Here is a 109,636-nt window from a genome sequence, read left to right as displayed (position 1 = left end):
AAGGGCGGATGAACCACGGCGAACAGTGCGGCGCTGCCCAGCGCCGAGAACGGCAGGTTCAGCGACCGGCGCAACCCGCCGAAGATCAGGCCGCGGAATATGAACTCCTCGAATACCGGCGCGGCGCACACCATCAGCAGGCCGACAAGAACGCGCGCTTGCAGCGGCAAAGGATGTGCCGAGGCGCTGTGCGGCGCGAAATCATAATGGTTGGCGAACCACAGGTAGATGAGCCCCACACCCGCGCAAAGCAGGCCAACCCCGGCGCCCACGAGAAGCGAGCGCGTGACGTCGGGGCCGAGTATGCGGGGTACGGCGCGCGTTTGCAGCGCCCGGAACGTGCCTTGCGCGAGGGCGTAGGTGAGGGCGCCGGCGCAGACGTATGCCAGCGTGACGCGGGAGAGCGCGTCGCCGTGCATCTCGTGCCGGAGCCACGCGCCGGCAATGATCTGCAATACGAAGAAAAGCGTGGCCGCAATCAGGCCGTCCGACAATGCGACGCCCGATGGCGGTGCCGCCGTGGGGTCCAGCAGATACGGCAACCGGTCTCCTGCCTTTTGCCAAAGCGCGAAAGCGAGTGCGCCGCAGAGCAGGACGATCGGCGTTTCCACCCGCCAGTCGTCGGTGAACAGGGCGTAGGTATAGATGCCCGCGAGCAGCAGGAACTGGTAGGTGTAGAGGCTTCTCGACCACGTACTGCGCACGCCCGCCAGCACGCCGATCGACACTCCCATCACCGAGTAGATGGCAAGACCGAGCGTGGCGAGAGCAAAGCCACCGGTAAATCGCCACGGCGCTACGCGGGAAAGCGCGAGGCACACGGCACACAGCAGCACCGGATAGCACAGGGAAAGCACGAAATAGAAGCGCACTTTTTCCCGCAGGATACGCATGATGGGGTGCGGGAAGGTATAGAGCAGCCAGAGCGAACCCTGCTCCGTCGTCAAGGCTTGCAGTGCGGACTGAGCCAGAACGTACGCCCCCACCCCGAACGCCACCGAAGCGAGCGCCGCGGGCTTCTGCGCCAGGATGCCCGCAAGCTGGCCGTTGAAGAAGAACTGCCCGCCTATTGCGACGAGCGGAACGCCGAAGAACTGCACGAGCAGGCGCCGGTCGCGCAACAGCAAGGTCAGCTCGCGCCAGACAACCGGGGAAAGCTGCAAGCCGTTGCCGCCGCGCGCGGGTGTTGTGCGGGTGCCGCGCGTCACGCGGCCGCTTTCCCGGGCACCGTGCGCGACGAGCCCGTTACGTAGCTGAAAGCGCAGGAACACGACGCTCAGCAAGACGATCAGCAAGGTTTCCAGCAGCAACAGCGCATAGAGACCGCATGCATTTGCCGCAGCGGGGGCGCAGAGAATCTGGATCGCTACCCCGGGCGGCGTCCAGATAACCCAGTCCGGTGTGTAATCGGCAAAGACGAGCGAATAGTGCTCGCCGACGGGCGTATTCAGATAAAACACGAAGAAGAACGCCGGCGCGAGCACGATGCTCAGGACTGCCTGGAGATTGCGCACAGCATTCGGTGCGAGGACGATATGCAGCCCCATGTCGAGCACGGTCCAGATCGAAGACACCGTTAGCAGCAAAGGCAGCACCACGGCAATCGCGCCGACCAGCGTCAACCAGCCGGCGCCGGCATGCCATGCAACAATCGCTGCGGGCGTGGCGAGGGCCGCCCATGCGACAGGATTGACGATGCCGCGCTCGACAATGCGCGAGCCCAGCAGCGTGGCCCGCGACATGGGCAGCGTCGAAATCCACTCGAAGTCCCACCCGGGCCCGGAACGCATCGAAAGGGTGACGGGGTAGAGCACGCTGATCAACGAGAGCACGGCGGTCAGCATGGCGAGGCCGCGCAGCATGTCGTCGCCGAACACGCTCGCCTGCATACGGGCGACGACCTCGTGCGCGAGAGGGGGCGCAATCCCCTCGCATTCGCCGTGGGTATGGCAGTACAAGGCAAGCACGAAGTGACGGATGCAGTTGCCGAGGGAGAAAAGCGAAATCGCGAGGAGGAATAGGACTGCGATCGACGCGAACGTGGCCCGCGCGAGCGTGTTCTGCGGTTGGCGGACCTTGCCTGCGAGGGCTTGTCCGCGGCCGCGGAAGGCCTGGGCGTACAGGTTCCGCAGCCGGCGCAGCCGCAGGCCGGCCAGCAGGCGCGTCGCGCGAATCTGTTCGCGGTAAGGCGTCATCGCGAAGCCTCGCCCTGCGGGATGTCGGTCGTAATGCTCAGGAAGACCTCTTCGAGCGAACCGCCGAGCGCGGTGGCCGCGCGGATTTCGTCGAGTGTGCCCGTGGCGGCCAGCTTGCCGTGATGGACGATTGCCACGCGGCTGCACAGGCGCTCGGCAATATCCAGAAGATGGGTGGACATGAAGATGGTCATGCCGCGTGCGGCGCATTCGACGAGCCGGTCGTTGACGTCGCGCGCCGCCCGCGGGTCGAGGCCGTTGATCGGTTCGTCGAGAATCAGCACGCGGGGTTCGTGGATCAGCGCGCACGCGAGCCCGAGCTTCTTTTTCATGCCCATCGAATAATTCACGGCAAATTCGTCGCGAGCCTGGTCGAGGCCGAATTCGGCGAGCAACTGCTCGGTGCGGGATTTGGCTCGCGCGCGCGAAAGGCCGTGCATTTCGGCGACGAACTGGAGGATTTCATGGCCCCGCAGGTAATCGTAGAAGATGGGGTTGTCGGGCAGATAGCCGATGCGCCGTTTCACTTCGACGTCGTCGCCCCGGCAATCGAGCCCGTCGATGCGCACCGTGCCGCTCGTGGGCACGAGCTGCCCGATCATCATGAGGATCGTGGTGGTCTTGCCTGCGCCGTTGGGGCCGAGAAAGCCGAACAGTTCGCCGCGCGCGACGCGAAGATCGAGCGGGTGGAGCGCCTCGACTTCGCCATACCGCCTGGATAACCCCGTAAATTCGATCATTGCCGAAAGATGTTCTTTTGTTATTGAAGGAGGTCCCGCGCCGCGCAGCTTAACCCAATTGAAACGGTTTTTAAATGGAAGCGATTTTCGGGTTATTCGCTGCTGGTCCATTCCACCTGCGCGCCCACCGAGCGCAGATTCTCGACGAAACGCGGATGCGCGCGGCGGATCGGCACGGCATTCATGATCTCGGAGCGCCCCTCGATGCTGGCGGCCACCATCAGCAGCGCAATCGCCACACGGATGATGTACGGGCTTTCCACGCGCGCCGGCGCGAGCGGCAGGCCGCCGAACGTGACGAGCCGGTGCGGATCGGAAAGGAACACGTGCGCGCCGAACTTCGACAGTTCGCTCGTCCAGCCCATCGCGCCGTCGTAGACCTTGTTCCAGAACATTGCACTGCCTTCGGCCTTCACGCCGAGCGCCACGAAGATGGGCAGCAGATCGACCGGCAAATAAGGCCAGGGCGCCGCTTCCACCTTGGTGAGAATGTTTTGCGTGAAGGGGCGGCGCACCCGCAGCGGACCGTCGCTCACCGCACGCGACCAGCCGTCGCGATGCACGACGTTTACGCCGAACTTCGCGAAGGTCCGGTCGATCAGCGGGAACTGCTCCGGCGCGGAATTTCGCACCACGATGTCGCCGCCCGTGACGGCCCCGAGCGCGAGGAAGGTCGCGATCTCATGAAAATCTTCGCTGAAGCGGAACTCGGCGCCACCGAGCTTTTCTCCGCCGGTCACGGCGAGCCGCGACGTGCCGATGCCTTCGATGCGAACGCCGAGCAGGGCGAGAAAGCGGCAGAACTCCTGCACGTGCGGTTCGGATGCGGCGTTGACGAGCGTCGAGGTGCCGGGCGCCGCGGCGGCGCACAGCGCGAAGTTCTCGGTGGTTGTGACCGACGCGTAGTCGAGCCAGTGATCGTTCGCGGCCATGCGGCCGTCCTTGCCGCCGTCGTTGCGCACGATGAGCGAGTCGTCGGTGCGCGTGACGCGCGCGCCGAAGCGCTCGAACACCTCGACGTGCGGATCGATTTCGCGCACGCCGAGCGTGCAGCCCTTCACGTCGTTTTCCAGCCGCGCCACCCCGAAGCGCGCGAGCAGCGGCGGCACCAGCATGATGGACGAGCGCATTTCCACGGGCAGCTTGTGCACGGCGGGATCGAACGCGGTGGCGTGGTGATGCAGGTCGAGAACGCCGGTCGTGAAATCCACCGCGACATCGCTGCCCAGCATGCGGAAGATTTCGAGGATTTTCTTGACGTCGGTAATCTCCGGCACGCCGATCAGACGCACCGGCTGATCGGTGAGCAGTGTGGCGCAGAGAATGGGCAGAACGGCGTTCTTGTTGGCGGACGGCGTGATTTCGCCGCGTAGCGGGAGGCCGCCGTGGACGATCAGATTAGACATGGTGTTCGGAAGTGGTGGCGAAACGAGGACGTGAGGCCGATATCATGCCATTGCCGGTGGGTTTCGCGCTGAGCGTTCGAAAGATTCGTTCGCGTATTCGCCGCGCGCATTTATTTCAACTGGCTTTCTGGAAAAAAGCTTTTAAATCTTTTCGCCATTCCATTCGCATGGCGCATTTTTGCGCCATATCGTAAAGGGTTCAATGAAGTCTATAATCGGCTACCCAGTGATCCTGGACCTCTCAAAGCCCCTGCGCCAACCCATACAAGGTGGAACGATGCAGCGAAGCACGACACGAGAACCGCGTAGATCGGCACTCGCCTCGATGGACCGCCTCGTCTTCTGGGTGCCGGCCGTCTTGCGTCAGCCTGTAGCCGACGCAGACCGGCGCAAGTCGAAATGGTTTCCCTTGCTGCGCGTTCTCATTTCGCTTCTGCCGCTTTCCACGAGAATCCTGATCCGGCTGCATAGTTCCCAGGCCGCCTGTTCCGGCCAGCCCCACGATCCGATCCCCGCATCAACTCCGGCCCGCGTTTCATGCGCAGCGCCTGGTCGTGGCATTTCTGGCTGAGGTTTCCCGGCTAACGAATCTAATGTCCGTTAATCGATTCAGCCGGTTCAGCCGATTTCGCACCGCACGACGCATCCCATAAGCAAAACCACAAGGAGCCAACCCGTACATGAAATCGCCCAATCTACAGTCCGTCTCCCGCACCGAACCCGCTGCGTCGTCGCGGCCCGCCAAAGGGATCAAGCGTATCTTCGTGGGGCCGCAGGGCATTCGCGCAGGGTGGCGCATCGCACTGTTCTGGCTGATCTTCGTCGCGCTGTTCGCGGGGGCGGGGTTCGTCCTGAAGGGCGTACTTCACGTCAACGTGTCCGGGATGAAGACGATTCCGCCTTCGTTCCTGCTCGTGGCGGAGGCCGTGCAACTCACGGCCATTGCGGTAGCGACCACCGCAGTGGCGTTGATCGAGCGCCGCTCGCCGCTCTCATACGGGCTGCAGGGCCGTGCCCGTGGGGCGCGGTTTGCGGGCGGCGTCGTCACCGGCGTGGTCGGCATTTCCGTGCTGGTCGGCGTGCTGTGGTCGCTGGGCTACGTCCAGTTGCAAGCGGGCGGGATCCCGATGGCCGAAGCGGTGAAGTACGGCGTGCTGTGGGCCATCGCGTTTCTTGCCGTGGGTTTCTTCGAAGAGATGATGCTGCGCGGCTATTTTCTGTACGCGCTTGCGCGACGCATCGGCTTCTGGTGGGCCACGCTGCTGACTTCGGCCATCTTCGGCGCCATCCACGGCATCAACCATGGCGAGACGGTGATCGGGCTGCTTCAGGCAGCGGCCTTCGGTCTGATCGCTTGCCTGAGCATCTGGTACACGGGGTCGCTCTGGTGGGCAATCGGCTGCCACTTCGGCTGGGACTGGGCACAGTCCTTCGTCTATGGCGTGCGCAACAGCGGCCTGCAGATCGAGGGCGCGCTTCTCTCCGCGCATCCGGTCGGCAACATCTGGTTGAGCGGCGGCAATACCGGGCCGGAGGGGAGTGTTTTCGCGTTGCTCATGACCGCGGTAATCGCGCTGCTGATGTTGCTCTGGTGGCGGCGCGGCGGCAGCGCGTTCGCTCGCGTCGAGGCGAACTGAACTGAACGCTAGTCGGCCTTCGCTTCGCCGGACGGCACATCGGGCACGTCGGGCACCGCGCGCGCCATGCCGTCGTGCGGGCCGAGTGGCCGCTTCGGCCAGTCGGTCCAGCGATCCTTGCGCGTCGCTTCGTGGGCTTCGTTCATGGGATAGCGAATGCGGTTCTCGCTCTTGGGCGTTTCGCCGATCACGAGCAGCCGCACTTCTCCGGTCGTATTGTTCAGAAAGCTGTGGCAAATGCCGGTGCCGGCCGGAAACGCCACCGCGTCGCCGGGGCGCAGCCGGTGCAGGTGCCCGTCGATCCAGGCATCCGGCGTGCCTTCGAGCACGTATACGAATTCCTCTTCCGCGCTTTCCGCATGCGGATACGAGGTGCGGCGCCCGGGCGCCAGCCGTTCGTGATGAATGCCGATGCGGGTGAGGCCCAGGGCGCGCGCAAGCGGCGCACCCAGTGCCATCAATTCGGTGTCGCCGGTATAGTGCGACGGCTCCGGGTTTTCGAGTTCGGTCCAGTGGCGGATGAATGCCGGGCGTTCCATGATCGATGTCTTCCCCAAGTGCAGGAGTGCCATGTAATCATGCGCACGGGGGGCTTGTCCAGCGCTTCGGGGCAAGCGCGCATCGCAGAGTGCATCAACTGTCCGCGGCATCCTCGGCCACTGCCGATTCCTTCGCGGGCCGGCGCACGGCGCGCACCTTGCCGCTGTCTCCGCCGCCGCAATAGAAGCGGTCTGCGCCGTCCGATTCGAGCCCGGAAACGCCGGCGCCCGGCGGCATCTCGATGGCTTCCAGCACGTCGCCCGTGTGCGGGTCGATGTGGCGCAGCTCGCTCTCGTGGTTTTCCCACGTGCCGTGCCAGAGTTCGCCGTCGACCCAGGTCACGCCCGTGACGAAGCGATTCGACGAGAGGCTGCGCAGAACCTTGCCCGTTTGCGGGTCGACCTCGTGGATCTTGCGATCCGGATAGCAGCCCACCCACAGGCTGCCTTCGGCCCAGGCGAGCCCGGAGTTGCCGCCGCCCCCGGGCGCGGGAATCGTGGTGACGATGCGCCCTGTGGCGGGATCGATCTTGTGGATGTGCGCGCCGTCGATCTGGTAGAGGTGCTGGCCGTCGAAGGCCGTGCCCGCATGCGAAGGCACGTCGATCGAGCGCACCGCTTCGCCGCTTGCGGGATCGAAGGCGTTCACCTTGTCGCCGGAGGCGAACCAGACGCGCTGGCCGTCATAAGTGACGCCGTGCACGTTGGCAGCGCCCGCGAAGGGGCCGTATTCACGGACGATTTCAGCACGTGTGCGTTTCATGGTGCGGTCCTAACCGTTGAGGAGCAGGGCGGGGAGCAAAAACGGTGTCGTGAAGGCGGCGGTGGGCGCGAGTGTCCAGCGGCGCGCGCGGCCGCGCCCGAGCGCCACGATCTTGCCGCTGCAGGCGAGCGCATCGAGCCCGCGTTGCACGGTGCGCTGACTTGCGCCCAGCGCGAGGGCAAGCGAGGAACTCGACCAGGCTTCGCCATCGGCGAGCAGCGCGAGGAGGGCCATGTGCGCGTCCTCGGCCGGGCGCGCGAGCACGACCACCTCGCGTGCGGCGTGGGGTGCGAGCGCGAAGCCCCGTGCTGTGGCGTGCAGGGCCGCGAGTGGGCGCAGCGTGGCGCGCAGCCGGCCTATCTCCACGCGCAGGCGCGCGCGGTGCGAATCGTCGGGATGCTTGGTGCGAAAGGCGCGTTCGATGAGCGCTTCGCGCGGGGTGTCGGCGGGCCACGCTTCGGCGAGTGCGCGGGCCAGCGTGAACAGCACCGGGCGGCGCGCGAGCGCCACCACGGTGCCGCTTTCGCGCACCGCGTAGCGGCAGGCATCGACGACGAAGGCTTGGGACAAGAGCAATGTCTCGATCTCGTCGATTACGAGCGGGCGTTCGGCGCCGCGCGAGATCAGGCGGCCTGCGGGGGTATCGAGTGTCTTCGCCACTGCGGCGACTTCGGCGGCGAGCGTCGGTATGGCGGCCGCGCGCGCGGCCTGGGTGGCGCGGGCGAGGGCCGTGCGCGCCGGCTTCGCTTCGAGGCGCCGCAGCGCGATGCCCGCTGTCGCGAGTTCGCGAATGGCATGCAAGGCGGCCGGCAGGCGGTCCGCATGCGGCGCGGCATGGCATTCGGCGAGCCGGTCTTCGGCTTCGTCCAGTTGCCCGACCAGCAGCAGGCGCCGTATTTCCACCAGCCGCGCATGAGCGGCGTTGACGAAGTCGCCGTGCGCTTCGAGCGCGGCGCGCGCGGCGGCGAGCGCGTGCGGCTGCCAGCCGAGATCGCGGGCGGCCAGCGCGATTTCGGCCTCGGCCAGCACGCAGCGCGCGCGGGCGAGCGGCGCACGCGGGCCGAACGCCCGCGCCGCGCTGCGCATGAGCGCGCTCGCGCGTTCGAAGTCGCCGATCTGCGCCATGGCGATGCCGCGCAGCGCGAGCGCCGCGGCGTCGTCGCGCAGCGCCACCCGGTTCAGCGCGCCGAGCGGATCACCGGCTGCGAGGGCGCGTGCTGCTTCCGCGATCCTTGAGTCCATGGAAATCCCGCCACACTTGTCACTCCCGCCTGTTCACGGTCCAGACCTAATCTAGCACACGAGTGCCGGCCGTCCCGAGACACAGCGAACGGCCGCACCACCGGGCAAAACCACGGTACAAACCACAGGAGCGAATCATGGGTACGGAACACACGGAGCAGCACGCCAAGGGAACGCGCGAAGCATGGCTGGCGGCGCGCCTCGAACTGCTGGCGGCGGAAAAGGCGCTCACGCGCCAGAGCGACGAAGTCGCGCGGCAACGCCAGGCACTGCCCTGGGTGCGGGTGGACAAACGCTACGCATTCGATACCGAGCAGGGCCGCGCCACGCTCGCGGACCTGTTTCAGGGGCGTTCGCAATTGCTGGTCTATCACTTCATGTTCGGACCCGACTACAAGGCGGGATGTCCGTCGTGTTCGTCGATTGCGGATGGCTTCAACGGCGTCGTCACACACCTCGCGCATCACGACGTGACGCTGATGGCCGTTTCCCGCGCGCCGCTTGCGAAGCTTCTGGCCTACCGGCAGCGCATGGGCTGGACGTTTCCGTGGGCCTCCTCGTTCGACGGCGATTTCAATTACGACTTCAACGTCTCGTTCACCGAGGCGCAGCAGCGCGACGACACCGTCGAATACAACTACATGCGCGGCGGCCATGCGATGGACGCCACGCCCGCGCCGGCGCCCCTGGTCGAGTTCGCCGCGAACTGCGGCACCGACGCGCGGACCTATGCCCGCGACCGGCCCGGCCTCAGTGCCTTCGTGCTGGAAGACGGCACGGCGTATCACACGTATTCGACCTACGCGCGCGGCGTCGATGCCGTCTGGGGCATGTACGCGTGGCTCGATCGCGCGCCGCTGGGCCGCAACGAATCGGGGGTGTGGTGGCACCGGCACGACGAGTACGAGGCGCGCTGAGGTGCATGATGTCTGCCACCGCCGCGCGGCTGCACAAGCGCCATGGGTCCGGCAGCCGGACCTGGATCCTGTTCGCAGCGTTGCTCTTTTGCGCTGCCACGACGCTCACGATCGTCCTCTGCGCGTCGATGTCGTCGAAGGGCGGCATGCCCATGCCGGGCGGCTGGACGATGTCGATGGCCTGGGCGCGCATGTGCGGGCAGACGTGGAGCGGCGCGGCTGCAGTTTTCGCCGGCATGTGGACGGCCATGACGGTGGCGATGATGCTGCCCGTGCTGCTGCCGGTGTTGTGGCGCTGGCAGGCGGTGCTGGAGGAGGCGCACCGCTCGCGCTTCGTCGTGCTGATGGGTGCGGGCTATTTCGCCGTGTGGATTGCCGCGGGCATGGCCATGTATCCGCTGGGTGCCGGCGTGGCCGCACTGCTCGTGCAGCTTCCGCCGCTCGCGCGTGCCGCGCCGCTGGCAAGCGGGCTGATCGTTGCGCTGGCTGGCGGTTTCCAGCTTTCCTCCGCGAAGGCGCGCTACCTGGCCTGTTGCCGGGCGATGCCTCGGTGCCGGGAGGCTGCGCCGTGCGCCCGGTTCGCGCCGCTGCGCCACGGCATGCACCTTGGCCTGCATTGCTGCGGCTGCTGCGCGGGCCTCACGGCGATGCTGCTCGCCGTCGGCGTCATGAACGGATGGGCGATGATGTTTACTGCAACGGCCATCGCCGCCGAGCGGTTCGCACGGGACGGCAACCAGGCGGCCCGGATTGTCGGCGTGCTGCTACTCGTCATCGGGGGCACGCTGATCGCGCGGGCCTTGTGGGTCCCGGCGTAAACGTCGCCGCGTCAAGCGTCCCAGTTGCCGTTCTGCAAAACGATGCGATAGCCGTCGAAATCTTCGAACGTGCGGCCCGAGACGTCCCACCAGGGATTGAACGACGCCACGCGCACGAAGCCTTCCGTTTCGAATTTCGCGCACAACGCTTGCCACTTTTGCACGTCCGGCTCGTAGAGCACCACGAGATCGTCCACCGTGGGCGAAGGCTTCACGGGATGCGTATGGCAATACGTGAACTCGAAATGCCAGGCCATGCCGGCCTGGCCGAGCATCACGCCGTCGAAGCCTTGATGGCCTTCGAAGCGGGCGAGCACGTCGAGGTCGAGCGCGGTTTTGTAGAGGCGTTCGGCGCGGGCGAGGTCGGAGACGGGGCGGGCAATGCGCAAGGCGAGTTCGGGTCGCATGGTGGCCTTGGGGCGAGAGAAAGGCGTGGAGGCTGTCGCAGTTCAGCCGCGGTTCAGTTGCGCGTTAGTCGGTAGCGAGGCGCGAGTAAAGCTCGAAGTCGCCCGGCGTGCCGCGCACCATGCGGTACGCGCGCAACAGGCCTTCGCGGCTGAAGCGGCAGCGCTGCAGCACGCGGGCCGAGGGCAGGTTGGTCGTCAGCACGGTGCCCTGGATGCGCACGAAACCATAGTGGTCGAAGGCCCGCCCGGTAACGGCGTTGCATAGTGCGCCGGCGATGCCCTTGCCCCAATGCGAGGGCGCGATATCGTAGGCGATCTCCGCCGTGCGGTTGATCTCGGAGACGGTGTGAAAGCCAATCGTGCCGATCAGCGCGCCCGTGCTGTCTTCGATCGCCGCGAGGCGGCGGATCGACTGCGGCGCGGCCGATTCGAAGCCGTCGAACATGGGCAGCAGATCGTCGCGCGTGTGCAGGTTCCAGCTCGTGTGGCGAACGACCTCGGGAATCGAAAGATACGCGTACCACGCGTCGAGATCGGTGCGCTCCAGTTGCCGGAGCGACACGCCGTGATAGCCGGACGGCGGCGCGGAGTCGATACGCATGCAGATGCCCTCGATGGCCAGGTACGGGACATTCTAGCCAGATGCGCCCGCGCGGCGGGCGAAGCCCCTGCCAAGCCACGGGCTTACCCGCAAGCCGGACCACGCGCCTCAGGCATCGAATCCGGTTTGTGCCTTGAGCGCCGCCTCGCGCTCGATCAGGTCCAGCATCGCAAGCAGGCGCTGCCGCTGGCTCGTCGCGAGGTCGTAGGTTTGCGCGAGCGCGCGCAGGCGCTGCTTCCAGTATTCGTGATCGATGCCCCGGCGCGCGAGGACGGCATCGGCGTGCGTCCAGTACTGAACGAGGCGCTCCATGTGCTCGAGCTGGGCGTCGGCCAGCCGGGCCGGCAGCAACCCGGTGGCTGCGAGGTCGGGTGTCGTGTTCGTGCGGCTCATGTCGATCTCTGTCCGTTCGTTCGGATCGGCCCGAACGAGGCTTTGCCACGGGCGGGTACACCCGTGGCATGCCTTGCGCGCCCTTTCGTCGATTGCGCCAGTGCGCAATCGCGGCGGCCCTCGGAAAGCTTGCGGAGCGCGCGTGTTTTTGTAGTTGGAACGATAGCCCGATTCGGCGCGGGCGCTTGACCGTGCGTCTCAGTTTGCGTTGCCGGAGACCCCCTGCGGCAAAAAAGACACGGAAATGCGCCGCGCTCGCCAAAAACGCCGGATCAAAAGCCTAAACCATGGCGCATATTGGTCGTTATAGGAGGTATCGATTCCCGTCGAGCAACTTGTGAGCCAGCAGAACACCCTGTCCGCGCGCCTGCGTACCCTTATCGACACCGTCCAGCAGAACGAGCGGGCCCTCCAGCGTTTCCAGCAGATCGAAGTCCGCCTCATCAGCGCCGACGACTTCGCGTCGTTCCTGGATGCGCTCGTTTCCGATCTCGCCCGCGCCTTCGAGCTTTCGGTCGTGACGTTGTGGCTCGACGAGCGCGCCCCGCACGTGGGCGAACTGCTCCACGCCGAACCGGGCCTCGCGCCCGACGCCCGCCACCTGCGCGGCGGACGCGCCGAGGCGCTGGGGAGCGATCTGCCCTGGCCGCCGCGCACGCGGCCCGTGCCCTGGCTCGGCCGGCCCGCCGAGCTCGCGCCGCCGCTGCGGGCAGCGTTTTTCGACCCCGCCGACGAACCGCAAAGCGTTGCCGTACTCCCGATCGAAGGCGGCGAGGGCGTGTGCGGCTATCTGTGCATGGGCAGCGCCGACCCGGGCCGCTTCGCGGCCGGCATGGCGACGGACCTGCTGCAGCGCTTCGCGATCTTCGTGAGCGCGGGGCTCGTGAACGTCGCGCACCGTGAGCGGCTGCGGCAGGAGGGCGTGACCGATCCGCTCACGGGGCTGCCGAACCGCCGCTATTTCGATGCGCGGCTGCACGAGGAAGTCCAGCGCGCCGCGCGCATCGGTGCGCCTTCGGCGTGCCTTTTCATCGACATCGATTCGTTCAAGCACATCAACGATACCTTCGGGCATGCCGTAGGCGACCGGGCGCTTGTTGCCGTGGGTGCCTGCATCCGGCGCTCGGTGCGCCTCGGCGAAACGGTGGCGCGCTACGGCGGCGAGGAATTCGTCGCCCTCGTGCAGGGCGATGCGCAGCAGGCCCTGGTCGTGGCCGAACGCGTGCGCGCCGCCGTGGAAGCGCTCACGGTGCTCGACGATGAGGCCGAGCCCCTGAAGCTCACGGTTTCCATCGGCGTGGCGGCCAAGGTGATGAAGCTGGACGGACCGCCCGCCTGCGACGTGGCAAGCGCGCTGATCGATGCCGCCGACGCGGCGATGTACCGCGCCAAGCGGGCGGGCCGCAATCGCGTGGAGTGCGAAGCGGCGACGCAAGGCTGAAAAGCCTGACGCGGCGCTACGCGAGGTGCTTGTAGTAGAACGTCGTGCCGCACAACGCTCCGTCGGGCATCAACGCATACATCGGGACCGAGCCCACGCGCTGCCAGCCGGCGCGCTGGTACAGCCGTTCGGCGTCGCCTCCCGTAACCGTGTCCAGCACCAGCACCGTCTTGCCAGCCTCGCGCGCGGCTGCGTCCGCCGCGGCCATGAGACGCTGGGCCACACCCTGGCGGCGTGCGCGGCGGCTGACCAGCATCTTCGCGATGTCCGCGCGGTGCGGCTGGTTTTCGGGCTGCGCGGTCACGATCTGGACCGTGCCCACAATGTGCTCTTCGGCGTCTTCCGCCACGAGCAGGATACGCTCGCCACGCGCCACACCGCGTGCGACGCCATGCCAGAAGTCGAGCGCCGTGTCCCGCGAAATTGGCAGCATGAAGCTCACGGAAGCGCCGCCCTCCACGCAATCGATCAGCACGTCGGCGAGTGCGGGGGCGCGCGACGCGGCTTCTTCGCCGTTCAATTTTTTAATCGTTAGCATTGCATATCGATTGGTCATCGGGTGTTCCTTGCCGGCATGCCGTCGATACGGCAGAGCGCCACGAGATAACGCGCGGGTTTGCGAGTGGGATTGCGGTAGACGATGGGGCAATCCAGTTTCATCGCGAGGCAGTCGCCCGCTTCGAGGCGCCATTTCTGCTCGCCCACCGTCATTTCCATCGCGCCTTCGATAATCCAGACCTGCTGATGAATTTCGGCGTCGCGCAGACTCGTGTCATAGGCCACGCGCTTGCCGGGCGGGAAGCGGACCTCGACGAGCTGAATGGGCGACCACGCGGGCGGCGACAGGTTGCGCCGGACGTAGCCGGACTCCGGATCGGTCCAGATGGGCTGCTCGCGCGCCGCGGCATGCGGCGACGGTTCGCTTTCCGCCGTGCCTTCGTTCGCCTCGAACAGCGAAGCGAGCGAGACGCCCAGCGCGGTGGCGAGCTTGTCGAGCACGACGGCCGTGGGACTGCTTTGCCCGCGCTCGATGAGCGAGATGTTCGACCGGCTCACCTGGCTGCGCTCGGCAAGCGCCTCCAGCGACCAGCCTTGAGCATCGCGAATCTCGCGAATGCGGCGCGCGATCGTGACGTGGATATCCATGAGATCCAGAATAATGGATTAGTTTGTCTAGTAAACTAGATGAACGAAAATGCGGTGTCAATGCTTCGTGGGCGAAGTGACTGGTGACTTCTGTGGTGTCTGTTCAGCCAGATCCAGGGGGGAGATTTTCCCCGCAGGATATGGAGCGAGCGGCTTGATTTTCCTCAGACTCGATTGTGATAGGCCGAAATTCGACGCCCGATATAGGCGATGAGGCACGCGACGAATTCTCGTCATTCTGGGCAACGTGGTGATCACCAGGGCCAAATCTATCGTGTTGGTGAGAACTACTCTCCGGATTGAAGAAAAGACCTGTATGCGTAAACCAAGCCAGCGGTTCCCGCAACTGGTGCTCTGCAACGATGTTGGGTGTCCAGGGAGCGCCTGAGTTTCAAATTCGTTTCCGGTGGGAGCTGCAGGCCTTGACGGTTTGGGATAAACGTACCCTCCAGCACCGCGCGATGCGTGATTACGGTCGAACTCGTCGGATCGTGCTTAGGGTCACCGTTGAATGATGCTTGGCGGCGGGACCATGCATTCCATTGAGCGCACCTTTGCCCTGCATTGAGGCCGCAAGCCAAACACTTAGTGTGGACGTGGCACGTATTTTTCCGGACGGGAAGATTTCAGGTTTCCTTTGCATAGTCCATTCTCGCGCGGGGGACCGTGCTTATAGACCCGGCCGCGAGAATGCCTGCTGCTACGCACAGCGCGATGAAATACCAGCCGTACGTATAGTCCTTGTGGCCCGAAGCATCGGTGGTCACGAGCGCGGCAAAGATTTTGGCCGAAAAAGCTGCGACGAAGTAGCCGGCGCCATTCACGAAGCCCATCGCCTTGCCATACACCTCGGGTGAAAAGATTTCCGCGGGAAGTGCGAGAAACGGGCCCCAGGCCATGTTTCCGAAGAAGCCCATGCCGCAGAGCGCCACTGCAAGAAGCACCTGATTTGCATGGTGCAGGGTCCCGAGCAGTACGACGAACGGTGCGAGCCCGATAAAGCAGACAAGAATCATGATCTTGCGGTTGCCGCGGAAGACCTGGTCCGACAGGTACGAGGACAGAAAGCTGCCGACCGCTCCGGCGGCGAAATACAATCCGCTCCACCAGCCCATCGTCTGCAGCCTGAAGCCGAAGCTATCCGACAGATACAGTGGAATCCAGGTGAGCGCACCATACAGCGTGATTTGCATCACGATATCGACGAATATTACCGCGACGTAGCTTTGGTTGCGGAACAAATCCAGGAAACTCACCTTGCCGTTCTTGAGGATCGTTTCCCGGACAGCCGCGTACTGGCCTTTCTTTACCGTCCCGGCCGTGATCTCGTCGCGATACGCGTACTCCAGATCGTCATCAGTGACGTGACGGTACTGCTCTGGGCGATCGAACACGACGAGCACGATCATGACGAGCGGGATTACGCCAAGTGCTCCAGTCACAAAAAACACCACGCGCCAGCTATGGGCTTGCGCAGCGAACTGCGTCGCGAGCACGCTCGCCCATGCGGGTGTGAGTATCCAGGCCCACGCCAAAACACTTTGCGCCCGCGCCCGTGACTCCTTGTTGAACCAGCGCATCAGGATACGCGCCGATGGCACGTATTCCGTGCCGACCAGCATGCCGAACAGCGCCATTCGCCACAGGTACTGCTCGCGCGTCTGGATCAAACCCATATACATCGTCATGAGCGACCATGCTATGACCGAAAAGACGAGTATCCGCTTCCCGCCGAAACGGTCGGTCAGCAGACCCGACAGGTATTGCGAGGGTCCATAGAACAGGAGCATGAGAAACGCGCCCGTGCCAATGTCGGACGTGCTCAGGGCGAGGTCGTGGGCGATGGCCGGGTTGAGCACGCTACTCTTCACGCGATCCAGATACTGGATGCTGTAAGCGATGAACAGCACGATGGCGATGATCCAGCGGTACGGCGTTCTTTTTGCCACGGACGTCTCCTGATGCATGTTTTAGAAATTCACGATACATTGATATGTCAGTAACATGTTGACAGGATACCTATGGCATATTTAAAGTGTCAACCACGATGCAGTTCAAGCTGGAGGGACATATGGGCGTAGATCGAAACGCGGCTGTTGTGGATGGCCGCCCTCTCGAAACTATCGAGACGGATGTATTCGTGGCGGGTGGAGGCGCGGCAGGGCTGGCTGTGGCCGTGACCGCGGCGCGCCGCGGCTGTCGCGTCGTGCTTGCGGAGCGCTACGGGTTTTGCGGGGGTGGAGCAGTCGCCGGGTTGTCGGGCACGGTGTGCGGACTTTATGAGGCGACTGAAGCGGGGACGTCACCGGTCCAGGTGGTGCATGGCTTCGTCGACGAATTCTTGGGCGCGATGCGCGAACGCGGTGGGCTAGGTGAGCCGGTCAAATACGGCAAGACATGGACATTGGTGCACGAACCGTTGGTGTGGCGCGAGGTGGGGGATGCTTTCCTGCGCGAGGCGGGCGTGACGACTCTCTACCACTCGACGGTGACCGACATCCTGCTCGACGGGGATGTGGTGGCGGGCGCCCAGCTCTACACAAAGCAGGGCAAGGTCAGGGTGCGTGCAAAGGTCACCATCGATGCGAGCGGCGACGCCGATCTTGTTTCGATGGCGGGGTGGCCGACGACGATGGGTGATAACGGCAAGGTACAGAATCCGACGATGATCTTCCGTCTGGGTGGCGTTGATGTAGACCGCTTTCGCGCGGCCTACGGCCTCGATACGATCATGCCGCCCGAGGTATCGGCCCGCATCGCCGAAGCGAATGGGCATGGTTATCACTTGCCGCGTGGAAAAATCTGGCTCTTTCCCACGACGCGGCCCGGCGAGCTGTTATGCAACTGTACCCGAATCACGGGTGCGGACGGGCGGGAACTTAACGCCGTCATCCATCGCGACTTCACCGACGCCGAGTTCGAAGGTCGTGCCCAGGTACGCGAATACTCGCGTTTTTTCCGGGATACGCTCGCGGGCTGTGAGGGCAGTTGGGTCATCGACACTGGCGTGCAGGTTGGCGTGCGCCAGACGCGTCAGGTCGCCGGCGTCAAGACACTGCGAAATGCGGACATCCTTGCGGGCGCAAAGTTCGCCGACGGTATCGCCCGTTCGCCATGGCCGATCGAGCTTCATTCCGGCAGCCGGCCACGCGTCGAATGGCTGCTCAACGACTTTTACGAAGTGCCGTTCGGCTGCTTTGTGCCGGCGCAGGGCGAAAGCCTGCTGGTGGCAGGCCGTTGCCTGTCAGCTGAGCACGAGGCGGTGGCCTCTGCCCGTGTGACCGCGCAGTGCTTTTCGTATGGTCACGCGATCGGTCATGCGGCGGCACTCTCCTGCCAGGAGCACATTCCAGTTCGCGCAATTCGCGGCGAAGACATTCGCCTCCTGCTCGATCGCGATGGCGCGCAACTCAACTGACAGTGGCGAGCACTAACCGTGGATGAAAGGAAGCTTCGCAGCAGTTTCACACCCGGCACGACAGGTTGGGCCGTACGCCGCTCGCAATGGCGCGAGATGGCATTGTCCGAAGAGAATTTCAAAAAACCGAGGCTAGTGCAACTGCTTTCGAGGTGCCTTGCTGGGTGAGCGTTAGCCACCGCGGTGGCGAGATGGTTCCGGTACGTACATTCAGAGCGATTCGAAAATCTCATCGAGACTGCGCGGCTGCATGCAGCAATTGCGGAAGCGATCGCCGCATGAGATCGGGATGAAGCAAGACCGTGGCTGGATTACCTGATCGACAACGTCGAAGCGTTTACACGAGCAACATTGGATTGTAAGCGAGCGCCTTTGATGAGGTCTCGCAGCGACACAGTCGAGTTCGTTTCTGCTGGGTCTGCACCTGCTTCACAGAGTCATATCTGGAAGGCAGCGAACGCGTCGTCATCGATGACAAGTAGCAGCCGATGACCACGGGTAAACGAGCAAGTATCTTCGGTTGACCCACATGTGTTGCAACCATTATCTTTCTGACATATCAGACGTCGACAATATGTGTGGTAAAGGCCGGACAAAGAACCGCTGAAGGCTTGAGCGTCGACGTCCTCGTTGCAGGCGGTACGGGCATCTCGTACAGGCACGCGATCGGCCATGCGGCGGCATTAGTAGTGAAAGAACGGAACGAGTCGCGCCGAATCACCGGCGCGACGATACGCGACACGTTGGCCGCAGATGGCGCCCAACTGTCTTGATTGAGGAGTCAGTGAATGAAGATCGAAAATGTGGGTCACGTCCGGCATCTGGTGTTGGACCGGCCTGAGCGTCGCAACGCGCTCGGCGCCGAGTCTATACAGCAGCTCGCGCGCGAGCTCGAAGTGGCGGACCGCGATCCGGCCGCCCGTGCAATCGTCCTGTCGGGCGCGCCGCCTGCCTTTTGCGCGGGCAGCGACCTGAAAGAGCTGGGTGGGCTGTCGATCGAAGAGATGTGCGATCACGAACGCGATACCGCGCAGGTCGGCCGATACATCGCGGGCATGAGCAAGCCGGTGATTGCGGCCGTCGAAGGATATGCGCTTGGCGGCGGCTTCATTCTCGCGACGTCGTGCGACATCGTGGTGACTGCCTCGAACGCCCGTTGGCATCTGCCCGAGGTCGTGAATGGCTGGTTGCCCCCCTGGGGGCTGCAGGCGCTGCTCGCTCGCGTCGGCGCGGTGCGCGCACGATTGCTCGTATGGGGCGACTCTCCCATTGATGGCAAGGAGGCACACCGGCTCGGCGTTGCGGACTTCGTCGCGGAACCGGGCAACGCTGACCACAGTGCTCTCGCGCTGGCCGGCCGGCTTTCCGGGCTGCCGCCCGAAGCGGTCGCCTCGTGCAAGCGCTTTTTCGAGCCATTCGTCAGCCTCGACGGCGAACGGCTTGATCGCCTGGCCTCGACGCACTTTGCGGAAAATTGCACTACGCCAGCTGCCCAGCAAACCCTGGCCAAATTCACGGTGAAACGATGAGCAAGATCATTTCCGCAGCTCAAGCCGTCGCGTCGATCAGCGACGGACAAACGGTCGCGTCGGTGGGCGTAATCGGCTGGGTAGTGCCAGACGCGACGCTTGCCGCGCTCGGCAAGCGGTTCGCCGATACCGGTTCGCCACGCAATCTGACGTTCTATTTTCCATGCGGTACAGGCGATGCAGTCGGTATCAAGGGCATGGATCATGTTGCGAAAGAAGGGCTGATGAAGCGCATCGTGTCCGGCTCGTACATTAACCCGGTCGATCCGCGTACCGGCCAGCGTCCCGCACTGATGCAACTGATTCAGAACAATCAGATCGAGGCGTACTCGTGGCCGATTGGTGCCTCGATGCACTGGCTGCGCGAGGTGGCGCGCAAGAGCCCTGGCTACGTGACGCGCGTTGGCGTTGGCACCTATGCGGACCCCGATCAGGGCGGCGGCAAGTTTACCGCGCGCTGCAGCGACGACCTGATACAGAAGATCCGTCTCGGTGGCGAGGACTACCTGTTCTACCCGACTTGGCCGCTTGATGTCGCAATCATCCGCGCGAGCAGCGCCGACGAATTCGGCAATCTGTCGTTCGAGGACGAACCGCTGGTGTCCGCAGGCCTCGCGCTCGCACTCGCCGCGAAGGCGAGCGGCGGCACGGTGATCGCGCAGGTCCGGCGCATCGTGCCGCGCGGCCAACGCAGCGCACCGGAGGTGCGGCTGCCTGGAATGTTCGTCGACTCGGTCGTCGTCGATCCAGAGATGATGATGACGACCGACACACCTTACGACCGCAACTATCTCGTGCCGGGCAGCAACACGGACGCGTTTCCGGTGATTCCGTTCGGTCCGGATAAGGTGATCGCGCGGCGCGCCGCGCGAGAGGTGCGAAAGCGCGAGCTGAGCATTTTCGGCTTCGGCGCGGCGGCCGACGTGCCGCTTGTGATGGCTGAACAGGGGCTGGTCGATCTGCGCACCGGTTCCGACGATTACTGGTTCACGACGGAGCACGGCTCCTATGGCGGCATCGTGATGAACGGTTGGCAGTTCTCCGCCAATCTGTATCCGCAGTCGCTGATCGATGGCCTTCAGCAGTTCGACGTGATCGACGGCGGCTTGTGTCGCTTCGCCGCGCTCGCATTCGCCGAATACGATGCGCACGGCAGTGTCAACGTCAGCAAGTTCGGCAAGGCAAACCCCGGTGCAGGCGGGTTCACCGATATTGCAGCGAACGCTGAACGGCTCGTGTTTACCGGGACGTTCACGACTGGCGGGCTGGAGGCGGCTTACGACGGTGGACGGATGCGCATCGTTCGCGAAGGCAAGGTGAGCAAGTTTGTACGGAACGCGCAGAGCATCACGTACTCGGTCGCCCAAGGCGTCGCGCGAGGTCAGAGCGCGCTGCTCGTGACTGAGCGGGCGGTGTTCGAGGTAGCGCCGGAAGGTCTCGTATTGACCGAGGTGGCGCCCGGCATCGACGTCGCTCGCGACGTACTCGGACAGATGGCGTTCGCGCCGCACCGCATTCTCGATCCGCTGCCGCTGATGGATGCGGCGCTCTTCGATCCCGCTCCGCATGTCAGCCGGCCTGGCGGCGAGGTGTCGGACGAAGAACCCGCGTTCGCGTCGGCTGGACGCTGATCCTCTGCGCGCGGTGGCGCGCGAAGGCGGTTGCGACAGCAGTCGCCCCGCCGGGCAGGTAGCTCGAGACGACGCCTGCCCGGCGACAAAAAAATTGGAGACAGTATGAAGAAGTCCTGGTTCATCGTCCTCATGCTCTTTCTCGCGGGAGCCATCAGCTATATGGACCGCGCGGCGCTGTCGATTGCGGCCCCGTTGATCACGAAGGATCTCGGCCTCGATCCCGCGCAACTAGGCATCGTATTCAGCGCGTTTTTCGTCGGCTATTCGTTGTTCTGCTTTGTCGGCGGCTACGCCTCGGACCGTTTCGGAGCAAAGCGCGTGCTCGTCGCGAGCATGAGCCTGTGGTCCGTCTTCTGCGGGCTCACTGCCGGCGTATTCAGCATGGGGTCACTGCTCATCGTGCGTGTGATCTTCGGCGCGGGCGAAGGGCCGTATGCGACTTGCACGAACAAGATGCTGAACGGCTGGTTCGAGCACCGCAGGCAGACCACCGCGGTTGGGTTCGCAAACGCGGGCCAGCAGTTCGGTGGCGCCATCGCTGGGCCCATTGTCGGGATGCTTGCACTACATATCGGCTGGCGGGTGTCATTCATCGTGATCGCGCTGTTGGGCATCGTGTGGGTCGCGACGTGGGCGGCGACGGTGACCGACCGTCCAGGCGAACACGACGTCGAAAGCCGAAATCCGGAGATTGCCGCACGGGCCGACACGCGACACGCGCACACGGAGAAATCGCTCGAGTCCGTCACTCCGCTCGGCACGTACTTGCGCAATCCGCAGATTCTCGCGACGTCGTTCGCGTTCTTTGGCTACGCGTACATCCTGTACTTTTTCCTGTCGTGGTTCCCGAGCTATCTGACGATGGAACGGCACCTCAGTATCGCGTCAATGAGTTTCGTCAGCGTGATTCCCTGGGCGTTCGGCGTGGTCGGTGTTGCGCTCGGCGGCTGGGTTTCCGATCTGCTGTTTCGCGTCACGGGTAACGCGCTGCTCAGCCGCAAACTCGTGATCGTGACCAGCCTCCTGATTTCGGCCGCGTGCGTCGCGATTGCCGGGCTTTCGGACAGCGTGAATGTTGCGGTCGCACTGATGGCGATCACGGTGTTCTTCATGAATATGACGCTGGGCGTCTACTGGGGGATTATCCTCGACATCGTGGAGCCCGAGCGGATGGGTGGCGTCGGCGGATTCATGCACTTCGTTGCCAACACCGCAGGCATTCTTGCGCCGGCAGTCACAGGCTTCCTCGTGCAGTGGACGAAGTTATTCCAGAGTGCGTTCGTCGTGAGCGGTGCCGTCGCGCTGGCGGGTGCGCTCGCGGTGGCGTGTTTCGTGCGGTCGAAGCCGCGCGTCGACGGCGTTGCGGACGTCCGAGGCATTGCCGCGTGACACCTGCCGACGTCGTGTGCCTCAGTCTTCCACTTCGCTGCCGAAGATCGACATACGATTGACGATCAGATCCACAAGGGTCTGTGCGACTTTCGATAAATGCCGGTTTTCGCGTAGGAGCAAACAAGCCTTGGTTGTCTCGAACACGGGATGAGCGAGCTTCAGCGATATGAAGGCAGGGTCTTCCGTCGCTCCGGTCGTGGTGGAGTGGCTGAGGAAGGTTACCCCATCTCCCGAGCGGACGAACCGCTTCAGTGTAGCCAGAGAGTTGGAAACGAGCGCGGGATTCAGGCGGATGTGTTCAAGATCGGCGGCGACCTGGACGATCTGTCCCAGACCAAAGGCAGGCGACATCAGGGCGACTGGAAAAGGCGCGATATCGGCAAGTGCCAATGGCTTCGCGGCGGTGGCCAGAGGGTGTGAATGCGACGTCAGCAGTCGGACTGGATTCGCTACGCTCGCGCGCTGAATGACTCGCACCGCCGGTGGAGGGTTGTACGCAAGTCCGATATCGGCGTCGTCGTTTGCCACATTGCTTACGACATCGTTGACCGGCATGGTCGTGACCGTCACGTTAAGGCGCGGGTATCGATTGATGAACGGCGTCAAGACATGGTCCATCAGCGGATCGACAAACCCCTCGCTGATCGCCAACCGCGCGCTGCCTATCTGCAGTCCGTTAAGATTCTGCAAGGTGTTTTCGAGAACCGCCCTTTCGGACTGGCACCCGCGCCAGTATGCGAGCAACGCATGGGCTGCCTCGGTTGGCGTCACCCCTCGGTTTCCTCTTTCGAAGAGTGGCGTCCCGATTTCTTCCTCAAGCAGTTTGAGTTGTCTCGTCAGGACCGAAGAGGCCGTATTCAGTGCGTCTGCCGCGCCGCGTATCGAGCCGCGCGATAGCACTTCATGAAAGTACCTCAATCGACGTTGGTTGATCTCGCCGATGAACACTTGACTGTCTCCTGATCTGGCTCTGACGGTGGCACGGGTTGCCTCCTGGCGCTGCTACGAACAGCCTTTAACCTTGTGCCGCAGCGGCACTAAAGACCGGTGGACTTCAGGATATCACCGTGACGATGACGGCCGATGGCCAGCGTCAAAACAGGACGGAAAGACTTTGATGCGCTTCCTTCCGCGTTGACAAATTTGCACTGTTTAATTCTCCCAATTGCCTGCCAGAATTTGAAAAGATACGGTGATTGCTCCCGTCAGGCGGATGGGCCGAGTGGATTCCCCGATTCTGTGTTCGCAGAGAGAGCCATGTCATTCATCGATCACTTCAATCTTCGTACGTTCGACCTTAACCTGCTGATTGCGTTCGACGCTCTCATGCAGGAAAAGAGTGTCACGCGCGCCGCCACACGGCTAAGAGTTCATCAACCTGCGATGAGTCATTCGCTGGCAACCCTGAGACTATTGCTGGACGATCAACTATTCGTTCGTGTAGGCGTAAGCATGGAACCGACCGCTAAAGCAACCGCCATGGCCGCCTCCGTGCGAACGATGTTGCAGGACGTGCAGCGAACATTGGCGTCGCAGGGACAGTTCGAGCCATCACATTCCGAGCGTACATTCAGAATTGCATTGACTGGGGAGTTGGAGGTCCTGATGCTCCCAGTACTTCTCGCAAAGTTGAAAAATAGTGCCCCGAGTGTACGTTTTATCGCTCAAAGCGTCTGCAGCCGATCTCAAGCGCGAAGATTGCTTGACAGTGGTGAAGTAGATCTTGCAATTGGATGTTTCAGTGAATTTGACCCGTGGCACAAGAGAGAACTGCTATTCGATGAGACTTTGGTGTGTTGTTTTAACCGGCACCTGCTGCAGCTTTCTTTGCCCGTCGATGTGGATGCTTATGTGCGCACGCCGCATGTCCTGACCTCTTTTGATACGAAGCTGCAAGGATGTTTTGAGGACATCTTGACCAATCTTGGCGTCAAGCTCAATGTCACCTGCGCCGCCCCGAACTTTCTCGCGGTATTGACGATGCTGAATGTTGCACCTGTCATTGCAACATTGCCATCCAGAATTGCCAGGAAGTACGCGCATCAGTTCGACCTGGAAATCAGTCCCGTTCCGTTGCCAATGGGGATATTTCCGACCTGGACGGTCTGGCACGCGAAAATGGAGGGAGATTCGGGGCTCGTCTGGCTTCGCGCTCAGATTCGTAATGCATTGTCGAATCCAGTGCCACGAGAGTCCAGGTTGCCGGAGTTTGCCGAAAGTTGAGCTCCGGTGTTTGCTATTGCGGGTTGGAATCACAGCGGCTGCCCCGGAATTTCCAGGGCAGGTTGGTCAAATTCGGCAACCTTACTTTGTTGACGTCAAACCCGGCCTTCCTTTCAGGGATTCGTAAAAGATGCTCGCAAGCTTTACGTGCAAATACCCCAAAGCGACGCCGATTGCCATCGACATCAGGACAACTATCGCAGGGTTATTGAATCCATGCTCGGTAAGCGCGGGGAGCGAAAGCTTCCCGGGCGTTTGCACCAAAAATCCGAAGGTGGACGCGAAGCCGTAGAAGACGGCTGGCGTGATGCTTAGCGCACTCCACCTGGAAGAAGCGATGATTAAAGGAACTGCTGCCGCAACCAGGATGGCGCCATTGATGGCGGTGGAAAATGGCAGAATGTTCGAAATCAGCGCCACAGCCATACCCCAGGACAGGAAAACACCGAAGCACATACACGAAATGGTCTTGCTCGGGACACTCTTTTCGCTACCAGAATGCAAAAGAGCCGCCCAGGCGATGAACGCACACCACGCGGGTAATCCAGAAAATGCCAAAAATGACCATGTCGCAATTGCACCAATTATTGCGCCGGAAATGGCGTACGCGATTAACATGCTTGTCTCCAGATAGTGATTGAATTACTGATAAAGACAACTTTTAGTCTAACTAAATAGCAGTCGATGTGGGATTTCCAGAATATTACCAGGGAGGTTGAGTTTATTATCGAAACTAGAACTTGTGAGTGATACCTATATTGACACCGGTTGTCGTCCCCAGTCCGGGTACGAAATTCGGCGCATTCGAGGCAATCTCGCTCCGCATTTCGCCTTTGTTGTTGACAACGCCGAGTTGCGTATAGAGCGTCGTCCGCTTTGACAGGACGTACTGGGAACCGGCACCGACGAGGAGCGACTTGTTCGCAGACACATTTGCGTCGCGGCTGTAGTAGACACCTGCGTTGAACGAAAACGAGGATGTCAGAAGCCATGCCAAGCCGCCGGCATAGACATCGACGTCGTTGCAGTTCGCAAGAAGTTCGTTACGGTACTTCGTATACGACGCATGCACTTCGATCGGGCCAACCTTATACCCCACGCCGATGTTCTGCCCGATGAACGCAGTTTGGCTTGTTTGGGGCGCGTTGGCCTGGAAGTACGCAAGCGTGGCGCTGAACGGCCCCAGGCGATAATTCAGTGCGGCACTATAGTGGTGTCCGGCTGCGGGACTGCCTGGTACATTGCCAAAGGCGTATTCAACGGATGCTTCGAATCCGGCAATCGTCGGACTGGTGTAAATCAATGAATTGCTTTCGAACAGCCCGGTCCCCCCAAATCGATCGAAATACACGGAAACGTTGCTTGCATACTGCGGACCGCCCCTGGCGTCGTCGCCGAAGATGGAAAGGAAGAATGGGGAGAATTGAACCCCTGCGTGGATATTCCCGTACGGGCCGTCAACTCCCACGTACGTGTTCCAGCCGAAAAGGTTACCGTTTGAATTCCCGAATCCACCGCTCGTGGTCGAAATACCACTGCCAAGCTTGAAGACGGCGTGATATCCGTTGCCGAGATCTTCGGTTCCGGTCATGCCCCAGACGGAAGGCGCCCAGGCGCCATCCAATGCGCTGACGCCGGAGCCGCCATTTCCGGTTCGATTTTGAAAATAGACTCCCGAGTCCATGATGCCAAAAATCGTTACGGAAGACTGTGCGTGCGCACAAGTTGTTGCAATCGAAAAACCAATGAAATACAAAAGCCGCCGCATTTCCACAACTCCTTGAAGGAAAGACCGTTACGACGAGTACCTGCATGCGTACCCGGATCAATTGAATCCAGGCGATGTAGCCGGAAACAATCGTACTGACGTGCGAGGTTCAAGGAAATCGAAGACAAAAATCAACGTATCGACGACATCGATCAGGCTGCGTCAGAGAGCCAACCCACAACGCGATGAATGAGTCATTCGGCGGCTACTTCCGGGATCGATGCATCAACAGTCATGGCTTCCTGAATATCGAGGGTGCCACGTCGAAATCGGAGCTGGGTGAGAGGATTGCTGCATCGTGCAACATTGCTGGTGTTCTTCGTGGTAAGCAGTCACTGCATAGTGTCGATTGATATCGTCGATACGTTGATTTTTGTCTTCGATTTCGTCACGTGCTTCGTGCGCCGGTACGATCGTATTTGGTTGCATGGCAGGCGGGCTCGTTACTCAGAACACCTACATTTGCCCAATAGATCCACGAGGCATTCATGTCTAATCCGCACGAAATCGTTGAACTTACCCATCAAGTCGAGAACCTCGCGACACGTAAAATTTCAGACATCAATGACATCAACCGGGAAACCACGTTCCTCGCGCTCAATGCGCTGATCGAGGCAGCCCGTGCCGGAAATGCAGGAAGAGGATTCGGTGTCGTTGCTAACCAGGTCAAGCATGTATCCACCCGCATTGCGGGCATTACGTCTGTTCTCAACAAGGAACTCGCTGGTCTGCTTTCAAGATTGACGGATCTTGGCGACGACATGATCGAACGCATGCGCTGGCACGAGGCGCAGCGCTGTGCGGATCTGGCGCTCAACATGATCGATGTCATCGATCGGAATCTCTACGAGCGCTCCTGCGATGTCCGCTGGTGGGCGACGGATTCGGCTGTGGTGGATTGTGTAACCGTCGAGTCCCCTCACTCGGCACGGCACGCGTCGGAGCGACTCTCGGTCATCCTGGCCAGCTATACGGTGTATCTCGATCTTTGGATTGTTGACGCGTCCGGCACGATTGTGGCGAATGGACGTCGGAACGACTACCCGGTGAGCGGCGGAAACGTCGCTGATTCCAGGTGGTTCAAAGCCGCGGTCAATACGAAGTCCGGCTCCGAATTCGTGGCTGCCGATATCGAATGCCAGCCACTGCTCAAGAATGCACAGGTCGCGACTTACGCGACGGCAATTCGAGAGAGCGGTGCCACCGATGGACGCGTCCTGGGTGCACTCGTCGTCTTTTTCGACTGGGCCCCCCAAGCCGCTGCAGTCGTCAAGGGCGTGCGCTTGACGGACGAAGAGTGGAAGCGGACCTGCTGCATGATCGTGGATTCGACATTCAGAGTCATTGCCAGCTCCGACGACACAGGTTTGTTCCAAAGGCGCGTTGTTCTATCACCAAACGGCAAGACTGCCGGCTTCTATCGAGATTCCGATGGAAGAACCGTTTCTTACGCAGCGACACCAGGCTATGAAAGTTATCGCGGACTTGGCTGGTTTGGTGTGATCGTGCAGACACCCCCGTGACCAACGCGCTCTGCCGTCGGCGTGATGGGACCTCATTTGTCGACGGCAAGCCACATTGCTGATCTCATGCGGCTGTTTCCCGAGCGAATGCCATTGATTTCCCGCGCTGCCCGGAAGGCAGCGCGGGACGGCAGCGGTTGCTGTTTTCAGCGTGTTTTTGGATGACGACGATAAGCGTAGTTCAACGCCGCGTCCCAGAGAGGAAACCCATGAAAATGCTGAGTGAGGCGAACGAAAGCGGGGCGTACACGTTACGCGCCGATGGCGGAGAAGACGCGGAAAAAATTATCCTTTACCGCAAGATTGGGTGGCGTGTTCTGCCCTTCCTGATGATCTGCTACATGTTCGCGTATCTGGATCGTATCAACATCGGTTTTGCGATGTTGCAAATGCGCACTGATATCGGGCTTGGCGACACCGCGTATGGTCTTGGTGCAGGTATCTTCTTCCTGGGGTATGCGATGTTCGAAATCCCCAGCAATCTGCTGCTACCGAAGGTTGGTGCGCGCAAAACCCTGAGCAGGATCATGATCCTGTGGGGGCTGACGTCTGCGTCCATGGTATTCGTGCATAGCGAACACCTGTTCTACGCAGTGCGGTTCCTGCTCGGCGTTTTCGAGGCCGGCTTTGCCCCGGGCATGATTTTCTATTTGACGTATTGGTATCCTAAGGAACGCATGGCGCAGGTGATTGCGATCGTCATGTGTGCAAGTCCAATTGGCGGGATTCTGGGCGGACCCTTGTCGACCTGGGTGATGACGACCTTTGCAGGCATGCATGGGCTTGCCGGATGGCAGTGGATGTTCCTGCTGGAAGGAATGCCATGCGTGGTGCTCGGCGTGCTTGCACTATGGTACATGGACGATCGGCCGGACGGCGCTCGCTGGCTCAGCGAGCGCCAGAAAAATCTCTTGAGCGGTGACCTTGCTGTCCCGAGAAGTCACCATCACTCGTTTCGGCAGGTCTTGGCCGATCCACGTGTGATCATGCTTGCACTCGCCTACTTTTGCATCATTTGCGGCATTTACGCGGTGAGTTTCTGGCTCCCCACGATCCTGAAGGGGGCCGGACTGCGGTCGATGCTGCAGATTGGCGTTTGTTCAGCGCTGCCGTACGTCGCCGCGATCGTTGGCATGATTTACTTCGGTCGACGTTCCGATCGTCGCGGCGAGCGACGGTGGCACAGTGCGTTGACGGCGCTTGGTGGCGCGGTTGGCCTGACGGTAGCTGCATTGCATCCAGGCGATTTATCGATCTCCCTCATCAGCATTACTGTGGCGACCGGGCTGATGTGGGGCGCGTACGCGGTCTTTTGGGCGATGCCTTCCGGTTACGTGAAGGGTGACACGGCTGCCGGCGGCATCGCCTACATCAACACGATAGGACTGCTGGGCGGCTTCGTTAGCCCATTTGTCATGGGATGGATCAAGGATCTTACAGGCACGATGGTGTCCGGACTGTTGCTGATGGTCGGTCTGCTGATTGCCGGTGCGCTGTTGATAATTGTGAACCGCCTGCCCGCCGATCCGGTTCAGTGAACACGTGGACCACTCTCTAACAGGAACGCTCATCTTCCATGAAGATTCTCATTGCAGGTTTTCAGCACGAAACCAATACCTTCGTCGCACGCAGGGCGCACTATCGCAACTTTATAAACGGCGAGACCTTTCCTTCGATGAAGCGCGGCGAGCAGGTACTCGATCTCCGGCAGGTCAACATTCCGGTCGGGGGCTTCATCAACGAGATCGAGCCGGACGGACACACGCTGATACCCGCAATATGGGCGGGAGCGGGGCCGTCGGCGCACGTCACGCATGATACGTTTGAGCGCATCGCCGGCGAAATCGTGGACGCGGCCGGGCTGCACAAGCCGGATGCGGTCTACCTCGATCTGCATGGTGCGATGGTAGCCGAGCAGGCCGATGACGGCGAAGGGGAGCTGTTAGCCCGCATTCGCAGCGTAATCGGGCCGAACGTGCCGCTCGTTGCATCGCTCGACCTGCATGCAAACGTCACGCAACGCATGCTTGAATGCGCTCACGCTCTGGTCGCCTATCGGACTTATCCTCATATCGACATGGCCGCTACGGGTGCACGGGCGGCTCGTCTTTTGAGAGCCTGCCTCGGTGGGGAACGTTGGCATTGTGAGTGGCGCCGCATCCCGTTTCTTATTCCACTCAACGCGATGTGCACGCTGGTCGAACCAGCGAAGGGGGCCTACGAGCGCCTCACGCAACTCGAGAACGCGGGCCTCGCGTCCATGTCGTACACGCCAGGCTTCCCCGCCGCGGATTTTCCGGAATGCGGGCCAGTCGTATGGGCCTATGCAACGCAAAAAGATCTGGCTGCAGGCGCTGTCGACGCTTTCTTCGACGAGATAGTGAAATCGGAAGCGAGGTGGGCCGTGGATTTTCTGGCGCCCGAAGATGCTGTGGCGCAGGCGATGCGCCTCTCCGAAGGCCAGAGCAGGCCCGTCGTGATCGCCGATACGCAGGACAACCCTGGGGCAGGGGGCGAGTCCAACACGACCGGTATGCTGCGGGCGCTCATCTCCGAGGGAGCACGCAACGCCGCATTCGGTGTGGTTCACGATCCAGATGCGGTGATTGCAGCCCGACAGGCCGGCGTCGGTTACCCGGTCGAGATCGAACTGGGCGGGGAGTCCGGACTACCCGAAGGTGAACGTTTTCGTGGCACTTTCGAGGTCGCCCAGCTTTCCGATGGTCACTGCGTGTTCGATGGTCCGATGCTCAACGGCATGGCCGTCGAATTGGGGCCGACCGCGCTGCTGAAAATCGGCGGCGTCGTGGTGATCGTCAGTAGCGAGCGTCCTCCTCAAATGATGGATCGCAATCTTTATCGGGTGGCCGGCGTCGAGCCCGAGAAAATGCGCATTCTCGTCAACAAGAGTTCGGTGCATTTCCGCGCTGATTTCGACTCCATTGCTTTAACCACGCTCATCGCAAAGGCGCCCGGCGGAATGCAGGCGGACCCCCGGGATCTTCCGTGGAAGCGTCTGCGTGATGGGCTTCGCATCGCCCCGCTGGGCCCGATATTCGCTGAACAACGGGCAGGGACGACTGCTACGAAACGTTGAGCACGCTGACATGCCGGAAGTCAAAGAACCTGCTCAACAGGGGGCAAGGTCGGGCCAGGGTTTGCGTCTTCGATCTCCCTCAGGATAGGTTCGACCTGTTGACGCAGCCACTCGGAAGGCGGGTCCTTGTCTGAATGGGCCGTCCACACCATGGAAATGGGCGTAACGGTCAGGTCGAGTGGGACGGGGCTCGAGGCGAGCCCCATCAATGGCGCATACCGACGGATGACTCGCGACGGCAGCGTCCCCAGGACCGGGGCATGCCTGACCGTGCCTAGCACGGTCAGGAATTCGGGGGCCGCCATGGCGACCTCCAACTCCACGCCCGCTGCACGCAGGGCGGCGTCGAGGCATCCCCGGATACTGGCGTTCTGCGAGACCAGCGCGTGACGCTGGGCGAGGTAGACGTTGCGGCGGATCGGCACCCGCAGATTGAGCAGCCGCGGATTGAAGCAGCACATCAAGGATTGTTCGAACAGCAGTCTTCTTCTATGCCGCTCCCCGCCATCCCCAAAACAGCCGATGCCTAGATCAATCGCGCCGTCGTCGAGCATGCGGTGTACTTGATCCGGTTGTGCCGGCCGCGCCAGCAACCTGATTCCCGGCGCAGACTGCCGGACGCGAGCCGTCAACTCTGGCATCAACAGGACTTCCATCTCGCTGGAGAACCCGATCGCGAAAGTCCGTTGCTCGGCCTCGGGACGGAACGTCTCGCGCGTGGTGATCGCTCGCTGGGCCTGCTCCAGCATCTGGCTGATTGGGGCCGCAAAGGCGACCGCGCGCGGAGTCGGCTTCATCACCTGCCCGACACGGATGAACAATTCGTCATCCAGCAGCACGCGCAGCGTGCCGAGGTTATGGCTCATTGCGGATTGCTGGATCTTCAGCCGGGTAGCTGCCTTGGTGACACTGCGCTCGCGCATGAGTGCATCGAAGGCCACCAGCAGATTCAGATCGAATGACCATAAATTGAAATGATCGATGGAGCCCATGATTTGAATCGATTTGTTCGTTCGACATTTGAATCATAGACTACGTGCATCTCTTCAGCCAAGTGAGATTCATCATGATCCTTCACACGAACAAGACGTACCAAATCGGCGAAATCACCGTCACCAAGATCGAGGAAATGCGCTTGAACGTAGCGCCGCCATCCTTTCTCTACCCGGCGTGGGAACCAGAGGAACTCGAGTCCAATTTGCACTGGCTTACGCCCAGCAACATGGACGCGACGACCGGAAATCTGATCCAGAGCATCCACACGTGGTTGGTCCGCACGCGGCACCACACGATCCTGATCGATACGGGCTCTGGCAACGACAAGGAGCGGCCGAAGAATCCGATCTTCCACCACCTGAATACGCCCTATCTGCAACGGCTCGCCGCGGCTGGTGTGCGACCGGAGGAGGTTGACTACGTGCTGCACACACACTTGCACGTCGATCACGTCGGATGGAACACCCGACTCGTCGATGGAAAGTGGGTGCCGACGTTCCCTAAGGCTCGCCATGTATTCCCGAAGTTGGAGGAGGACTATTACGGTAGCCCTGAGAGCCACAACGACGTCAACGTACCGAGCCTCGGTGTTTTCGAAGACAGTGTCGCGCCGATCGTGGCGTCCGGGCAAGCTGAGCGCATTGGCAACGATGGCGGCGAATATCTGGACAACTTCACTTTTCGACCGACCAAGGGCCATAGCATCGGCCACATGTCGATCGAACTACGCTCGGAAGGCCAGCAGGCGCTGTTCAGCGGCGATGTCATGCACCATCCGTTTCAGGTCGTGCGTCCGGACTGGAACTCGGTGTTCTGTGAATGGCAGGACGAGGCACGCGCGTCGCGCCGCTGGGCGCTCGAGCATGCCGCCGAGCACAAGCTGCTGTTTTTCACTCCGCACTTCGCTGAAACCTCCGCGGGCTACGTGACCCGCCAGGGCGATCGTTTCGCGTGGCGCTACGAGTAACCATTACGGAAGCCATTCATCATGAGCCAAACCTACATCGCCAACGGAACGAAGCTTGTCTTCGAAGAGCTGCGCGTAGAGACCGGCACACCCGGCATCGACCTCTACGTTCGCAACAAGCGGCCAGTGTCGCTTACCACCTTCACGCCCGAACGCACCATCGTGATGGTGCACGGTGCGACCTTTTCATCAGGAAGCCTTTACGACGTGCCGTTCAATGGCGTCTCGTTCGTCGATTACCTCGCTGCCGCGGGATACGACGTCTACGCACTTGATGTGCGGGGCTACGGGCATTCGGCACGGCCTGTGGAAATGGGGCAGCCAGCCGACCAAAGTCCGCCTGTCGTCACGACCGACACGGGCGTGGCCGATCTCGGCACGGTGGTTGACCATGTCCTTCAACGACGGGGGCTGGAGAAAGTCAGCGTGTTCGGCATGTCCTGGGGTGGTACGGTGGCCGGTGCCTATACGAGTCGCAATAACGACAAGGTCCACAAACTGGTGCTGCTTGCGCCGCAGTGGCTCAGCGACAAGCCGATTCCGATCGACACCGGCGGTCCGCTCGCTGCCTACCGGCTCGTTCCGGTGCGTGAAAGCAAGGCTCGCTGGCTCGGCACCGCGCCTGAACATGGGCGAGCGACGCTGGTACCGGAAGGCTGGTTCGAGCAATGGGCGGATTTCACCTTGGCCGAAGATCCCTGGAGCAATGGACAAGCACCGGACCGGCTGCGTGCCAGCAACGGCCCCATCCAGGATATCCGCGACTATTGGCGCGTGGGACGGAAATACTACGAGCCATCCGGGATTCGAGTTCCGGTGCTGCTTGTCCATGGCGAATGGGACATTGATGTACCGATCGATCTTGCGCAGGCGCTCTTCCTGGAACTAAGAAACGCTCCCTACCGACAGTGGGCGGAGATCGGTGAAGCCACCCACCTGGTGCTGCTCGAGAAGAATCGCTTGCTTGCCTTCGAGGCGGTCAGGAACTTCTACGATCGGGCTTTTACACCCGAGACTGCGGACGTCAGAAGCCTGGAAAAGACGGACGCGTAGGCTGCTCCTGGTCTCGATTCCACCTGAGACGACCCTGCTCGCCGCGACGTCACGGTTCGGGCAGGATAGAAAGGCTCAGGAACGATCGCGGCCTCAAAAAAGCTCGCGCCGGAAAGGTGGCGGCGGCTCAGTGAGCGTGGAGCGAAAACGAGTCGAGCGCCGCGCGCGTGAGCCGGTCGAGCAGAGACATCAGCTCGCCGCAGGCTGCTACCGCCTCGGCGGGCGTGCCGGCCGCGATGCCGTCGAGAACCGCCGCATGCAGTTTCGCGGCGTCGAGGAAAGCATCGGCCTCCTCGATGGTTTGATACCAGAAGCGCCGCGACTGCGCGTGGATCGCCAGCATCGTATGCGTCAGCATTGAATTGTGCGCGGCAGTGACCTCCGCTTTATGAATCGCACGATTGACCTCGAAATATTCGGCAATGTTCTTGCGCTTCGCCGCGTCGACAATTCGCTTCGCAAGACGCTTCAACAGTAGCCGTTCGTCAGATGTCGCACGGGCGCATGCACAACGGACGATCAGCTCCTCCAATGGCCGGCGCACCTCGAGCAGCTCCAGTTGCTGGCGTACATCGACGTTGCAGATGGACGTGCCACGGCGCGGACGCATTTCGACGAACCCAAGCTGACGTAGCCGTTGCAGTGCTTCGCGCACGGGCGTGCGACCCATCTGCAATTCTTCCGCCAACTGGATTTCCGACACCATATGCCCAGGTGGCAACTCTCGCGTGACGATCATCTGCTCGATGCGGGAGAACGCGATGTCCGTGAGGAGCTGATCCTCATCGAGGCTGTCGTCTTGAACTGGAACGGCCTTTCTGGCGCCCATTTATTCGTCCGGTTGTATTCATTGAATCGGCAGCTAGTATATCAAGCGGCCTGCAAGTTAGCGTCAAGGGTGGGGCAGTGCTGAAACGTTGACGCCCATCAGCCGGTGTCAACGCCTCGGCATGAAGACATGCTTCCTCCAGGCATGAACTTCAACGTGCGCTTCGCACGGCGAACCTGCCCGCAAGACATCCGACCTCCCGCCTCACAGCGGCAGCGCATGCGTGGACAGAATCTCCTTGAGCACCATAAAACTGCGAACCTGCCGCACACCCGGCAGATACAACAGTTGCTCCGCGTGCAACCGGTTGAAGCTCTCGTTGTCGCGCGTACGCAGGAGCATGAAGTAGTCGAACTCGCCCGTCACCACGTGGCACTCCATGCAGCCCGAGACCTTCTGCGCCGCTTTCTCGAACGCGGCGAACGCTTCGGGCGTCGAGCGGTCCAGCACGAAGCCGATCACCACCAGCATCCCCGCGCCGAGCGCCTTCGGATCGAGCAGCGCCACCACGCTGCGGATCAACCCCATTTCCTTGAGCCGCTCCACGCGACGCAGGCAGGCGGGCGCGCTCAGCTTGACCTTCGCCGCGAGGCTCACGTTCGAGATTGAAGCGTCCTGCTGAAGCTGCCTGAGAATCGCACGGTCGATGCGATCCAGCGTGGGCGCGGCGGCCGCTACGCCGGGAGAATCCTTCCGTAATTTCATTGCGTATAACTCCACAAAGACAAACTAAAAGTGTTCTATAACAAAAATCTCAGTTATTAACGTAGGCCAATGGCATTTATTTCGCAAGCTCATTTCTCTGCTGCCTGCCTATCATTTTCCTGCCGGCAAGACCCCCTTCGCCCCCTCAGGAGAGACCCGATGAACCTGCAACGCTACCCCCGTTATCCGCTGACATTCGGGCCCACGCCCATCCAGCCGCTCAAGCGTTTGAGCGAGCATCTGGGCGGCAAGGTGGAGCTGTACGCCAAGCGAGAGGACTGCAACAGCGGCCTCGCGTTCGGCGGCAACAAGACGCGCAAGCTCGAATACCTCGTGCCCGAAGCGCTCGCGCAAGGCTGCGATACGCTCGTGTCGATCGGCGGTATCCAGTCGAACCAGACTCGCCAGGTGGCCGCCGTTGCCGCGCATCTCGGCATGAAATGCGTGCTCGTGCAGGAGAACTGGGTCAATTACTCGGATGCGGTCTACGATCGGGTGGGCAATATCGAGCTCTCGCGCATCATGGGCGCCGACGTGCGGCTCGTGCCGGACGGCTTCGACATCGGCATTCGTCCGAGCTGGGAAGACGCGCTCGAAAGCGTGCGCCAGGCGGGCGGCAAGCCGTATCCGATTCCCGCAGGCTGTTCGGAGCATCCGCTCGGCGGGCTCGGTTTCGTGGGCTTTGCGGAGGAGGTGCGGCAGCAGGAGGCGCAGCTCGGCTTCAAGTTCGACTATGTCGTGGTGTGTTCGGTGACGGGCAGCACGCAGGCGGGCATGGTGGTCGGCTTTGCGGCGGACGGGCGCGCGAACCGCGTGATCGGTATCGACGCTTCGGCCACGCCCGAAAAGACCCATGCGCAGATCGCGCGGATCGCACGCCATACGGCCGAGCTCGTCGATCTGGGGCGCAGCATCGACGAAAAGGACGTGGTGCTCGATACGCGCTACGGCGGTCCGGAATATGGCTTGCCCAACGAGGGCACGCTGGAGGCGATTCGCCTGTGCGCGCGGATGGAAGGCATGCTGACCGATCCGGTGTACGAAGGAAAATCGATGCACGGCATGATCGACAAGGTCCGCCGTGGAGAGTTCGAGCCGGGCTCGAAGGTGCTGTACGCGCATCTGGGCGGCGTGCCCGCGTTGAGCGCGTATAGCTTTATCTTCCGCGACGGCTGAGTTCGGGGGCGCCGGTTGCGCTCATGCCGGCGCACCGGCGCGCATCGCCGTCACGCGTCTTCTCTCAATCCGGGCTGTCCGCGAAGATTTCGATCACGAGATCGCGCAGCCACGTTGTTTTCGGATCGTGTGTGAAGCGGCGGTGCGAGTACATGTTGACGTCGAAGGGCGGGATGTCCGTGGGCGGTTCGACCACGCGAACCGCCGCGCACCCGGCGAGAATGTTCCCCACGGTTCGTGGCAACACCGCCACCAGGTCGGACTCCGCGATGACGACCGGAATGCTGAGGTAATGCGACGTTTGAAGCACGATATTGCGCTGGATGCCGTGCTCGACCAGCACGGCTTCGAACATCTCCTGGGTCCGGCTTCCCTCCTTCACGAGCGCGTGTTCGGCGGTGGCGAATTCCTCCACGCTCATGCACGGCCCCTTGATGCGGTGGCCGGTGCGGACGAGGCACACCATGTCGTGCGAGAAGAGGCGCCGCGGGATGACGCCGGACTTCTGAAGATCCGGAAAGTGGCCCAGCGCAAGATCCACCTCGCCGCTGGCGAGCGCTTCCTCCAGATGCTCGGGGGCGAGGCTCATGCTTCTCAGCGTGGCGCGGGGCGCGTGCTTGCGCAGCCGTTCCATGAGCCTCGGCAGGAAGACGATTTCGCCGATCGCGGTGAGCCCCAGCACGAATTCGTCGTCGCTCGTGGCGGGATCGAACTCGGGCGCTCTCAGGATGCCGTGGTCGATGGCATCGAGCACCTCTCTGGCCTTGTGCGTCAGCGCGTCCGAGCGAGGCGTGGGTGACATGCCGTCGGACTGGCGGATGAACAGCGGGTCGTCGAGCGAATCGCGCAGCCGCGATAGCGCCGCGCTAACCGCGGGCTGACTCATCTTCAGGCGTTTCGCGGCTGCCGTGACGCTGCCGGAATCGTGGATGGCAACCAGCACACGCAGGAGATTCAGGTCGAGCCTCATGGTTATCCGGGGTATCCATAAAGCAAATTAGGCGAATTATAGACATTTGCCGGGAAGATGCGGGCCAACGGGAGGGCGGCGGGAGATAGTCAGGAACTCTGATGGCGCTGCGTGTGCTTGCGCATCGCCGCATGGGATTGCCCCACGCGGCGTACCACAAGGGCGGTGGTCAGGCCGCCGGAATCACGTCGATACGCAGCGCCTCTGCGCCGGCCACGATGGCCAGCAGGCGATCCACGTTCGGATGCGCGCCGGGGCGATTGCGTGCATCGGCCGTGTGCTCGGCGAACACAGCCAGCCCGTGCTCGGCGGCGCGGGTGTCCAGCGTGCCGAATGCCTGCTTCAGGTAGTGATAGACCGCGAGCGATCCCTGCTTGCCCGGCTTGTTTTCGATGCTGGCGACCACGGCGCCCTGGCCGTCGATCAGGTCGATGCGTTCGATGCCGTCAATGGCCGGCAGCTGGGCGAGATTGTCCTTGAATACCTGGGTCGGCTGGATCGTCAGAGTGGAAGGCATGGTGGCTTCGAAGTCAGAAAAGCCGCGATTTTAAACCATCGGGACCTCGCCCGATTCCGGGCCCCGCGCGGCGTTCGCTGGTCATCCTCGATGAACCGTCTTTTAAGGCTCAGGTGCCTGAGTCTCGAATGCATCGTGGTACGAAACGATGTCCGATGGCAAGCCGCCTTGAAGCACGAGCGCCGCTTGATGTTCATGTGACTCGCTCCGCACGCGGCGCGTTGTGCAGGTGCAAGGCCGCGTATTGCAGCAGCATGATGGTTTTGCCGTCGACGATTCTGCCTTGCGCGATCCATTCGAGCGCCGTGCTCAAGGGCAGTTCGACCACTTCGATTTCCTCGCCTTCGGCCTCCACGCCGCCGCCGCGGCTCACGCGCATGGAAGAATCGTATTCGCCCAGATAAAAGTACAGCTTCTCCGTGACCGACCCGGGGCTCATATACGCCTCGAACACCTTGCGCACGTCGCGCACGCGGTAGCCGGTTTCCTCTTCCGCCTCCGCGCGAATGCGCGCCTCCGGCGTGGCATTGTCGAGCAAGCCGGCCGCAGTCTCGATCAGCATGCCGTCGGCCACGCCATTGACGTAGGTGGGCATGCGGAACTGCCGTGTCAGCACGACATGGGCCGTCACGGGATTCCACAGCAGGATCGTCGCGCCGTTGCCGCGATCATAGGTCTCGCGGCTCTGCCGTTGCCACGAACCATCGCCGCGACGGTAGTCGAACGTTACCTTTTTCAGCACGTACCAGTCATCCGACAGGACAGTCGTATCGACGATGCGGACGCGCTCGCTGGCTGCACTCATGGAAGCTCCCTTCGACAGATCGAGTCTTTCCATGGTAACGTGCAGTTTCGTGCAATATCAAGAAATTTCATGCAAACCCATGCTGACGAGCCAACGCAAGAAAGCCATTCTGGAAGCGCTTGAGTGCGAGGGGCAGGTGCTGGCCACCGCATTGAGCAAGCGGTTCGGCGTATCGGAGGACACGGTGCGCCGCGATCTGCGGGAACTCGCCGCGGAGGGCCGGCTTCAGCGCGTGCACGGCGGCGCGTTGCCCGCTTCGCCCGCCGTGGCGCCGTTCGCGCAGCGCCAGGACATGGAAACGGGCGCCAAGCGACGCATCGCACGGTGCGCGGCCGCGATGATTGCGCCGGGGCAGGTGGCGATCGTCGATGGGGGGACCACCTCGGCGCTGCTCGTGGCGCAGCTCGCCCCCGATCTCGAAGCCACCATCGTCACCCATAGTCCGAGCGTCGCGGTGGCGCTCGCGGAGCATCCCAGGCTGGAGGTCGTGCTGATCGGCGGCCGGCTCTACAAGCATTCGATCGTGTCGGTCGGTGCCGCCGCCGTGGAAGCGATCTCGCACATTCACGCCGACCTCTACTTCATGGGCGTGACCGGCGTGCATCCGCAGGCAGGGTTGAGCACGGGGGACTACGAAGAGGCCTACATCAAACGCGCACTGGCGGATCGCGCGGCCGAAACCGTCGTGCTCGCTTCGGCGGCCAAGCTCAATGCGGCCTCGCAATACCGGATCGGCGACCTGACCATGGCGCAGACGATCATTGTCGAAACCGCGACGCCGGAGACGCTGACCGCGCCGGTCGAAGCGGCCGGCGTGAGCGTCGTGCGCGCCTGAGGCTGGCCGCTTTAGTCGTAGTGACGATGCTTGTGGTGGCCCTTGTTGCCGCGATACCCGCCACGATGGTCCCCGCGATAGCCGCGCGAATAGTCGTCGGCATACGAGTTCGAGCGCGAAACGTTGCCACCCAGCGCGGACCCCGCGCCGCCGCCCACGGCCGCGCCGATCAGGCCGCCGGTGCGCCCGCCCATCGCGTTGCCGGCCGCCACGCCTGCGCCGCCGCCGAGCGCGCCGCCGACGATGGCGCCCGTGCGCTCGCGGCGATTGGAGGTGACGGCGCCGCCCGCGCCGCCCCCTACGGCACCGCCGATCACCGCGCCGGTGCTGCCGCCTACGGCACCGCCCAGCGCGGCGCCCGCTACGCCGCCGAGGGCGCCGCCCAGCGCGTTGTTCATGTCGCTGGCCATGGCCGGGATGGCCGTTAGCGCGGCGAACGAGACAGCCGCGACCCGTTGGACGAGCTTCTTCGACATGGAAAATCCTTTCGTTTTTGAGATAGAGGCGAGTATAGCCTTCCATCCGAAAGGTTTTTGTAACCACGAGGCGGGTTGCCCCGTAAGAGGTGTAACAAATTGATGGGGAAATGAAAGCTTTGGTGCGAGGTGGCGCCTACCCGCCCAGCGCCACGATGGCGGCGGTCAACGCGCAGCCCAGCGCGACCATGGCCACGCCCTCGCGCCGGCCGCTCGTGCCGGCAAAGCGCCCTAGCGCGTACCCGCCCGCGAAGAGCATGAGCAGCGTGAGCACGCGCGAAACGACGAGTGCCACCGACAAGTTGTCGAACAGAACGAAGGGCAGCGCCACGGGAAAGGTCGAAAGCACGACGATCGCGAAGATCCCCAGCGCGCCGGCGAAGTCCGCCGCGCCGAGCCGGGAGTGGCGCGGCAGCGTCTCCATGGCGGCGATGCGCGCGCGGATCAGTTCGAGCTCCTGAAGGGCGACGAGTCCGCGCAGCGAAGAAGGCAGCGCGTCGTGCAGCGCCTCGACGGCTGCGGTGGCATTGGTTTCGCGCTTGATGCGCAACGCAAGCGAGAGACGCTTGCCGCGATTGATGATCGTGCGCACGAGGAACATCACGGCGTCGGCCAGCCCCCAGGCGAGATTGCAGCCGAGCGCCGAATAGAGCAGCTTGCGGCCCGTGCCGGGGCCCGCACTCACCACGGAAACGGCGCCGACGAACGTGAGCGCCATGAACAGCCCGAAGCAGAGTTCGGAAACGCGATCCACGGTATCGAGCACCGGCTCGCGCTGCTCGGTGTGGTCGAGTCCGGATGCGGCCGTTGCGTTCTGCATGAGGCGTCCTTTATCGGGTGTTTTATGGGAAGGCGGCGCGCGGGCGGACTGGGGGCATGCGACGTGCACGCGATGCGCAGCGGCCGGTTTCGATTGTAGTGCTGCGAACGCGCCGCGTTTCTCGTGGGGCACGCTTCTTTTAGCACAGCGCGGTGCAGGGCGGAAAGGTGCGCCGTTGCCGCGCATCGCAGGACTGAAATGTGTTTAATATGGGCTTCGCGTCGGCGCCGTGAGACCGACCGCGCAATGGCTGAGGCCGACGGAGAAGCGAAATGATGCATATGCTGCTCGGCAATATCGAACCCGGCACGACCGGCGACGAGATTCGCGATCTGATCATGAAATACGGTTTTCCTGCGTTCGACGACATCGCCTTTCTGGAGGGCGACGGTTCGCAGCCCGCGGTTTCGCTGACTTTCAATTCGATCGACGGCGCGGCGCTATCGAGCCTGCAGTCGCGGCTTCATCATCTTTACTGGAAGAATCGCCGGCTGACGGCCGTGGTTGGGCGGGAGCGGTTCGTTTAAAGCGCGTTGACGTTTCCTGGTTTACTGGCGTCCTTTTTTCATTCGTACTCCTGTTCAATTACCAGGCTGCATGAACGGCAGCCGGTCGGCTTTTCTGAGCGCGGGAAAGAGCGCCATCCACAGGGCCGCGACGGCGAGCGTGCCCGCACCGCCTATCGCCACGGCCGCCACCGTGCCGAACAACGCGGCGGCGACGCCGGACTCGAATGCACCCAGTTCGCTCGACGCGCCGATAAACAGCATGTTGACGGCGGCGACGCGTCCGCGCACGGCCTCGGGCGTCGCGAGCTGAACGAGCGTGGTGCGGATGTTTACGCTGACCATGTCACTTGCGCCGAGCAGCGCGAGGGCCGCGAGATGCTCGATTCGTGCAGCTTCGCATGCCGGTAATGCGACGGTGCCTGCGATTGCCGCGAGCAGCGCGATACCGCATGCGGCGTAGGCGAAGGATGCGTCCAACGCGCAGGCCGCGCCACCCAGCGCCGGTCCTGCAATCACCGCGATTTGCCAGATCGCAGACGAACGGGCAATCGCACGAGGTAGCACCGCCGTTTCCACAAGACCGGGCAGCAACGCCTGGCCGGCAGGTTCGGTGACGGCACGCGCAGTCCCGCTTGCGAACAGCAGCGCATAGAACAAACCGGGGCCGGGTGTTGGTCTCGCTCGTCGATGCCTGGCTTTCGCGCCGGCGCCAGGCGTCGTGCAACGGATCGATCGGGCGGGCGCGCATTGGTATGCGAAAGCACATGGCAACGCCCAGGCATAACGCGCCAATAACACAAAACGCCCCGGGTTTTTACGACATTTTTGCTTGTGGCCCCTTAGGGCCAACCCTAGACTTTCGTACATGGGATGGACTGGAGTGGCCATGTCGAAACAGCACGTACCGTTGGGGAATGGAGAAAAGATCACCTGCATGCAGCCGGGCATTGGACGCCTCGTGCTGCGTCGGTTCGATCCGCAGCACGATTCCTGGGAACATCTCACGAAACTGCTGCACCGCGCGTTTGCGAAGCTTGCTGCGCTCGGGCTCCACTGCTCGTGCGTCGATCAGGCGGCGAGCGTAACCCGGCAGCGCGCGCTGGCCGGCGACTGCTTCGTGGCCGTGTGCAACGGCCGGATCGTGGGCACCATGACGGTCGAAGCGCGCGACAGCGAATCCCCTTGCGAACACTACCGGCAGCGTCACGTCGCTTCGGTGCACCAGTTCGGCATCGATCCTTCGTGGCAGCACCGCGGTATTGGCCGCGCGCTGCTTGCCTTCGCGGGACACTGGGCCGCCGCGCGCGGCTTCACGCAGCTCGCGCTCGATACGCCTTTTCCCGCCGCGCATCTGATCGAGTACTACCGTGCACAGGGCTTCAGCCTGGTCGATGTCGTGCGCTTCGCGGGGCGCGGCTACGACAGCGCGATTCTCTGCAAGGCCGCCGCCGCCGTGCAGCCGTTCCCGGCCTGGAAGCAGCCCATTGCGCTGCCGCGCGGCGCTTGTGCGCACCTGCCCGCATGAACGACGACACACGCAGGCCCGCTCCACCGGGACCGGACGACGACGAAGCGCGCATCCGCGCCGCCATGCGCGGGCGGGCGTTCCTCAAGATCGTGCTGGTCACGATCGTGTTCAGCCAGGTGCTGTCCACGCTATTCGGCGCGGCGGCGCAGGCTCTCGATCCCGATGTATCGGCCATGCCCTCGCTCGTGTTCAGTTGCGTGACCTGCGCGCTCGTGAGCTTCTGGCTGCAGGCCGATGCGCGCAATGCGTGGCGGCATGCCCGCGAGCACGGCCATATCCGCAAGGGCGCGCAAGGCCCGCTGCCGGGCATCGAGATCGCGCGGGAATGCCCGCGGCGCTGGCTCGTTGTCCTGCATGCCGAACTGAATCCCGGGCTCAAGGCGTGAGGCTCGCACCTGGCGCTTGCGGTGTCGCGCGCGTTTACGGAATTTTTGCGACCCTCTCCAGGTTCTTTGCAGCATTTTGCGCGGCCGCCCAGTATCGTGACATCAGGTAAGCCGGACGCGAGTCCATCACAAAGCAGCGGGCCACGGCCCAGCGAGGTTCCAGGTGTTAAAACTGTTGATTCCCATACTCGACCGCAACGGGGCATTGGAAGCCGCGCGACACGGCGCGTTTCTCTTCGCGGAACGCTGCGTTTCCGAAGTCGAGATCGTGGAGGTGCTCGACGAGGTGGGACACGATCGGAGCACCGCCTTCCGCACGCTGGCCGAACTGCGGATCTCCGAAAAGCAGGCCATGCGCGATGCGCTGCTGCGCACGCGCGCGATACTCGACGACGCAGGGGTGCCCTACACCTGGAAGCGCGTGTTCGGCCAGCCCGAGCGCATCATCGCCGCCTGCGCGGAGCGCAGCCACGCCGACATCGTCGTGATCGACGCAAGCCGCCTCGGCTTCTTTCGCAAGTGGGGCGTGCTGGCCCGGCTGCGCCGCCTGACGCATACGCCCGTCACGCTGTTGCAGTGAGGCAGGCACTGCGAGGCGATGCGTTCAGGATGATGCGCCATGCACGGTCCTGAAATCGGCATCGCGTCCGCTCACATCCGATTCATCGCGCCTGGCGTGCGTTGCGGCATGGGCGCCGCGCTGGCATAGCGCACGAACTCCGCCGCCGGCATCGCTTTCGCGTAGCGCCAGCCCTGGCCGAACTGCACGCCGTGGTTGCGCAGCCATTCGGCCTGCGCGTCGGTTTCCACGCCTTCCGCAACCATCGCGAGTCCCAGGCTTTGCGCCATCGCGATGATGTGCGGCACGATCACGTTGACTTCCGCGCCCGTGGTGAGCGCGTGGATGAACGCCTTGTCGATCTTGATGCCGTCCACCGGCAATTCCTGCAGATACGCGAGGTTCGAATAGCCGGTGCCGAAGTCGTCGATCAGGACGCGATGGCCTTGCGCGCGATAGCGGTCGAGCACGCGCGCGAAACGGCGCGCGTCGATGAAGGCGCGCTCGATCGCTTCGAACCAGATCTGGCTGCCATGCACATGGTACTTGTCGAGGCACGCCTGCAAGGTTTCCATCATGCGCGAGGTCTCGAGATCGTCGGGCGTGAGGTTGATCGAGATGTGAAAGTCGCGGCGCGCGGCAAGCAGTTCGCCCACGCCCTCGAACACCGACCGGATCACGAGGTCGGTGATCGGCTGGATCAGGCCGATCTGCTCGGCCATGGGGATGAAGGAGTCCGGCGCGATGATGCTGCCGTCGCCGAGCTGCCAGCGCACCAGCGCCTCGGCGCCGACGCAGCGGCCGCTTTCCAGCTCCACGACAGGCTGGAACCAGGCGACGAACTGGCGCCGCCGGATGCCTTCCAGCAGGGCGCTGCGCGGCGTGCGCTGGCGCCGCCGCCAGGCGACGGCGAGCCACGCGATGAGCGTGCTCGCGATCAGCGCCGGCAGGATCAGCGTTTTCATCTGCCGCAGCCAGCTGGGCCGGATGCGGTCCTCGGGCTCGTAGGCGACGATGGCGATGGGGTAGCGGCTCGAGCGCTCCACGACGTAGTAGCGGCCGTCCGCATAGGTCGAGGTCAGGTTGTCGCGCACCGCCGTGCGGATGACTTCCGGCTCGGCATTGGCCCACCGCGCAATGACGAGCGTGTTGTGCGTTTCCAGCAGGCCGATTTCGATTGTGTCGTCGAGCGGGACGATGTCGAGATAGAAGCGCGGATCGACCACGACGATGTGGTTGCCGTAGCGGATGTTGAGCATCTGCTGCTCGCTGCCGGGCTTGCCGGCCCGGCTGCGCCAGGCCGTATAGCCGCCCGGCAGTGCCAGTTCGGGCGGCGGTAGCGCGCCCGTGCCGGCCTCGGGCAGCGTGGAGCAGCCGTGGCTCTCGCCGTCGTTCCAGGCGGCCCCGCGCACGTAGCGGTGTCCGGCTTCCGCCTGGCGCAGCAGGCGCAGGTGTTCGGGCGTGCAGGGCGGTCCGTCGTACTGCGAGAGCGCGCGCAGGGCGGCTTCTGCGTCGTCGGTCACGAGTTCGGCGCGCTGCAGCGCGCGCCGCGAGTATTCGTCCACCTGGCCGCGCTGATGGCGTTCGGTCACGGCGTCGAACGCATAGGTGGCGATCGCCAGCGTCGCCAGAATGGCGAACGCGACGAGCAAGAACGTTGCCAACGCTGTCAGTCTGCGGACCATGTCGGGCGGGCGGTTCTCCTGGCTTCGACGAACGGGACGGGCTGGGGTGCTGTCGGTGGATCGAAATACTGTGCGCAGATTCCGGTTTTGCATCCGATGTTAGCGGCTTTCGCACCAGGCGGGATGGGGCGCGTGCAGCGTGGACGCCGGGCCGGCGCTCCCCACCCCGTCTGTCCGCCCTCAGACCTCGCGGGAGGGCGCCCCGGTGTGCAACTGTGCGCTCGGCGCTCCATCTGCGGACACCACGCGGTTGCGGCCGTTTTCCTTGGCGGCGTACAACCGCCGGTCGGCCACGGCAAGCAGGGCTTCGTAGTCGGCCGGGCAATCCTCGGGGCTTGCCGCCACGCCGATCGAGATCGAGAACGGGATCGTCTCGGGCCGTGCCGCGTTGGGCTCGCCGCCGTTTTGGGCCACATGCGCTTCGACGGCCGTGCGCAGGCGCTCGGCGACGGCCGTTGCGGTCGCGCGGTCCGTGTCGGGCAGCAGCGCCGCGAATTCTTCGCCGCCCAGGCGCGCAGGGGTATCGACGCTGCGCAGGTTCGCACGCATGAGCCCGGCCAGTATTTCGAGCACCCGGTCCCCGGCGGCATGCCCCCAGCGGTCGTTCACGCGCTTGAAGAAGTCGATGTCGATCATCAGTAGTGCGACGGATGCCGGGTTGCCGGGCGCGCGGGCGGCACGATCGAGCGTCTGGGCGAAGGCTTCGCCGAAGTGGCGGCGGTTCGCGAGACCCGTGAGCGGGTCGCTGCGGGCGAGCGCTGCGAGCTGTTCGCTCGCATCCAGATAGCGCCCGAAAATGTGCGTCACGACGCGCAGCGTGCCGAACAGCAGCACCGGCAGCGCGAGCCACGCGACGATCAGCGGGCTGCTGAATACATTTTGCGCGGCGGCAAGCGTGAGTTCCACGTCGTCGGTCGCGCTCAGCAGCTCCCATTGCGAGTCGCCGATGCGCTGATAGAGCAGGTAATGGCCCTTGCGTTCGACGAGGCCCTTGCCCCGCTCCACCCACCCGCCGGCCGAGGCGCGCGCGACCTGCATCAGGTCTTCGGTAAAGGCCGCCGGCGGCGTTTTTGTCATGTTGCCGTCGTGGAAATAGACCACGTGACCGTTATTGTTGAGGAGTGCGAAGTCGGCGCCGCTATCGTCTTCGGCCTGGAGGCCCGAGGAGAGCTGCAGTGTGAGCAGCCGCGAGGGCGTGACGTCCATCACCACCACGCCGCGAAAGCGGCCGCCGGCGTAGACCGGGGCGCTCAACGTCGCGATGGACTCGCCTTGCTGGAACTCGGTGTAGACCGGCGTCCAGATGGGCCCGTGCTCCGGATTGCGGTCGGGCAGCTGGTCACGGTAGTACGGCATCCGGGCGAAGCGGCGCAGCATCGCTTCGACGTTGCTCGCGGCGCGCTCCGGGGAGATCACATAGAGCCCGTTCGAGGAGATGAACGCGACCGTCTTTTGCGCGGCATCCGCGTCCTGGCTGATCGCGAGGAGCGGCCCGATCTGCCGGGCGAGCGCCAGGTCGGCGGGCAGGGTGTCGTCGTCGCGGCGAAAGCCGGCCAGTCCCGCAAGGCCGGCGGCATTCGTGCCGTACACGGGCGGACCGTCCATGGCGCCGTCTTCCTGCCAGACCGGCTGGGACGTATCGACGCTCGTGGCGGGCCTGGGCGCCGCGGGGCGGCCTTTGCCGTTGTGCGGCGGTGCCGGCGTATCGGCCGAGGCAAGCATGTGCTGCGCATACTCGCGCAGGAATTCGAGGCGGCGCCGTTCGGAGGAGATCACGGCATTCACGCCCACGGCCCGCACTTCCAGATCGCGCTGGCGGCTTTCCAGGTCGTGGCGGGTGATGAGGTAGAGCTGGCGGATGCCCACGACCAGCACGAGCGCCATGGCGCAGCCGAAGCAGAGCGTCACGATGAGGCGCGGCCACCGCATGACGATGGTGGAGAGCGCGCTGTGCCGCGTAGGGCCCGTCGTTCGATCCATGGTCTCCTCGAACCGCCGTTGCGGTGCGCGAAGTCCGGCGGCGCCCGCCCGAAGGCCGGCGCCGCGGCTCGCGAGGTGCGAGGCAGGACCGGTCCCGATGATGCGCAAAGGATAGCATTGCAGACGGCGCGCGGGCGGCCAGCACGCAACCGGGCTCAGGCGTGCGATTCAAGGCGATGAAAGGCGAGTCAAGGCAATGCAAGGCGATTCAAGGCATCAACCGCGCCAGGCCGAATGCCGGATCACGCTGCAGAAGTTGCCTGAGTGGAAGTGCGGATCCTTGTCGGCGAGAACGTCGGCCTTCACGTTACCGAAGGTGGTGGCCGGCTTGTGACGGATGCCGTTGTAGAACGCCTGGATGATGTCTTCCTTGAAGTGCTCGGTGCGCGGATGCGCATGCACCACCGCTTCGCGTTCGGCGTCGCTGTACTGGCGATAGGTGAGGCCGAGCACATCCATTTCGACGCCCGCCGTCACGAGCGCGATCACCGGGTGCATATGCTCAGGAATGCCAGGCGTGGTGTGCAGGGCGATGGACGTCCATACGAGATCGATGTCCTGCTGCGAGATGCCGCGGCTTTGCAGAAAGTCGCGTGCGGCATTGGCGCCGTCCACCTCGAAGCGCTCGTTCTTGCTGCTGTGGTCGTGCATCAGGCCCATGTCGTGAAACATGGCGCCCGCATAGAGCAGTTCGCGGTCGAACTGCAGGTTGCGATGCTTGCCCGCCAGCGCGCCGAAGTAGTACACGCGGCTCGAATGATGGAACAGCAGGGGCGTTTCGGTATCGCGCACGAATTCGGTGATTTCGCGTGCGAGCTGGCTGTCGGGAATGGCGACGTCGTTCAGCTTGAAGTTCATGGCAGGCTCCCTGAGGAAAAAAGATGACTTCATTGTGGTTTGTGCGAGAATTGTCCTCAATTGGCGTAGGGCGCCAAATCCTGCCATTTCGCGTGCGATCCGGACGTGCGCGAAAATCGAGAGAAATATGGCCAGAATCGTTGCAATCCTCGCGTTGCCGGGCGTCCAGTTGCTGGACGTGAGCGGGCCGCTCGACGTGTTCGCGCAGGCGAATGCCGAGGCCGGCCGGACTGTCTACGACCTGCGCGTGGTGGCGTGCCGTGCCGGCCCCATCCGCAGTTCGTCGGGCGTGCGGTTGTTGCCCGACGCGGTGGCCGGCCAGGGCGATGCAACCCATGCCGCGCACGCGGGCCCCGGACGCATCGACACGCTGCTCGTGGCGGGCGCGCCCGATGCCGCCACGGTCCAGCTTCCCGCGCGCGTGCACGAGTGGGTGCGCACGACGGCTTCGCGCAGCCGTCGCTTCGGATCGGTCTGTACCGGGGCATTCGTGCTGGCCGCGAGCGGCCTGCTGAACAAGCGCCGCGTCACGACGCACTGGGCCGCCGCAGAGCGGCTGGGCGAGGCATGCCCCGGCGTGGTCGTCGAGCCGGACTCGCTCTACGTGCGCGACGGCAAGCTGCGCACGGCGGCGGGCGTGACGGCTGGGCTGGATCTGGCGCTCGCGCTGGTGGAGGAGGACCTGGGGCGCGAGATCGCGATGCGCGTGGCAAGCCAGCTCGTGATGTTCTTCAAGCGGCCCGGCGGCCAGTTGCAATTCAGCCGCAGCGGCGCGGCGCAACCCGCGGGACGATCGGCGCTGCAGGAGGTGCAGCGCTGGGTGGCGGCGCATCCCGAAGCGCCGCATCGCGTGCCCGATCTCGCCGCGCGGGTGGGGCTGAGCCCGCGCCATTTTGCGCGGCTCTTTCAGACCGAGGTGGGCGTGACGCCGGCGGCCTGGGTCGAAACCGTGCGCGTGAACGCAGCGCGTGCAATCATCGAAATGTCGGGCGAGGCGCCCAAGCGGGTGGCGGCGCGCTGCGGATTCGCGAATGCGGATACGCTGCGCCGCGCATTCATCAAGCATGTGGGCGTGACGCCGGCCGAGTACCGGCGGCGTTTTGCGGGCCCGTCGAGCGATGCAGAACGCAACGCAGGCGAGCATTAAGCGCGGCTTGTGTCGAAAAGCGATTCGCCGCGCATCGTTTGTGGCGCCGGTTCACCTTGCGGACACAATCCCGGCGATAATCTGATCAATGGGTTCGCCCGCTACGAGCGGTTGATGCTGAATGGATGGCTGATCCGCAACGGGGCATCGTTCGTCCGGCTCCACGGGGAAGCCGGCAACGGTGCCGCGCCGGCCGTTCGAAGACATCGACGTCGAACGGCATGGCCCGAGCGCTTTGGCACCCCGGTGCCGCATGCATCGCGTTTGTGCAGTCTGCAAAAACAACAATCCACGCGACAAACTTATGTATTCCATCTTGCCCGCGTTCGTTTCCGCGCAGTTTCTCGGATTCGGCGTGTACGTGCTGCTCACCGAAGGCGTGACGCGCCTTTCGGTGCCCTTTGCGCTGATGTGCGTGACCACGTTCATCTGGCAGGGGACGTGGGCATTCCTGTTCCAGACTTCGGACCCCGAACTCTCGGGCATGCTCGTCAAGCTGGGCTATCTCTTCATTCTGTTTCTGCCCACCACCTACTATCACTTCGTGACCGAAGTCACCGCGCGGCGGGGCGAAAAGCCGCTGCTGCTGGCTTCGTATGGCCTGAGCGCGGTGCTGGCGGTGCTGCTCGTGTTCAGCAACTGGGTGGTGGACGGCTATGGCACGTTCTTCTTCGGCAAGTACCCGCGCGCGGGCCTGCTGCATCCGCTGCATGTCGTGCAAACCGTGGTGCTCGCGCTGCGCAGCGGCTGGCTGCTGGTCGCGGCGCACCGGCAAACCCACGCGCGCGATCGCCGCAAGCTGCTCGATCTCTGTCTCCTGAGCCTGTGCCTCTACGGCATTGCCGCGAGCGACTATGCCGTGAACTACGGCGTGGGCTTCTATCCCGCGGGCGCGGTCTTCATTGCCGTGAGCCTCGGCATACTGGCCGTGACGATCGTGCGCTACGGCCTCATGCGGCCGTATCTGCTCGCCGCCACGGTGGCCCACGAAGTGGCCACGCCGCTTGCGGCCATCGGCATGCATGCCGAGGAGATCGGCAGCGTGCTGCCCGAGCTCATGCGCGGTTATCAGCTGGCCGTGCAGCATCAGCTTTGCGTCGATGGTCTGTATCCCGGGCAGTCCGAGCGGCTCTCGTCGCTCGCCACCTCGATCCGCCGCCAGGTGGACAGCACGAGCACGGTGGTCGAGATGTCGCTGGCCTCGTTCACGCTCGACCGGCTCGACCGGCGCAGCTTCGAAATTTGCCCCATGCGTTCGTGCATCAACGCGGCGCTCGAACGTTTTCCGTTCCGCCCGGGCGAGCGCGAGATGGTAAGCGTGCAGCCGGTCGATATCTCGCTGCGCTTCTCGGGTTCGGATTCGCTCGTGGTGTTCGTGCTGTTCAATCTGCTCAAGAACTCGCTCTTCGCCATCCATGCCGATGGGGGCAAGGGCCGCGTGGAGGTCGGCGCGCATCGCGACAACGGCTTTTGCGTGCTGACCTTTCGCGACACGGGGCCGGGCATTCCCGCGGAGGTCATGCCGCGCATCTTCGATCCGTTCTTCTCGACCAAGACGCATGGCCGCGGGGTCGGCATGGGCCTCGCATTCTGCCGCCGCGTGGCGGAGGCGCTGGGCGGCACGATTGCCTGCGAGTCGGTGCCGGGCGTGCAGACCACCTTCACGATGCGCCTGCCTGAGCCGGGGTCCCCGGCAGACCGCGCGCTGCACGATATGCCGGGGCGGCCCCGCCGCTGGGCGGCGGGGCAGGACTACGCGGGTTGATGCATCGCGGCTGCTTCGTCGATGCATTCGCGAATCAGCGCAAGGCGCGCGGCTTAGTTCGTGCCTGCGGGCAGGATCAGCTCATACTCCTTGACCTTCTCGATGATCCCCGGCGGGAAGCGGCGAATACGCTTGTCGGTGCCCGCAAAGAGAATCTGCTGGTAGCCGAGCGACACCGGCCGCCCATCCACGCAGAAGCGGAACACCAGATAAGCGGAGCACTGCCGCACCTGGAAGGTGTTCAGGTAGCAATCGACGCGCTGGAACGGGAACGTCTCCTGAACGTACTCCTGGTGAGCGCGCTTGGTCACGAAAATGCCGCCTGCGGCCAGCAGGTTGTTGTGAATGCATTCGTGGAACCAGCGTTCGCGGCAAATGCCCTGCCATTCGAAGTACCGCGCGAAATAGGTGTTCATGAAGGCATTGGAGTCCTTGAGATAGATGTCGATCACGTGATGAAACGTCTTGCTGGGCGTTGCGTCCAGGATCTGGTCCGAGAGGTGCGCCGTACCACGGGTCAGAACGGTCGGAATGGCTTCGCGTGCGTACATTGTTTAACTCCTGAGTGTGACTGCGTGCGGCAGTCGCGCATGTCATGTTTGAAAATGACATGCGCCCATTCTGGCGTTCTTCTCGCGTTGCCAAAACCGCGTAGCCCACACAGGCTTTGTGCCGCGCGTGCGCGCGGCTCGCGCCGGCGCCGCCGGGGCGGCGGATTCGACGCCACACTCCAGGTTCGCCGGTTGCCCTGCAACGCGATATCGCCGCATAATCAGGACGCTTTCCGCTGCGCCTGCGCGCCTCGAACGCCGCGGCCCGGCTCGCATTCACCGAGGCAATCATGAGTTCGATAGTCAGACAGCCGGTGCTTTACCCCGTGTCCGTGGTGTTCGTCGACGATAGCGCCGACTTTCTGCACGCATTGCGCGGTTTCTTTCCCGATGCGCCCCTGCATCGCTTCTATACCGACCCCCACGAAGCGCTCGCCTTTGTGTCCTCGCATGCGGGACGGCATGCGGCGAAGAGCCCGGTGTCGGGCCATGCGTGGTCGGAGTTCGAGAAGAAGGGCGGCAATGCGCTGGGCGACGACGTGATGGCCGACCCCGCGCGCTTTACCGATATCGCCGCGCTCGTGGTGGACTGCGAAATGCCGGGCATGGACGGCATCCAGTTTCTCGCTTCGGTGTCGGATCTGCGCTGCTCGAAAATCCTGCTCACCGGCACGGCCGACGAATCGCACGCGGTGGAAGCTTTCAACGCCGGTCTGATCGACTACTACCTGAAGAAGACCGACCCCGCCATGGCGCGCAAGCTCGCGCGCGTGCTGGCCGAGGCGCAGCAAAAGTATTGCGCGGGCCACGGCTACATTGGCGTGCATGGCGTCGGCTCGATCTACGCCAACCAGCACGTGCGCGACGTGCTCGAAGAGGTCGCGGCGCGCGAGCGGATTGTGGAGTACTACTGGCGGCCCGAGCAGAACGCGGTTCTCACGTTCGATGCGCATGGCCGGCGTGGCGTCTTTCTCGCATGGGACAGCCGCGACTGGGACGCGCAATGCGACGTGCTCGACGACGAAGGCGGGCCGGCCGAGTTGCTGCGTGCGATGCGGGCGCGCCAGGCGATGCCGGTGTTCTGGCCGTACGAAGCGTATCGCCCGGACCTGGCCGACGTGCGCATGGCAACGCCGGCGCCGGTGCCGGGCCTCGAGGATACGCACTGGAGCTGGACCCGCCTCGACGGGGTGCAGCCCGAGCCCGGGGTGCTGACGTTTGCCGCGTGGCGCGGCAGGCATTAGCCGGCCGCGATCGACATCGGCGGGCCTCGACAGTCCTTACCTTAACAAGCCTTCGCAAGCCCCGAAGGGCCTGCGCGATTCAAACCTCAAACGGCTTAGAACGTTTCCCAGTCGCGGCTTTCGTCGGCACCGGCTGTTGCGGTCTCGCGTGACGGCGTGGCCGCAGCGGCGCCGGCGCGTTGCTTGAGCACGGGCTCGCGCGGCACGGCGGGGCGCACGGGCTTCGACTGGCGGGAGGCCGAGGCGAACGTAGCCGAGGTGGCTGAGCTACCCGAAGCGCCCGCCAGGCCGCTCGCGCCGATCCGGAACACCGACACCACTTCGCGCAGGCTCTGCGACTGCGTGGCCATGGCTTGTGCCGCTGCCGACGCCTCTTCCACGAGCGCCGCATTCTGCTGGGTCATCTCGTCCATCTGCGAGACGGCCTTGTTGACCTGCTCAATGCCCGAGTGCTGCTCTTCGGACGCGGCAGAGATTTCGCCCATCAGGTCCGCCACGCGCTTCGCGGACTGCACTACCTCGTCGATCGTCGCGCCGGCTTCGTCCACGAGCTTCGAGCCTTCCACCACCTGCGAGACCGACTGCCCGATCAGTTCCTTGATCTCCTTCGCGGCGCTCGCGCTGCGTTGCGCGAGGCTGCGCACTTCGGCGGCGACCACGGCGAAGCCGCGCCCCTGGTCGCCCGCGCGCGCCGCTTCCACGGCGGCGTTGAGCGCAAGAATATTGGTCTGGAACGCAATGCCGTCGATCACGCCGATGATCTGCTCCACGCGCTCGGAGGTGCTGGAGATTTCGTGCATGGTCGCCACCACGCGGCGCACGACCGCGCCGCCGCGTGCCGCGACTTCTGCGGCGTTCGAGGCGAGGGTGTTGCCCTGGCGCGCGTTATCGGTGTTGTGCTTGACCGTGGCCGTGAGTTCTTCCATGCTCGCGGCCGTTTCTTCGAGCGAGGCGGCCTGCTCTTCGGTGCGCGAGGAGAGGTCGAGGTTGCCCGTCGCGATCTCGTTGGCTCCGGTGGTGATCGATTCGGCCGAGGTCTGGATGCGGCTCACCGTTTCCACCAGTTGGCGCTGCATCTGGCTCATCGCGTGCAGGAGGCTGCGCTCGTCGCCGCTTGCGATCTGCAGTTGCGCGTTCAGGTCGCCCGAGGCGATGCGCGAGCAGATTTCGGCCGCATATTCGGGTTCGCCGCCGAGGCTCGCGCGGATGCTGCGGATCAGCCAGAGCATGCCGAGCGTGACCGCCGCGCCGATCAGGGCGACCAGCACGAGGTTGCGCACGAGCGCGGCGTAGAAGGCGTCGTCGATGTCGTCCACATAGACGCCGGTGAAGACGTGCCAGTCCCAGGCGGGGACGAAGTCGGCGTAGCTGATCTTGCCCACCGGCGAGCTGTGGCCGGGCTTGGGCCACACGTAGTGGCTGTAATGATCGCCGCCCGGCGACGAGCTCTTGACGATCTCCACAGCCACGTGAGTGCCCTGCGGATCGACGAGGTCGGCCTGGCTCTTGCCTTCCATGTCGGGCTTCGGCGGCACCAGCAGGGCCATGGCCTGCGAGTCGTAGATGCCGAAGTAGCCGCTCTGGTCGTCACCGTAGCGCATGCTGCGCAGGGCGGCGATGGCCTGGCGCTTTGCGTCGTCGGCCGGCATCTGGCCCGACGCCGCCGCTTTCTGATAGTACGCAACGAGGCCCATGGCGGTCTCGGTTTGCTGCGCGAGCATGTCCTTGCGGTCCGCCAGCATGCCCTGGCGCGTCATGATGGCATTGGCGACGACCATCACGACGAGCGAAACCCACAGCAGGGCGACGATGCTCCATGCCTTTCCATTCAACGATATACGCTTCACTTTTCTGAATTCCCGGTCTCTGCTACCCAAAAGGCCGCTCCCGCAGGGGGAGAGACCTTCCCAACCTGCTTATCGGACGTTTACCGGGCAATCTGAAGCCTTTCGCGCAAACGATTGGCAAATGCGGGCAAATGCGGGCAACCGCAGGCTAAACGGGGGGCTGAACCGGGGGTGGAAGCGGTGCGACAGCGCCCGGCGGCGGGGCGCCGCCGGTCGTCGCCACGCGTCAGTGCGATTCGCGCGGCACGGGCGCGCCGCTCGCGCCCACGAGGAAATCGAGGTCGGCGCCTTCGTCCGCCTGCAGGACGTGCTTCACGTAGAGCCGGTAGTAGCCGCGCTCGGGCAGGTCGGGCGCCTTCCAGCCGGCCTTGCGGCGCGCGAGCTCCTCGTCGGAGACGTCGAGGTGCAGGCGCCGGGCGTCCACGTCGAGCTCGATCATGTCGCCGGTCTGCACGAGCGCGAGCGGGCCGCCTGCCGCCGCCTCGGGCGAGACGTGCAGCACCACCGCGCCATACGCCGTGCCGCTCATGCGGCCGTCCGAAATGCGCACCATGTCGGTGATGCCCTTTTGCAGCACCTTCTTCGGCAGCGGCATGTTGCCGACCTCGGCGAAGCCCGGATAGCCCTTGGGCCCCGCACCCTTGAGCACCATGACGCAGTTTTCGTCGATGTCGAGCGATTCGTCGTCGATCTTCTCGTGCAGTTCTTCCACGTTTTCGAACACCACCGCGCGCCCGCGATGTTTCAGCAGCGCGGGCGTGGCGGCCGACGGCTTGATGACGGCCCCGTTGGGCGCGAGATTGCCCTTGAGCACGGCGATGCCGGCCTTCGGCTTGAAGGGTTGCGCAAACGCGGTGATGACCTCGCTGTTGTAGTTCTGCGCATCCTGCACGTTCTCCCAGATCGTCTTGCCGTTGACGGTGAGCGCGTTGCGATGGAGCAGGCCCTCTTCGCCCAGTTGCCGCAGCACCGCGGGCAGGCCGCCTGCATAGTAGAAGTCCTCCATGAGGTACTGCCCGGAGGGCTGGAGGTTCACGAGGCAGGGCACGTTCGAGCCCAGTTCCCAGTCGTCCAGCGCGAGCGGCACGCCGATGCGGCGCGCGAGCGCGATCAGGTGCACGACGGCATTGGTCGAGCCGCCGATGGCGGCGTTGGTGCGGATGGCATTCTCGAAGGCTTCGCGCGTGAGGATCTTCGTCATGGTGAGGTCGTCGCGCACCATGTCGACAATGCGCCGCCCCGCAAGATGCGCCAGCACCTGGCGGCGCGCATCGACAGCCGGAATGGCCGCGTTGTGCGGCAGGCCCATGCCGAGCGCCTCGACCATCGAGGCCATGGTGGAAGCCGTGCCCATCGTCATGCAGTGGCCGCGCGAGCGGTTCATGCACGACTCGGCCTCCACGAACTCGGCCTGGCTCATGGTCCCGGCGCGCACTTCCTCGGACATTTGCCAGACGCCCGTGCCCGAGCCGATGTCGCGGCCGCGAAAGCGCCCGTTGAGCATCGGGCCGCCCGAGACGGCGAGCGCGGGCAGGTTGCACGAGGCCGCGCCCATCAGCAGCGCGGGGGTGGTCTTGTCGCAGCCCACCAGCAGAATGACGCCGTCGATGGGGTTGCCGCGGATCGACTCCTCCACGTCCATCGAGGCGAGGTTGCGAAACAGCATGGCGGTGGGGCGCAGGTTGGTTTCGCCGAGCGACATCACCGGAAATTCGAGCGGCAGGCCGCCGGCTTCGCGCACGCCGCGCTTCACATAGTCGGCCAGTTCGCGGAAATGGGCGTTGCAGGGCGTGAGTTCCGACCAGGTATTGCAGATGCCGATGACCGGCCGGCCGTCGAACTGGTCGTGCGGGATGCCCTGGTTCTTCATCCAGGAGCGGTGGATGAAACCGTCCTTGTCGTCGCGGCCGAACCAGCTTTGCGAGCGTAGCTTGCGCATGTCGTCGTCTCCTCTCTTTGGGCGCTGTGCGCTCCATTATCGGCCGCTTCGCGCGCGTGTGTTCTGTCCCTCGCCGTGGAGCGGCCGCGCATCGCACGTTACAGCCCAGTCTAACGAAAAATCCGTTCGACTCATCGAATTTCAACGACCCTTTCGATCATATGGCCGTCATGTGGCGTCCCTATGCTGACGAACCGTGCCTCGCCTCTTTCGGGCCGGGCCGGTTGTCATCAAGGAACCCCATCGTGACTTCTCATGCGACACAGACGGACGCGCTCACGCGGCTCGACAACATGCCGTGGACGCGCTTTCACACGCTGATGACCGTGGCGCTCGGCGTGGGCTGGGCGCTCGACTCGTTCGAGACGAACATCATCGGCAGCGTGTTCGGCGCGCTCAAGGCACAGTGGCATCTGTCCTCCTCGCAAGGGTCGCTTGCCGTGAGCATCTGGGTGTTCGGCATGCTCGTCGGCGCGATTGCGTTCGGCTACCTTTCCGACCGCTTCGGCCGCAAGCGCCTCTTTCTCGCCACGCTGCTCTGGTACGCGGCGTTCAGTGTCGCTACCGTGTTCGCCTGGAACTACGAATCGTTCCTGTTCTTTCGCGCCATGACCGCGCTTGCGGTGGGCGGAGAATACTCGGCCGTCACCGCGACGATGGGCGAATTCATTCCCAAAAAGCATCGCGGCCGGACCGATTCGCTGATCCTTTCTGGCTTTCCGGTGGGCGCGCTGCTCTCGGCAGCCGTTTCATGGGTTGTCCTCAATAACTTGCCAGCCGATGTCTCCTGGCGCGTCGGCTTCGGTTTCGGCACGACCATGGCGCTGCTGTTTTTCTGGATTCGCCGCGTGATTCCGGAATCGCCGCGCTGGCTGCTGCAGCAGGGCCGCGTGGCCGATGCCGAAGCCGTGGTCGAGCACATTGCCGCCGCGTCCTCGCGCACCGGAGCATCCGCCGAGGTGCGTGCGGCCGTCGCGAAGCGCTATGCGCCCGTTGCGTTCGTGGTGCAGCATCCCACTTTCTGGCGCAACGTGGGCACGCTCCTCGGCAAGTACCGCATGCGCTGCGCGCTGGCGAGCGCGCTGAACTTCTCGCAGGCGGCCATCGTCTATGGCGTGCTCTCGCTGATGGCGCTCGTGATCCTGCCGTACATGAAGGTCAGCGCCGCCGATATGCCGATCTACTACATCTACGGCAACGCCGCGGCGCTGGCTGGCGGCCTGACGGCGGCACTGCTCGTCGAGGCGTGGGGGCGCCGTGCATCGCTGTTCGTGAGCTATACGTTCACGACGCTCGCGATTGGCGTGATCTACGCGATGCATACGCTGGCCGGCATGGTGCTTGGCTACTGCCTGATCCAGTACGGCGTGACGTGGGCATATATTTCGGGCTACGTAGTTTCTTCCGAAGTGCTGCCCACGCGCATTCGCGCTACCGGGCTGGGTGTTTCTGTCGCGATCGGGCGCGTGGGCGCGATGGTCGCGCCGCTCATGCTCACGAGCGTGTTCGCTTCGTCGGGCACGCCTTCTTCGGCGCTTGTCGTGCTGCTCGTGCTGGCGCTGCCGGGCCCGCTCGCGGCGGCGCTCTGGTGGTGGCAGGGCCGCGAGACGCGCAACGTTTCGCTGGAGGACGGCAGCACGCACGGCGCTACCGAAACCTGGGCCGAGCCGGCTGCGGCGGTGCGCTGAGGTAGGGTGACATGCGCTGACATGCGGTGGCAGGCGCGATGCGATGCGTGCTAACGCAGGTGCCGCAGCTTGTCTGGAGTGACATCGGCGCGGGGTTTTTTGCGTAGACCGGGTGCGGAGGGGGAAGGGTGGGCGAAACTCAATCGTCGGCGCCGGGCGGCGGATCGACCTGCCGTGCCGTGCCCGCACCTTGTTCGGCGATGGCGCGCGCGAGCAAGCGCTTCGCTTCGCGGCTCGACGTATCGAGGGTCACGGCGTGTCCGGCGTTCTGCCACACGCAGACCCATTTGGCCTCGCGCTCGCAGAGCCGCGCGTAGCCCAGCAGGGCGTCGCGCTCCTGTTCGCGGGAGACGAGTTCGGTGCGCATCTGCTGGGCCTGGCTGTTGTCGGGCTGTTCCGCGAGCGCCGTGGCGATAGCGCGCCGGGCCGGCCAGAGACTGTTCTTGTCGAGGCTCGTGCGGGCGGTGGCGAGGTTGCGGGCGACGTCGCCGCGCATCGGGGGTTCGGCGTTCTTGTCGGCGGGCGCGTGGTCGTCGGCGAGACTCCTGGTGATATCCGCCTGCGCCGTCGCCCCAGGCACGGGCGGCTGAGCGCGATGCGGCGGCACGGCAACGGCGACGGGCGCCGCATGATGGGACGCGGGCGAGCGCAGCGTTTGCGCCGCCGAGCCGGCCTGCGGTTCGAGCACCGTACCTTCCACCACCTGCAGGCCGGGCGTTGGCTCTTTGTCGTCGCGATGCGAAATCACATAGGCGGCCAGCGCGAGCGCGATCACCACCAGCGCGCTGCACGCGTAATAAGGCAGGCGCGAATGGACCAGTCCGCTGTCTTCGTATTCCTCGCGCTCGACGCGCAAGCCGGCTTCGGGCCTCGCGTATCCGCCGGTCATGGTGGGGCGTGCGCCGCCGAAATGGATCGGCAGCGCGTGCCAATACCCGCGCAGACGATGCGCGAGGCCGTGCGGCGCTGCGTGCGCCATGGCGTCGCCCGCCGGCGCCATGCGGGGCGAGCCGGCAATCTGGTTGGCCCCGCATTGAGGGCAAAATATCAGCGGAGCATTGAGCTTCGCGCCGCAATAGAGGCATTGCAGCGAGCCCGCGCCGCCGCGGCCAGATTCGTTGAACATGGGAGAGCTACGGCTTCGATAGCATCAAATGACCTGCTGCCGCGCCCGGGGGCGTAGCAGCGGGGGACGATGGAGCGCCACGGGGCACGCAGCAGGGCAACGGCGTGCCGGATAACGCGGATCGATGGGCGGTGGACGGATGTGTAGCTTTGAATATGGGCTACAACGCCGTGAAGATCAATCGGCGGATTCCGCCAGAATGGCGGCTCTTTTGGCGCTCCGGCGCGCGAATGGCCTGATGAATCCCGGCGTTCAACCGGGACGCCCGATGGGGCGGCAGCGCTCCACCGCCGCAAAGAACGAGGCCACGAGACGGCTCTCGCGCCGCTCGCGCAGGCAGCACACGTGGATATGGGTGACGACGGGGTTGCCCTCGATGGCGAGCGGACACAGGCGTTCATCGGGCACATATTCGGCCTGCGAGACGGTGCCCACGCCCAGGCCGCGCGCAACGGCTTCGCGCAGCGCCTCGCGGCTGCCGATCTCCATCGCCACGCGGGCGGCGAGCCCCGCGTCGTGCAGCGATTCTTCGAGCGCGCGGCGTGTGGTCGAGCCCGGCTCGCGCATGAGCAGCGCTTCGTCCGCCAGTTCCTTCAACGTGACCGACGCGCGTCCCGCGTAACGGTGCGCCGTGCTGACGAACGCGATCACCGGGAACGTGGCGTAGGGCTGCGTGTCGTAGCGCTCGTCTTCGAACGCACGCGCGACCACGCCCACGTCGCACGTGTACTGCTCGAGATCGCGCAGTACCTCCTCGGAATTGCCGAGGGTGAGCGACAGATGCATGCGCGGATGGAGCGCGTGCCAGGCCTCGATCATTTCCGTGACGTGAAACGGCCCGACAGCCCCGATCTTCAGCGTGCCGCGCTGAAGCCGGCCGCTGTCGTGCAGGAGCGAAATGGCGTCGCTCTCGTCGCCGCTGATGCGGCGCGCGAGCGGCAAAAACTCCAGCCCGACCGCCGAAAGCTCCACCCGCCGGCCGCGGCGATGAAAGAGCTCGACCCCATGCTCGTGTTCGAGCGCCTGGATCTGCGAGGTGATCGTGGTCTGGCTCGTCGAGAGCGCCCGCGCGGCGGCCGTGAAGCCGCCGTGCTGGGCAACCGCGATGAAGCTGCGGATCTGGGTGAGGGTCATGGCGGCATCCAGCGGAAAAATCGTGCAGCGAAGGGGAATCGAACGGAAACCTCAATCTATCCGCATCGTGTGACAGTTGTGGTTTCCGCCTGCCCTTGCCGCAGTCAAAACGCGTAATCCGCCGTGCTGGAAAGGCGCACGAACGGGCCGGCGAGCGTGGCGTTGTGATGCGCGACGATCGCCGCGGCACCGAGCGCGGGCGTGTCCATGCAGGTATGCGCGTCGGCGATCAGCACCGGGCGCAGGCCCAGATCGGCGGCCGCGCGGCAGGTGCTGTCCACGCAGTACTGCGTCTTCATGCCCGCGATCACGAGTTCGCCGATATCGGCCTCGGCCAGCCACCCGGCGAGCGGGGTGGCGTGGAAGCAGTTGGGGCGCGTTTTGTCGAATACGCCGTCGCGCTGTTCATCGACGAGCAGTTCGGGCAGCAGTTGCGAGAGCGCGCTGCCCGGGGCGAGTGGCGAGCCAGCGGGGCCGGTATGGCGCGCGGCGTATACCGGCGCGTGCGCTTCGCGTGCCTTGCGCACGAGCGCATTGATATTGGCCAGCACGCGAGTGTTGTCGTGCGGGCGCTCGGGCCCGGCGAACATGCCTTGCTGGATGTCGATGATGAGCAGCGCGCGGCGCGGCCGGTGGGGTTCATGCATGGCGTTTCTCCAGTTGAGCCCGCGCGGGACGGAGAAACGACAAGGCCCCGTCCGTTGCGGGCGGGGCCTTGGGGGATACGGCGACTTGCCGGTGATTCCTGCTCGCGTACGCTCCCTCACGACCCGCCCGAGGCGGTCGTGGTGGTGGTCGTGAACGTGGCGAGGGCGAAGGTCATGGGGCTATGGTGCGGGGCGTTCTGCCGGATGTCAACGTAAACCGGGAACGCGGCTGCGATGCATCGGGTATTGATTTTTGGCATGTCGGAGTCGGACGAGGCTGGCGGCTCTCTCGCGATATATCAATCAGGAAGGCTAAATAAATTGCCGAAGCTGGTGCGGCACACGGAAGGACTTTCGTATTTCTCGGTATTTCTCGGGCTAGGGATTCAGAATGAACGACAAGCAAACGGCACGGACCTGCTTCTTCGCCACCGCCGGATCGCGCCTGAGCAACGGCGACCGCGTCGCAGAAACGCTGCAAAACTATTTCGGCTGCTTGTCTCGTACTTCACGTATGAGCGCGGGAGTTTTACGCCGACGAACAACACGATCCGTCTTCGCTTCGAGAGCCCGGATAACCCGTTCCAATTCTCGCGGCAAAACGAACGACACCTGAAAGCGCCGTAGCCCGGCTCCGAGCTGCGGCGCCCGTGCGGCTTCCTATACTCTCCTCAGCCCCAATCGCACCGCCCGGTCCGGCCGCAACGTGACATTCAACACCGGCCGCGGCGGTGCGGCCCCCGTCGGCACTTCCAGCGCGAAACGCTGCAGCACCATCCGTCCGCCGAAGTAAAGATGTTGCGTTTCGCGAAGTAAAGTCGAAACTTCGCTGAATTCAGGTGGATTTGCGCAATCCTGAAGAATTATTTCAGCTAAAAATCAACTGGTTGCGAGATTTGCGAAGTAAAGATGGTGCATTTCCGCGTGCCCAGATCGATGGCCAAGTGAACGCCGTCGTCGCTAGGGCTTGTGCATACCGAACGCCTGATCGAACTGCCTCGCCCGTTTGACCTCGTCGCCATGCAGGTAAATTGACGTCGTCGAGATCGACGCGTGCCTCAGGTTGTCGCGCACCATGATCAGTTCGGTTCCGCGCGCGAGCGCGAGTGAAGCGTGCGTGTGGCGCAGCCAATGGGGGCTCGCGCGCCGCAGCTTGTCCGCCATCGCAGGCCGCTCATCCCTGATCGTGTCGGCGACCAGTGCGAAGAAGCGTCGCAGCACGCGTCCGAGTCGCGTGGTTTCGATGCCCGTACCATCTTCTGCGAGGCTGGCCACGATCACCGTTGCCGGATCCCACCGTTCGCGCGTGGCCGGCAGCCGGCGTTGCACCAGATACTGATCGAGTGCCATACGCGCGAGCGTCGGGAACGCGACCTTGCCCGTCTTGCCACCCTTGCCGACGAGGTGCAGCCAGTGATCACCGTGCTCGTCAATGTGGATGTCGCCGAGCGTTGCGCCTGTCAATTCGCTTGCGCGCAGGCCGGTCGCGTATCCGAAATCCAGCAGGAATCGAAGCCGCTGGGCGGCCGCCCAGCTCCAGCTGTAGGACCATTCGAGGCCATCAGCGATCGTGCGGAGCAGCAGCCATTCGCCTTCAGTAAAGCCGCGGGTGACGTCGAGGCTCGCCTTCGCGCTTCCTCGCACCTTGACGCCAGCGAACGGGTTCGCGAGGACGTAGCGCTGTTCGACCAGCCAGCGGAACAGGGCCGCAAGTACAGTGAGTGCGTAAGCGGCGGAGCTCGACGATAATGGCCCGCTGAACGGTCGCCATTCCATGTTTTGCCGCGGCCGCGACGGCCCGATCCAGCGGTCCCTTGGCGTCGGCCGTCGCAGGAATGCCCGGTAGGCGATAGCGTCGTCAGTGGTCAGCGATGACAACGCGCAACCCCGCTCGACGATTGCCCACAGGATCAGGCGTTCCGCCTCCTTCCGGTAGGCGCGCCGGGTCGCTGTAGACTCGTGCAAGGACAGCCAGGACTGCACCGCCTCGTAGTCGTTCGACGCCTTGAGCAAACAGACGTGCTGTGGTGCGCGAAACTGTCCGTGCGATCCGTCGACCTCGTGCGGCAGGCGCAGTTGTTCCCACGGCACGACCGGCCGGGAAGGGGCTGCCGCAACCAGCGCGCGGGCACGCTCGGTCAGTGCGGGATGGGCCGCAAAGAATGCTTCGACACGGCGTGCGCCTGCCGTGCCGAGTCCGACGATCGCTGTCCACCACCGTCTCCGGCGCGGAATCCGCACAGTCAGGTCGGCCAGGGTCCTGATTCCATGCGCCTGCAGGGCTACCACCACCCGCGGCTGCAGCCACTGGTCGATGTCGTCGGCGATGTACGGCTCCGGTGCCGGCAGACGGCGCAACGTCTCGATCGTATGTGCGACGGTATCAGCTGACGCGGCCAATCGGTCATTGAATGTTTCAGCCAGGTCGGCCCGGTGACGACTCGTCGCAAATGCGCCCAGTACGCGCCGGATGCATCCGGGCATGCTGCGCGCAGACATCCCCGGCGCCTTGCGATCGCCCAGATAGCGTGCGACAGCCGTGCGGGCGTCGAGTCCGGCGTACCAGGCTCGCAGCGCGGCCAGTTCGGCGTCGTCGGGAAAACCGGCGGTTTCGGTCTCGCGTGTTTTTATGACTGCGAGTTTAGTCCAGATTTGTTAATAAACCGATAAGAAAAGTTATCAGTCTAGTGCGCGTCCGGTCATCGTGCCAAGCTTCCTCGCAGGCCGAACGATGGCTATCCCGCTTCACTTGCTGATCTCGGGCACCTGCAGGTGCCCGCGTAGACCGAAGCGGCCAATCGGGGATCGGTGGCCCCGAGGTCAGCTTTTCAATTCAAAGCAGCCGCTTCAGGGAAGTCGACGACGATATCAATCCCTAGCGACGGCGGCTGGAGCTTATAGCGCGTTGGGCGCGGAGAACGATGCCACTGCCCTAGTAGACCTGTACGATGTGTCGAAAGGCGATAAAGCGGTTTGCTTGGCCATATCGGCATCTGTATTGGACAGCCCAACACAGCCTGCCTTCAGTTGGATGAGCCCTTTTTGGCAAAAGGTCATACTCCAGATGATCTTTCAACGGGAAGGCGCGAGCACCGGCTGGATTCTCCTCTCCGCGGGGCGAGTCGCCCGAAGTAAATCTGAACGACCTGGGATTGGTGGGGGCGGCCGCTTTCGCGTTCGTCCGGTGCGAAGTGACCCGCTTTTCTGCTTGTCTTTCATTCGATAGCTCTAGCCCGTCGGCGAGGTCAGCACCGCTGGCTACACAATTGCTTCCTCGCGACCGTCGCAAGGAAGGCGACAAAGCAAAGGGCTAACAATAAGGCCCACCACGGGTGTGCACCCGCACCCGCTTCAGCGAGTCTCTCAGAGTTCCAACGCGGCGATTCCGGCACGCGCAATTTCGGCGTCTTCTTCCGACTTCACGCCCGATACGCTGACGGAACCGACCACCTCGCCTGCCACGACGATGGGAACGCCGCCTTCGAGGAAGCCCGTCATCGGCGCGCTGAGGAAGGCTACGCGCCCCTGCTTGACAAGATCCTCGTAAAACTTGCTCTCGCGACGACCCAGCGCGGCCGTGCGGCCCTTCGCGAGCGCCATCTCGATCGAACTGAGCGTGGCGCCATCGAGACGGTTCAGGTGCAACAGATGGCCACTATCGTCGAAGATTACTATCGTTACTGGCCAGTTGCGGTCCAATGCGTGCCGCTCGGCGGCGGCGGCGATTTTCTTCACGTCGTCGTTGGTCAGTATGGTCTTGGTTCTCATGGCTATTGTTCTGTTGTCGGGGAATTGGTGCGCAGTCGACTGCACGCTTTACACAAAGGGCGTGGCCTCCTCGGCGGCGAGTGCAGCCCTGACTGTGACGCGTGCGCCGATCCGATCCATAAAGCGTGCGAGCGCCTTCCAGCGCTTGATGTCGATCGAGAAGTGCGGCAGCCAGGATAGCACCGTGTACAGGTAAGCGTCGGCCACGCCGAACTCGCCGAGCAGGTAGTCTTTGCACGTGAGTGTGGCGTCGAGATTGTCCAGGCGCTTATGGAACTTCTCCTTAATAATGTCCTTCACGTTCTCGGGAATATCGCTGCTAAAGAGGGGGCTGCAGCCGGCGTGGATTTCCGAGGTGACGAAGTTCAGCGTTTCCTGGAGCCGCACGCGTTCCCAGGTACCGTTCGCAGGCGCGAGTTTCGCTTCCGGCTTCAGGTCAGCCAGGTACTGAAGGATCGCCGGGCCTTCGGTCAGCACCTCGCCGTTGTCAAGTACGAGCGCAGCGACGTAACCCTTCGGGTTGACTTCGAGGAAGCTGCGGCCCTCGGAGGTCTGCTTGGTCTTGTTGTTGACGCGAACCAGTTCGAACGGCAGGCCGAGTTCGCGCAGGACGATGTGCGGGGACAGCGAGCACGCATGGGGAGCGAAGTAGAGTTTCATGAGCTTGGATCCTTCGATGAAGTTGAGGCGGCCCGGCCACGGCGGAGTGAGCTGCGCATCGCGGCGCGACCATCGGATGAGACGATCCTAGGGCCTGCGGAAGCGGCACGTAAAGTTAGCATTCGACCGGAGCAGCATTAGCGATCCTTATGCCCCCGGCGACATGCCCCTCTCTTGCCACAGGCTGGCCGCTGCCCGGCGCGGTTCCGGCGACGCATGACGGTGCGCAGCGAGCCGCGCCACGCTGCGTGTGCGTCGCAATTGATCGAAGAACGCGTGCATGGCAGGCGAGAGCCGGCCGGCCTCGGAGCAGACCAGCCCAAACTCGCGATATATCGGCGTGGCGAGATTCAGCACACGCAGCCCCTGGCGCCCAACCGGCAGCATCGATTCCGGCACGAGCGACAGGCCCATGCCTTCGCGGATCAGTTCGAACGCGGTCGGCCAGTCGCGCACCGAGATGCGCAGATCGGACAGCGCGTGGCCCGCTTCCTCGAACAGCCGCCGGCTGTTCAAGCGGCAGCCGCCGGTGGCGAGCACGTACGGCTCGTCCGCCAGTTCCTCAAGCGCGACACCGATCCCGCTCGAGCGCCGCGCGAGCGGATGGCTGGCCGGCGCTACCACCACCCACACATCACGGCCGAGCACGAACGCCTTGCGCTCAGCGCCGGGGTTCATCACCACGCCTACGTCCACCGTGCCGTCGGCGAGCCAGGCCTCGATTTCCTCGTCGGTGCCGTCGAGCGTGACGACGTTGATACCGGGATACTGCTGCCCGAATGATTGCAGGAAGCTTGGCAGCAAGCTCGTGAAGACCGACGGGAACGTCGCGAGCTTGATGCGTCCCGCATGCAGGCCGCGCGAAGCATCGACCAGCGTCTTGATCGATTCCCACTCCATCAGCATGCACCGCGCGTGCGCGATCACCTGTTTACCGATCGCTGTCACAGTGGTGCGGCGTCGATCGCGCAACAGCACCTTCACGCCGAGCATGTCCTCCAACTGGCTGATGGCCTGGCTCGCGCCCGATTGCGTGATGCCGACCTGCGAGGCGGCCTTCGAGACACAGCCGGCATCGGCCACGGCCACCAGCAAACGCCAATGCATCAAGTTCATCATGATCAGTAGTCCGACTTATGGTTGAATATTGAACAAGTAATTTTCCCCGGCGGCAGGTCGGCGGGTAAGGTGGTGATTCGTCCATCGAGCCCGCCGCCATGACACCAGGCCTTTCCCGCGATCCGTCCTCCGTTCCCGCCTCTGCCTCGCCTGCCGTGGCGCGCGCCGCGCTCATCGCTGTTGCGCTCGGCTCGCTGATGACCGCGCTCGACGTGACGGCGCTGAACGTAGCGCTGCCGGGCATCGGGCACGCGTTCGCGGTCGGCATCGACCGGCTGCAGTGGATCGCAGGTGCCTACACGCTGGTGTTCGCGAGCCTGTTGCTCGCGACCGGCTCGGCCAGCGACCGGCTCGGTGCGCGCAGCACCTTCGTGGCCGGCTTGGTCGTCTTCATGGGCGCGTCGATCGCCTGCGGCGGCGCGCCCGGCATCGGCGCGCTGATTGCGGCGCGCGCGGCGCAGGGCCTGGGCGCGGCGATCATGCTGCCGAGTTCTATGGCGCTGCTCGCCGCCGCCTATCCCGACCCAACTCGGCGCGCCCGCGCGATCGCGCTGTGGGGCGGCATCTCGGCGGTCGGCCTGGTGGCCGGCCCGGTCGTCGGCGGCCTGCTCTGCGAGCTGACCAACTGGCGCGCGATCTTCTATCTGAACGCGCCGTTCTGCCTGGTCGCGATCGGCGCCGCGCTGCGTTGCGGCGAGCGGCGCGTCGAGCATGCGCGCGCCTTCGATCCGTGTGGCGTGGCCCTGTCGGCGGTGGCGCTCGCCGCCCTCACGTTCGCGCTGATCGAGGCGCCCGTGCTCGGCTGGCGCGCACCGGCGATCGTCACGGCAGTGGCCGTGGGCATGGCGGCCGCGTGCGCGCTGGTCGCCTTCGAGCGGCACGTCGCCGAGCCGATGCTGCCGCCGGAACTGTTCGCATCGCCGGCCTTCGCGGCGTCGGTCGGCGTCGCGTTCCTGCAGACCTTTGCCTATTTCGGCATGCTGTTCGTGCTGCCCATTGCCTTGCAGGTCCATGGCGGCGAGCCGCTGGCGGTGGGCCTGCGGCTCGCGCCGATGACGATCACCACCGGCGTGGCCACCACCCTTTTGGGGCGCCTGGCCGAGGCGTTCGGCGCGCGCCGCGTGATGGCGCTCGGCATGCTGGCCGGCGCCGTCGGCGCGCTCGTTTCGTGCCTGTTCGGCGTGGCGCAGGGACCGTTCGTACTGGCTGCCTTGCTGCTCGGCACGGGCGGGGCGACGCTGCCGCTGATCGTCGCCTCGGCGCTCGCAGAGGTCCCGTCGCAGCGAGCCGGCATCGCCGCGGGCGTGGTCAATGCCGCGCGGCAGAGCGGCGGTGTGCTCGGCATCGCATGCCTCGGCGCGCAGATGAACAACGGCCGCGGCGATGCGCGACTCGCGCTGCTGGTCATCGCGGCCGCGTTCTGCGGCGCGGCCGCGCTGAGCTTCGCGTGCCTTTATCGCCCTGCGCGCGCCGTGGCCTCCGTCGAGGCCTGACGGGCCGCTCGAAGAAGGCGGGATCGCCGTGCGCGGCGCGGGCCTCACCACGATCCCCAGCGCCGCACACTGCCGCTGTCGAGCCCGAGCAGGTCGAGCATGCGACCGACGCTGTGGTCGACGATGTCGTCGATCGACTCCGGTTTCGAGTAGAACGCCGGCACCGGTGGCATAACGATCGCACCCATCTCGGTCACCTGCGTCATCGAACGCAGATGGCCGAGATGCAGCGGTGTCTCGCGCACCATCAGCACCAGCGGGCGCCGCTCCTTGAGCGTGACGTCGGCGGCACGCGGCAGCAGGCCGCCGGTCACGCCCGTGGCGATCTCGGACAGGCTCTTGATCGAGCACGGCGCGACCATCATCCCCATGGTGCGGAACGAACCGCTGGCGATGGCCGCGCCGATATCGGTCGAGGCGTAGTGGACGCTTGCGAGATCCTTGACCTGCTCGGCCGTCCGCGGCAGTTCGTGGGTCAGCGTGACGTGCGCGGCGCGCGTCATGACGAGGTGCGTCTCGATCTCGAGGCGCCGCAGGCATTCGAGCGTGCGGATCCCATACAGGATGCCGCTCGCACCGGTGATGCCGACGACCACGCGCCGCACGGGTGCGGGCGCGCTCATGCGTCACCCTCGCCATCCACCGCGTCGAAGCGCTCGACACGGGCCGGCTCGCCTGGCAGCCCGAGTTCGCGCCAGCGTTCGGCAACCTGCTGGTAGACTGATTCGCGCAGCAGCGTGCGGCGCGGGAAGCTCTTGAGGTGACGGTAGTCCTTGCAGGCGTTGACGAGCGCCTTGGAGCCGTACAGCCGCTTCTCGGGCGGGTTCTGCGAGGGGTCGAGCGGCGAGCCGCGTGTGTTGCGCAGGATGTCGATGTCGTCGGCCGGATTGGTGCGCGTGCCCATCGCCCACAGCACCTGATCCATGTCGGTCGGATCGACGTCGTCGTCTACGGCGATGATCCATTTCGTGACGTAGGCGCCGCCAGGAACCTGAGCCGCGAGCGAGAGCGCCTGTGCGGCGTGGCCCGCGTAACGTTGTTCGAGACTGATGACGACCAGGGCGAACGCGCCGGCCGCAGCCGGATGCGCATATACGCCCTTGATACCCTGAATGCCGAGCTTGTCGAGATCGGCCCAGATCTTCGCGGAGCGGATGGTCGAGAAGAACGCGCTCTGTTCGTTCGACGGGTAGTCGGCCATCAGTGCGTTGGTCAGGATCGGCCGGTGGCGGAAATGCAGCGCCGTCACCTCAATCAGCGGGCAGTCGATGTCCTTGGTGCCGTAGTAGCCCGTGAATTCGCCGAACGGACCTTCCTCCTTCGTCGCGCCGGGATGGATCAGCCCTTCCATGACGATCTCGGCCGCGGCCGGCACCAGCAGGTCGGATTGCGTCGCGCGAACCACGTCGATGGCGCGACCCTTGATGCCGCCCGCAAAGCCATATTCCGATACGCCCGGCGGCAGCGATTGCGAGCCCGCCACCATCAGCAGCGGATCGACGCCCCAGGCCGCCGCGACCGGCAGCGCCTCACCTCGTGCCCAGGCCTGGTGGATATGGCGCAGCGCGTCCTTGCCCGGCGCCAGCGAAAGGCCGACCTGGCGCGGCCCCTGAATCATCATCCGGTAGGTGCCGACGTTCAGGTAGCCCGATTCGAGATCGCGCGTGATGACGGCGTCGGCGGTGCCAGCGTAGCGGCCGCCGTCGCGCGGCCAATGCTGCGGGATCGGCAGCGTCGAGAGGTCGATGTCGGCGCCGTACAGGCTGTTCTGGTAGAGCGGCGCCTCGGCGGCCGGCCCTTCGCGCGGGTCGATCGCGACGCGCAGCTTGTCCTTGGTGCGGCGGATCAGTTCCAGCGTGGGCGTGGCCGGGTCTTCCTCGAGCGTGATCGCGGTGCGCGCGACGCTGGGTCCGAACAGGTTCCAGAGATGGCGAAAGCCGTAGTGCTTCGCGTCGCTGTCGAACAGCACGGCGGGCGAGGTTTCGGTCTTCGCGAGCAGATAGGTGATCGCGCTCATTTCCTCGCGCGCGTCGACGGCGGCGTCGATCCGTTGCAACTCGCCGATGCGCTCGACGCGGGCCAACCAGTCGCGCAGATCGGCGACCGGTCCGGTGTTGTCAGTCATGCGGGACTCCGTATTCTTTGGGAAAGATGGACGAAAGGACGATGCTTTCACCTCGTCCTTTCGTGCCCGGCAAGGCGGTTGGCCTTACTTGCCGTCGATCGAGTATTTGCCCGGCCCGAGCGCGCACAGGAACAGGAAGCCGGCCGAGATGCTGATGTTCTTGAAGAAGTGGACGAAGAGGGCGTGATGCTCGGTCGGATTCGTCGAATTCCAGAACGCGTGGCCGATGATGCCCGTGCCGATCGTGTAGACGGCGAACAGCGCAGCGAGCGGGCGCGTCCAGAAACCGAACAGCAGCACGAGGCCACCGAAGAATTCGATGACGGTCGCGACGATCGCCGTGAATTCGGGCACCGGTGCATGAACCGAGCGCAGGTAGTCGAGCACCGTGGCGTGATCGGTCAGGTACGTCCAGCCGAAATAGAGGTAGATCACGAGGATCATGATCCTCGCGAGCAGAATCATTGCGTCGCGCTGGTTCTCCAGGAAGCGGTAGCGAAGCGTTGTCATTGTTGTGCTCCAGTGCTTGGGTAAAGCGCCGGTCCGGCAGTCCGCTGGACCGGCACGTGTCAGGCTGTCGCCAGCGTGGCAACGGCGTTGCGATTGACGGCGTTGTCGAGTTGCGGCTCGCCGTCGAACACGCTCAGTGCGTTGACCACCGCGAGCTGCGCCATGCGTTCGACTGCCTCGCGCGTAACGCCCGCCAGATGCGGCGAGCAGATCACGTTCGACATCTCCAGCAATGGGTTGTCGGGCACGGGCGGCTCGGGCAGGAACACGTCGATGGCGGCGCCGGCGAGATGTCCGTTCGACAGCTTCTCGGCCAGCGCGTTTTCGTCGACGATGCCGCCGCGCGCCGTGTTGATGAGGAACGCACCATGCCGGAACCCGGCCAGACGTGCCGCGTCGATCAGGCCGATCGTCTCGGTCGTCTTCGGGCAGTGCAGCGTGACAAACTCGGCGCCCGGCAACGCCGCATTGAGATCGGCGACCGGATCGACACCGGCCGCGCGCAGCGCGTCGTGGGCCACGTACGGGTCATATACGCGCACGCGCATACCGAAGGCCTGACACAGCCGCGCGACGCGCGAGCCGATCCGGCCGAACCCGACGATCAACACCTCACGGCCGCGCACTTCGCCCGGCAGATAGCGGTAGCGTTCGTGCCAGCGGTTCATCCGCACCAGCGCGTCGAGTTCGTGCACGCGCTTGGTGAGCGCGAGCATGGACGACAGCGTGTGCTCGGCGACTGTGTCGCAGTTCGCGCCGGTGCCGATCATGACCGGGATGCCGGCCGCGCTCATGGCCGGCACGTCCACCGCGTCGTAGCCGACGCCGATCCGCGACACCACCTGCAGGCCGTTGGCGGCTGCTAGTTCGGCCCGACCGAAGGCGGTCAGGCCGAGGATCACGCCATGCACGGCCGGCTGGGCGGCCAGCAGGGCGCGAAACGCGTCCTGCCCGATCGTGTTAGTGAACTCGATCACTTCGACATCCTCGCGAGCGACGAGGATGTCCTTGCCCGTCTGGCCGAGAATATGCGCAACCAGCAGCCGTTTCTTGCTGCCGTCGGCGTTTGCCTGGGAAGCCGTCATGCCGTCGCCTCCTCTTTCTGCGTGGCGAAGAATCCGCCGTCGTTGATGCCGATCCGGTGCATGATGCGTTCCGTCTCGCGCGGCAGATCGGTCGCGCAGTGGATCACCGAGCGGTTATCCCAGATCAGCAGATCGTTCGCTTCCCAGTGGTAGGCGAAGATATGCTTGGGCCGCAGCACGTGCGCGAAGATCTCGTCGAGCAACGCGCGACTGTCTTCGTCCGAATACCCCTCGATATGCGTTGTGTAGCCGGGGCTCAAGTAGAGCGTTTCGCGGCCTGTGTGGCGATGACGCACGATGGTCGGATGCGAGATGGCTGGGAACGTCGTGGCGAGACGCTGGAAGATCTCCTGCACCGATTCACCGAGATCGCTCTGCTTGACCTTGTAGGTCCAGCGCACGTCGTGCTTCGCCTGACGACCCTCAATGCGCTTCCGCAGGCGCGCCGGCAGCGTGCGCAGTGCCTCCTGCATGTCGACGAACAGCGTGTCGCCCTGGCCCTCGCCGTTCGGCACGCGCTGCGCATGCAGGAAAGTGAGCGGCAGCGGCTCGGTCAGATACGAGGAATCGCTGTGCCACATGTTGCCGAGCTTGCGCGCGCCCACCGATTGCCCGGTGGCGCCGCCGTTCCGGTTGTCGATCACGAGGATGTTCGGGTAGTCGGGGTCGTGATAGTTCTTGAGCCGGAACTGTTCGGGTTCGCCGAAGTGCCGGCCGAAATGCAGATACGCGTCGCGATTCATCCGCTGGTTCTTCAACGCGACGACCTTGCGCGAAAACATCAGCTCGCGGATCGCGGCGATTTCGCGGTCGGTCGCCGCGGCGATGTCGAAATCGACGATCGCCGTCGCGAACGATTGACCCAGATCGATCTTTTTCATGTGAATACTCCCGAAACGGACCGCGTCAGACGAGCGCCGGTGCGGCTTCGCCCGAACCCGCGATGGCCACGCCGTTGGTTTCCACCGTCTCCTCGCTTTCCGCCGCGCGTAGCAGGGCGGACAGCTCGCGGATGTCGTCCGGATCGTGTGCGGCTGTTACAGCCATGCGTAGCGCAGCCTCGCCGCGCGGTACGGTCGGGAAGAACACCACCGAGGCGTAGTGGCCGCGTTCGAGCAGGTATTCGCCTGTTGCGATCGCGCGCTCCTCGTTGCCGATGCGGTAGATGCGGATCGGCAACTGGCTGCCGATCGTCTCGGTCGGGATCACGTGGTCAAATAGCGCGAGGTTTTGCTGCAGCGAACGTTGCAGCATGCCGAGTTCCTCGCTCATGTGGATCTCGGCCGAGGCCAGCGCCGCGCCCACCGAAGCCATGCTCGGCGCGCACGAGAAACCGTAGGTTGGCGCATAACGGCGCACCGCGTTTTCAATGTCGCGCGAGCCGAGCATCAACATTCCACCTGCTGCGCCGTAGCCTTTGCCGAGCGAGGCCGCGACGATCGTGCGGTGATCGAGTGCGCTTAGTTGCGAGCGAACGAAACCTTCGCCGCGCTTGCCGACGACCGAGATGCCGTGTGCGTCGTCGAGATAGACGAACAAGCCGTACTTGTCCTGCAGCGCGCTCAGTTCGCGCACAGGTGCCGCGCCACCCATCGAGTAGGCGCCGTCGCCGATATAGGCGACCAGCGGATGGCTCTGGCACAGACGTTCGAGTTGTTCGAGATCGTTGTGCTCGATCACGATCACATCGGTTTCCTCACGCAACACGGGGATGTGATATTGCAGTGTGACGTGGGCGAAGCGGTCGAACACGATCAGTGGCTTGACGCCACCCGTGAACAGGCCCGCCGCGAGCAGCGGTAGCGCGCCCATGTTGGCGGCTGCAACAGTCGGGAACACCACCACACTGTTGACCTGGAGCAGGTTCGACAGCACGCTTTCGAGGCGCGCAAGTGGCTCCGCCGACAGGCGCGTGCGCGCCACCGAGAAATGCACCGACTTGATCTCGTCGGCCGCGGCGCGAGCAGCGGCGAGCACGCGCGGATGGCTGTCGAGGTTCAGATAGCCGCAACGTGTGTAGTCGACCACCTGCTGCCCGGTGGTCGCGATTTCGATGCGACGATAATCACCCACACGGCACGATACGCCCATCAATCCTTTCTCATATGCCGCATTGAAATGAGGTCCGCTGATTTCTGCCATTCTTGCTGCATTACGTGCCCTCGGTTTAGCCAACGCACCGATGTCAAAGTTATTGAGATTATTCATTGGTATATCCGTCGGTTGAATATGCTGCTTACTGGTGGGATTTGCGGCAGGGATACGGCACTAAGCATCGCAAGAAGCAGGTTTCTCGGCAAATGACATCTTGCGTGCTACGCTATGAGAAAATGTCATGGTCAGCATTGACGTACCAATTCAGATGATGGTTGACTCATTCGACATATATTTTAAAAAAAATAGGATTTGTCTGAAAATAATTAATCGTGAGGAATTTGCCGTTGCTGAAACTCCGCTTCCTTATTGATAGCCACTACACGCGGTGATCCGATGTCGGGAAAACTTCCATCACTGAACGGTCTGAAAGTATTTGAATGTGCTGCGCGCCATATGAGTTTCACAAAGGCGGCCTCCGAATTGAACGTCACGCAGACGGCGGTCAGCCATCAGGTGCGGCGTCTCGAGGATGAACTGGGGATCCGTCTGTTTCACCGCTTCAAGGAGCGGCTTGAACTAACCGCCTCGGGGCACGCCTATTTGCAGGGAGTGAGTCTCGCGTTCGACCAGTTGCGCTTCTCCACCGGACAATTGCTCGAAGGCTGCAATAACACCACGCTCACAATTTCCACGCTTGCGACGTTTGCGTCGAAATGGCTGCTGCCGCGCTTGGGCTCGTTCCGTCTCGCGCATCCAGAGATCGACATTCGCGTAAGTGCCTCGACCGACTTCATCGATTTCGTGGCCGGAGCCGCCGACAGTGCAATTCGTTACGGCAGCGGTGAATGGAAAGGGTTGCGCGCGGACTGGCTGATGGCCGACGAGATTTTCCCCGTATGCAGCCCGAAGCTGTTAACGGGCAATCATCCGCTCACAAGCCTGGACAATCTCACTCATCACACTCTGCTGCAGGTTAGCGGCGTAACCAGCAACGATTGGAACATCTGGCTTGAGGCGGTCAGGTTGCCGACTAGCCTGACGAGTGGCGCGCGACTGACCTTCGACCTCGCGCTGATGGCCGTGCAAGCCGCCGTAGATGGCCACGGCGTGTGCATCGGCCGGCGCGCCTATGTCGAGGACGACCTGTGCGCCGGCCGACTGGTCGCGCCGTTCGGCACGTCTGTAACGACCGATCGCGCGTTTTATCTCGTCTCACCGAGCGATCTCGCCAACTGCCCGAAGGTCGTGGCGCTACGTACCTGGCTGATCGACATGATCGGCGATACTGAGAACCGCCTTAACGCTTAGGTTGCCCGATTTTGACGACGGAGTTGAGCGGACGACACGGCACTCGGGAAAAGCGCGCGAATGACATCGAACTATTGCATCGACCGGTTGAATCCGCCGGTCCTCAGCCAACGTCTGGGAGCCGCTTTGTCCTATCGTGGAACTTCCCCTTGTGGCCGCCTATTGATCGATACGTTAGCCGACGCAGAGCATATATATTTGCATTAGGGGACTGCGTCCGGCCCACCGCTATCCCGCCAACGGCTTCCTGGCTTCAAGGAAAAATTGAGGCATGGGCCCCCTCATTTTTGGGCGCGAGCCGAATGGACACTATCCGGAATCAGGTCAGGTGTCGTTTGCGGTTTCAATGTGCGGGACAACGCGCGTGCCGGCCCCGCAAACTTCAGGGGATGCCCGTCGCCGGGAAAATTCAGCCAGAGCAGGCGCGTGGGGAAAAGCAGCGGTGAGAGGACGTAGCGGCCGCTCTCCTGCATGCCGGAAGCGATTGAACACCATGCGTTCCAGGTTTGACCCAGTGCATGAACGAAATGGCGATTCAGCCAGCCCTGCGGATCAGCTGTGGGCGGCAAATGGGCAGGCATGAAGGCCAGCCACTCGAGCAATCCAAAAGGCGGATATTCTCTCTGGCAGCGCGTGAGTGTCTGAATACTGAAGCGCCGCTCCCAAGACAGGTGCCATCCCAGCAGGGCAATGGACTGGACGGAGGTACTGCCGTCGCACAGCAACAAACCGAATTCGGGCGAATGGCGGACGGAGCTAGCCTCTGGCTGTACGGGCCGGATTGAACGCGACAGACGGCGCACACGATTTTTCCGGATCTTCGTGTAAACAGCGCACAGCATGATGCATGTGTGGTCGACGTGTGGCCAGTCGGCTGTCCAGGCGCAGCGGGCCGGCGGGCACACTGACGAATGAGAGCCGCCCCCGCTTTGTGCACTGGCGCCGGGTACGGGATCGACGCGGGGCAGCTCCGGCGGCCGGCGAAGGTGTCGCTCCAGCTCGCCGATAAACACGAGACGACGGGGAATATCCGAGTACGCCTGGACTTCGTCGCCGGGAAGGTACTGCCCGGCCGCATCGCGCATATTGCGCTTGTCTGGGCTGAGCAGTTGCGCATAGCGGAAGAAGTAGTGATGCCATGCACGAAGGCGATCCAGTTCTGTCGTGTCGATCCCTGTCTTCGCGTTTAGGCGACGAAGCGACATGGCGGCTAGCAGGGAGAGGCCGCAGGTGTGGCAGGCGTATGGACGGCGCACGAACCCTGTCTGGAGGCGATACGAGAGCGGTTGCCCGCAACCGGTGCGGGTATCTCGCAGTGGGCATCCGTGAATGGGGCAACACCTGAGCGCCGTGAACTGAAAGAGCGTCGCATGAAAACCCGCCGACGCGCAAGTCGGGCAGAAGCGTAGCGACGAACTCGCGCGTCGAGCAACGCATCGTCACGATTCGCAGTGCAAAACGAATTTTCGAGGTCGTGCAGGCCCGCGGGTGGCGGTCGATGGCGGCCGAGGGCGACCCGGCATGGAAGGGGCAGCGGGACGAAGTGGGCGTGTTCATGCGATGCATTGTCCGCCGGCCGCCGATCAGGCGTCTTGAACGTAAGCGACATCGACAGGCCCGCCGCGCATCCCTATACTGCGCCCTCATGTCCAGCCAATCGCCTTCCATGCTGCCAGGCTGTCCGCCGCTGCTGGCGCGCGCGCCGCGTGCGTCGCGCCTGTCGCACAGCGGCCGCGAGCCGCACAGCCGTCTGTATGTCGCGCCGCCGGGTCTGCACGGTGCCGTGGTGGCCGTGGTCTGCCGCGACGTGCGCAACTTCGCCCTGAACGATGCGCAGCGGCTCACGCATTTTCCGGCCTCGCCGCTGGTTTGCCTTTCCTGGTATCAGTGGCTGGATGCCGGGCTCGTCGAGCAAACGGCCGAAGGGACGCAGTGGCGTCCGTTCGGAACGGCGGTCACGCTCTCGGGCAGCCAGTCGCGGCCTACTGCGAGCTGGGCGCCGGGCAGCGGGCGGGGCGGCATGATCTGTTTCACCACCGACGTGGCGCAGATCCTGTTCGGCGTCGATCCTGCCGCCATTCACGACCGTTTCTGCGATGCCTTCGCACTGCTCGACGATAGCTGGCGTCCGTTTCTCGCCGCGCTGCTCGAAGCGGACGACGACACCGCGACCCAGGCGGTCCTCGTGCATCATCTCGCCCCGCGCTGGCTTGCGCGGCGCCCGGCCAGTTCGCCGGCTGCGGCGTTGCGCGAAGCGGGGCGCCGCTGGGTGGCGCGGCTCGCCTGGCAGGCGCGCGAATGGCGCACCACGCATAGCCCGCGCCAGGTCGAACGCCGCATCAAGGCGTTCAGCGGCCGCTCGCTGCGCGAATGGCAGACGCTCGTCAAGACCGAGGGCGCGTTCTTTTCGGCGCGGGAGCGGTTCGACGCCGGGGAAGCGGTCGATTGGGCGGCGCTCGCGCACGAGGAAGGCTTTGCCGATCAGGCGCATCTGAGCCGGGCGGTCCGGCGCACCACGGGTTTTTCGCCGGGCGAGTTCGTGCGCCGTTTCGAAGAGGACGAATCGTTCTGGATGTACCGGCTGTGGGTGTAACGGGGCGGTTCGTACGCTGTCCCGGCTGCCGGATGCGTTGTGCCCGATGCCATTACAATGCGTCGTCAACGCCTCAGAAAATGGTATTGCACCTTGAAAAGCCTTCTTGTCCCGACGATTGCAGCGCTCCTGCTCTCCTGCAACACGGCCGCGCATGCCGATGCGTCCGGCGCCGGCGTGAGCTCGGCCGATCAATGTTCCGTGGCCCACCTCACCGGTGTGGGCGGATCGGTACAGAGTCTGCGCGAGTACCTGGCGGCGCCGGATCGCGACCGGGTTCGCTACGTGATCGACCATCCGGTCCAGTGCAAGGTCTCGGACGACGGCCGTGCCTCCGACTGCACGGGCCTGGACAGTTTCCGCAACGAGCCCGTGAGCGTGTACGACGACATCGACAGCAACATGATGTCCGTGGTGGTCCGCGTGGATCTCGACCACGGCACCGCGCCGGCCATCCTCGCCGTGCTCAAGAAAGACCTGCACTGCGATCAGTAGGAAGCCGCGCGGTTCGGATGCGGCCCGCGCGTTCGCACGCTCAGCTCGAACTCTCGATGCCGCCCATGGCCGATTGCTGGTAGTTCTGGATGCCGACCTTGTCCACGAGATCGATCTGGATTTCTAGCCAGTCGATGTGGTCCTCGGTGTCGTCGAGGATCTCGACGAAGATCTCGCGCGACACGTAATCGCTCACCGATTCGCAGTACGCAATCGCTTCCTTCAAGGTGGCCTGGGCGGTCACTTCGAGCTTGAGATCGCACTGCAGGCACTCCAGCGTGTCTTCGCCCACCAGCAGCTTGCTCAGGTCCTGGAGGTTGGGCAGCCCGTCGAGCATGAGAATGCGCTCGATGAGCTTGTCCGCGTGCTTCATTTCCTCGATGGATTCTTCGTACTCGTGCTTGCCGAGCGCTTCGAGCCCCCAGTGCTTGTAGAGCCGCGCGTGGAGGAAGTACTGGTTGATCGCCGTGAGCTCGTTCTTCAGTTCGGCGTTCAGATATTCGATAACCTTCGGATCGGCAGCTTTCATATTCCCTCCTGGTTCTCGCCCATGCGCTGATCGGCCATCTCCATGCAGGATAGACGTTCGACGCGAGGACCGCGCGAATGATGGCGGGAAAGAGAACCGTTCCGGTTCAGGCGGGGCGCGCCCACATGCGGCGGCAATATCGTCTGATCAACCCGTCCTGCTGGAAAAGGCCCATGCCCAGCATCATCGTGCCGATGAGCAGGGTGGCGAACTGGTCGAGGTGGGCGAGGCCCGCCATCGTCCCCAGCGCGCCGATGGCCGCGGCGCCCGCCGACATCGCGTCGGCGCGCGCATGCCAGGCGCTCGCGGCGAGGGTGTCGGCGGCGCGGGCGTGCGTGGCGTCTACCCGTGCCGCCACGGCGTGCAGGTAGCGCGCCACGGCCTCCCGCGTGCCCAGCACGAGCAGCGCGACCACGAGGCCGCCGAACTGGGCCGAAGCCGACGCCGTGGCGGCGCTGCCGGCTTCGGCGAGTCCCTGGCGGATCAGCTCGGCGCCCGTGAGCGTGAGCAGCGTGGCAGCGGCAACGGAGGGAAACGCCGTGCCCAGCGCGCCGGCGCGGGCGAGCAGCGCCATGCCGGCGGGGCGCAGCGTGAAGAACAGAAGCGCGTCGATGGCGAGATCCACGAGCGTGTGGATGCCGTCCGCGACGATGGCATGCGATCCGGTCAGCCAGCCTGTGGCGATCTGGACGGCCATCAGCACCGCATTGGCCGCCACGGCAATGCGGGCGGCCCGAAGCGTGACCTGTTCTGGTTGTGCACTAGCTGGGCGCATGCGGCATGGGGGAAATTTGTTTTCCGCGAGAGTAGGGGCCGCAGATGGCACGCGGATGACAAGTGACAGAGCGCGCTAACTTTCTCCTCACTCGGGCTCGTCAAGATCGCTTCCATCGACCCGCCGGACGCGATCATCATGAACCGCTCATCGACTCAACCCAGTTCCCGCAAGACCCGCACCGCCCGTTTTGCCCGCATTGCCGTACCGCTTGCCCTGATCTTGGTAAAACGCCCGCAAAGAGGGCGTAACAGCGCTCAGTGCCGCCAGGCCGCCCCGTCGGGAAACGCGTAGTCGTCGAGCGAAGCCGCGTGCATTTCGATGCTGTATCCGGGGCGCTGGGGCGGCATGTAATGACCGTTGCGGATCACGACAGGGTCCACGAAGTGCTCGTGCAGATGATCGACGTATTCGAGCACGCGGTTTTCGAGCGACGCCGAAACGCAGATGTAGTCGAAGAGCGAGATGTGCTGGACGTATTCGCACAGGCCCACGCCGCCCGCATGCGGGCACACCGGCACGCCGGATCTGGCCGCCATCAGCAGCACGACGATCACCTCGTTGAGCCCGCCCAGCCGGCAACTGTCGATCTGGCAAAAATCGATGGCGTGCGCCTGCAGGAGCTGTTTGAACATCACCTGGTTCTGGCAATGCTCGCCCGTGGCCACGCCGATGGGCGCAATGCGCTGGCGGATGGCTGCGTGGCCCAGCACGTCGTCGGGGCTGGTGGGTTCTTCGATCCACCACGGGTCGAATTCGGCCAGGCGCCGCATGTTCGCAACCGCCTCGTCGACGTCCCACACCTGATTGGCGTCCATCATCAGCTTGAGGTTCTCGCCGATCTCTTCGCGCAGGATGCGCGCCCGCCGCATGTCTTCCTCGATATTGGCGCCCACTTTCTGCTTGAAGTGGGTCCAGCCGTTCGCCACGCCTTCGCGCGCGAGCCGGCGGATCTTGTCGTCGTCGTAGCCGAGCCAACCGGCCGATGTGGTGTACGCCGGATAACCCCCGGCCAGCATTTGGGCCTCGCGCTCGCCTCGCGTCCTGGCGTGGCGGTGGAGCAGGGCGATGGCCTCTTGCGGCGTGAGGGCGTCGGTCACGTAGCGAAAGTCGAGGCAGCGCACCAGTTCCTCGGGGCTCATATCGACGAGCAGTTTCCAGACGGGTTTGCCCACGGCTTTCGCCCAGAGGTCCCAGACCGCATTCACGACTGCCGCCGTGGCCAGATGGATGGCGCCCTTGTCGGGGCCGATCCAGCGCAACTGGCTATCGGACGTGATGGCGCGCCAGAACGCGCCCATGTTCGCCGCAATCTCTTCGAGCGTCCTGCCGACCACGAGCGGCGCGAGCGCTCTGGCCGCCGCGACGCAGATTTCGTTGCCGCGCCCGATGGTGAACGTCAGGCCGTGGCCCGTGAGCCCGGCGGGCGAATCCGTTTCGAGCGTGACGTAGGCCGCGGAATAGTCGGGTGCGGCGTTCATTGCATCGGAGCCGTCGAGCGAGCGCGACGTGGGAAACCGGATGTCCTTGACGGAAAGCGCGGTGATGGTGGTCATGGGAATCGCCTCCATAGATGCGACGGCGGCGGACGCCGCGCCATGCCCCTGTCCGGCACCGATTGCGGCACTGGATGGGGTGAAGCAGATTGAAGCAAAGATAAGCAGGTCGAAGCAACCCGCTCAGTTGTAGAGCACGGCCGAGATTTTCGGATCGTTCATGTTGCTCTTGTCGTACCAGTAGAAACCGGTATCGATGCGCTTGGGCAGCGTTTCGCCCTTGAGCGCCTTCGCCGCGGAATCCACCACGCACTTGCCGATCCCGACCGGGTTCTGCGTGATTGCGCCCAGCATCAGGCTGGAATGGATGTCGTCCTTCTGCTCCTTGCCCGAGCCGAAGCCGATCAGCACAAGCTTCCTGCCCGACACCTTCACGCCTTGCACCCACGTTTCGCCCGAGTCCACCGGATCGGCGCCGAACACCGCGCGCGCCACCTCGGTGCGGCCTGCGCCCATCAGCACGGCAAAGCCCAGAATCTCGCCCTTGCGCAAAATGAAGCTCACGTCCCGCACGAGCGGGCCGGCATTCAGGTGCTTCACTTCCAGCGCGATCTCGCCATGCTGCGCCACGCCGTGCGTGGCCTCGGCTTCGGCCAGCTTGCACCCGACCATTATGCTGATGATCTCGTCCACGCTCGCGTCCTTCGTTTCGACCGTGGCCACGTACTCGCCGCCGCGCAGCACGGTAACGCGGTCGGAAATGCGCTTGAGCTTGCCCATCAGGGCATGCACTTCGCCGGGCCGCAGTTCGAACTGAACGTCGTGCAGCGCCCGCACGCCGGGGAAACGCTTGCTGAATTTCGTGACCGAGATGAGCGGGTTCATGGCGCGGCTTTCACGACAAATCCACGATGGCCGCAAGGCCGGATCGGGAGGCACGGTTGAGAAAGCGCCGGGCGCGGCGGCTTCGGCGTCGCCTTGCCTGGCATCCTGAATCGGGTGTCGCCTTCGGGTGTGCGGATCTGCGCGTGAGGGCAGGGCTGCCGCCCACGCTTACTACAGAATGCAACGCGATTCTACGACTCGGTTTGGCTACGATTCAATATCGGGCATTTGCCTATGCCGGGTTTATTCACTGGTGAATTTTTGCTGTGCGATGTTGTGCGATGCAGTATCCGCTTGCCGGCTGACTTTGTCTGACTTCGAATAACGCGCCGCGCTATATGGCGTGAATCATGGCTACCGGCGCACCCGACACGCCTTGAAACAGATCGCCAACCCGCACAGCGAGAGCACCGCGCTAACGAGAAATATCGAGGGATAACCGGTCCTCGATACGACCCATCCACCTGCCGGGCCAGTAAGCGCGAGCCCGATGTCGATGAAAGCGACGTACGCACCCATTGCCGTGCCGCGGCTATGGGCATGCACATGCCGAACCGCCTCGACGCCCAGTGCCGGGAAGGTCAGCGCGTAGCCCGACCCCGCCACGGCAGCGCCGGCCAGTGCCACAACCGGCGTTCCGGCAAGCCAGAGCAGGACGAACCCGGCAGCCTGAACCGGCAGGGCGACGGCCACGACACGATAGCCGCCAACCCGGTCGGGCAAGTGCCCCAGTAGCAACCGCCCCAGGATATAAGCCGCACCGAATACGGCTACGCCCCATGACGCACCGGCCCAACCGTTGGTGGCATAGTCGAGCGGAAGGAAGGTCAGCAACGCGCCATAGCCCACTGTGCTGAGACCCAACGCCATGCCGTAAGGCAGAATCGTACCGGCCGCGGCCATGAAAGGCGGCCTGAGCCCACCAAAGCGCGGCACGTGACGCAGGGAGATGCCGACCGCCAGCACCCCCAGCCCGGCGACAACCGATGCCAGCGCGACACCGGATAGCCCCGCGAGGCCGAGCATGTGCGCTCCCGCCGGGGCTCCGGCCGCGATTCCGGCGAACAGCACGATGCCGATCCAGACCATGGCCAGCCCCGAGCGCGCCACCCCAACGGCCGCAATCGCAGCGGACAATGCACCGGTCATCACGAGGCTCTCCGCGAGACCGAGTGCGATACGGCTCATCATCAGGATAGCGAATGAAAACCACGGCCATAAACCAGTCACTGCGGCCACCGCGCAGAGGCACGCCGAAAGCAGCAGCGCCCAGGCACCCGTGACGATGGCACGTTTTGCGCCTTCATCGTCGGCTACGCGGCCCGCGTACCCCCGTGTGAGCACGGTCGCTACGGATTGCAATGCCATTGCCCACCCAACCGCGGCCGGTCCCAATGCCAGCGCACCGTGAACGAACGGCGGGAGCGCACCAAATGCAAAGCCAACCGGCAGGTAGCAAAAAAAAACGATCGACATGAACGGCAGCAGTGCCGAGCAGGTGCTCCGGTCGATGACGGACGTCGTAGCATGCGTGCGCTCCATATCACGTCACCGATACGCCGGGCGGGACCACGGTATCGCCGAAAACGGCAGCCGATCCGATGGCGGCGCCGTACACCCTGGCGTTGCCGCCGATCACCGCGGTGCCGCATGCCTCGCCATAGAGCGCGGCTTTGCCCCGGATCACCGCATAGCCGCGAATCACGCCGAACACCTGGGCATCCTCCAGCACGCGGGATTCGCCATAGGCCATGGCTTCGGCATGCACCCAGGCCGCGCCGTCGCGGCTCAGGTTGCACTCGTGTTCGATGAAGCCGCCATGCTGGCCGTCCAGCGTTTCGATCCGGCGAAGCGTGATCCCTTCCACTATTCGGCTTTCTTCGGTAAACCGGTATTGCATTGCGTTCTCCTGGTTGAGTATCCGAGCCCAGTATGCAAAGCCGCCACCGTTGCGTAAAATGAAATCCAGTTAAAGATATATTGTGTTAAACGCACGATTCAGGTTATGCCGAAACCTCTGCCGACCTTCGACCTCAACCTGCTGCGCGTGCTTGATGTGCTGCTGGAAGAGGGGAGCGTAGTGGGCGCCGCAGAGCGTGTGCATCTCAGCGCGCCCGCGGTGAGCCGGGCATTGGGGCGCCTGCGCGACATGGTGGGCGACCCCCTGATGGTGCGCGCCGGCCGCGGCCTCGTGCCAACGCCGCGCGCCGAAGCCCTGCGTCCGCAGGTCCGCGCGCTGCTCGACCAGGCGCAGCACATGCTCGCGCCGGGCGCCCTCGATCCGGGCGGTCTGAAACGCACCTTCGTGATACGCGCGATGGATGCGTTCGCAACCACAGCCGGCCCCGTCCTCGCGCAGCGCCTGCGCGAACGGCACCGAACGTGACGTTGCGCTTCGTCTCGCAGGGGACCGAGGCGGTGGAGCCACTGCGCAGCGCCGAAATCGACCTCGATATCGGCGTGATCGACGACCTCGGGCCCGAAGTGAAGCGGCAGGCGCTTTACCGCGAGCACCTGGTCGGCGTGGCGCGGAGCGGCCATCCGCTGGTGGGTACAGGAAGGAAGCGGACCATCAAGCGGACCATCGACGCCGCGAAGTTCGCCGCCTGCGCGCATGTTGCGATCGCGCGTGTGTCGCCGCGCGGCCCGCTCGATGCAGCGCTTGCCGCACGGGGGCTGTCCCGCAGCATCTCGCTTGTGGTTCAGCACGAAAACGCCGCACTGCTGGCGGTGGCGGCCAGCGATCTCGTGACGGTGGTGGGCGCCTCGCTCGCGCGGCACGGTGCGAATCTCGGTCTGCCGATTGCCGTGTTCGAGCTGCCCGTGAGCGTGCCGGACGTGCAGATTTCGCTGGCGTGGCATCCGCGCTTCGATGCGGACCGCGCGCATCGCTGGCTGCGCGATCTGATTCGCTCGGCCGTCACTGCGCACTGATTCCCTTCGGCGATTGCCGCCACATTTCGTTTTGCGGTGAAACATCCGCGGATAGATCTGGGTAAGCTCGGTGCAACCTCCTCATCGAACGCTCCGACCTATGACCTTCACTCGCGATCTCTCCACGCGCCGCGTGCTGGCGGCGACCAGCATCAGCTACACCGTTGTGCTGCTCGATGCCTCGATCGTCAACGTGGCGCTCGGCGAGATCGGTCGCACGCTCGGCAGCCATGTGTCCGGGCTGCAATGGGTCGTCAACGCCTATACGCTGACCTTCGCGAGTCTGCTGATGACGGGCGGCACGCTCGGCGACCGCCTCGGTGCGCGCAACATCTATTTCGCCGGGCTCGCGATCTTCGTGCTCGCTTCGGTGTTGTGCGGCTTCGCACCGGACCTCGCGACGCTGACGCTCGCGCGCACGCTGCAGGGCGTCGGCAGCGCCATGCTGGTGCCGTGCTCGCTCGCGCTCATCAACGGCGCGTACCCGAACGCGGCCGACCGCGCCGCGGCGGTGAGCGTGTGGATGGGATGCGGTGGCGTGGCCATGGCTTCGGGGCCGCTCATCGGCGGCCTGCTGATCCACGCGTTCGGCTGGCGCAGTATCTTCTTCGTGAACGTGCCGGTCGGGATCGTCGGACTTGGGCTGACGCTGTGCGTGGATCGGGCGGCTTCGAGCGCGACGGCGCGCCATTTCGACGTGAAGGGGCAGCTTGCCGCCATCGTGGCGCTCGGCACATTGATCGGTGTACTGATCGAAGGGCCGGTGCTGGGCTGGCAATCGACGCTTGCGCGGGCAGGGATCGTAACGAGCGTCGCCGCGTGGGTGGCTTTCTTCGTCATCGAAACGCGGGTGCGCCATCCCATGCTGCCGTTGCAGTTCTTTCGCAATGCCTTGTTTTCGGCTTCGACCTTCGTTTCGATGGCGTCGGCCTTCGTGTTCTACGGCATGCTGTTCACGTTCAGCCTGTACTACCAGCAGGTGCGCGGCGACTCGGCGCTCGAAACCGGGCTCGCGTTCCTGCCGATGACAGGCATGGTGGCAGCCGGCGGCCTGATGTCGAGCCGCATCGTGAAGCGGATGGGCGGGCGGCGGTCGATGTGTATTGCGTTTGGACTCTATGCAGCCGGTGCGCTCGGCATGACGCTCTCGAACGCGACGTCGCCTTACTGGCTCGCAGCCGTGCCGATGGTGCTGATCGGCCTCGCGTCCGGCTTTATCTCCCCGGCGGCCACTTCACCCGCGCTCGGCACCGTGGAAAAAAGCCGCGCGGGCATTGCTTCGGCCGTGTTGAACTCGGCACGGCAAAGCGGATCGGCACTGGGCGTTGCGATCTTCGGTTCGTTCATCGCCACCGGCCACTCGTTTGCGCCGGCGATGACGCTGGTGCTCGGCGTAGTCGTGGCAACGTCGCTCGTGGCCGCGTTCGTGTGGTGGGTGACGTCAGCCCCCGTGCTGCTCGGACGCGGGCAAGTGTCCTAGATCGCGTTCACTTGCGGCGGTCGCCTTCGAGCAGCCCGTAGAGCGCGCTGTCCGACACTTCGCCGTTCACCATCCAGCGCTCGCGCAGCAGCCCTTCGCGCACGAATCCCTGGCGCTCCAGAAGACGCGCCGAAGCGAGGTTGCGCGGGTCGATATCGGCTTCGAGGCGGCGCAGTCCCGCCGTGCCGAAGGCATGCGCGATCAGGGCGGAGACGGCTTCGTTCATATAGCCGCTGCCCCAGTGTCGGCGTTGCAGGCTGAAGCCGATTTCGGCGCGCCGGCACTGCTCGTCCACGCGAAAGAGCGCACAGTCGCCCAGCACCTCGCCGGTAGCTTGCGAGGTGAGCACGCAGATCAGATCGACGCCCGAGGAGGACATTTTCTCCCCCCTCACCACGCGCTCTCGCGCTTGCTCGACAGACGTCATGGGCGGGAACGAGAAGTAACGCATGGCATCCGCATCCGACCACATCGAGAAGAGCGGCGCTGCGTCTTCTTCGCGCAGCGGACGGAGAACCAGGCGGGGCGTGGTCAGCGTGACGGGGGTGAAAAACGGCATGAGGGCGCCCGGATGTCAACATTGAAAGTGCTTATTAAAGCATGCGTGTCTCGCCAGCGGGCATAAAAACCATGGGCCGCCTCGCGGCGGCCCATGTCCAGGTTACGGGAATACGGGAACGCTATACAGCGCGCTCAGCCCCCCAGTGCGGGATCGCTATAGCTCGGCCGGCCCGTTTCCACGTGACCGCCCAGGCGCCGCACGAAGCTCGCATCGGTATTGACCGTGACCGTCAGGTCGTACCAGCCGTGTGCGTTGCGCAGATCCAGATAGAGCAGGTCTTCGTCGCCGCCGCGCACCGTATGCTCGATTTTCGCCGAGGGATCGTAGGCGTTGACGACCGTGAACTGGCACGCCGCGCTGCCGGTGTTGGCCAGACGCAGTTCCAGATTGCCGTTGGCCACGTCGTAGCCTTCCGCCACCTCCGGCCGTGCCGTGCCGCGGCCCGCCAGGCTGCCGCTCTGCTGCGTGCCGGCGTAGCGGCGCAGGAAGCCGTTCGGCCCGAATACGCTGAAGTCGTACACACCCGGCGAAGCAATCGTCAACTGGTCTTCGAGGCGCTTGCCCGCTTCCACGGTGTAGGAGCGCGGCGCCGTGCTGCTGCCCGTTTCGTACACGAGGAACGCGGCACCCGCCCGCCCGGTATTGATGAAACGGATGCCGGCTTCGCCCGTTGCCGCCCCCGCGCTGAAGCGTACGAAGAACTCATAGGGCAGTGCGCGTGCGGGGCGCACGCCGGACTCCTGCTTCGGCAGGCTGCCCACGGCCGGCGGCGTCGGCACATAGCTCGGATGCCGGTTCTGGTCGGGCGGCACATAGCCGCTCGTGGAGGGCAGCGTCGGCAGGCCCTCGTTCGGCGTGGCGAAGTTGAACGCCGACATGAGATCGCCGCACACCGCACGGCGCCACGGCGTGATGTTCGACTCGCGCAGATCGTGATGCTCGCCGAAGCGCTTCTCGATGAAGCGGATGACCGAGGTGTGGTCGAAGGTTTGCGAGCACACCCAGCCGCCGCGCGACCACGGCGACACGGCGATCATCGGCACGCGCGGGCCGAGGCCATAAGGGCCGGCCGGGTACTCGCTGCTGAGCGCGAAGTACTCGTTCGCGGTCGAGACGGTGGAGAGGCCGTTCGCGCTCGTGGCCGGTGCGAACGGCGCGGCCAGGTGATCGAAGAAGCCGTCGTTCTCGTCGTAGTTGACGAGCAGGACCGTCTTGCTCCAGAGATCCGGATTCGACGTGAGGATCTGCAGCACCTGATCCACGTACCATGCGCCGTAGTTCGCGGGCCAGTTCGGGTGTTCCGAGTAGGCTTCCGGCGCGACGATCCAGGAGACCTGCGGCAGCGTGTTGTTCTGCACGTCCTGCTTGAGGACGTCGAAATAGGTGCCGCCCGAGGAGACATTCGTGCCCGTGCGGGCGCGGTCGTAGAGCGGATTGCCGGGCTGCGCGTTGCGGTACTGGTTGAAGTAGAGCAGCGAGTTGTCGCCGTAGTTGCCGATATACGGGTTTTCGGTCCAGCCCCACGAGCCCTGGGCGTTGAGCCCGGTGCCGATGTCCTGATAGATCTTCCAGGAGATGCCGGCGTTTTGCAGCACTTCGGGGTAGGTGGACCAGCCGTAGCCGAGTTCCGCGTTGTCGATCACGGGGCCGCCGCCGCTGCCGTCGTTGCCTACCCAGCCGGTCCACATGTAGTAGCGGTTCGGGTCGGTGGGGGCCATCGTCGAGCAATGGTAGGCGTCGCAGATCGTGAAGGAATCGGCGAGCTGGTAGTGGAACGGGATGTCGTCGCGCGTGAGGTACGCCATCGTCGTCGGGCCCTTGGCCGGCACCCACTGGTTGTAGAGGCCGCCGTTCCACGCCTGGTGCGTCGTGGTCCAGTCGTGCGCGAGGTCTTCGAGGAACTGCAGGCCGAGGTTCGGCGCCGTGGGGTGGAACGGCAGGACCTGCCCCACGCCGCCGGTGCCCGGCTGGTTCCAGACCGGCTGGCCGCCCGGCAGCGTGATGGCGCGCGTGTCGCCAAAGCCGCGCACGCCGCGCAGCGAGCCGAAGTAATGATCGAACGAGCGGTTTTCCTGCATCAGGATCACGATGTGCTCGACATCGCGAATGCTGCCGGTGCGGTTGTTGGCGGGAATGGCAAGCGCGTTGCGGATGCCGGGCGGCAGCAGGGTCAGCGCGGAGGCCGATCCCGCGGTCATTGCGGCGGCACGCAGGAAGTCACGGCGGGTTCTCTTGGTCATTCTTTTTCCAGTCGTTCTCGAGGGTGGGCAAACGCGCGCGGCACGCCGGGGTCTCCGGTCGGCCAGGCGCGGACGGGGACTTCAATCTGCGGTGTGAATCACGGGTGTGACGAGCGGATCGATACCCGGGCTGCCGTCGGCCGGCGCCTGGGCGGGAGTGCGTACGGCGAGCGCGGGAAGCGCGACTTCGCTCGCCCCCGCATCGGTGCCGGGTCCCGCGCTTTTTGCCGCCGCGGGCGCGCCGGGGGCATCGTCGAAGGCCGTGATCGTGTTCGCGGCCTTGTGCGAGGGAGTACCGGAGAGTTCGCGTGCGGCGGAATCGGTGAGTGCGGCGCGGTCGTCGTCATGCCCGCTGCATGCTGCGGTCGCGCAAACCAGCAGCGCGGCGGCGAACCCTGCTGGCGCGCGCAACGATCGGGTGTTGAAAGCTATTCGCAAACGTTTGCGTGGCAGGCTCCGCAAGGGCGCAGCTTGCCGCACGAATCGGGCTGTCATGCATGTCTCCCTGCCTCGGCTCAACCAGCCGGTCGAGCGGCTGGTCGGGCAGCGGATCGGCTGGATCCCGCAGCGCACGGCAATGCCGCGGCAAGACCCGGTAATAGTTGGTAAGGAACGGCAGACCAACGCCGGAGCATAGCGAAGCTGCTTTTAAGATTTATGACGCGAACGCGTCCAGGGAGATTTTTTAAAGCGGGAGATCGGCTTCGCTGGATGCGCGCGCGTGCATCGCACGCCAGGTCACCCATGCGGAGGCGAAGCCGGAGGCCGCGCCCACCACCAGCGCCCAGCGCGGTCCGAGGTGATCGGCCACCCAGCCCACGATCGGCGCGCCGACGGGCGTGCCGCCCAGCGCCACGGCCAGCCGGATCGCCAGCACGCGGCCGCGCATGGCCGGTTCGGTGGAGAGCTGCATCAAGCTGTTGGTGGTGGTCATGAAGGTCAGCGCGGCAATGCCGATTGGCACGAGTGCCGCGCCGAACCAGCCATAGGCGGGCGCGATGGCCGCCAGCACACAGCCGGCGCCGAAGAGTGCGGACGCAACGAGCAGCGACTCGAAGCGCGGCTTGCTGCGTTTCGCGCCGAAGAGCGCGCCGGTCACCGTGCCCACCGCCATCAGCGAAGAGAGCAGGCCGTAGCCGCCCGCATTGGCGTGAAAAACGCTCACCGCCATCGTCGAGATGAAGATCGGAAAGTTCAGCCCGAAGGTGCCGATCAGCGCCAGCATGAAGATGATCGCCTTGAGGTCGGGCCGCGACCACACGTAGCGAAAGCCCGCCGTCATGCTGCCGCGCGCGGGATGGGCGCGGTCGCGCACGCGCAGGTCCTGGGTGCGCAGGCGCGTGAGCGAGAACAGCACGGCGACGAACGAGAGGCCGTTGAGCACGAATGCCCAGCCCACGCCCGCCGAAGCGATGACGAGGCCCGCCACTGCCGGGCCCACCATGCGGGCGGCATTGAACGAGGTGGAGTTGAGCGCGACCGCATTGGCGAGGTCGCCGTCGCCGACGAGCTCCGACACGAAGGTTTGCCGCACGGGGGAATCGAGCGCCGTGGTGCAGCCGAACAGGAACGCGAAGGTGTAGACCTGCCAGAGCTGCACCGCACCCGAGATGGTCAGCACGCCGAGCCCGAGCGAGAGCGCGCCGAGCGTCGCCTGCGTGACCATGAGCAGCTTGCGTTGATCGAGGTGGTCGGCGGCATAGCCGGACCAGGGCAGCAGGAGCAACTGCGGCCCGAACTGCAGGCCCATGACGATGCCCACGGCGGCCGCGCTGTGATGCGTGAGGCCCGTGAGCACGAGCCAGTCCTGCGCCGTGCGCTGCATCCACGTGCCGATGTTGGAGACGAGCGCGCCCGCGAACCACACCCGGTAGTTGAAGCTGCGCAGCGAGCGGAACATGCCGTCTTCGGACAGCCTCATGCAGGCTCCGGCGCGCAAAGGTGCAGGCCGGCTCTCGCCTCAGTGCTTGCGGATTCGGGTGGGGCGCCGTGGCGGATCATGCACGCATTGTAAAAGATCTGCGGGCAATGCAAAGCGCGCCTTCACCGGAACGCCCCGCTTTGGCGTTAAGATCATTCGCGCGACGGCAGGGCAGTCGCACGCAGGACCGACCGAAGGACCCACGATGCAGACCACCGTACTCACCGACTGGCAGCAGTTCATGGCGCTCACCACGCAGCTCGACGGCTGGGCGTTTCGCGGCCAGCAGAACGCAGCCTGGCTACTGGAAAGCTCGCTCTCGCGCACCATGCGCGACTACGTGCAGGACCGCGGCCAGTGGCGCTCGCGCGAGGAGCGCGCGATTCGCGTGTTCCGGCGCAAGGCGCACAACTTTCTCGCGCATCCCGCGTTGCTGGGCGACGACCTGCGCTGTCTCGCGCTGATGCAGCACCATGGCGCGCCCACGCGCCTGCTCGATTTCACGAAGAGCCCGTTCGTAGCGGCGTTCTTCGCGCTGGAGCGCGCCACCGGCGACGCCGCCGTGTTCGCGCTGAACACGCCCGCGCTCTGGAACAACCGCGCGCTGCCGCGGGCGAACCCGCTGCTCACGCGCGATGTGATCGATCCGCGCGTGCACGACAATTTCCAGCAGCACTTCTTTTCGAACACCAACGAGATTTTGTGGTCCGGCGAGCCCACGGAAATGGACGACCGGCTCGTGGCGCAGTCCGGCACCTTCGTCGTGCCGGGCGTGATCGACAAGTCTTTGCAGGCGATTCTGGACGGCTACGAGAGCAACGAGGAACTGCTGCACAAGATCGTGCTGCCCAAGAGCATGCGCATGGACGCGATGAAGTGGCTCTATCGCATGAACATCACGAACGCTTCGCTCTTTCCGGGGCTGGACGGCCTCGCGCGTTCGATTGCGGTGGAACTGGAGATCGTCTGGTCGGGGCTCGTCACGTCGCCCTGAGCGGTGCCGGGTCAATGAACCCCGGCCCAGGGTCGCGCTTTAACGTTGCGTTAGCGCGATGCGCGCAACATGGCCGGTTCCAGCAGGTTGCAGAGTGCCTTCAGCGTGATCGGCCGCGAGAACCAGTAGCCCTGTGCTTCGTCGCAGCCCATCTCGCGCAGCGCCTCGGCCTGCTCCGCGGTTTCCACGCCTTCGGCGGTCACGGCGAGGCCCAGACCGTGCGCCATCGAAACGATCGCCTGGACGAGCGCCGCGCTGCGCGGGTCCCCGGTCATGCGCATCACGAACGCGCGGTCGATCTTGAGCCGGTTGATGGGCAGGCGCGCGAGATAGGCGAGGCTCGAATAGCCGGTGCCGAAGTCGTCCACGGCCACCTCGATGCCCGAAGCCCGCAGGGCCTGCAGCGTGCTCACGGTCCGCTCGGCGTCGCCGATCAGAACACTTTCGGTGATTTCGATTTCGAGTTGCGACGGCACGAGCGCGGCCTTCTGCAAAGCCGCCTCGATCGTGGCGACGAGGCGCGGATTCGCGAACTGCCGGGCCGAGACGTTCACGGCCACGTGCGGCAGCACGCCCGTGAGCCGCTGCGCGTAGCTCGTTTCGCGGCAGGCGGTGGCCATCACCCAGTCGCCGAGCGCGTGGATCATGCCGGTCTGTTCGGCCACGGGGATGAATTCCACGGGGCTCACGAGGCCGAGCTCGGGATGGCGCCAGCGGAGCAGGGCCTCCGAGCGCGAAACCCCGCCGGTGCGCAGCGAGACGCGCGGCTGATAGTGCAGAAACAACTGGCTCGTGTTGAGTGCGCGGCGCAGCCCTTTCTCCAGGTCGAGCGTGCGCGTGGCCCGGCGTTCGAGCGCGAGCGAGAAGCGGCAGAGCTGGCCTTTGCCGGCACGCCGCGCTTCGGAGAGCGCCACGCCGGCACGGCGGATCAGCAGGGCCGCGTCGTTGCCGTCCTGCGGCCACGATGCCGCGCCGATGCTCAGGCTCACGGGCGGCCACGCGCCACGCTCGCCCTCGGCGTGGCCCACGCCGCCGGCAAGTTGCCCGTTCTCTTCGTGGCCGGCATGCAGCCGCGCGGCCAGATCGCCAACCTGGGACTCGCCGCCCGGAAAGACCATCGCGAACTGGTCTCCACCGATCATCCCCACTGCGGCTTCGCCGCCCGCAAGCCGGCGCAGCCGCTCGCCCGCGAGCGCTAGCACGAGGTCGGCGCCTTCGGGGCCAACCGCGGCGCGTGTCAGGTCGAGATCGTCGATTTCGGCCACGCAGACGGTCAGCGGTTTTTCGTCGCGGCGGCTTCGCGAAAGCGCGAGTTCGAGGCGCTCGACCAGGAGTTCGCGGTTGGGCAACTGCGTGATGGGGTCGTGGTAGGAGACGTACCAGAGGCGTGCCTCGGTATGCGCATGGCGCGACATGTCCACGGCCACGCCGACGTAGCGCGGCACGGGCGCCGCATCGGGCCTCGCCGGCCGCGCACTTGCAGCCGGCAGCAGCGCGAGCTGAAACGAAACCGGCACGCGCGTGCCGTTGCGGCGCACGTAGGTCCACTCGGTGCGCTGGCGCGCGAGCGACTCGATTGAAACCCCGTCGCGGGAGGGGGCGATGCGCCGCAGCAGTTCGGCCGGGTCGTGCAGGGCGACGCAGGTGAGCTTGCCGACGAGTTCCTCGCTGCTAAAGCCGGTGAGCTGCTCGTACGCCGGATTGACGTGCGTGAAGAGGCCTTCTGCATCGCAGAGGAATGCGCCGTAGGGTCCGGCGAGGAAGGCGGACTCGTAGAGGCTGTGGCTGGGCATGCCGTTCTTCGCGGGCGGGTTTCGTTGGCGTGGGGTGCGCCGGGGCGGGCGGCGCGCGATGCGTCATGCAGGACGCGTGCCAATGCGCTCAAGTCTGGAGTACGGGCAACCAGGGCAGCTAAAGGCCAGCTAAAGGCCAGCTAAAGGCCAGCTAAAGGCCAGCTAAAGGCCAATCAAAGGCCAATCAAAGGCCAACTGAAGAGCGCTCCCTTAGCCCAAATCCCGACTTCCGGTGCCGTCACGAAATTCGCCCGCACCGTGCAGCGCGACGCTACGTAACACCGCGGCCTGCATCGCAGCGGATGTTACGTAACCGGCGTCCGGCGCGCGGCCCGCGCTGCAAGGCACGGCGCTACAGCACGCAAGCGTCTCAGCGGTTGGGCGCGAAGAGCGCATTGAGCTGCGCGCCCGGGGCGTTGTCTTCGAAGCCATCGAAACGGCCCTCGGCAAGTGCCTGGGCGGCGCGCATGAAGCCGCCCCATGCCGCGCGGGCGAGCGCCCCGCCCACGCTCACGCGCCGCACGCCCATCGCGGCGAGCGCATCGAGCGTGAGCGGCGAAGCCGAGCCCACCAGCACGTTGACCGGCTTCGGCGCCACCGCGGCGACCACGGCTTCGATCTGCTCGCGAGTCTGGAGGCCGGGCGCGTAGAGGCAGTCGGCGCCCGCCTCGGCGTAGGCCGTGAGCCGGCGGATCGTCTCGTCCAGATCGGCCTGGCCGGTCAGGACATGCTCCGCGCGGCCGACGAGGAGCGTGTCGCCGCCCTGGGCGTCGATGGCGCGCCGCGCGGCGGCGATGCGGGCCACGGCGACCTCGAGCGGAAAGAGCGGCGCCGCGCCGTCGCCGGTCGAGTCTTCGATGGAGAGGCCCGCCACGCCGGTCTGCACCGCGAGCGCGACGCTCTCCGCAACCTCATTCGGATCCTTGCCGAAGCCGCTCTCGAAGTCGGCGTTCACAGGCAGGTCGGTGGCGCTCACGATCGCACGCAGGTGGGCGAGCACCGCTTCGCGCGAGACCGAGTTGTCGGCGTGCCCCGTGGACCATGCGAAGCCGGAGCTCGTCGTGGCAAGGGCCTTGAAGCCCAGGTGCTGCAGGTAGCAGGCGCTGCCGGCGTCCCAGGGGTTGGGCAGCATGAAACAGCCGGATTCGTGCAGCGCGCGGAACGCGGCGCGCTTTTCTGCGGTGGTGCGGGGCATGAAGCGTCTCCAGGTGGAATGGACGAGGCAGGGGCAGGCACTGCCCCACGAGCATAAACGCAAGGTGCCATAGCGTGCCCGCTTACGGCCACTTTACTCAGACGAATGACCTGTATACGGGAATTCGCTTAAAGGGCAGTGCAGCATGCGCCGATAGCAAAACTGAGACCGAAGCCTACTGACTGGACATCATGCTGAAAAAATTGACCGTGCTGCAGAAACTGCTGGCTACCTTCGGCGCCGTGGCTGTGATCGGCGCCGCCTGCGGGGGCGTGGGTATCGCGACGCTGTCCCGCATGTATGGCTTGACGCGCGATGTCGCGCACGATCAGGTGCAGGGCATCTACCTGCTGAGCGAGATTGCGCGCAACAAGCTCTCCACCGACCTCGACGCCGCCAACCTCGGCTATGCGAAAACCGACGCCGCGAAGCAAGGCCTGATCGACGACATCCGCGCCAAGCTGGGCGCACTCGACGACTCGATGCGCCAGTACGGCGCGATTGCGAACCAGAGCGACGAAGGCCGGGCGCTCTATGCCGAACTGCAGCGCACCAACGACGGCTGGGAGCCGATCGTGAAGCAGGAGGCCGGCTTCACGCCGCTGGCGCCGCAATACGCCGATCACGACCTGCTGGTGCACGACGCGATTGCCGCGAGCGACAAGATGAAGGTGGCCATTGCGAAGCTGGCGGCCTACCGCAAGGCACGCGCGGACGAAGCGGCCCGGAACGCCGCGAGCCTCTACGCCAACATGAGCATCCTGCTGTCCACGCTCGTGGCGGTGGGGTTCGTTGCGAGCATGGCGTTCGGCTTTTTCATCGCGCGGCAGTTGCAGCGCCAACTGGGTGGCGAGCCCTCCGAGGCGCAGGCCGTGGCGCGCGAAATCGCCGGCGGCAATCTGGCCTCCCGCGTGACGCTGCGGGCGAAGGACACGACGAGCCTGATGGCGGCCCTCGCTTCCATGCAGGAGCGCCTGCGCGAGATCATCGGCACGATTCAGGTGTCGAGCGACTCCATCGTGAATGCCTCGGGCGAAATCGCGCGCGGCAATCTCGACCTCTCGCAGCGCACCGAGGAACAGGCCGCCTCGCTCGAAGAGACGGCGGCCAGCATGGACGAACTCACGTCCACGGTGAGCGCCAACAGCGCCTTTGCCGCCGATGCGCTGCGGCTTGCCGAGCATTCGTCGCACGCTGCGACGGACAGCGGCTCGGCCATGCAGGAACTGTCGGGCAGTATGGAGTCGCTCGTGAGCCATGCGAGCAAGATTACGGAGATCATCGCCACCATCGACGGCATTGCTTTCCAGACCAATATCCTCGCGCTGAACGCGGCCGTGGAAGCGGCGCGGGCCGGCGAGCAGGGCAAGGGCTTTTCCGTGGTGGCGGGCGAAGTGCGCAGCCTCGCGCAAAAGAGCGCGGTGGCGGCCAAGGAGATCAAGCAGTTGATCGACACCACGACGCGCGACATCCGAGGCGGCTCCCAGGTCACGCAGCGCACGGCCGAATCGATGGGCGCGGTGCGCAGCGCCGTGGAGCGCGTGGCCGCACTCATGCGCGATGTGACCGCGGCATCGGATCACCAGACCACGGGCATCGGGCAGATCAATCAGGCCATGCGGCAGATGGATTCGGTCACGCAGCAGAATGCGGCGCTGGTCGAGCAGGCCGCCGCGGCGGCGCAGAGCATGAGCGAGCAGGCGAGCGCGCTGCGTCAGAGCGTGGCGGCATTCCGCCTGCATTGAACGCGGGCGGCAGGCTCAAAGATAGGTGGCGAGGAGGGCGACGAGGATCGCCGCGGCCGCCATCAGCAGTGCCGCAAGCCAGGGCGAGGCACGCGCGGGGGCACGGATCGCCTCGGGCAGGCGCTTGCGTCCCGTGAGCATGGGCTTGAGCAGATTGTGGCCTTTCACGAGCGCATAGACCGCGATTGCGCAAACGTGCAGGACGACGGCACCCAGCAGAACGTCCCAGCCCCACGCATGGAAGGCCGCGATGGCATTCGCGATGACGGGCGGCACGAACTCGGAGAGCGGGCCTTCGTCGGCGATGTCGTTGTAGTCGTAAAGGCCGCTCAGTGTTTCGGCCAGCAGCAGCGCGAGCAGGAGGAGCACCATCCAGGCGCCCGCCGGATTGTGTCCCACCTGCACGTCCGGCTCGCGCCGCAGCAGATGTTTCAGGTGACGCCAGGCCGCCCACGGCGAGGCGACGAAACGGCGAAAGCGCGCGGTCTCGCTGCCGGCGATACCCCACATGAGCCGGAACAGCACGAGCGCGAGCAGCGTTTCGCCGAGACGCACGTGCCACTGCATCCAGTTCAGGCGCTGGGTGGCCCAGCAGCCCGCCACCAGCAGCACCGTCAGCCAGTGAAAGAGGCGCGTGGGCAGGTCCCACACGCGCACGCTGCGCGCGCCGGCGGGGTCGGGGCGTTCGGCGGCCATGCGCGGACGGGATGAGTGGCGAGAACCGATGAAGGCCGGGATCAGGCCTGCGCCAGGATCTGCTCGATGGCGCGCTCGAAAGCCTCCACCGGCTGGCCGCCCGTCACCAGATAACGGTCGTTGAAGATGATCGACGGCACCGACTGGATGCCCATGGCCTGAGACTGCTGCTCTTCGGCGCGGACTTCGTCGGCGTAGAGGCCGCTTTGCAGGACTTCGCGCGCCTGGGCGGCGTCCAGCCCCACGGACTGCGCCGCTGCCACCAGCACCTCGCGATCGCTCGGGTCCTTGCCCTCGCCGTGGTAAGCGCGCAGCAGCGCGAGCTTGAGCGGCAACTGCTTGCCTTCGAGACCCGCCCAGTGCAGCAGACGGTGGGCATCGAACGTGTTGTAGGCGCGTTCGCGCGGACCGAACGCAAAGCCCACTTCGGCGCCGCGCTCGCGGATCATGGCCTGGGTCTCGGCGATCTGCTCGGGCGTGCGGCCATACTTCTTGCCGAGATACTCGACGATCGATTCGCCGTCCGGTCCCATCTGCGGGTTGAGTTCGAACGGGTGCACGACGATCTGCGCATCGACCTTGTCGTCGAGGCGCTCGAGGGCGCGTTGCAGGGAGGAAAGGCCGATCGCGCACCAGGGGCAGGCGATATCGGAAACGAAGTCGATCTTGAGGGGCTGTTTCATGGCGAATCCTGGTTGATGTGGCTGGCGGCGCCGGGCCGATGCCTTGATCGGGCCGACGTCACCGCAGCGCACAGGGTAGCCCGAAACGGCGCGCCTTGCAGGGCACGCACCCGTATGCGTCAACGCCTCACGCCGCGCGGGCGCGGTCGACGTCGGGGCTGCGATACGCCGATTCGGGAATGTCCGAGAGCCGCGACGCGTGTACCTGGCCGCCCGAAAGCCCGTAAAACTTCTGGAAGCTCATGATGAGCGGATTCCACTTGTCCGGATCGATGCGGTTGGGCTGGCCGTCCATCAGCAGGTCGGCGCGCACGTGCACGCGCGTCACGCGCAACTCGAAGAGCTCGATTGCGCCGCGCAACTCCGGTGCGTCGTCGGCGAGCCCGTGGCGCGTGGCTACCGCGGCTTCGAGGTGGATCGGGCACTCCTGCGCGCGCGGCGCGCCCACCGTCTGCGAGGCGAGCGGCGTGAGCCCCGCGCGGCCGAACTTGTCCGGCTCGAACGTATAGCCGCGCGCCAGCTTGCGTGGGGACACCGGATTCGAGCCCGTGGTGCGCGCGATGCGGTCCACGGCGGCCGCTTCTTCGGCGGAAGGCAGATTCAGCGTGCATTCGCCGGTGCGCTTGAGATTGGCCGTGGTTTTCGAGGCGGCCGAAATGCCGATCACGCAACGCCAGCCCAGCCAGAACGCCGACGAAATGGGCGCGAGGTTCGCGCTGCCGTCGTCGTTGCAGGTGCCGACCAGCACGACGGGCGTGCCGAAATAGAGAATGGCGGGTTCGCTCAAAACATGGGTGGAGGACATGCCGGGGCCTTATGTCGAGTGGGTGAGTGGGTGAGGGGATGTGAGGCCAGTTTCGTGCGGCCAGCCCCGGCATGCACTCCAGTTCTTGCGTTCTCGTTCGGTCCACGCGCCAAAGACGCGCGGGAAGCAAAGGAAGGCGTGCGCTATCATGCTGCGCGGCATGCCAGCCGCACGCCCTTTCACCGTGACGCCCAACCCTGACCCGCGATGTTGCCCATCCCACTCTCCGGCGGACTGCTTTATCCCCATCTTCAGGCGCTGAGCGCCGCCGCGCTCGCCGGCATCGCGTTCGCGCTGGTGCTGGGCGGCATGGTGAAGGGGGTGACGGGCATCGGCGTGCCGCTCGTCGCCATGCCCATCCTCACGCACTTCATGCCGGTGAAGGAGGCGGTGCTGCTGCTCTCCATGCCGATCATTCTCGGCAATATCCCGCAGGCGGTCGAAGGCGGCCAGATCCTGCCCACCGTGCGGCGCATCGCGGCACCGCTCGTCGGCACCGTGATCGGCAACGTGGTGGGCGTATGGGTGCTGATCTCGCTCGAACCGCATCGCGCGCAGTTCGCCTCGGGGCTCGTGCTGATTCTCGCCGCGGCGTTGCTGCTCGCTTCGCCGAGGCTCACGTTCGCGCCCGCCCTGGTGAAGCCCGTGGGTCTCGTACTGGGCTTCGGCGCGGCGCTCATGGAAAGCATCGCTTCGGTGCCGGGTCCGCTGCTCGCCATGTATCTGATCGCGACGGGCGCCACGGGCCGGGCCTTCACGAAGCAGATCGCCATCATCCTCGTCGTTTCGATCGTCACGCTGCTCACCACCTTCAGCAGCGGCGCCCATGCGAACGTGACGGATCTCGCCCTCTCCGCTGCGGCCAGCCTGCCGGCCATCGCGGGCATGTGGCTCGCCCGGCCGCTGCGCGACGGGCTGCATCCGCTCGCTTTTCGCATGGTCGTGCTCGTGTGCGTGCTGGCCGCCGCGGCGCAGATGATCTGGAAGTCCGGGGTGCTCTGAAGCCGGCTTTGGCGCGTGTGTATCGCGCAAGCTTTCATTGGCCTTGTAACGGATCGGGCAAGCATCAGGGCCGGCGATAGTTCGAATCCGGATTTGCGATTTTTCCGATGGCACGCGATCCTCTACGATGGAGGCATCGCAGCCAGCGTCCTGCTTCGCCAGCCGAAGCGGAATTCGGAGAAACGATGGAGCACAAGGCCCGCACCCAGGACGAGCAACTCGAGGTCAAAACGACCACGTGCTACATGTGCGCGTGCCGTTGCGGCATCCGCGTGCATCTGCGCGACGGCGAGGTGCGCTACATCGACGGCAATCCCGAGCACCCGCTCAACCAGGGGGTGATCTGCGCGAAGGGCTCGTCGGGGATCATGAAGCAGTATTCGCCCGCGCGCCTCACGCAGCCGCTCGTCCGCAAGCCCGGGGCGCTGCGCGGCACGGCGCAGTTCGAACCGGTTTCGTGGGACGAGGCGTTCGATCTGCTCGAAAAACGCCTGGCCCATCTGCGCGCCACCGACCCGAAACGCTTCGCGCTCTTCACCGGGCGCGACCAGATGCAGGCCTTGACGGGCCTCTTCGCCAAACAGTTCGGCACACCGAACTATGCGGCGCACGGCGGCTTCTGTTCGGCCAACATGGCCGCGGGCATGATCTACACGATGGGGGGATCGTTCTGGGAGTTCGGCGGCCCGGACCTCGACCGTGCGAAGCTCTTCTTCATGATCGGCACGGCCGAAGATCACCATTCGAATCCGCTGAAGATCGCCATTTCGAAGTTCAAGCGCGCGGGCGGCCGCTTCATTGCGATCAACCCGGTGCGCACGGGCTACGCGGCCATTGCCGACGAGTGGGTACCCATTCGCCCCGGCACGGATGGCGCGCTCTTCATGGCGCTCATGCACGAGTTGATCGGCCAGGACGCTTACGACCACGAGTTCGTGGCGCGCTACACCAACGCGGCGGAACTGCTCGACCTGCGCGAGGCAAGCGAAACTTATGGGCTCTTCGTGCGCGACGAAACCGCGGACGAAAGCAACCGCCTCTTCCCGCAAAACCACTTGTGGTGGGACCTCGAAACGCAACGCGAGGTGCTGCATCACACCCCGGGTGCGCGGCCTGCGCTGGACGGCCGCTATACGCTCGCGGACGGCACGCCGGTCGCGCCTGCCTTCGCGCTGCTGCGCGAGCGCGTGGCCGACTGCACGCCCGAATGGGCCGCGGAGATCACGGGGATTCCAGCGGCCACGATCCGGCGCCTCGCGCGCGAAATGGCCGAGGTCGCGCGCGATCATCCAATCACGCTGCCGATACGCTGGACCGATGCCTGGGGCGAAACGCACGACACGGTCACGGGCGCGCCCGTGGCGTTCCATGCGATGCGCGGGCTCGCCGCACACTCGAACGGGTTTCAGACCACGCGTGCGCTGGCGGTATTGATGTCGCTGCTCGGCACCATCGACCGGCCCGGCGGCTTTCGTCACAAGTCGCCGTTTCCGCGCGCGGTGCCGCCTTCGGCCAAGCCGCCCAATCATCCCGGCGACGTGCGTCCCAACACGCCGCTCGCCACCGGGCCGCTGGGCTGGCCGGCGGCGCCCGAAGACCTTTTCGTGGACGACGAGGGCGGCCCGGTTCGCATCGACAAGGCGTTCTCGTGGGAGTACCCGCTTGCCGTGCACGGACTCATGCACAGCGTCATCACGAACGCGTGGCGCGGCGACCCGTATCCCATCGACACGCTGCTCATCTTCATGGCCAACATGGCGTGGAATTCGTCGATGAACACCGTGGAGGTGCGCAAGATGCTGGCGGACCGCCACGAGAACGGCGAGTACAAAATCCCGTTCCTCGTGGTGTGCGACGCGTTCCAGTCGGAGATGACCGCGTTCGCCGATCTCGTCCTGCCCGACACCACCTACCTCGAACGCCACGATGCCATGTCGATGCTCGACCGGCCGATTTCGGAATTCGACGGACCCGTGGATTCCGTGCGCGTGCCGGTGTTGCCGCCCACAGGCGAATGCAAGCCGTTCCAGGAAGTGCTGATCGAATTGGCAGGACGCCTGAAGTTTCCCGCGTTCACGACCGCCGAGGGCAAGCGCAAGTACCGCGATTACCCCGACTTCATCGTCAACCACCAGACTTCTCCGGACTCGGGCGTGGGCTTTCTGATCGGCTGGCGCGGCAAGGACGGGGATGCCGCACTCGTGGGCGAACCCAATCCGCGGCAGTGGGAGATGTACGCGGCCAACAACTGCGTCTATCACTACACGCTGCCCGAAACGATGCAATACATGCGCAACTGCAACGGGCCGTATCTGCAGTTCGCGGTCGAGAAGGGCTTTCGCAAGTTCGACGAACCCATCGTCATCGCTCTCTACTCGGACGTGATGCAGAAGTTCCGGCTCGCAGCGCAGGGCAAGGCGAAGGGGCGTCAGCCCCCCGAGCACCTGCGCGAACGCGTGGCCACGTACTTCGATCCGCTGCCGTTCTGGTACGCGCCGCTCGAACGCGAAGAGACCGATACGGCGCGCTATCCGCTCGCGGCGGTCACGCAGCGCCCGATGGCGATGTACCACTCGTGGGACTCGCAGAACGCCTGGCTGCGGCAGATACACGGCGAGAACTATCTCTATGTGAATCCGCGCACCGCCGCGGCCGAGGGTATCGAAGACGGCGCCTGGATTCATGTGGAATCGCAATGGGGCAAGGTGCGCTGCCTTGCGCGCTATAGCGAGGCGGTGGAGCCCGGCACCGTATGGACCTGGAATGCCATCGGCAAGGCGGCTGGCGCCTGGCAGCTAGGCCCGGACGCGAACGAATCGCAGCGCGGCTTTCTGCTCAATCACCTGATCACCGACGAGTTGCCGGCCACCGAAGCCAGACCCTGGCGCCTCTCGAATTCCGATCCTGTGACGGGCCAGGCTGCATGGTACGACGTGCGCGTGCGCATCTATCCGGCCGAGGCCAATGCGGATCGCACGCTGCCGCAGTTCGACCCCGTGCGGGAGATGCCCGGCGTGGTGGGGGAAGGCGAAGGGAAGGGCGGTGTGGTTCACCGCACCCTGCAGGCGTATTTCGCGGGGCGCGGCGAATTCGCGGCGCGCCTGCGGGCGGCGTCGAAACGGCGCAAGCCGCCACGTGCGTGACAACGGGAGTTTGCTATGACCCAGATGGCCCTCGTCATCGATCTCAACGTCTGTGTGGGTTGCCACGCATGCGTGACGAGTTGCAAGGAATGGAACACTTCGGGAGAGGCGGGCAGCCTCGCGGACCTGAACCCCTACGACGCCGATCCGTCCGGCACGTTCTTCAACCGCGTGCAGACTTTCGAAGCGGGCGAATACCCCCTGGCGGATACGATCCACTTTCCGAAGTCGTGCCTGCACTGCGAGGACCCGCCGTGCGTGCCGGTGTGTCCGACCGGGGCAAGCTACAAGCGCAAGGAAGACGGCCTCGTGCTGGTCGATTACGACCGCTGCATCGGCTGCAAGTACTGCGCGTGGGCCTGCCCCTATGGCGCGCGGGAACTGGACGAAGGCCGCAAGGAAATGACCAAGTGCACGCTGTGTTCGGACCGCATCCATAACGAGGCGCTGCCCGAGCGCGACCGCAAGCCGGCCTGCGTGCTGGCATGCCCCACCTCGGCGCGGCTCTTTGGCGACATTCACGACCCGGACTCGGTGGTTTCGAAGGCGATTCGCGAGCGCGGCGGCTACCAACTGATGCCCGAGTGGGAAACGCGGCCCTCGAATCATTATTTGCCGCGCAAGCAGGTGGCTTCGTGCGGCAGCGGGTGTGGCTGTGCCGAAGCGGGCGAGCGTGAGGCATCGTCGATGGAAGACGGCGAGCTGCACCTCGCATCGATTGCAAAGCGGATCGGATAGACGCGGACCGCCAGAGGGAGACCGAACTTGAAACCTGCATTTTCCGTCGTATTCCTGACGACCCTGAGCGGAGCGGGGCAGGGATTGCTCATTGTGCTCGTTGCCGTGGAAGCGGCGGCGCGCCTCGGCTTCGCCGGTGCCGATGGCGTGCCGGCTGCGTTCTACGTCGCCGGTGCCGTGCTTGCGTGCGTGCTCGGCGCGCTGGGGCTGCTCGCGTCGTTTTTCCACCTGGGGCATCCCGAGCGCGCGTGGCGGGCCATCGCCATGTGGCGCACGTCGTGGCTCTCGCGCGAATGCCTGTGTTTGCCCGCTTTCCTCGGCTGCGCGTTCGCGTATGGCCTCGCGCATGCGCTGAACTGGCCTGATACGCTGGCTATCGGCGGCCTTGGCGTGGTGGCGGGCGTGCTGCTGTTCGTCTGCACGGGCATGATCTACGCCTGCCTGCGCTTCCTCCAGGAATGGGCGACGCCGCTCACCGTCGTCAATTTCGCACTGCTCGGCTGCGCGTCGGGCGCCACGCTGGCCGTTGCCTGCGCGGCGTGGCTCGTACCCGGGCTGGTCGCGCCGCTCGCGGCGCTCGCTTGCCTGCTTACGCTGGCGGCCGGCGTTTCGCGCGGGGCCTCGCTGGTGCGCAACGCCCGCTTGCACCCGAAATCGACGGTGCAAAGCGCCACGGGCATTCAGGGGAGGCGCGTGGTGCAGCAGTCGCGCGGCTTCACCGCAGGCGCGTTCAACCTGCGGGAGTTCTTTCACGGCAAGACGCCCGAGACGTTGCACCGCGTGAAATGGACCTTCATCGTGGCCGCATTCGTCGTGCCGTTTTGTCTTGTGGCGCTGGGCGGCAGCCTGCGTTTGCCGGTAGCGGCGCTGGCACTGCTATGGCTTGCGGCAGCGATCCAGTATGCGGGGCTCGTGGCCGAGCGCTGGTTCTTCTTCGCGGAAGCGCGGCACCCGCAGAATCTGTACTACCGCCAGAGCTGAGCGCGGCGTACCGCCCCCCGCCTGGCGACACCACCGCTACTTCAGCCGGCCCGCGAGGAACTGCTGCAGGCGCTCGCTGCGCGGCGCGTTCAGCACCTCGCGCGGGTCGCCTTGCTCCTCGATCTTGCCCTTGTGCAGAAAGACGACGTGATTCGACACGTTGCGCGCGAAGCCCATTTCGTGCGTGACGACGATCATCGTGCGGCCTTCTTCCGCGAGCGCCTGCATCACCCTCAGCACTTCGCCCACCAGTTCCGGGTCGAGCGCGGACGTGGGTTCGTCGAACAGCATCACTTCCGGCTCCATTGCCAGCGCGCGGGCGATCGCCACGCGCTGCTGCTGTCCGCCGGAAAGATGCGCCGGGTACTTCTGCTCGACGCCGTTAGTCAGACCCACCTTCGCCAGATATTTGCGCGCGCGTGCCTCTGCCTCCTCGCGGTTCAGTCCGAGCACGCTCACGGGGGCTTCGACGATGTTTTCGAGCACGGTCATGTGCGCCCAGAGATTGAAATGCTGGAACACCATCGAAAGGCGCGTGCGCATGGCGCGCAACTGCTTCGGGTCGGTCACCCTCAGGGCGCCGCTGCGGTCGGTGCTGGTGCGGATCTCCTCGCCGTTTACCGCGATGCGCCCGGAGCAGGGCGATTCGAGGAAGTTGATGCAGCGCAGGAAGGTGCTTTTCCCGGAACCGCTCGACCCGATCAGGCTGATCACGTCGCCGGCCTTCGCCTTGAGCGACACCCCCTTCAATACTTCGTTTTCGCCGAACTTCTTGTGCAGGTCGTCGACAATCAGTTTGTACATTCTCAATACACTCCCACCAGGCGGCTTAGTGCCCTTGCGGTTTCAGGTAAGCCAGCATACGTGTTTCCATGCGGCGGAAAGCCCAGATCAGGGCGAAGACGATCGACGCATACAGCACGGCCGCAATGCCGTAAGCCTGGAAGGTCATATAGGTGGCCGAGTTCGCGTCGCGGGCCACTTTCAGGATGTCGGGGACGGTGGCGGTGAAGGCGAGCGTGGTGGCGTGCAGCATCAGGATCACTTCGTTGCTGTAGGCGGGCAGCGCGCGGCGCAGCGCCGAAGGCAGGATGATGCGCGTGTAGAGCCGGGTCTTCGACATGCCGTAAGCCTGCGCCGCCTCGATCTCGCCGTGCGACGTCTCCTTGATCGCACCGGCGAATATCTCCGTGGCGTAGGCGCATTCGTTCAGCGTGAAGGCCAGCAGCGTGCAGTTCATCGCACTGCGAAAGAACGCGCCGAGCATCTCGTGCGTATGCACGTAGTGCAGGCTGTAGATGCCGGTGTAGCAGAGCAGCAACTGAACATAGAGCGGCGTGCCGCGAAACACGTAGGTGTAGAGCCACACGGGGCGCGAAATGAACGGATTGCGCGAGGTGCGTGCAATGGCGAGCGGCACGGCCAGCAGGAAGCCGAGCACGATCGAGACCACCAGCAGCCAGAGCGTGACCACGAGGCCGCTGTAGTTGAAGCCGTCGCTGTACAGATAGTTCGGCCAGTATTGCTGAATGAGTTCGATCACAGCGCGGCCCTCCGGACGCCGGTCGAATAGCGCTTTTCGAGGCGATGCAGTGCGAAATTGGACACGGTGGTGATGGCGAGATAGATCGCGCCGGTCATGAGCGTGAAGAAGAAAAACTGCTGCGTGGCCTTGCCGGCGTCCTGCGCGGCCTTCACCACATCCGCGAGACCGATGATCGAGACGAGCGCGGTGGCCTTCACGAGCACCTGCCAGTTGTTGCCGATGCCGGGCAGCGCGAAGCGCATCATCTGCGGGAACAGGATGCGCGTGAACACGCGCGTGGAACTCATGCCATAGGCGAAGCCGGCTTCGATCTGCCCGCGCGGCACGGCGAGGAACGCGCCGCGAAAGGTCTCGGTGAAATAGGCGCCGTAGATGAAACCGAGGGTGATGACGCCGGCCACGAAGGGGTCGATGTCGATCTGGTCCATGCCGGCCAGGTCGGTCAGATCGTTCAGCCAGATCTGGATGCTATAGAAGAGCAGCAGCATCAGCACGAGATCGGGCACCGCGCGGATCAGCGTGGTGTACAGCGTGCCGATGCGCGAGAGCACCCGGTTGGGCGAAAGCTTCGCGGCGGCGCCGGCGAGGCCGAGCAGAAAGGCCGCGGCGAGCGACAGCAGCGCGAGCTTGACGGTTTCCCACGTGCCCGCGAGGAGCAGCGGGCCAAAGCCTTGGAAAAACATGGAAGGGTGTCCTCGATGGGAGCGAGCGTGCCGCGCATTGGCGCAGCATGCATGACACTTAGGAATACAAGTGAAGACGGCGGAACTCAGCTCCCGTACACGTCGAAGTCGAAGTACTTCGACTCGATCTTCTTGTACGTACCGTCCTGGATCATCTCGGCGATGGTCTTGTCGAGCTCGGCCTTGAGGTCGGCGTCGTCCTTGCGCAGGCCGATGGCCGCGGCGCCCGTGGGGATTTCCGGCCCTGCAAACGCGAAGCCCGCGCCGCGCGGCGTCTTGAGGAAGCCCAGGTCCGCCTGGATCTCGTCTTGAAGCGCGGCATCGAGGCGGCCCGACTGCAGGTCCAGATAGACCTGATCCTGGTTCTCGTAGGGCACGATGTTGATACCCCTGGGCGCCCAGTTTTCCTTCGCATAGGTCTCCTGAATGGAGCCTTGCTCGACCCCCACCGACTTGCCCTTGAGCGAAGCGATGGTCGGTTGCAGGTTCGAACCCTGCTTCGCGACGAGACGCGTCGGCGTGTTGAAGAGCTTCGAGGAGAAGGCGATCTGCTGCTCGCGCTGCGGGGTGATCGTGAGTGCCGAAAGCACGCCATCGAACTTCCTGGCCTTCAGCGCGGGGATCATGCCGTCGAAATCCTGCTCGACCCACACACACTTTGCCTTCATGCGCCGGCAGATTTCGTTGCCGAGATCGATGTCGAAGCCGACGAGCTTGCCGTCCGGCGCCTTCGACTCGAACGGCGCATAGCTGGCATCCACACCGAAGCGGATCGTGGACCAGTCTTTCGCATAAGCACCGCCGGCGGCGAGAGCGAGGGCGACACACAAGGCAAATTTCTTCATGAAGGCTCCGGGGGGTATCGATGGATGCAAAGTTGTCTATACAAATTATCGGTCCTGACAGTGCTCAACAATCGGTGTAATTACCGAGAAGCGCGTTGATTCGTCAACTGAAAGGCTGCGTAACTCAAGCGTCAGGAAAGCGTCATCCGGGTATACACGAAGCTTTTATTACTTGTATATACAAGTTGAAGGCTTTAATCTTTCGCCATCTTGTCCAGACAACTTGAGCGAAATGATTACTCTGACTCCCGGCCACCTGACCCTGCCCCAACTGCGCCAGATCGCGCGCCAGACCGACCAGCATCCGGTAAAGCTCGAACTCGATCCGGCAAGCTTTGCCGCCATCGATGCCTGTGCGCGCGCCGTTGCGGAAATCACGGCGAAGGGCGAACCCGCCTATGGCATCAACACGGGCTTCGGGCGTCTTGCCAGCACGCATATCCCGCGCGATCAGCTTGAACTCCTGCAGCGCAATCTGGTGCTCTCGCACGCCGTGGGCGTGGGCGAGCCGATGTCGCGCCCGGTTGTGCGCCTGCTGATGGCGCTGAAGCTTTCGAGCATGGGCCGTGGCCATTCCGGCATCCGCCGCGAGGTGATGAACGCGCTCATCACGCTCTTCAACGCCGACGTGTTGCCCGTGATTCCGGTGAAGGGCTCGGTGGGCGCTTCGGGCGACCTCGCGCCGCTTGCGCATATGTCCGCGATACTGCTGGGTGTGGGCGAAGTGTTCGCGAAGGGCGAGCGCATGAGTGCGACGGAGGGGCTGCGCCTCGTTGGCCTCAAGCCGCTCGCGCTGCAGGCGAAAGAGGGCCTCGCGCTGCTCAACGGCACCCAGGCTTCCACGGCGCTCGCGCTCTATAACCTCTTCGCGATCGAAGACCTGTACCGCACCGCGCTCGTTTCGGGCGCCCTGTGCGTGGATGCGGCGGCCGGCTCGGTCAAGCCTTTCGACGCGCGCATTCACGAGCTGCGCGGCCAGCGCGGCCAGATCGAAGCGGCCGCTGCGTATCGTGCGCTGCTCGACGGCTCGGCGATCAATCTCTCGCACCGCGACTGCGGCAAGGTGCAGGACCCGTACTCGCTGCGCTGCCAGCCGCAGGTGATGGGCGCGTGCCTCGACCAGATGCGCCACGCGGCGCAA

Annotated in this window: 101 protein-coding genes and 2 pseudogenes; 39 read left to right on the top strand and 64 right to left on the bottom strand. The window is 64.5% G+C overall.

Features of this window, described 5'->3' with window-relative positions; genetic code table 11:
* From BFE01S_RS40095 to BFE01S_RS25125, 3 genes are all read right to left on the bottom strand, one after another.
* Window positions 1–2,195: CPBP family intramembrane glutamic endopeptidase (locus BFE01S_RS40095; protein WP_052420977.1), on the bottom strand; the 2,195-nt coding region annotated here is incomplete at its 3' end.
* The gene (locus tag BFE01S_RS25130; protein WP_028227881.1) at window positions 2,192–2,935 is read right to left on the bottom strand and encodes an ABC transporter ATP-binding protein; all 744 of its coding nucleotides are present in this window, start codon (window positions 2,933–2,935) and stop codon (window positions 2,192–2,194) included. The genes BFE01S_RS25130 and BFE01S_RS40095, both read right to left, overlap by 4 nt.
* A 92-nt stretch (window positions 2,936–3,027) precedes the next feature.
* Window positions 3,028–4,341, bottom strand: coding sequence for a UDP-N-acetylglucosamine 1-carboxyvinyltransferase (locus BFE01S_RS25125; protein WP_028227880.1), 1,314 nt, complete (start codon window positions 4,339–4,341; stop codon window positions 3,028–3,030).
* A gap of 680 nt (window positions 4,342–5,021) precedes the next feature.
* On the opposite strand from BFE01S_RS25125, the gene BFE01S_RS25120 reads away from it, so the two are divergent.
* A complete protein-coding gene (locus BFE01S_RS25120; RefSeq protein ID WP_028227879.1) occupies window positions 5,022–5,978 on the top strand; it encodes a CPBP family intramembrane glutamic endopeptidase in 957 nt (318 codons plus the stop codon).
* Window positions 5,979–5,986: 8 nt separating this feature from the next.
* On the opposite strand, the gene BFE01S_RS25115 is transcribed toward BFE01S_RS25120, so the two are convergent.
* The 3 genes from BFE01S_RS25115 to BFE01S_RS25105 all read right to left on the bottom strand — a co-directional run bounded on the left by BFE01S_RS25115 (window position 5,987) and on the right by BFE01S_RS25105 (window position 8,522).
* Window positions 5,987–6,517 (bottom strand): cupin domain-containing protein, encoded by a 531-nt coding sequence (locus BFE01S_RS25115; RefSeq protein ID WP_028227878.1) that lies wholly within the window; start codon window positions 6,515–6,517, stop codon window positions 5,987–5,989.
* A 94-nt stretch (window positions 6,518–6,611) separates the two neighbouring features.
* A complete protein-coding gene (locus tag BFE01S_RS25110; protein ID WP_028227877.1) occupies window positions 6,612–7,280 on the bottom strand; it encodes a Vgb family protein in 669 nt (222 codons plus the stop codon).
* Between the two features lie 9 nt (window positions 7,281–7,289).
* Complete coding sequence (locus BFE01S_RS25105) at window positions 7,290–8,522, bottom strand: hypothetical protein (RefSeq protein ID WP_028227876.1); 1,233 nt, start codon at window positions 8,520–8,522, stop codon at window positions 7,290–7,292.
* Between the two features lie 137 nt (window positions 8,523–8,659).
* Here BFE01S_RS25105 and BFE01S_RS25100 point away from each other — a divergent pair, with 137 nt between their 5' ends.
* Both BFE01S_RS25100 and BFE01S_RS40090 read left to right on the top strand, forming a co-directional pair.
* Window positions 8,660–9,439, top strand: coding sequence for a DUF899 domain-containing protein (locus BFE01S_RS25100; RefSeq protein ID WP_028227875.1), 780 nt, complete (start codon window positions 8,660–8,662; stop codon window positions 9,437–9,439).
* A 5-nt stretch (window positions 9,440–9,444) separates the two neighbouring features.
* Window positions 9,445–10,257: a DUF2182 domain-containing protein gene (locus tag BFE01S_RS40090; protein WP_245621190.1), complete on the top strand. Its 813-nt coding sequence runs from the start codon at window positions 9,445–9,447 to the stop codon at window positions 10,255–10,257.
* A gap of 11 nt (window positions 10,258–10,268) precedes the next feature.
* Here the strand turns inward: BFE01S_RS40090 and BFE01S_RS25090 are convergent, their stop codons facing one another.
* The 3 genes from BFE01S_RS25090 to BFE01S_RS25080 form a co-directional block, all read right to left on the bottom strand.
* The gene (locus BFE01S_RS25090) at window positions 10,269–10,664 is read right to left on the bottom strand and encodes a VOC family protein (RefSeq protein WP_028227874.1); all 396 of its coding nucleotides are present in this window, start codon (window positions 10,662–10,664) and stop codon (window positions 10,269–10,271) included.
* A gap of 64 nt (window positions 10,665–10,728) precedes the next feature.
* A complete protein-coding gene (locus BFE01S_RS25085; RefSeq protein ID WP_028227873.1) occupies window positions 10,729–11,265 on the bottom strand; it encodes a GNAT family N-acetyltransferase in 537 nt (178 codons plus the stop codon).
* A 108-nt stretch (window positions 11,266–11,373) separates the two neighbouring features.
* Entirely contained in the window at window positions 11,374–11,658 is a 285-nt protein-coding gene (locus tag BFE01S_RS25080; RefSeq protein ID WP_042338458.1) for a hypothetical protein, read from the bottom strand.
* A gap of 337 nt (window positions 11,659–11,995) precedes the next feature.
* Here BFE01S_RS25080 and BFE01S_RS25075 point away from each other — a divergent pair, with 337 nt between their 5' ends.
* Window positions 11,996–13,099, top strand: coding sequence for a GGDEF domain-containing protein (locus BFE01S_RS25075; RefSeq protein WP_028227871.1), 1,104 nt, complete (start codon window positions 11,996–11,998; stop codon window positions 13,097–13,099).
* A 16-nt stretch (window positions 13,100–13,115) separates the two neighbouring features.
* On the opposite strand, the gene BFE01S_RS25070 is transcribed toward BFE01S_RS25075, so the two are convergent.
* From BFE01S_RS25070 to BFE01S_RS40080, 3 genes are all read right to left on the bottom strand, one after another.
* Window positions 13,116–13,637, bottom strand: coding sequence for a GNAT family N-acetyltransferase (locus tag BFE01S_RS25070; protein WP_245621189.1), 522 nt, complete (start codon window positions 13,635–13,637; stop codon window positions 13,116–13,118).
* A 14-nt stretch (window positions 13,638–13,651) separates the two neighbouring features.
* Window positions 13,652–14,245 (bottom strand): helix-turn-helix domain-containing protein, encoded by a 594-nt coding sequence (locus BFE01S_RS40085; protein ID WP_042338454.1) that lies wholly within the window; start codon window positions 14,243–14,245, stop codon window positions 13,652–13,654.
* A gap of 626 nt (window positions 14,246–14,871) precedes the next feature.
* Window positions 14,872–16,194 (bottom strand): MFS transporter, encoded by a 1,323-nt coding sequence (locus BFE01S_RS40080; protein WP_245621188.1) that lies wholly within the window; start codon window positions 16,192–16,194, stop codon window positions 14,872–14,874.
* 98 nt (window positions 16,195–16,292) lie between these two features.
* Here BFE01S_RS40080 and BFE01S_RS25055 point away from each other — a divergent pair, with 98 nt between their 5' ends.
* The 4 genes from BFE01S_RS25055 (at window position 16,293) to BFE01S_RS25040 (ending at window position 22,215) form a co-directional block, all read left to right on the top strand.
* On the top strand, window positions 16,293–17,663 hold the full coding sequence (locus BFE01S_RS25055; RefSeq protein WP_245621187.1) for an FAD-dependent oxidoreductase: 1,371 nt from the start codon (window positions 16,293–16,295) through the stop codon (window positions 17,661–17,663).
* Between the two features lie 788 nt (window positions 17,664–18,451).
* Entirely contained in the window at window positions 18,452–19,192 is a 741-nt protein-coding gene (locus BFE01S_RS25050) for an enoyl-CoA hydratase/isomerase family protein (RefSeq protein WP_028227868.1), read from the top strand.
* Window positions 19,138–20,823 (top strand): acyl CoA:acetate/3-ketoacid CoA transferase, encoded by a 1,686-nt coding sequence (locus BFE01S_RS40075; RefSeq protein ID WP_245621186.1) that lies wholly within the window; start codon window positions 19,138–19,140, stop codon window positions 20,821–20,823. The genes BFE01S_RS25050 and BFE01S_RS40075 overlap by 55 nt, the downstream gene beginning before the upstream one ends.
* Before the next feature lie 105 nt (window positions 20,824–20,928).
* Window positions 20,929–22,215 (top strand): MFS transporter, encoded by a 1,287-nt coding sequence (locus BFE01S_RS25040; protein WP_028227867.1) that lies wholly within the window; start codon window positions 20,929–20,931, stop codon window positions 22,213–22,215.
* Window positions 22,216–22,236: 21 nt separating this feature from the next.
* Here the strand turns inward: BFE01S_RS25040 and BFE01S_RS25035 are convergent, their stop codons facing one another.
* Entirely contained in the window at window positions 22,237–23,166 is a 930-nt protein-coding gene (locus BFE01S_RS25035) for a LysR family transcriptional regulator (protein ID WP_245621185.1), read from the bottom strand.
* Between the two features lie 309 nt (window positions 23,167–23,475).
* Between BFE01S_RS25035 and BFE01S_RS25030 the strand changes: the two genes are divergently transcribed.
* Window positions 23,476–24,441: a LysR family transcriptional regulator gene (locus BFE01S_RS25030; protein WP_028227865.1), complete on the top strand. Its 966-nt coding sequence runs from the start codon at window positions 23,476–23,478 to the stop codon at window positions 24,439–24,441.
* Between the two features lie 81 nt (window positions 24,442–24,522).
* On the opposite strand, the gene BFE01S_RS25025 is transcribed toward BFE01S_RS25030, so the two are convergent.
* Together BFE01S_RS25025 and BFE01S_RS25020 are read right to left on the bottom strand one after the other, a co-directional pair.
* A complete protein-coding gene (locus BFE01S_RS25025) occupies window positions 24,523–25,059 on the bottom strand; it encodes a DUF1097 domain-containing protein (RefSeq protein ID WP_028227864.1) in 537 nt (178 codons plus the stop codon).
* A gap of 115 nt (window positions 25,060–25,174) precedes the next feature.
* Window positions 25,175–26,209 (bottom strand): porin, encoded by a 1,035-nt coding sequence (locus BFE01S_RS25020; protein ID WP_028227863.1) that lies wholly within the window; start codon window positions 26,207–26,209, stop codon window positions 25,175–25,177.
* Between the two features lie 488 nt (window positions 26,210–26,697).
* Here BFE01S_RS25020 and BFE01S_RS25015 point away from each other — a divergent pair, with 488 nt between their 5' ends.
* The 3 genes from BFE01S_RS25015 to BFE01S_RS25005 all read left to right on the top strand — a co-directional run bounded on the left by BFE01S_RS25015 (window position 26,698) and on the right by BFE01S_RS25005 (window position 30,829).
* A complete protein-coding gene (locus BFE01S_RS25015) occupies window positions 26,698–27,732 on the top strand; it encodes a methyl-accepting chemotaxis protein (RefSeq protein ID WP_028227862.1) in 1,035 nt (344 codons plus the stop codon).
* Window positions 27,733–27,941: 209 nt separating this feature from the next.
* Window positions 27,942–29,270 (top strand): MFS transporter, encoded by a 1,329-nt coding sequence (locus BFE01S_RS40070; RefSeq protein WP_245621184.1) that lies wholly within the window; start codon window positions 27,942–27,944, stop codon window positions 29,268–29,270.
* A 38-nt stretch (window positions 29,271–29,308) separates the two neighbouring features.
* Window positions 29,309–30,829 carry a M81 family metallopeptidase gene (locus BFE01S_RS25005; RefSeq protein ID WP_028227861.1) on the top strand — a complete coding sequence of 507 codons (1,521 nt, stop codon included), beginning with the start codon at window positions 29,309–29,311 and terminating at the stop codon, window positions 30,827–30,829.
* Between the two features lie 20 nt (window positions 30,830–30,849).
* Here the strand turns inward: BFE01S_RS25005 and BFE01S_RS40065 are convergent, their stop codons facing one another.
* The gene (locus BFE01S_RS40065; protein ID WP_042338449.1) at window positions 30,850–31,821 is read right to left on the bottom strand and encodes a LysR substrate-binding domain-containing protein; all 972 of its coding nucleotides are present in this window, start codon (window positions 31,819–31,821) and stop codon (window positions 30,850–30,852) included.
* 74 nt (window positions 31,822–31,895) lie between these two features.
* On the opposite strand from BFE01S_RS40065, the gene BFE01S_RS24995 reads away from it, so the two are divergent.
* Window positions 31,896–32,792, top strand: a complete 897-nt coding sequence (locus tag BFE01S_RS24995; protein ID WP_028227860.1) for an MBL fold metallo-hydrolase — start codon at window positions 31,896–31,898, stop codon at window positions 32,790–32,792.
* A gap of 21 nt (window positions 32,793–32,813) precedes the next feature.
* A complete protein-coding gene (locus BFE01S_RS40060) occupies window positions 32,814–33,845 on the top strand; it encodes an alpha/beta hydrolase (RefSeq protein ID WP_042338447.1) in 1,032 nt (343 codons plus the stop codon).
* 127 nt (window positions 33,846–33,972) lie between these two features.
* Here the strand turns inward: BFE01S_RS40060 and BFE01S_RS40055 are convergent, their stop codons facing one another.
* The gene (locus BFE01S_RS40055) at window positions 33,973–34,674 is read right to left on the bottom strand and encodes a GntR family transcriptional regulator (protein WP_028227859.1); all 702 of its coding nucleotides are present in this window, start codon (window positions 34,672–34,674) and stop codon (window positions 33,973–33,975) included.
* 204 nt (window positions 34,675–34,878) lie between these two features.
* Window positions 34,879–35,379 carry an Lrp/AsnC family transcriptional regulator gene (locus tag BFE01S_RS24980; RefSeq protein WP_028227858.1) on the bottom strand — a complete coding sequence of 167 codons (501 nt, stop codon included), beginning with the start codon at window positions 35,377–35,379 and terminating at the stop codon, window positions 34,879–34,881.
* A gap of 159 nt (window positions 35,380–35,538) precedes the next feature.
* Between BFE01S_RS24980 and BFE01S_RS24975 the strand changes: the two genes are divergently transcribed.
* Complete coding sequence (locus BFE01S_RS24975) at window positions 35,539–36,555, top strand: 1-aminocyclopropane-1-carboxylate deaminase (RefSeq protein WP_028227857.1); 1,017 nt, start codon at window positions 35,539–35,541, stop codon at window positions 36,553–36,555.
* 64 nt (window positions 36,556–36,619) lie between these two features.
* Here the strand turns inward: BFE01S_RS24975 and BFE01S_RS24970 are convergent, their stop codons facing one another.
* The 3 genes from BFE01S_RS24970 to BFE01S_RS40050 form a co-directional block, all read right to left on the bottom strand.
* The gene (locus tag BFE01S_RS24970) at window positions 36,620–37,525 is read right to left on the bottom strand and encodes a LysR family transcriptional regulator (protein WP_028227856.1); all 906 of its coding nucleotides are present in this window, start codon (window positions 37,523–37,525) and stop codon (window positions 36,620–36,622) included.
* A gap of 169 nt (window positions 37,526–37,694) precedes the next feature.
* Window positions 37,695–38,042, bottom strand: a complete 348-nt coding sequence (locus tag BFE01S_RS24965) for a DUF2322 family protein (RefSeq protein ID WP_028227855.1) — start codon at window positions 38,040–38,042, stop codon at window positions 37,695–37,697.
* Window positions 38,043–38,235: 193 nt separating this feature from the next.
* Window positions 38,236–38,847 (bottom strand): NUDIX domain-containing protein, encoded by a 612-nt coding sequence (locus BFE01S_RS40050; protein WP_042338481.1) that lies wholly within the window; start codon window positions 38,845–38,847, stop codon window positions 38,236–38,238.
* Between the two features lie 79 nt (window positions 38,848–38,926).
* Here BFE01S_RS40050 and BFE01S_RS24955 point away from each other — a divergent pair, with 79 nt between their 5' ends.
* Complete coding sequence (locus tag BFE01S_RS24955; protein ID WP_028227854.1) at window positions 38,927–39,682, top strand: DeoR/GlpR family DNA-binding transcription regulator; 756 nt, start codon at window positions 38,927–38,929, stop codon at window positions 39,680–39,682.
* Between the two features lie 11 nt (window positions 39,683–39,693).
* Here BFE01S_RS24955 and BFE01S_RS24950 read toward each other — a convergent pair whose 3' ends face one another.
* Both BFE01S_RS24950 and BFE01S_RS24945 read right to left on the bottom strand, forming a co-directional pair.
* A complete protein-coding gene (locus BFE01S_RS24950) occupies window positions 39,694–40,158 on the bottom strand; it encodes a hypothetical protein (RefSeq protein WP_028227853.1) in 465 nt (154 codons plus the stop codon).
* Window positions 40,159–40,294: 136 nt separating this feature from the next.
* A complete protein-coding gene (locus BFE01S_RS24945; protein ID WP_028227852.1) occupies window positions 40,295–40,978 on the bottom strand; it encodes a membrane protein in 684 nt (227 codons plus the stop codon).
* Between the two features lie 272 nt (window positions 40,979–41,250).
* Between BFE01S_RS24945 and BFE01S_RS24940 the strand changes: the two genes are divergently transcribed.
* Complete coding sequence (locus BFE01S_RS24940) at window positions 41,251–41,505, top strand: hypothetical protein (protein WP_028227851.1); 255 nt, start codon at window positions 41,251–41,253, stop codon at window positions 41,503–41,505.
* A gap of 54 nt (window positions 41,506–41,559) precedes the next feature.
* On the opposite strand, the gene BFE01S_RS24935 is transcribed toward BFE01S_RS24940, so the two are convergent.
* A complete protein-coding gene (locus tag BFE01S_RS24935) occupies window positions 41,560–42,375 on the bottom strand; it encodes an MFS transporter (protein WP_169742662.1) in 816 nt (271 codons plus the stop codon).
* Here BFE01S_RS24935 and BFE01S_RS24930 point away from each other — a divergent pair.
* The 3 genes from BFE01S_RS24930 (at window position 42,374) to BFE01S_RS24920 (ending at window position 43,981) form a co-directional block, all read left to right on the top strand.
* Complete coding sequence (locus BFE01S_RS24930) at window positions 42,374–43,012, top strand: GNAT family N-acetyltransferase (protein WP_028227849.1); 639 nt, start codon at window positions 42,374–42,376, stop codon at window positions 43,010–43,012. The genes BFE01S_RS24935 and BFE01S_RS24930 overlap by 2 nt on opposite strands.
* On the top strand, window positions 43,009–43,401 hold the full coding sequence (locus BFE01S_RS24925) for a hypothetical protein (protein WP_042338442.1): 393 nt from the start codon (window positions 43,009–43,011) through the stop codon (window positions 43,399–43,401). The genes BFE01S_RS24930 and BFE01S_RS24925 overlap by 4 nt, the downstream gene beginning before the upstream one ends.
* Window positions 43,402–43,564: 163 nt before the next feature.
* On the top strand, window positions 43,565–43,981 hold the full coding sequence (locus BFE01S_RS24920; protein ID WP_028227847.1) for a universal stress protein: 417 nt from the start codon (window positions 43,565–43,567) through the stop codon (window positions 43,979–43,981).
* A 71-nt stretch (window positions 43,982–44,052) separates the two neighbouring features.
* On the opposite strand, the gene BFE01S_RS24915 is transcribed toward BFE01S_RS24920, so the two are convergent.
* From BFE01S_RS24915 to BFE01S_RS24905, 3 genes are all read right to left on the bottom strand, one after another.
* Window positions 44,053–45,645 (bottom strand): EAL domain-containing protein, encoded by a 1,593-nt coding sequence (locus BFE01S_RS24915; RefSeq protein WP_028227846.1) that lies wholly within the window; start codon window positions 45,643–45,645, stop codon window positions 44,053–44,055.
* 180 nt (window positions 45,646–45,825) lie between these two features.
* Window positions 45,826–47,625 carry a diguanylate cyclase gene (locus BFE01S_RS40045; protein WP_042338479.1) on the bottom strand — a complete coding sequence of 600 codons (1,800 nt, stop codon included), beginning with the start codon at window positions 47,623–47,625 and terminating at the stop codon, window positions 45,826–45,828.
* A gap of 216 nt (window positions 47,626–47,841) precedes the next feature.
* Window positions 47,842–48,483, bottom strand: coding sequence for an HD domain-containing protein (locus tag BFE01S_RS24905; protein ID WP_028227845.1), 642 nt, complete (start codon window positions 48,481–48,483; stop codon window positions 47,842–47,844).
* Between the two features lie 127 nt (window positions 48,484–48,610).
* Between BFE01S_RS24905 and BFE01S_RS24900 the strand changes: the two genes are divergently transcribed.
* Window positions 48,611–49,630, top strand: a complete 1,020-nt coding sequence (locus BFE01S_RS24900) for a GlxA family transcriptional regulator (RefSeq protein WP_028227844.1) — start codon at window positions 48,611–48,613, stop codon at window positions 49,628–49,630.
* Window positions 49,631–49,934: 304 nt separating this feature from the next.
* Window positions 49,935–51,395, top strand: a complete 1,461-nt coding sequence (locus tag BFE01S_RS24895) for a sensor histidine kinase (protein ID WP_028227843.1) — start codon at window positions 49,935–49,937, stop codon at window positions 51,393–51,395.
* A 53-nt stretch (window positions 51,396–51,448) separates the two neighbouring features.
* Here BFE01S_RS24895 and BFE01S_RS24890 read toward each other — a convergent pair whose 3' ends face one another.
* A complete protein-coding gene (locus BFE01S_RS24890; protein WP_028227842.1) occupies window positions 51,449–51,946 on the bottom strand; it encodes an acyl-CoA thioesterase in 498 nt (165 codons plus the stop codon).
* 290 nt (window positions 51,947–52,236) lie between these two features.
* On the opposite strand from BFE01S_RS24890, the gene BFE01S_RS24885 reads away from it, so the two are divergent.
* Window positions 52,237–53,190 (top strand): response regulator, encoded by a 954-nt coding sequence (locus BFE01S_RS24885; protein ID WP_028227841.1) that lies wholly within the window; start codon window positions 52,237–52,239, stop codon window positions 53,188–53,190.
* A gap of 95 nt (window positions 53,191–53,285) precedes the next feature.
* Here BFE01S_RS24885 and BFE01S_RS24880 read toward each other — a convergent pair whose 3' ends face one another.
* On the bottom strand, window positions 53,286–55,037 hold the full coding sequence (locus BFE01S_RS24880; protein ID WP_028227840.1) for a methyl-accepting chemotaxis protein: 1,752 nt from the start codon (window positions 55,035–55,037) through the stop codon (window positions 53,286–53,288).
* A 226-nt stretch (window positions 55,038–55,263) separates the two neighbouring features.
* Window positions 55,264–56,976: an IlvD/Edd family dehydratase gene (locus BFE01S_RS24875; RefSeq protein WP_028227839.1), complete on the bottom strand. Its 1,713-nt coding sequence runs from the start codon at window positions 56,974–56,976 to the stop codon at window positions 55,264–55,266.
* 242 nt (window positions 56,977–57,218) lie between these two features.
* Here BFE01S_RS24875 and BFE01S_RS24870 point away from each other — a divergent pair, with 242 nt between their 5' ends.
* Window positions 57,219–58,664 (top strand): MFS transporter, encoded by a 1,446-nt coding sequence (locus BFE01S_RS24870; RefSeq protein WP_407668244.1) that lies wholly within the window; start codon window positions 57,219–57,221, stop codon window positions 58,662–58,664.
* Window positions 58,665–58,803: 139 nt separating this feature from the next.
* On the opposite strand, the gene BFE01S_RS42050 is transcribed toward BFE01S_RS24870, so the two are convergent.
* From BFE01S_RS42050 to BFE01S_RS24855, 3 genes are all read right to left on the bottom strand, one after another.
* Window positions 58,804–59,790, bottom strand: a complete 987-nt coding sequence (locus BFE01S_RS42050; RefSeq protein ID WP_028227837.1) for a zinc ribbon domain-containing protein — start codon at window positions 59,788–59,790, stop codon at window positions 58,804–58,806.
* 252 nt (window positions 59,791–60,042) lie between these two features.
* Entirely contained in the window at window positions 60,043–60,924 is an 882-nt protein-coding gene (locus tag BFE01S_RS24860) for a LysR substrate-binding domain-containing protein (RefSeq protein ID WP_028227836.1), read from the bottom strand.
* Window positions 60,925–61,028: 104 nt separating this feature from the next.
* Window positions 61,029–61,571, bottom strand: a complete 543-nt coding sequence (locus BFE01S_RS24855) for a cysteine hydrolase family protein (RefSeq protein ID WP_028227835.1) — start codon at window positions 61,569–61,571, stop codon at window positions 61,029–61,031.
* A 391-nt stretch (window positions 61,572–61,962) separates the two neighbouring features.
* Here BFE01S_RS24855 and BFE01S_RS44540 point away from each other — a divergent pair, with 391 nt between their 5' ends.
* Complete coding sequence (locus BFE01S_RS44540; RefSeq protein ID WP_156967142.1) at window positions 61,963–62,187, top strand: hypothetical protein; 225 nt, start codon at window positions 61,963–61,965, stop codon at window positions 62,185–62,187.
* A 344-nt stretch (window positions 62,188–62,531) separates the two neighbouring features.
* Here the strand turns inward: BFE01S_RS44540 and BFE01S_RS24845 are convergent, their stop codons facing one another.
* The 4 genes from BFE01S_RS24845 to BFE01S_RS40035 all read right to left on the bottom strand — a co-directional run bounded on the left by BFE01S_RS24845 (window position 62,532) and on the right by BFE01S_RS40035 (window position 67,118).
* Window positions 62,532–64,202, bottom strand: coding sequence for a site-specific integrase (locus BFE01S_RS24845; protein WP_028227834.1), 1,671 nt, complete (start codon window positions 64,200–64,202; stop codon window positions 62,532–62,534).
* Window positions 64,203–64,934: 732 nt separating this feature from the next.
* On the bottom strand, window positions 64,935–65,339 hold the full coding sequence (locus BFE01S_RS24840; protein ID WP_028227833.1) for a GlcG/HbpS family heme-binding protein: 405 nt from the start codon (window positions 65,337–65,339) through the stop codon (window positions 64,935–64,937).
* 48 nt (window positions 65,340–65,387) lie between these two features.
* Entirely contained in the window at window positions 65,388–65,999 is a 612-nt protein-coding gene (gene gstA / locus BFE01S_RS24835) for a glutathione transferase GstA (protein ID WP_028227832.1), read from the bottom strand.
* Window positions 66,000–66,146: 147 nt separating this feature from the next.
* Complete coding sequence (locus BFE01S_RS40035; RefSeq protein ID WP_084170133.1) at window positions 66,147–67,118, bottom strand: LysR family transcriptional regulator; 972 nt, start codon at window positions 67,116–67,118, stop codon at window positions 66,147–66,149.
* Window positions 67,119–67,216: 98 nt separating this feature from the next.
* Here BFE01S_RS40035 and BFE01S_RS40030 point away from each other — a divergent pair, with 98 nt between their 5' ends.
* Window positions 67,217–68,611 (top strand): MFS transporter, encoded by a 1,395-nt coding sequence (locus BFE01S_RS40030; RefSeq protein ID WP_084170132.1) that lies wholly within the window; start codon window positions 67,217–67,219, stop codon window positions 68,609–68,611.
* A 44-nt stretch (window positions 68,612–68,655) separates the two neighbouring features.
* Here BFE01S_RS40030 and BFE01S_RS24820 read toward each other — a convergent pair whose 3' ends face one another.
* The 6 genes from BFE01S_RS24820 to BFE01S_RS40015 form a co-directional block, all read right to left on the bottom strand.
* Entirely contained in the window at window positions 68,656–69,234 is a 579-nt protein-coding gene (locus tag BFE01S_RS24820; RefSeq protein WP_028227831.1) for a UbiX family flavin prenyltransferase, read from the bottom strand.
* The gene (locus tag BFE01S_RS40025) at window positions 69,231–70,736 is read right to left on the bottom strand and encodes a UbiD family decarboxylase (RefSeq protein WP_042338440.1); all 1,506 of its coding nucleotides are present in this window, start codon (window positions 70,734–70,736) and stop codon (window positions 69,231–69,233) included. Before BFE01S_RS40025 ends, BFE01S_RS24820 begins: the two co-directional genes overlap by 4 nt.
* Window positions 70,737–70,820: 84 nt before the next feature.
* A complete protein-coding gene (locus BFE01S_RS24810; RefSeq protein WP_042338439.1) occupies window positions 70,821–71,246 on the bottom strand; it encodes a DoxX family protein in 426 nt (141 codons plus the stop codon).
* A gap of 59 nt (window positions 71,247–71,305) precedes the next feature.
* Window positions 71,306–72,331 carry a hydroxyacid dehydrogenase gene (locus BFE01S_RS24805; RefSeq protein WP_028227829.1) on the bottom strand — a complete coding sequence of 342 codons (1,026 nt, stop codon included), beginning with the start codon at window positions 72,329–72,331 and terminating at the stop codon, window positions 71,306–71,308.
* A complete protein-coding gene (locus BFE01S_RS40020) occupies window positions 72,328–73,212 on the bottom strand; it encodes a TauD/TfdA dioxygenase family protein (RefSeq protein WP_052420974.1) in 885 nt (294 codons plus the stop codon). Before BFE01S_RS40020 ends, BFE01S_RS24805 begins: the two co-directional genes overlap by 4 nt.
* A gap of 25 nt (window positions 73,213–73,237) precedes the next feature.
* Window positions 73,238–74,539, bottom strand: a complete 1,302-nt coding sequence (locus tag BFE01S_RS40015) for an aminotransferase class I/II-fold pyridoxal phosphate-dependent enzyme (RefSeq protein ID WP_084170131.1) — start codon at window positions 74,537–74,539, stop codon at window positions 73,238–73,240.
* A 282-nt stretch (window positions 74,540–74,821) separates the two neighbouring features.
* Between BFE01S_RS40015 and BFE01S_RS24790 the strand changes: the two genes are divergently transcribed.
* Entirely contained in the window at window positions 74,822–75,736 is a 915-nt protein-coding gene (locus BFE01S_RS24790; protein WP_028227828.1) for a transcriptional regulator GcvA, read from the top strand.
* A gap of 281 nt (window positions 75,737–76,017) precedes the next feature.
* Here the strand turns inward: BFE01S_RS24790 and BFE01S_RS43345 are convergent, their stop codons facing one another.
* Window positions 76,018–76,941, bottom strand: coding sequence for a hypothetical protein (locus tag BFE01S_RS43345; RefSeq protein WP_174464467.1), 924 nt, complete (start codon window positions 76,939–76,941; stop codon window positions 76,018–76,020).
* A 440-nt stretch (window positions 76,942–77,381) separates the two neighbouring features.
* Between BFE01S_RS43345 and BFE01S_RS24780 the strand changes: the two genes are divergently transcribed.
* Together BFE01S_RS24780 and BFE01S_RS24775 are read left to right on the top strand one after the other, a co-directional pair.
* Window positions 77,382–78,329, top strand: coding sequence for a helix-turn-helix domain-containing protein (locus tag BFE01S_RS24780; RefSeq protein WP_028227826.1), 948 nt, complete (start codon window positions 77,382–77,384; stop codon window positions 78,327–78,329).
* A 93-nt stretch (window positions 78,330–78,422) separates the two neighbouring features.
* On the top strand, window positions 78,423–78,824 hold the full coding sequence (locus tag BFE01S_RS24775) for a hypothetical protein (RefSeq protein ID WP_028227825.1): 402 nt from the start codon (window positions 78,423–78,425) through the stop codon (window positions 78,822–78,824).
* 40 nt (window positions 78,825–78,864) lie between these two features.
* Here BFE01S_RS24775 and bfr read toward each other — a convergent pair whose 3' ends face one another.
* The 7 genes and pseudogenes from bfr to BFE01S_RS40005 form a co-directional block, all read right to left on the bottom strand.
* Window positions 78,865–79,353, bottom strand: a complete 489-nt coding sequence (gene bfr, locus BFE01S_RS24770) for a bacterioferritin (RefSeq protein WP_028227824.1) — start codon at window positions 79,351–79,353, stop codon at window positions 78,865–78,867.
* A 106-nt stretch (window positions 79,354–79,459) separates the two neighbouring features.
* Window positions 79,460–80,128, bottom strand: coding sequence for a cation transporter (locus tag BFE01S_RS24765; protein WP_084170130.1), 669 nt, complete (start codon window positions 80,126–80,128; stop codon window positions 79,460–79,462).
* Window positions 80,129–80,385: 257 nt separating this feature from the next.
* Entirely contained in the window at window positions 80,386–81,684 is a 1,299-nt protein-coding gene (locus tag BFE01S_RS24760) for an L-fuconate dehydratase (RefSeq protein ID WP_028227822.1), read from the bottom strand.
* A gap of 123 nt (window positions 81,685–81,807) precedes the next feature.
* Window positions 81,808–82,068, bottom strand: a pseudogene (locus BFE01S_RS46605) (BMP family ABC transporter substrate-binding protein); the annotation flags it as partial.
* A pseudogene (locus BFE01S_RS46600) lies at window positions 82,042–82,404 on the bottom strand (D-xylose ABC transporter ATP-binding protein); the annotation flags it as partial. The pseudogenes BFE01S_RS46605 and BFE01S_RS46600, both read right to left, overlap by 27 nt.
* A gap of 459 nt (window positions 82,405–82,863) precedes the next feature.
* Entirely contained in the window at window positions 82,864–84,051 is a 1,188-nt protein-coding gene (locus tag BFE01S_RS40010; protein ID WP_042338437.1) for an MFS transporter, read from the bottom strand.
* A 1-nt stretch (window position 84,052) separates the two neighbouring features.
* Window positions 84,053–84,409, bottom strand: a complete 357-nt coding sequence (locus BFE01S_RS40005; RefSeq protein WP_042338436.1) for a hypothetical protein — start codon at window positions 84,407–84,409, stop codon at window positions 84,053–84,055.
* Between the two features lie 105 nt (window positions 84,410–84,514).
* On the opposite strand from BFE01S_RS40005, the gene BFE01S_RS45945 reads away from it, so the two are divergent.
* The 3 genes from BFE01S_RS45945 to BFE01S_RS24735 all read left to right on the top strand — a co-directional run bounded on the left by BFE01S_RS45945 (window position 84,515) and on the right by BFE01S_RS24735 (window position 86,923).
* Window positions 84,515–84,895, top strand: a complete 381-nt coding sequence (locus tag BFE01S_RS45945) for a LysR family transcriptional regulator (RefSeq protein ID WP_052420973.1) — start codon at window positions 84,515–84,517, stop codon at window positions 84,893–84,895.
* Window positions 84,892–85,443 (top strand): LysR substrate-binding domain-containing protein, encoded by a 552-nt coding sequence (locus BFE01S_RS45940; protein ID WP_245621183.1) that lies wholly within the window; start codon window positions 84,892–84,894, stop codon window positions 85,441–85,443. Before BFE01S_RS45945 ends, BFE01S_RS45940 begins: the two co-directional genes overlap by 4 nt.
* Window positions 85,444–85,543: 100 nt before the next feature.
* Entirely contained in the window at window positions 85,544–86,923 is a 1,380-nt protein-coding gene (locus BFE01S_RS24735) for an MFS transporter (protein ID WP_028227820.1), read from the top strand.
* 7 nt (window positions 86,924–86,930) lie between these two features.
* On the opposite strand, the gene BFE01S_RS24730 is transcribed toward BFE01S_RS24735, so the two are convergent.
* From BFE01S_RS24730 to BFE01S_RS24715, 4 genes are all read right to left on the bottom strand, one after another.
* Complete coding sequence (locus tag BFE01S_RS24730) at window positions 86,931–87,482, bottom strand: GNAT family N-acetyltransferase (protein WP_028227819.1); 552 nt, start codon at window positions 87,480–87,482, stop codon at window positions 86,931–86,933.
* A gap of 134 nt (window positions 87,483–87,616) precedes the next feature.
* Window positions 87,617–89,725, bottom strand: coding sequence for a phosphocholine-specific phospholipase C (locus tag BFE01S_RS24725; RefSeq protein ID WP_028227818.1), 2,109 nt, complete (start codon window positions 89,723–89,725; stop codon window positions 87,617–87,619).
* 81 nt (window positions 89,726–89,806) lie between these two features.
* Window positions 89,807–90,136 (bottom strand): hypothetical protein, encoded by a 330-nt coding sequence (locus BFE01S_RS39995; protein WP_042338433.1) that lies wholly within the window; start codon window positions 90,134–90,136, stop codon window positions 89,807–89,809.
* Between the two features lie 274 nt (window positions 90,137–90,410).
* Window positions 90,411–91,646, bottom strand: a complete 1,236-nt coding sequence (locus BFE01S_RS24715) for an MFS transporter (RefSeq protein ID WP_028227817.1) — start codon at window positions 91,644–91,646, stop codon at window positions 90,411–90,413.
* Window positions 91,647–91,851: 205 nt separating this feature from the next.
* Between BFE01S_RS24715 and BFE01S_RS24710 the strand changes: the two genes are divergently transcribed.
* Window positions 91,852–92,640, top strand: coding sequence for an FRG domain-containing protein (locus tag BFE01S_RS24710; RefSeq protein ID WP_028227816.1), 789 nt, complete (start codon window positions 91,852–91,854; stop codon window positions 92,638–92,640).
* A gap of 50 nt (window positions 92,641–92,690) precedes the next feature.
* Here the strand turns inward: BFE01S_RS24710 and BFE01S_RS24705 are convergent, their stop codons facing one another.
* Together BFE01S_RS24705 and BFE01S_RS24700 are read right to left on the bottom strand one after the other, a co-directional pair.
* The gene (locus BFE01S_RS24705) at window positions 92,691–94,433 is read right to left on the bottom strand and encodes a sensor domain-containing protein (RefSeq protein WP_028227815.1); all 1,743 of its coding nucleotides are present in this window, start codon (window positions 94,431–94,433) and stop codon (window positions 92,691–92,693) included.
* 370 nt (window positions 94,434–94,803) lie between these two features.
* Window positions 94,804–95,628 (bottom strand): isocitrate lyase/PEP mutase family protein, encoded by an 825-nt coding sequence (locus BFE01S_RS24700; RefSeq protein ID WP_028227814.1) that lies wholly within the window; start codon window positions 95,626–95,628, stop codon window positions 94,804–94,806.
* 191 nt (window positions 95,629–95,819) lie between these two features.
* Here BFE01S_RS24700 and BFE01S_RS24695 point away from each other — a divergent pair, with 191 nt between their 5' ends.
* Complete coding sequence (locus BFE01S_RS24695; RefSeq protein WP_084170129.1) at window positions 95,820–97,373, top strand: methyl-accepting chemotaxis protein; 1,554 nt, start codon at window positions 95,820–95,822, stop codon at window positions 97,371–97,373.
* A gap of 15 nt (window positions 97,374–97,388) precedes the next feature.
* Here the strand turns inward: BFE01S_RS24695 and BFE01S_RS24690 are convergent, their stop codons facing one another.
* The 3 genes from BFE01S_RS24690 to BFE01S_RS24680 all read right to left on the bottom strand — a co-directional run bounded on the left by BFE01S_RS24690 (window position 97,389) and on the right by BFE01S_RS24680 (window position 99,557).
* Complete coding sequence (locus tag BFE01S_RS24690; protein ID WP_028227812.1) at window positions 97,389–98,069, bottom strand: cytochrome b/b6 domain-containing protein; 681 nt, start codon at window positions 98,067–98,069, stop codon at window positions 97,389–97,391.
* 41 nt (window positions 98,070–98,110) lie between these two features.
* A complete protein-coding gene (locus tag BFE01S_RS24685) occupies window positions 98,111–98,752 on the bottom strand; it encodes a DsbA family oxidoreductase (protein WP_028227811.1) in 642 nt (213 codons plus the stop codon).
* Window positions 98,753–98,879: 127 nt separating this feature from the next.
* Complete coding sequence (locus BFE01S_RS24680; RefSeq protein WP_028227810.1) at window positions 98,880–99,557, bottom strand: flavin reductase family protein; 678 nt, start codon at window positions 99,555–99,557, stop codon at window positions 98,880–98,882.
* 207 nt (window positions 99,558–99,764) lie between these two features.
* Here BFE01S_RS24680 and BFE01S_RS24675 point away from each other — a divergent pair, with 207 nt between their 5' ends.
* The 4 genes from BFE01S_RS24675 (at window position 99,765) to BFE01S_RS24660 (ending at window position 105,421) form a co-directional block, all read left to right on the top strand.
* Window positions 99,765–100,559: a sulfite exporter TauE/SafE family protein gene (locus tag BFE01S_RS24675; RefSeq protein WP_028227809.1), complete on the top strand. Its 795-nt coding sequence runs from the start codon at window positions 99,765–99,767 to the stop codon at window positions 100,557–100,559.
* Window positions 100,560–100,744: 185 nt separating this feature from the next.
* Window positions 100,745–103,702: a molybdopterin oxidoreductase family protein gene (locus BFE01S_RS24670; protein ID WP_028227808.1), complete on the top strand. Its 2,958-nt coding sequence runs from the start codon at window positions 100,745–100,747 to the stop codon at window positions 103,700–103,702.
* A 15-nt stretch (window positions 103,703–103,717) separates the two neighbouring features.
* Window positions 103,718–104,440: a 4Fe-4S dicluster domain-containing protein gene (locus tag BFE01S_RS24665; RefSeq protein WP_028227807.1), complete on the top strand. Its 723-nt coding sequence runs from the start codon at window positions 103,718–103,720 to the stop codon at window positions 104,438–104,440.
* 27 nt (window positions 104,441–104,467) lie between these two features.
* Window positions 104,468–105,421, top strand: coding sequence for a dimethyl sulfoxide reductase anchor subunit family protein (locus BFE01S_RS24660; RefSeq protein WP_028227806.1), 954 nt, complete (start codon window positions 104,468–104,470; stop codon window positions 105,419–105,421).
* A gap of 36 nt (window positions 105,422–105,457) precedes the next feature.
* Here BFE01S_RS24660 and BFE01S_RS24655 read toward each other — a convergent pair whose 3' ends face one another.
* The 4 genes from BFE01S_RS24655 to BFE01S_RS24640 form a co-directional block, all read right to left on the bottom strand.
* Entirely contained in the window at window positions 105,458–106,225 is a 768-nt protein-coding gene (locus BFE01S_RS24655) for an ABC transporter ATP-binding protein (protein ID WP_028227805.1), read from the bottom strand.
* A gap of 25 nt (window positions 106,226–106,250) precedes the next feature.
* A complete protein-coding gene (locus tag BFE01S_RS24650) occupies window positions 106,251–106,964 on the bottom strand; it encodes an ABC transporter permease (protein ID WP_028227804.1) in 714 nt (237 codons plus the stop codon).
* A complete protein-coding gene (locus tag BFE01S_RS24645; protein ID WP_028227803.1) occupies window positions 106,961–107,650 on the bottom strand; it encodes an ABC transporter permease in 690 nt (229 codons plus the stop codon). The genes BFE01S_RS24650 and BFE01S_RS24645 overlap by 4 nt, the downstream gene beginning before the upstream one ends.
* A gap of 86 nt (window positions 107,651–107,736) precedes the next feature.
* Window positions 107,737–108,495 carry an ABC transporter substrate-binding protein gene (locus tag BFE01S_RS24640; RefSeq protein ID WP_028227802.1) on the bottom strand — a complete coding sequence of 253 codons (759 nt, stop codon included), beginning with the start codon at window positions 108,493–108,495 and terminating at the stop codon, window positions 107,737–107,739.
* Between the two features lie 232 nt (window positions 108,496–108,727).
* Here BFE01S_RS24640 and BFE01S_RS24635 point away from each other — a divergent pair.
* Window positions 108,728–109,636: aromatic amino acid lyase (locus tag BFE01S_RS24635; RefSeq protein WP_042338430.1), on the top strand; the 909-nt coding region annotated here is incomplete at its 3' end.

The sequence above is a fragment of the Paraburkholderia ferrariae NBRC 106233 genome (genome assembly GCF_000685035.1).
Taxonomy (GTDB): Bacteria; Pseudomonadota; Gammaproteobacteria; order Burkholderiales; family Burkholderiaceae; genus Paraburkholderia; species Paraburkholderia ferrariae.
The sequence above is the reverse complement of the archived record's forward strand: the minus strand, read 5'-3'. Positions and strand labels throughout refer to the sequence as shown.

Coding starts and splice junctions, on each gene's coding strand:
- BFE01S_RS24930 (WP_028227849.1), top strand. CDS start 42,374: ATGTCGAAACAGCACGTACCGTTGGGGAATGGAGAAAAGATCACCTGC.
- BFE01S_RS40065 (WP_042338449.1), bottom strand. CDS start 31,821: ATGGGCTCCATCGATCATTTCAATTTATGGTCATTCGATCTGAATCTG.
- BFE01S_RS45945 (WP_052420973.1), top strand. CDS start 84,515: ATGCCGAAACCTCTGCCGACCTTCGACCTCAACCTGCTGCGCGTGCTT.
- BFE01S_RS25085 (WP_028227873.1), bottom strand. CDS start 11,265: ATGCGTATCGACTCCGCGCCGCCGTCCGGCTATCACGGCGTGTCGCTC.
- BFE01S_RS24655 (WP_028227805.1), bottom strand. CDS start 106,225: ATGTACAAACTGATTGTCGACGACCTGCACAAGAAGTTCGGCGAAAAC.
- BFE01S_RS24840 (WP_028227833.1), bottom strand. CDS start 65,339: ATGAGAACCAAGACCATACTGACCAACGACGACGTGAAGAAAATCGCC.
- BFE01S_RS25125 (WP_028227880.1), bottom strand. CDS start 4,341: ATGTCTAATCTGATCGTCCACGGCGGCCTCCCGCTACGCGGCGAAATC.
- BFE01S_RS40060 (WP_042338447.1), top strand. CDS start 32,814: ATGAGCCAAACCTACATCGCCAACGGAACGAAGCTTGTCTTCGAAGAG.
- BFE01S_RS24640 (WP_028227802.1), bottom strand. CDS start 108,495: ATGAAGAAATTTGCCTTGTGTGTCGCCCTCGCTCTCGCCGCCGGCGGT.
- BFE01S_RS24900 (WP_028227844.1), top strand. CDS start 48,611: ATGGCCAGAATCGTTGCAATCCTCGCGTTGCCGGGCGTCCAGTTGCTG.
- BFE01S_RS24810 (WP_042338439.1), bottom strand. CDS start 71,246: ATGACAACGCTTCGCTACCGCTTCCTGGAGAACCAGCGCGACGCAATG.
- BFE01S_RS24885 (WP_028227841.1), top strand. CDS start 52,237: ATGAGTTCGATAGTCAGACAGCCGGTGCTTTACCCCGTGTCCGTGGTG.
- BFE01S_RS25030 (WP_028227865.1), top strand. CDS start 23,476: ATGTCATTCATCGATCACTTCAATCTTCGTACGTTCGACCTTAACCTG.
- BFE01S_RS24715 (WP_028227817.1), bottom strand. CDS start 91,646: ATGAGGCTGTCCGAAGACGGCATGTTCCGCTCGCTGCGCAGCTTCAAC.
- gstA (WP_028227832.1), bottom strand. CDS start 65,999: ATGAAACTCTACTTCGCTCCCCATGCGTGCTCGCTGTCCCCGCACATC.
- BFE01S_RS25105 (WP_028227876.1), bottom strand. CDS start 8,522: ATGGACTCAAGGATCGCGGAAGCAGCACGCGCCCTCGCAGCCGGTGAT.
- BFE01S_RS40005 (WP_042338436.1), bottom strand. CDS start 84,409: ATGCAATACCGGTTTACCGAAGAAAGCCGAATAGTGGAAGGGATCACG.
- BFE01S_RS24695 (WP_084170129.1), top strand. CDS start 95,820: ATGCTGAAAAAATTGACCGTGCTGCAGAAACTGCTGGCTACCTTCGGC.
- BFE01S_RS24965 (WP_028227855.1), bottom strand. CDS start 38,042: ATGCCTTCCACTCTGACGATCCAGCCGACCCAGGTATTCAAGGACAAT.
- BFE01S_RS24700 (WP_028227814.1), bottom strand. CDS start 95,628: ATGCCCCGCACCACCGCAGAAAAGCGCGCCGCGTTCCGCGCGCTGCAC.
- BFE01S_RS24890 (WP_028227842.1), bottom strand. CDS start 51,946: ATGTACGCACGCGAAGCCATTCCGACCGTTCTGACCCGTGGTACGGCG.
- BFE01S_RS25040 (WP_028227867.1), top strand. CDS start 20,929: ATGAAGAAGTCCTGGTTCATCGTCCTCATGCTCTTTCTCGCGGGAGCC.
- BFE01S_RS25020 (WP_028227863.1), bottom strand. CDS start 26,209: ATGCGGCGGCTTTTGTATTTCATTGGTTTTTCGATTGCAACAACTTGT.
- BFE01S_RS24905 (WP_028227845.1), bottom strand. CDS start 48,483: ATGAACTTCAAGCTGAACGACGTCGCCATTCCCGACAGCCAGCTCGCA.
- BFE01S_RS24895 (WP_028227843.1), top strand. CDS start 49,935: ATGTATTCCATCTTGCCCGCGTTCGTTTCCGCGCAGTTTCTCGGATTC.
- BFE01S_RS25100 (WP_028227875.1), top strand. CDS start 8,660: ATGGGTACGGAACACACGGAGCAGCACGCCAAGGGAACGCGCGAAGCA.
- BFE01S_RS24675 (WP_028227809.1), top strand. CDS start 99,765: ATGTTGCCCATCCCACTCTCCGGCGGACTGCTTTATCCCCATCTTCAG.
- BFE01S_RS24665 (WP_028227807.1), top strand. CDS start 103,718: ATGACCCAGATGGCCCTCGTCATCGATCTCAACGTCTGTGTGGGTTGC.
- BFE01S_RS40035 (WP_084170133.1), bottom strand. CDS start 67,118: ATGATGAACTTGATGCATTGGCGTTTGCTGGTGGCCGTGGCCGATGCC.
- BFE01S_RS24780 (WP_028227826.1), top strand. CDS start 77,382: ATGTCCAGCCAATCGCCTTCCATGCTGCCAGGCTGTCCGCCGCTGCTG.
- BFE01S_RS43345 (WP_174464467.1), bottom strand. CDS start 76,941: ATGTCGCTTCGTCGCCTAAACGCGAAGACAGGGATCGACACGACAGAA.
- BFE01S_RS24690 (WP_028227812.1), bottom strand. CDS start 98,069: ATGGCCGCCGAACGCCCCGACCCCGCCGGCGCGCGCAGCGTGCGCGTG.
- BFE01S_RS25055 (WP_245621187.1), top strand. CDS start 16,293: ATGCAGTTCAAGCTGGAGGGACATATGGGCGTAGATCGAAACGCGGCT.
- BFE01S_RS40030 (WP_084170132.1), top strand. CDS start 67,217: ATGACACCAGGCCTTTCCCGCGATCCGTCCTCCGTTCCCGCCTCTGCC.
- BFE01S_RS25090 (WP_028227874.1), bottom strand. CDS start 10,664: ATGCGACCCGAACTCGCCTTGCGCATTGCCCGCCCCGTCTCCGACCTC.
- BFE01S_RS24760 (WP_028227822.1), bottom strand. CDS start 81,684: ATGACCACCATCACCGCGCTTTCCGTCAAGGACATCCGGTTTCCCACG.
- BFE01S_RS24925 (WP_042338442.1), top strand. CDS start 43,009: ATGAACGACGACACACGCAGGCCCGCTCCACCGGGACCGGACGACGAC.
- BFE01S_RS40070 (WP_245621184.1), top strand. CDS start 27,942: ATGAAAATGCTGAGTGAGGCGAACGAAAGCGGGGCGTACACGTTACGC.
- BFE01S_RS24790 (WP_028227828.1), top strand. CDS start 74,822: ATGTCGGGAAAACTTCCATCACTGAACGGTCTGAAAGTATTTGAATGT.
- BFE01S_RS24725 (WP_028227818.1), bottom strand. CDS start 89,725: ATGACCAAGAGAACCCGCCGTGACTTCCTGCGTGCCGCCGCAATGACC.
- bfr (WP_028227824.1), bottom strand. CDS start 79,353: ATGAAAGCTGCCGATCCGAAGGTTATCGAATATCTGAACGCCGAACTG.
- BFE01S_RS40090 (WP_245621190.1), top strand. CDS start 9,445: ATGATGTCTGCCACCGCCGCGCGGCTGCACAAGCGCCATGGGTCCGGC.
- BFE01S_RS24875 (WP_028227839.1), bottom strand. CDS start 56,976: ATGCGCAAGCTACGCTCGCAAAGCTGGTTCGGCCGCGACGACAAGGAC.
- BFE01S_RS40045 (WP_042338479.1), bottom strand. CDS start 47,625: ATGGATCGAACGACGGGCCCTACGCGGCACAGCGCGCTCTCCACCATC.
- BFE01S_RS44540 (WP_156967142.1), top strand. CDS start 61,963: ATGAACGACAAGCAAACGGCACGGACCTGCTTCTTCGCCACCGCCGGA.
- BFE01S_RS24945 (WP_028227852.1), bottom strand. CDS start 40,978: ATGCAGAACGCAACGGCCGCATCCGGACTCGACCACACCGAGCAGCGC.
- BFE01S_RS24680 (WP_028227810.1), bottom strand. CDS start 99,557: ATGTCCTCCACCCATGTTTTGAGCGAACCCGCCATTCTCTATTTCGGC.
- BFE01S_RS24670 (WP_028227808.1), top strand. CDS start 100,745: ATGGAGCACAAGGCCCGCACCCAGGACGAGCAACTCGAGGTCAAAACG.
- BFE01S_RS40010 (WP_042338437.1), bottom strand. CDS start 84,051: ATGGAGCGCACGCATGCTACGACGTCCGTCATCGACCGGAGCACCTGC.
- BFE01S_RS24855 (WP_028227835.1), bottom strand. CDS start 61,571: ATGCATGAACCCCACCGGCCGCGCCGCGCGCTGCTCATCATCGACATC.
- BFE01S_RS25050 (WP_028227868.1), top strand. CDS start 18,452: ATGAAGATCGAAAATGTGGGTCACGTCCGGCATCTGGTGTTGGACCGG.
- BFE01S_RS24975 (WP_028227857.1), top strand. CDS start 35,539: ATGAACCTGCAACGCTACCCCCGTTATCCGCTGACATTCGGGCCCACG.
- BFE01S_RS24995 (WP_028227860.1), top strand. CDS start 31,896: ATGATCCTTCACACGAACAAGACGTACCAAATCGGCGAAATCACCGTC.
- BFE01S_RS25070 (WP_245621189.1), bottom strand. CDS start 13,637: ATGCTAACGATTAAAAAATTGAACGGCGAAGAAGCCGCGTCGCGCGCC.
- BFE01S_RS24730 (WP_028227819.1), bottom strand. CDS start 87,482: ATGCCGTTTTTCACCCCCGTCACGCTGACCACGCCCCGCCTGGTTCTC.
- BFE01S_RS40025 (WP_042338440.1), bottom strand. CDS start 70,736: ATGACTGACAACACCGGACCGGTCGCCGATCTGCGCGACTGGTTGGCC.
- BFE01S_RS25080 (WP_042338458.1), bottom strand. CDS start 11,658: ATGAGCCGCACGAACACGACACCCGACCTCGCAGCCACCGGGTTGCTG.
- BFE01S_RS24685 (WP_028227811.1), bottom strand. CDS start 98,752: ATGAAACAGCCCCTCAAGATCGACTTCGTTTCCGATATCGCCTGCCCC.
- BFE01S_RS24765 (WP_084170130.1), bottom strand. CDS start 80,128: ATGCGCCCAGCTAGTGCACAACCAGAACAGGTCACGCTTCGGGCCGCC.
- BFE01S_RS24980 (WP_028227858.1), bottom strand. CDS start 35,379: ATGAAATTACGGAAGGATTCTCCCGGCGTAGCGGCCGCCGCGCCCACG.
- BFE01S_RS24805 (WP_028227829.1), bottom strand. CDS start 72,331: ATGACGGCTTCCCAGGCAAACGCCGACGGCAGCAAGAAACGGCTGCTG.
- BFE01S_RS24935 (WP_169742662.1), bottom strand. CDS start 42,375: ATGGCCACTCCAGTCCATCCCATGTACGAAAGTCTAGGGTTGGCCCTA.
- BFE01S_RS25130 (WP_028227881.1), bottom strand. CDS start 2,935: ATGATCGAATTTACGGGGTTATCCAGGCGGTATGGCGAAGTCGAGGCG.
- BFE01S_RS25115 (WP_028227878.1), bottom strand. CDS start 6,517: ATGGAACGCCCGGCATTCATCCGCCACTGGACCGAACTCGAAAACCCG.
- BFE01S_RS25120 (WP_028227879.1), top strand. CDS start 5,022: ATGAAATCGCCCAATCTACAGTCCGTCTCCCGCACCGAACCCGCTGCG.
- BFE01S_RS24735 (WP_028227820.1), top strand. CDS start 85,544: ATGACCTTCACTCGCGATCTCTCCACGCGCCGCGTGCTGGCGGCGACC.
- BFE01S_RS42050 (WP_028227837.1), bottom strand. CDS start 59,790: ATGTTCAACGAATCTGGCCGCGGCGGCGCGGGCTCGCTGCAATGCCTC.
- BFE01S_RS24820 (WP_028227831.1), bottom strand. CDS start 69,234: ATGAGCGCGCCCGCACCCGTGCGGCGCGTGGTCGTCGGCATCACCGGT.
- BFE01S_RS40015 (WP_084170131.1), bottom strand. CDS start 74,539: ATGAATAATCTCAATAACTTTGACATCGGTGCGTTGGCTAAACCGAGG.
- BFE01S_RS24645 (WP_028227803.1), bottom strand. CDS start 107,650: ATGTTTTTCCAAGGCTTTGGCCCGCTGCTCCTCGCGGGCACGTGGGAA.
- BFE01S_RS40055 (WP_028227859.1), bottom strand. CDS start 34,674: ATGGGCGCCAGAAAGGCCGTTCCAGTTCAAGACGACAGCCTCGATGAG.
- BFE01S_RS40085 (WP_042338454.1), bottom strand. CDS start 14,245: ATGGATATCCACGTCACGATCGCGCGCCGCATTCGCGAGATTCGCGAT.
- BFE01S_RS24955 (WP_028227854.1), top strand. CDS start 38,927: ATGCTGACGAGCCAACGCAAGAAAGCCATTCTGGAAGCGCTTGAGTGC.
- BFE01S_RS24915 (WP_028227846.1), bottom strand. CDS start 45,645: ATGGTCCGCAGACTGACAGCGTTGGCAACGTTCTTGCTCGTCGCGTTC.
- BFE01S_RS24705 (WP_028227815.1), bottom strand. CDS start 94,433: ATGCCCAGCCACAGCCTCTACGAGTCCGCCTTCCTCGCCGGACCCTAC.
- BFE01S_RS25015 (WP_028227862.1), top strand. CDS start 26,698: ATGTCTAATCCGCACGAAATCGTTGAACTTACCCATCAAGTCGAGAAC.
- BFE01S_RS40020 (WP_052420974.1), bottom strand. CDS start 73,212: ATGAAAAAGATCGATCTGGGTCAATCGTTCGCGACGGCGATCGTCGAT.
- BFE01S_RS40050 (WP_042338481.1), bottom strand. CDS start 38,847: ATGAGTGCAGCCAGCGAGCGCGTCCGCATCGTCGATACGACTGTCCTG.
- BFE01S_RS24950 (WP_028227853.1), bottom strand. CDS start 40,158: ATGTCGAAGAAGCTCGTCCAACGGGTCGCGGCTGTCTCGTTCGCCGCG.
- BFE01S_RS25025 (WP_028227864.1), bottom strand. CDS start 25,059: ATGTTAATCGCGTACGCCATTTCCGGCGCAATAATTGGTGCAATTGCG.
- BFE01S_RS24970 (WP_028227856.1), bottom strand. CDS start 37,525: ATGAGGCTCGACCTGAATCTCCTGCGTGTGCTGGTTGCCATCCACGAT.
- BFE01S_RS24940 (WP_028227851.1), top strand. CDS start 41,251: ATGATGCATATGCTGCTCGGCAATATCGAACCCGGCACGACCGGCGAC.
- BFE01S_RS25005 (WP_028227861.1), top strand. CDS start 29,309: ATGAAGATTCTCATTGCAGGTTTTCAGCACGAAACCAATACCTTCGTC.
- BFE01S_RS25110 (WP_028227877.1), bottom strand. CDS start 7,280: ATGAAACGCACACGTGCTGAAATCGTCCGTGAATACGGCCCCTTCGCG.
- BFE01S_RS24860 (WP_028227836.1), bottom strand. CDS start 60,924: ATGACCCTCACCCAGATCCGCAGCTTCATCGCGGTTGCCCAGCACGGC.
- BFE01S_RS24710 (WP_028227816.1), top strand. CDS start 91,852: ATGCAGACCACCGTACTCACCGACTGGCAGCAGTTCATGGCGCTCACC.